Origin of the sequence: Shewanella japonica (genome assembly GCF_002075795.1) — a bacterium.
Classification (GTDB): Bacteria; Pseudomonadota; Gammaproteobacteria; order Enterobacterales; family Shewanellaceae; genus Shewanella; species Shewanella japonica.
In genome coordinates, this window is record NZ_CP020472.1 from 4308529 (window position 1) to 4423871 (window position 115343).

Sequence of the window (115343 nt, forward strand, 5' to 3'; positions counted from 1 at the left end):
CTTAATTGGCGTAGTTACACAGTCTTCATCAGTAATACAGGTCGTGGTATAAATTTGGCCACTGGTGCCATCTTCATAAACCAAAGACAGACTAAAATCACCCCGAATTAACTTTTCACCAGCCACAGGAAAGTACACATCAGCATGATAATGGTGCTCAACAATGTTACCGACACTGTCTTGTGGAATAAGTACACGGTTGTATCGAATTCTATCTTCCATTTTCTGACTGAGTGGCACAAATTCACTCATATTCAAACCAGCAGGCTCTGGGGTTAACGTATTGATATTAATGATGCCTTCACCATTACAATCATCAAGTGTATAACCAGGACACGATGCAAAAGAGTAATGAGCTCCATTTGTTAACGCAAAAGCACTAAAGCCTTTTAAGCCTTCAACAATATTACTTTCTGGCGCGAGATGTTTTTGCCATTTGGACTTATGCACTTGGTCGGTATTATCTTTATAGAGCAAAGTTGCACTTTCCGTCACACCACCGATATTCAGTTCAACTTGTTTGTCACTGCTCCACTCAGAGGTTTTTTTCAAAACTTTATGATATTCACATTGATACCAAGCTAATGTAATTAGCCCAATCACAACCATAGCGCCGGCTATTTTTACCATAACACCCACATCTAAAAACGCTGCACGCAGGGTATCGCGATCCGTTAATGACACCATTTTGACATGGCTACGTTCATTAATATGAAGTTGATAGCCACGGCGAGCGACTGCTTTTAAATGAATTTCTGAGTAAGGCTCTAACTTACGACGCAGGGTACTAATGCATTGGGTTAATGAAGTAGGCGCAACCACACGATCGGGCCAGCCTTCAGCTAATAGCTGCTCTTTAGTCCAGATCTCTTCACTATGATCGAGCAATTTTATCAGCACAGCATTTTCAGAAAACGTAAGACTGGTTTTTTCATCATTAAGATGATTAACCAGCTGCTTTGCTGAAGTATCAAGTGTTAAATATGATGTAATTTTTAGCACTGGAAGCACCTGTACTTGAGCTAATTATCTAATTTATTCCAATGATATAATATCCTAGACACTGTAAATTTTATGTGACCACATACTCAATCCAGTAAAATATTTAACTAAATAATACAGTAACTTAAACCTAATACATCTAAAGATACAAAATATGAAATAGTTTGTAAGCAGTCTGACTGATAAACCTCTTTAGCAATAATTAGCCCTAAAAACGTTTACGATAAAACAAGCCTAATGACAGCATCATCATCATTGCATTCCAACCCACTAAGATAAGGTACAAGCTTAATACTGGCCATTGCACTAATGAAGATAGACCCTCTACGTGGCTTGAGTGAGGTGCAACCACCAACATCAATGCTCGGAACACATCGCTGGGGTTTAATAGAATAAGTAGCTGTAATACACCATTAGAAATACTCGTTGATTCAGCCACCATCATGGTCAGTAAAATGAGGTCATAAACTAATACAACAGCAACCCAAATAAACAATAAAATCGCAATTGCCTTAGCCTTTTCAATTACCTGCAAACTCACTGCGTAACCGACTAAAATAAAACACATACTTAATAAAATACTGCTGACCATTAAGTGTAAAAAAGTCGATATTAGCGAAAATAACGCCACATCAGTTAATATTCCGACCAGCAATGCTGTTGCACCAAAACCAATAAAAATAGTGAAAGAAATTACCGCTAAGTGTCCAATAAACTTACCCACCAATATTTGGCTACGGCTTAACGGATAAGATAAAAGCAGTAATAAGGTGCCCGACTCTTCTTCACCAATAAAGCTGTCGTAGCTAAGCAAGATCGCTGTAAGTGGCAAGATAAACACTGCAACTGAGCTTAAACTAGCCATCAAAAGCGGCAGTTCTGGGATAACAAGCTCACCTGTCACCACTGAGCCTGAAAAAGTAATCAATAAGGCCAAACTGGTTAAAATAATGCCAATAAAAGCCACCCAACGGTTTCGGCAGTTATCTTTAATTTCTTTTGTGGCGATAGTTAAAATTGGCGTCAACATTTATTGTCCTCAAGCAGCGTACTGCTGACGGTTATTCATGCAGTGATGATAGATATCACTTAAATCAGGTTCTTCAATTAAAAAGTTATACACCCCGCAATGCGTAGTCAGATACTTCATAATCTTGGGTTTATCTTGCTGTGAGATAATTAACTTATCTTGAATGGATAAGGCATTTAAAAAGGGATCTTCTGCGATAATACGGCTCACTTCAGTTCCGCTTATATTCACTTTCAAATCAGTCGACTGCCTTAATTGGCTCAAACTACCGCTAGCGAGGTGTTGTCCATCAGCCATAATGAATGCACGATCAATATTGTCCTCAACCACAGCCAATTCATGAGTGCATACGATAATTGCGCAGCCTTGCTGTTTCAGCTCTGCGATTTTTTGATACATAAATAATGAAGCTTGAGGATCAAGTCCAACGGTCGGTTCATCAAGCAGTAAAATGTCAGGCGATGACAAAATGGCTTGTGCAAAACCAAGTCGTTGCTTCATGCCTTTTGAATAACTCTTAACCGGATTATCTTGCGCATACTCAAGCCCAAACTCCGTCAGTACTGTCGATACCTTGGCTTTATCAATCCGTTTTAGTGCGGCAAAATAGTTAAGCACTTCTTTACCCGTCAGCTTTTCATACAAACTGATATTTTCAGGCAAGTAGCCTAAATTAACCTGGCGACGATCTTTTTCATGGGTCACCATATTCCCCATCATGGAGATTTGACCTGAAGTCGGCTTTACAATGCCTAACAGCATTTTTATCAAACTCGACTTACCAGCGCCATTATGGCCAAGCAGCGCTAAGGTTTCGCCTGCTGAAACGGTTAAGCTGATATCGTTAACAGCGGTAAAATCATCGTATTTTTTAACGAGATTCTGAACATGAATACTGGCTGTATTTTCCATGATAACCCTATTTACTTAACAACTGCTGCGCAGACTGTGGGCGATTATTTTCAATTAAGGAAGGCTGTGATGCGCTTGTCATTGGAAAGCTATCGATCACTCCAGCCTCAGGTAAAAGACTAAACTGCTGTTGAGTCCAACGTAATAAAGATGCAACAGGGCTTTTTAATAAAAAGTGCGCTTCTGGATAAAGCCAATACAAGCGATCTAAATGATCACTAGGCTGATACGCTTGTTCACTCACCCCATCACCCGAGTTATCCCAACCGATAAATCCACTCCAGTAGTTTCCCTGCTGCTGGTGACTCCACTCTACTAAGGTGTCGCCTACGTACTTTACCTGTGCTTGGTTGTTGATAAATTGATTACGATAAATTTTGTTCCCCTCGCCTCCCATGGCCATATAAATACCAATTTCACTGTGGCCAAAGTGGTTTTCATAAATACGGTTATCGCGGGCACCATAGATGAACATACTTTTACCCTCATCACCCGTCGGCATTTTGGGCTGAGGATTAACGATATTATCTACCTGATTTGCATGGATGTCTGAGTCATTGGTCATGTTTAGCAACACCCCAAAAGTCGCCGCATTGTCTACGCGATTATGATGGAGATTAATCCGCTTTGAGTTCATTAATGCATAACCGCCATCAACATCCACAGCGACATTATTTTTGGCTTCATCACCTTCGGTATACATGTAGTGAATACCGTACTGCTGAGATGAGAAATGATTGTCATCGATGAGGCTATTCTTACCTGACTCAAGGTATATCCCATCCCTCACATCTTTGATGGTATTCCCCTCAATCACCGCGTCATCAACCCTTTTTAGATAAATGCCATCGCCTCTGTCGAGTACAAAAAATTGCTTATTCCCTATGATGTAATTGTTATAAATCTCAATATGCGAGGTATTATCAGCCCGAATACCAAAGCCATCACCGGTTAAATTATTCCCAGAAATCACAATATTACTCATACCATCATTCACTAAGATGCCAGCATTAAGCTCGTACTGATCTGAGCCCCAATTTAGTATTGTTAACTGCTCAACACGAACATCACTGCTTGCAATCGTAATGGCGCTGCCCTTGCCCTGGGCATCAATAATTGAACAAGGGTGTCCTATGAGTGTCAGAGGTTTGTTAATAACGGCATTGCCAATGTAAGGTTGGTCCTGCAGCAACACAGTGTCATGGGCGTTAGCTTCATCAATGACCTGCTGCAGAAAAATGACATTAAGCGAATTCTGCACGTCGGTGTCTGTCGAGTTTGCGAAAGCACAAGGGGCGCTAATGACACCGATTAACCACAACCCATTAAGCAAAAATTTAACCATGGTTTTCCTCACTTTCGCCTCGATTTACCTTGGCAATGAATCATCACTCACCATACTGTAAATAGACGCTATAACAGCGCAATAATATCGGCCAATATCCTAAGTCAATTAATGATGGCTCATGCCTTCGCCGAGTAATTCGATAGTAATATCATCAAAGCCTAATACCGCGCCGCCATATTCATTGGCAAACTGCTCGGCGGCGTTAACTGTGCTAAATGAGGCAACAGCAGATCCCATCACAGCTTGACGACTTGTACCATAAACATAGGTGGCAGTTTTACCGTCAATGAAGTGTTCATCTTTAGGATCATCCCAAGATGTTGCCGCCATATCGTGTACCCAAATTTGTGTCACCTGACGGGCATTTTCTGGCTGAAGTAAGAAACTAAACATGTCACGGGTTGAGCAAAAAGAAGGATTTTTTTCCACATTTTTCAGTTTTAGCTGGCCTTTGGGGCCTGGATATTTGGTGATCATCATGCCGCACATATGGCAACGATCGTGTTCATGTATTGCATGTGCATGACTATCAGCCTCTGTTGTAACATTGTCAGGTTGGCAGGCAAATAAGAAAGGAACGAGTAACAGTAGCGATAGTATTTTTTTCATTTCAGTTTTCCAATTCAATACAGGCTATTACCTGGTAAAAAGAATCACCCTTAAAAATGACTAAGGGAAGACATAAGACTTAAGGGTGACTCTGGCAACACTAAATTGCGTATGTTTGACCTGCATATAGGATAAACAGACGTAAACACATCATGCCGCTAATGGCACATACGCCTGATAGATAGAACGCTTTAGCTGAATGACTAAAGGTTTTACCGGTGGCAAAGTTAAGTAGAATAGGGCCTAAGAACCCAACACCTACGACACCAATCCAGAACAAGTTTGCCCACACACCAGAGGTAAATGCAGCAAAAGCTGACTGCGCCCCTGCATTTCCTGTCGCAAGTGACATCGCAATCATGCAAATAAACAAAATTTCCGCAATCATGATTGGCCATTCAGCTCCATGAAGGATTTTAAGTTCACTGCTATGCATATCTTCTTTAAACAAGAATACTGACAACATTTTTGACGCTGCAGCACCCGCTGAAACACCCGACGCAATGAATAACGCAGGTAATACTGCAGTATTAATGAGCGGGAAACGGATTAACGCTGAAATCAAGAAACCGGTATAAGCACACACAGCTGCTGCTAAAATTAACGCCGTCACTTCGCAAGGCTTACGAACGGGTTTAAGCATAGTAATAATAGGCAACAAGAAGTTGAGCGCTGGTATGATTTTGATTTCATCTTCAAAGGCATATAAACACAACACTGCAGTTAGCGGGATGTATACACACAGTGCAATTACCCCGATAGACATCACTGAAGTGAAGTTATAGAACACCAAAATACGCCAGAAGAATAATGGGTTAGTTAAGTCTAAAACCAGACATAACATCCCAAGTGCAATCGTCACGAATGAGATTAAACTGGCAGCTTTGTATAATGGTGTCGTAGCTGTTTGCCCCTTAAAGAAGCGAATAGCCAATGCCACCACTAACGAACCACCCGAAATACCGGCTAAGAAAAGGTAAACCGCAATTGGCCAAGGCCATGCCACCCCTTCAGATAAGCCCATGGTAAATTCCATTGAACCGTCCATCTTATACCCCCAATTTTACGACTGGAATGTAACGAAGGCTTGGTTCGGTACCAAACTGCGGTTTCATACGTACAGAGTCTTTTACCGCTAATAACTTATTAACGTATGAGGTTGGATCGTTAGCATCGCCAAAGATCAACGCATCATATTTACACTGTTGCACACATGCAGGTAACTCACCTTTTGCCAGCTTACTGTTTAAACAAAAATCACAGTTATCGGCGACATCAGTTTCTTCATTGATAAAACGTGCATTGTAAGGACAAGCGCCAATACAATATTTACAGCCAGCACATTTACTGGCGTCCATGGTGACAATCCCAGTTTTAGGATCTTTATGTGCAGCACCAGTAGGACAAACGGCAACACAAGGCGCGTTCTTACATTGTTGGCAAGACACACGAACAAATTTACGCTCACAGTTACATGCTTCTTTGCCACAATGTGGACAGGCTTGCCCTTCCACACCACCCGATTGATGTTCCATCAACAATTTTGATTTGCCATCAGGTAAGTTATTAGCGACATTACATGCCTCTTTACACTCACCACAACCGACACATTTATTTTGATCAAACACCATGACGTAATGAGGTTTATTGGCATCTTCGTTGTCATCTTTAACAGAACTACACCCCATAGGGCCTAGAATTAAAGAGGCAGCTCCCATGCCTTTTAGAAACCTCCGTCTTTCTATATTTTCACTCACAACATCCTCCCTAGTTCAGCCTTAGCTGACTGGTTTTTATTGGTTCGCTGCAAATTCAAATGACGAAATTAGCGACTCACTTCATCCAATTTAAATTCGGCTTTCATTATTGCGTTATTAATAGACTGTCTATTAAAAGATTGGGTTTGGTTGGTTTGTAGGATGCGCCAATGTTCAATGGCGACTGCATACTGACCATTAAGGTAAGCATCAGTTGCCAATATCATTCGGGTATTAAGCTCGTCACGTTGTAAATTCAACGCAGTATCAATAACCTTGCGTGCCTCAGGTAAAAACTGACGACCATCGCGGTAATACATTGATGTGGCTTGCATGCCTAATAACCCGGCATCTTCGCCGACTAGCTCAATAAGCTGACTTAACGTATCGACAGAGTCGGCATACATGCCACCTTCTGCATAAGATTGCGCTAACGCCATTAATGCCATTTCATTAGTCGGTTGCTGCTGTACTTGTTCTCGCCCTTTTGTGATTTTGGCTGCGATCAAATAATCTACCGAGTCATCCACTCGCCCTTTATCCCAACCTTGGAAATGTCCTCCACTGGCATATATAGATAACGAAAAGATCAATACAATTGCCGACATCCACAAAGGGAATTGGTAAGCACCGACATCTGCGAAGTCATCAGGTTCTACAGATATGGTGCTGCCCATTTCGGCATTTGTATTGGTTGCTTTCACCACTGTGCTGCTCAAATTACGGTTATATGCACAGTGATGAATCCAGAAGAGTCCGATAAATATACTCAGACATACTGCGATACCTAAGGCCAGAATATTCATAAGTGTCTCTTCTTTCTTTAAAAAAACGATTAAGTGTTGTCGCTTAGTGAGAGCCGTGTGAGCCCATTGCGCCGTTCATACCCATACCACTTAGGCCCATGCCTTTAGCGTTTTCACTTGGCTTTTCAGACTTCACTAACTCGACTTCAAAAATTAATGCGGTATCACCTGGAATATCGCCAGCGCCATCCTTGCCATAAGCCAACTCTGATGGAATAACAAAGCGGAATGTTGACCCTTCTGGCATAAGACGTAAGCCTTCTTCCCAGCCTGGAATAGCGGTTAATAATGCAAAACGGACAGGGTCTGTGGTTTCATCAAATACTGTGCCGTCAACCATCGTGCCTTTGTACTTCACGGTGACAACATCTTCCGCTTTAGGTTTTACGCCTTCACCCATTTTGATCACTTCGTATTGCAGACCAGATTCGGTAATGGTGACGCCATCTTTGTTTTTGTTTTCAGCTAAGTAAGCTTCACTGGCTTGCTTGCTTTCAAGGGCAATTTGTTTCATTTTTTGCGAGCTTAATAAGTTCAGTAATTCACTGCGCTCATTTAAGTAAGTGAGTACTTCTTCATCCGACATTTTTTGCTCATTTTTTAGCGCATCAATCACACCATCAATGACTTTTTGCACATCAACTTGTGCACCCAACTCTGTTTGGTTATAAATTTGACTGGATAGGTAATTACCAATCGAAGCACCCATACTGTAGGATTGTTTTTCAATATCATTTTCAACGTTTTCAGTAGCAAAACTTCCTGCTGAAAAAACCAAAGACATACAAGTTGCAACTGCTAAAGTACTTTTAGTTAATAGCTTCATTCGATGTTCTCTCTTTAAAAAGTTAACCTGCGGACAACAAGCCTCAGGCTGTTAATCGGTAATAAAATCGTTATGGTTTTTCTATGACTCTGCCAGACAAGCGCCAGCCGTAAATTCCTTCGGCCATATGTCTAACTCCTGTGTACCCGAGCTTTACTGTTTCGCGAGCAGCCATCGCACTCGAAGTGCATAAGGTATTTGCACAGTAGAAAACCATCACGGCATCCTTATTTTTTGGAAGTAACTCTTTCCAGTTCTTCACATTGAAATACACAGCGCCTGGAATAAATCCTTCAGCCCATAATTCCAATGTGTTTACATCAAAAAAATAAACATCTTCATTGCCCACTAATGACTCAGCTTCACGCATTGAAATCGGATTAAGCTGAATATTGCTCATTTTTACAGGGATTAAATCTCCCCCAGCTCCTGCAAAGACTTGTGCTTGCACGGCAATAAACAACGAGACAGAAATCAGGAGGTTGCTAAGTAATTTTTTCATGGTCTTTCTCTCTAAATATCTCGGCATCGGCTGATGCCGAGCTATTAAAAATGGCAACGAGCGATTGCTCGTTGCCATCTGGGTTTTACATTTTTTTACCATTAATAATGGCTTGAGCTTGGGTCACGTAAGTTAATGCTGCGTCGATACGTTTTTGGGTATAACGCGCACCATGAACACCCCAAGAACCGTCTTTTTCAAGTAAGGTCACTGCATCTTGAGCTTTATCAGCCAACAGAAGTACTTGTGATTTATCTTCAACAGATAACTTAGTCACTTCTAGTAATTGGTCGATAGCTTCAAGTGCACCAACAACTTGAGCGTAGGTTTCTTTAATTGGTGTTTGGAACTTCATGACTTCGCCGTAGATCTCTTGTTGATCTTCGTAGTGTAGGCTTGGGTCAAGTTCAGATTGGAACTGACTATGACAACCTTTGCCATTTACAACGTTATCATCAGAGGTCGCAGTACGAGCACAAGACCACATTAAGTCTAAGTAGTTATTACCATCTGCGTTCTTCGCAACAGTCCAACCTTTAGTCGTCGCTTCACGAGACTTGCCTTCTGGTGGATTTAGCGTTTTCTGAGTTGGGTCAATTTCGATTTTCCACATGTGAGACTTACGTACGGCATCGAAACCTGCTTGATCAGGGAACTGCATTGCGGTGAAGTTTTCACAGCTGCCCATGTTAGGCATGTGACAACTTGTACAGCTTTGCTCGCTATGAGTTTTCGTATTGTCAGCAATTTCTGCTTGCGCAGCGTGACAGTCTGAACACTCTTTCTTCATTTTCGGTTTGGTATAACCAGACTTCCAATCGTTGCTTGTCACTTCATGCGGATCATGACACGTGGCACAACGCATGCCTTTTTCATAATGCATAGAAGCAAACATTTGCGATCCTTCAGTACCACATGATGGACATGCAGACTTCATTTTCACACCGAAGGCATACTCAAGTTTCTCTTGACCTTGTTCAGTATCAGCTAACTCATCAACATAGTTGAAACGTTGGTGACAACGTTCACAGTTAGATGGCATACCACCGCCATTACCGCCGTCTAAGTGACCACCAGCGCCGTGACACTCTTCACAAGCAATACCTTTAGAAATCGTATGCTCACGAAGTTTTTCAGGGTCGCCTAATGCCGCTAAGTACTCATCTTTGCTTTGGAAGTCGAACTTGAAGCTATGACAAACTTCACAGTAAGAACTCGCTGGTTGGAACAACATTTCTTTTTCGTATTTCGCACCGTACGAGCTCATGCCCACTTGGTGAGAACCACTTAATCCAAATGCTTTACCTTCGTTTGTTGCAGGGAACTCTGGAATGGCAGCATTAATTTTTGCCGCCATTTCAGGGGTAAGCCACTCCGCCCAACCACGTGAGAATTGGTTACCACCAGCAATCATTTTACCGGTGCCATCTTTTAGTAAACCATCACGGATATGATAAGTACCACGCACCATCCACGCATCAATGAAACCGTATTTTGTACGAGGAGTACCAACGGTTGCATAAATGGCATCAGGGGTAATACCGTCAGGTAAGATAGAAGTATCTTTAGTGTTGTACATGGTTTTGTTCAAATCGTTATCGACTTCTGGATGCTCTCCAGGGAAACGAATTGTTTTAGAGTGACGAGAACGACTCCATGCTTCATATTGCACAGCATGACACTCACCACATTTTTCAGGTCCAACAAACTTGTTCGGATAATCTAAAATAGATTTTGCCCCCAGGCGATATTGCACCGCACTTGGACGACCAACACGTTTGCTGTATTTCGGGCTATTACCAGTATCTAAATATTCTTCACCACGGTCACTAATGTGGTAATCACCCACTAAGTTACCTTCTTCATGGTATTTAAATAATGGATGGTTTTGAAATAAGTAATCAAAAAGTTCTTTTTCTTGAACAATATAATCTTGCAGCGTTTTAACGCCTTTTGCTTCTTCATCACCATTTGGGGCTGCAAGTACTTTTTGAGCTGTTTTACCCATGGCTGGCACACTATCATATTTACCAGCTGCAGTTGCATTGCCAACAATGCCAAGACAAACTAGCACGCTTAGTGCTGTCATCTTGTATTTAGCCTGTTTCATTGTCCCACTCCTAATCATCATTATTTTATATTTTGTCGTCGAACCTGGCAGTTCAGCGAACGATATAATTAATTTGAGCAAGAGTTATTTTAAAGCTAATAAGCCATCAAAAATTGAGCTAGATCACACCAAAAAACGCCTTACAGATAACAAAAAATAAAAGCAAAAATGAACAACAAAATCAAACACTTATAGATTGTTTTATTTTATTTTTTATATAAAAAGGCGATTTTTTTATCTGTGAAAAATAATAAATATTACTTTTATAAAATAAAAACTATTCACTGGGAAAATAGTAAGATCCATCTCACAGAAAGTTAATACTAAGATAGTTAACCTCTACTCAAGGTTATTTAGGCACAACATAATAATTATAAAACTAGACTAACAAATAACATTAATACGGATTAACTTTTAATATCATTGAATATATAAATTCCATTTCATTTATTTAGAAGTTATTAAAACACACATATATAATAGGTAATAATATGATTCCTGAAATTGGACATTTACTATTAATAATAGCGACTGTGCTATCATTATTATTAGCTATTATACCTATGCTTGGTTTATCTAATAATAATGCTTATTTAATTAGCTATTACCGTCTACTCAGTAATATGATGATTAGTGCATTTATTGGTGCCATTATTTGTTTAGGCATCAGCTTTATTACTAATGATTTCTCTGTTGCTTATGTCGCCGATCATTCCAATACGCAACTTGCCACATTTTATAAAATAGCTGCGATTTGGGGGAGTCATGAAGGATCAATGTTGTTTTGGGTATCGGCCATCGCCCTGTGGACTGCGATTATTGCCAATACTCATGCTAATAATCATCATGCGTTTTTTATTCGTACCGTATCGGTACTAGCATTAGTGATTTTTGGTTTTAGCTTATTTATCATTTTCACTTCTAATCCTTTTGTTAGATTACTGCCGAATTTTCCTATTGAAGGGCGAGATTTAAACCCTATCTTGCAAAATATCGGGCTGATTATTCATCCTCCGTTATTATTTCTTGGCTATGTCGGTTTAACAGTATGCTTTGCAGCATCAGTCGCCGCGCTAATTGGCAAGGAATTTACTCAGCAACATGCACGTTATCTAAGACCTTGGGCATTAATGGCTTGGGTATTTTTAACTGGCGGGAATGCATTTGGCTCATGGTGGGCTTATAACGAGCTTGGTTGGGGTGGTTGGTGGTTTTGGGATCCGGTTGAAAATGCCTCATTTATTCCATGGCTTGTGGCTACGGCTCTGGTTCACTCAGTGACCATGAGTGAACGACTCGGACAATGTAAAAAGTTGACCTTATTCTTAGCTATTTTAGCGTTTTCGCTCAGTTTATTAGGTACCTTTATTGTCCGTTCTGGCGTAGTGCAATCAGTCCATGCCTTTGCCGCCGATCCGACTAGAGGAATGTCGATTTTATTCCTGCTAATTGTATTTGCTGGTAGTGCTTTAGGTTTATTTGCCACCCGAGCGCAATACATTCAGACCCGTGATAAATTTGCTCTGATATCCCGTAATAGCCTTCTGCTAATGGGTAACCTATTACTTGTTGTCGCCGCATTGTCTGTCTTATTAGGGAGCTACTACCCTATAATTTATCGCGTGCTCACTGGCGTAACGATTTCAGTAGGTGCTCCTTACTTCAACAGTATTTTTGTGCCTATTGTGGTGATACTAAGCCTATTAATGGGGCTTGCTCCCCTGCTACGTTGGCAAGTCGATAAACGCTCAAACCTCACTGTACCTGCAATATTATTGCTCATCTCAACAATCACTGCAGCGATATTCAATGTCGCACTCGAGCAGGCCAATGTGTGGTTTTTCCTCGGATTAGCCTCTGTTACTTGGTTAGTGCTGACAATCATGGTTGCCATTATTCAGCACCAACAAGGTGCAGATAAACATCATAGCCGCCGATTTTATGCCATGTGCCTTGCACACCTTGGCGTTGCGATGGCCATACTTGCAGGTACCGTCGTTTCAAATCTTGAGCAAGAAGAAGTGCTCAGTATGGGGCCTAACCAAGGGAGAGAACTCGCCGGTTATACATTTGTCTTTGAGCAAACTCAGCATGTGACAACGCAAAGCTATGATGCACTGCAAGCCAATATCCGTGTAATGGATAGTAATGAAAATCCTATTGCGTATGTCTATCCGCAACGTCGCACCTTTAAAACCAACGGTATGCAAATGTCAGCAGCAGGTGTGCATTCGAGTCCGTTAAAAGACTTATATGTCTCAATGGGTACACCGCTAAATGACACCGAATATCTGATCCGTATCAGCTATAAACCGCTGATAAATGGCTTATGGCTTGGTGCATTAATGATGATGATTGCAGGGCTAGTGATGGTCTTTGGTTGTAAAAGTCCCTTATACAGCCATCAATCACAAACAGCTCGACCTCTAAAACAGCTTCAAACCTTGTCTCAATCACAGGCATTACAGGAGCCGACATCATGATATTTCCTACAGTTAATTCGTCTCGATTAGGCTCATTGAGTCATTTATCTCACATCTTGATTAGTCTGATTATCAGCGTATTGATTGCCATCAGTGTAAAACCAGCAAGTGCTGAAGATATCACTATGCCAAACGAGTATAGCGCCAGTGAAAAACGTGCATTGGGATTTGAAATTGCGCAAGAATTACGTTGTCCAATTTCCGACAATCGCAGCTTGTTTGATTCACAAACTCAAATTGCTAATGAACTTAAAGGCCATATTTTTCAAAAACTCGATGAAGGCCAATCTAAACAACAAATCATTGATTTTATGGTCGCTCGCTTTGGCGAACGGATCCGCTACACCCCAAGTTTCCACTCAGGCACGTTGGCATTATGGGTCATTCCACTTGGATTAATCTTACTTGCCGCTTTTGGTGGCATTGCTTGGATCAAAAAACAACAAGCCGACTCAGCGCCACAATCTTATGAGAATTATTATGAATAAATTACTTCCATTTACCATGCTATTACTGACTGGCAGTCTGCACCTTAATGCTGTCGCTAGCCCTAATGAAGCCAAAGTCTATGAAACCGGAGAACCTATCGCTAAACCTATGGTGATGTCCCGATTTGTCGAACTGCACAACGCCAGAAAAATTAAAGATATTGATTTCAAAGACCAACAATTAAAAACGGTCAATTTGAAACAGCATCAAGGTAAATTGGTCATGGTAAACCTATGGGCAACATGGTGTGCGCCTTGTATCAAGGAGATCCCAGCCATGCAGGCGATTAAAGCGCGTAATAAAGATAAAGACTTTGCTTTAGTCCCTATTTCGATTGACGAAGATCCAGCCAATATCCAACCGTTTTTTGAAAAACACGGTTTTGGAGAATATGCCACTTGGATCGATCCCGACAAAGACATTGATTACATCATGCCTGCAGATTTACTCCCTGCAAGTTTCTTTCTTGACGGCAAAGGGAATCTTGTTGGGTTTGTTCGAGGCTATATCGATTGGACTGACGAAGGTATTCAACCTTACTTAGATGGCTTAATTGCCAAATATGCCAATAGATAACAAACCAGTTTTAGTTTCATCATCACAAAAGGTTCTATTAACCTCCGCCCGATCCCTGTTTTATGGGCGGTTATTTTTATTATCTTAACGGTGACCCTGTGTCGCCGTTTTTCTTGTAGTACGAAGTGCAATTCATTACCATAATCGCCTATTTTATTAACTAGGCTTACTGACTCATGAAGTTATCTGTTTTAGACCAATCCATTTTTGACCATTTATACCGTGATATCAGAGAATTTCGCAGCACCTTTGATTTACCCATCGAAGATGCGACCAGCCTAGATGATAAAGCGGATACCCTACATACCCCACTCATCATTGAAGAGTTAACAGAGCTTGCTGAAGCTGACTGCCGTGTTGAACAAGCTGACGCCATCGTTGACTCGGTTTATGTGCTTATGGGGCGTTTAGTGCATTTAGGCGCTAGCAAAATCACTGACCGCATAGAAATTAGTTACTTAGTTGATTTACTGTTATGTGTGGCTAACAATCGCGAAATTAACTTTATTGAATGTTGGGATGAAGTCCACTCAAGCAACATGAGTAAAGTATGCCGGAATGAGCAAGAATTAGCTGAAACAGTCGCCCATTATGCCAAGCAAGGCGTTGAAATTGTTGGCAGCACCAAAGGCGAGTTTATCATTGCTAAATGTGCAAAAGATGTAGAAATGGCGGGTAAAGTCGTTCGCCAAGGTAAGGTATTAAAATCGGTTTATTATCGACCTGCTGACTTAGCCAAATTAGTGAGTAACTAATCCAAGTAGGCCAGATTAAGTGCATTATCAATGCCGACTAATCAGCTCAAATGAATAACAATAATGCGCCTACGTTGGCGCATTTTTTTACGCACAATCATCACCAATGCGCTTGGTAACAATTCAAAAGATTACGCCGCTTGATTATGTTCAACATTCACCAATGTCTCGAACACCTTTTCTGGCTCAGCAACTTGAATGTGCAATACGGTGAGCTTTTCAACTAATTGCCCTAACCCGCCAAAATACCATTGTGGCGTGTTAAAACGTATGGTGAGATTAGTCTGCTCGCCTCGCCCAATGGCCAGCTCATCATCAACAACCTTCTTGGCTATTTGATTCACCTCTACCGCTTCAATCTCATTAACATCAATCGCCATAAAGCCCCAAATGGCATTATTAATCACTAGTCTATCGCGGATTAAATACATTGAGTAATGGCGCGCGATACGATAATTCGCCACCAACATCATATAGCTGGCAATACAACTAGTTAAACAGCCAATAAGCATGAATAACAAATGCCAAGGCTTGGCACTCATTAACTTAATGTGGCTGAGGGCTATGGGATGATGACGAGAAAACCATGGAATAGCGTAATACCAGTTTGTGGGTTCACCCGCCACGATAAAGGCAATAGACAGCGCCTTCTCATCCTTATCTGCATACAATTCTACCGCACTGACTCTCGGGTCGCCTTTTACCTTTCTAACCTTTAATAAGCCACGAATAATCGTAAACACGAGGTAAGCTTCAATGATCAATAACACCCCAACAATGGGGTATTTTAACCAAGCAACAAACTCAAAATAGTCGGCAATATCTGCCGGAAAGCTGAGCCTTGCGACCAGACTGCTAGTGCTAAAAATAATAATCAGCTTCCACCACTTTTGGCCGCCTTTTTTAATAATGCAGTACCAATATGTCAATGGAATAATGATAAAGTAACCAATAGCAATCAGAGTTAATGTTAGCTCGTTACTACTGTTTGTCAGTGTTTCGGGCGTAAGCTTTACACCAAGAGTAAATAGCACTATCGCAATAGCTAAAAAAATCAGTCGGTATTTTACGACAGGTCTCATAGCAATATCCTTATTGACTAAGTTTGTTATCCATCACGATATGACTCTCAATTCACTCATCACATCACTTCGTAAACTAATCCACTGAGCAGATTATTTTTCAGCAGATAAAAACCAGCTTAACCCTTGAATTGCCGCTGTTGGAAACGCCATATTATGGCTTGCCGCTTCAATCACCTGTAATCGAACATTGAGCGTTTGCGCAGCTGATAATCTGTTCTTTTGGGACAAAATAGCCTGAAACGCTTTCGCATCTGCCACCATGTCATGACCATACTCAGTTAGCGCTGCCGTTTCATATTCACCAATTGCGATATAAACCTTGGCATTAACGTCTTTTAGCATAAAGTCAGCAGAACGAAATTGCTTCATCAGCTGCTTGTCATCAAACCATAATGACGGACTACTCAATAGATAATGGTTAAATAGCTGTGGCTGCTTTAGCAAAGCACAGGCGCCAAATAAGCCACCTAAGGAATGACCAATTAAGGTATTTTGACTAGGGTTAGTGCGATAGTGTTTGTTGATATGAGGCATGAGCTTGTTAGCGATAAAATTCAGGTGTCTCTGGGCTTCACCGGTTTTACGTTTCCAGCTTTTATCTGAACTTGGTGTGTAGTCCCTTATCCGACTCGCTGCTGGGCTCATGCCTTCTTGCCAATCAATGCCGACTAATATGGCTTGATCCATTTCCCGCATGTTCATCGGTAATCGTGTTACCCCAGATACCACTTGAAAGCTATACATGGCATCAGTCATATAGACTACAGGGTAATACTGAATCGGATCTTGTTCTTGATAACTGTTAGGTAATTTAATCCATATTTTATAGCTTCTATCGGAATCTTCTAAAATAATGGATGAGGTATTAGGAATGGTAAAGGCCTGCTCAGCCCTGACTGGCGCAGATAGGGTTAATAATCCCATTACCGCTACGGCCAGCAAATAAACAATATGCATCAGCTATCCTTGTTGATGTTGTTTTTAGTGATGTGTAATTAATAATGTTGTTTCACTGCAATAAGCTAAAACATAACAGAGTTAATCAGTTGTTTTAGCTTAATTTTGCAGCAATATTAGTATGGTAAAATATAATCAGCGGCAAGTGCAATGAATAACGCAAAACCAGCCCAATTGTTATTTAAAAATGCCTTAAAACACAGCGCCCGTTCGCGGCTATAAATCAGCCATTGCTGATAAGCACTGAATACAATAAAGCTGCTAATACCAACGCCGTAAAACAGTCCTCGCTCAGCTGACCAACCGGCACATATAAAACACGTCAGTGCGGCAAGTTGAAACAACGCTATCCACTGGCGATCGTAACTGCCAAATAAAATGGCAGTAGACTTAATGCCAACTTTTAAATCATCATCCCTATCAACCATGGCATACATAGTGTCGTAAGCCACAGTCCAGCACCAATTAGCCGCAAATAACCACCATGCCTCAACAGGCACATAACCAAGCTGGGCGGCATAGGCCATCGGGATTGACCAGCTCCACACTATCCCCAAAAACATTTGCGGCATATTCGTCACCCGTTTCATAAACGGGTACATAATGGTGAGAATAATCCCCACCACCGAAAGCTTAACCACGAGTGGATTTAAAAATAACACCAAGCTAAACGCAATCAGCGCCATGACGATAAATAACATCAACACTTCTTTGCTACTGACTTCACCTGAAGCGAGTGGCCTGTTTTTCGTTCGCTCGACATGGGCGTCTAATTTTCTGTCGGCAAAGTCATTAATGACACACCCACAGGCACGCATGATAAATACACCAAATACAAAGATAACCAGTACCTTTACATCAGGCATGCCACCAGCAGCTAACACCAGCGCCATCAAACATGGCCACATGAGTAATAATGTCCCAATTGGCCTGTCTAAACGTGTTAACCGTTTATAAACTGAAATCTTTTCTTTAAGCGTCCATGAGGATACTGCCATGGCTAACTCACTCCCACTTTTTGAAGTATATTCACTTCTTATTCGCCATTCTGGGTTGGCGTTATTTATGTGTGTTTGCCAAATGAATAATCTAACATGCTAAGGGCGTGTTAAAACACTTGTTTATCGTGGATATAGCGACAATGGTCACCATTTGTTCAAAATCTCGTTCCAATACCAATTATCCTATCTATCCCATATCAGATCATTGGGTTCGAAAAACTAAACAGCCCTTCAACAACTGAAAAAGCGGTTTTGGAACGACATGTACCGTCTAGCAAGACTCTAGCTTTGCTAGTGATACTAATAACCACTTACTGCCAAAGTCGGTAAAGTTCACTTGAACTCGGGCTTTATCAGCTGTGCCTTCAAAGTCAGTGACAATGCCTTGACCAAACTTAAAATGCTTCACTTTTTGGCCGACTTTAAAGCCACTGTCATTGGCAATGGATTGACGTGGCACGTTAAAGCGACTGCTCATTGCTGGCGCAGAGACTGAGGCCTTCATGCGTATTTCTTCAACGTATTCAGATGGAATTTCACCAATAAAGCGTGAAGGACTGGCATAATCTTCACGACCATAAATACGACGAGACTCAGCGTAGCTGATATACAGTTTTTGCATCGCTCGGGTCATGCCCACATAACATAAGCGGCGTTCTTCATCTAAACGGTCACCTTCATCCAGTGCCATTTTACTTGGGAAAATACCTTCTTCAACCCCTGCCATAAACACCACAGGAAACTCTAGCCCTTTAGCTGAGTGCAATGTCATTAACTGCACAGCATCAGTAAACTTGTCAGCTTGGCCTTCACCAGCCTCCAATGCAGCATGAGATAAAAAGGCATTTAGCTCGCCCATATCTTCCAGTTCTTCAGGCATTTCAAAGCTGCGAGCTGCGGTAACTAGCTCGTTTAAGTTCTCAACACGAGATTGGGCTTTTTCGCCTTTTTCGGCTTCGTACATTGCACGCAATCCAGATCGCTGAATCACGGTATCCGTCATGCTATACAGACTCATATCTAAGGTGTCTGTACGCATACCAATCACTAAATCCATAAAGCCATTAACGGCGTTCGCCGCTCGGCCTGTTAATACTTTTTCTTCTATCAAGCGAACACTGGCCTGCCACATGGTCATTTCTTGCTGACGCGCTGTAGAGCGAATAATCTCTAAGGTACGGTTACCAATACCACGGGTTGGCGTGTTCACAACCCTTTCAAAAGCGGCATCGTCATCTTTATTATTGATAAGACGCATATAACCCATGGCATCTTTAATTTCTTGGCGTTCGAAGAAGCGTAAGCCACCGTATATACGGTACGCTAAGCCTTTATGCAGTAACGCTTCTTCAAGCACACGAGACTGCGCATTAGAGCGATATAAAATTGCACAATCCGCTAAGTTGCCACCTTTGGCATGCCATTCAGCCATTTTACCGACAATAAAACGGGCTTCATCCATTTCGTTAAAGGCGCAATAGACTGAAATAGGCTCACCCGCCTTATCTTCGGTCCACAGTTTTTTACCTAAACGCTCAGGGTTATTAGCAATTAATTCATTCGAAGCATTCAAAATGTTAGCTGTTGAGCGATAATTTTGCTCAAGCCTAACGGTATTTGAACCAGGGAAGTCATTTAAAAAGCGATGCAAGTTTTCAACTTGAGCGCCACGCCAGCCATATATGGACTGATCGTCATCACCGACAATCATCACATTGGCAGAGTTACCCGCTAACACTCTGATCCACGCATATTGAATGGCGTTGGTATCTTGAAATTCGTCTACCAAAATATGTTTAAAGCGTTCTTGATAGTGCGCCAAAACATGGGGTTTATTGAGCCACAATTCATGAGCACGTAATAGGATTTCAGCAAAGTCGACTAACCCAGCGCGATCGCATGACTCTTGATAAATTTTGTAGATATTAAGTAGATTTTGCTCAATAGGAAAACCGCCGGCATCAATATGCTTTGGGCGTAATCCTTGGTCTTTTTTACCATTGATATAACCTTGGCATTGACGTGGCGGATATTGCTTTTCATCTAAATTGAGGCTTTTAAGAATACGTTTAAGTAAACGTAATTGGTCATCAGAATCAATGATCTGGAAGCTTTGCGGCAAATTAGCATCTTGATAATGGGTACGCAGTAGACGATGCGCTAATCCATGGAAGGTACCAATCCACATGCGACCCATATTCGTGCCGACGACCTTTTCAACACGCTCACGCATTTCTGCCGCCGCTTTATTGGTAAAGGTTACCGCTAAAATGGAGTATGGACTTTGTTGTTCAACCTGCATCAACCAAGCAATACGGTGGGTTAATACCCGTGTTTTACCACTGCCTGCTCCAGCCAAAACAAGCATGCTAGAAAGCGGTGCGCCCACTGCTTCACGCTGCATTTCATTTAAGCCGTCTAATAAAGATGATACGTCCATTGGTCCTCCCAAAAATCAGGCGGGCAGTATATCAGTTCAATGGCATCTGATCCTAGGGTGCAAAGAGGCTTAATCGTATAAGCACGGATAACAAGCGATGAATACCTCACTTGAGGTTCATTGATCGTCAAATTAAGAAGGAGATAAATAGGTAATTGTGCGTTTATTTTAAAGTTTGGGTTAACGTCGTAGTGTTCTCTGTATTTCCAAACTCCGTTTGGATTAACGTCTTGGCGCTTCGCCCACACCAGAGCAAGAAGAGTGAAACTGCTCACCCCTCTTGATTCTTTATAAACCATAGTCCCAGCAGCTCCGGCGACATTTAAACAGCAAAATTTCCAACGGAGAATCATTCAGTTTTAAACTTCGTTTGTGGTTCTAACGTATTTCTGCCCCACTCCTTGTTTACTGTTTTGAAAACTCTACGTCTTGGTACTTAGTTAATATCAGTTTTAGACATATGGATTTCACACAAGATTTCCAAACCCCGTTTGGATTAACGTCGTGGCGCTTCGCCCACACCAGAGCAAGAAGGGTGAAACTGCTCCCCCCTCTTGCATCTCCCCAGCAGCCCCGGCGAAATTTTCTGGGAAGCGAAAGATTTCCAACGGGGGATTATCCAGCTTTGGACTTCGTTTGTATTCCGCTTCGATCATCTTCAAAAATCACTAACGCTTCCGATGGAGGCGTCCCTTTCCCTCGAAAACTAGCCAGAATCTTAAGTGCAGGATGCACTAAATGCCTTAAAGCACATGGATGTGCGAGAAAGGCCATGTCAGGACTCACGCGATTCTCTTGATGTTCTCAAGCCTACTGGATACACAAATGAAGCTAAATCGAAGAAGTAATAATCCCAGTGTAGATGCAGCAGCGAGCTTCCAAAACATGGATATTTTGGCAGAGCTTACAGGGCCCCTGCCTTAAATAAAGAATGCAGCGTCTCGCAGTTGTATCTGCACATAAGGTCGCTCTTTCACATCCATGTGATCGCGACATTTCGTTCGTCCTGTATATCCCAGCGGCAGGCAATGGATTAGATTGAAGTAGTGATCTTCTTTAACCAACCCAATATAAATGAAGTGAAAAGTTAGTGGTTTAACACGTTTATGCCCCAAAGTTAGTTATAAGCAAAGCTCTATTTAACAATGCTTATCTTCGTTTTCCATAAACATTTAAATGAAATTGCTTTTTTACAGTTGCTATCCTTACAGCCTAGATTGCACAATCTAATGAACTGTTTTTATATACAGGTATAATGGGATTTGGCTTAATTTAAATCAAAGAACTCATCAAATAAGTCTAAAGTCGTAATTCATGCTTAACTAAAGATCTATAATTGTCTGATAATGTTGGAAATAAATTTCATCACTTATTTTTTAAGCGACTTTAACGCGCAAGCTCGGTTTTTTTTAGGATGCCAAAAGAATTTTATTGCTTTACATCAAAGACATAGAGAAAGTAGGATGTTATAAATCAATAACTTAAACGGCCGACTTTATCAGGCGAGCCGTATAATAAGCTGTTATACATCGTAGGAACATATGGATATCGACTACACAAAATATACCAAAGCTGAACTTGAAGATTGCTTAGAAAATATAGACAGAGAAAAGTACCCAGAGAGATTACAGTTAATCCAAGAGCAGTTAGAGTTGCGCATAGAGAATGGTGACATAAAGGTTATTCAAAAAGTTAGAACTAAAAAAGAAGATAAAGAGTTTAAATGGGCATGTAGCAACTTGTTTCTCGCTTTGATTTTTGCACTCCTTGCATATACAGGCTTATCAAAAGGTTCAATTGGTAACGCTGCAAAAATAGGAAATTATAGCCTAGAGGAAAGTCCATTTGAGTTTTGGTTTGTTGTATGCCTTTTATTCACCTTCTCAATATTTAAGTTTTATAAATCGCTTAAATATTTTTTGAAAAAATGATGTATAACAAGCTGCTAAATCCAGATTCACCAAGCCTGTCATGCCATTTGCTGAGCAAATCGCCCGCCAGCACTCGGTTCACTTATTAGCAGGGCGTTATATTGCATTATGAAATCAACTAGATTCGCAGAAAGTCTGATCACTTTTTTTACTTGCAGCCCATTGCTTGGTGTAACCTATGCGCTAAATTTAGACCCTAAAGCTTTAGTTTTTTGGCTTATATACTCCACACTAGGTTTTATTTACCGTAAGAAAATTTTAGCTTCATTAAAAATAGGTTCTTTCCCTTATTATTTTTCTACTATGCTAATTTTATTTGTTTTATTCGCAATAGCTGGCAATTATGGCAAGTCTAATGACGTTGATTTTGATGGTCTTATTTTCCTTCTACTTTTCCCTTTGATGTTTTTTGTTTTAATTTATACAAAGAAAAGTAATAGTTTTAAAAAAGCTGTTCAAGTGTTCTGCAAATAGCAATATAACAATGGATCTGAGGTCTAACTCGATCCATTGCCCTATTGACATAAAACTTTATTAAGCTTGAATTTCAGCAGCCACGACAGAAATTTCAACCAATAGTGCCTCACGTGCCATTTTAGCCGCAACACAGGCGCGAGCAGGAGCATAGCCTTCAATCACCCATGCATCCCAAACGGCATTCATTTCAGCGAAGTAAGACATATCTTTAACGTAGATGGTGGCAGATAATATGTGTTTTTTATCACTGCCTGCTTGCAATAATAACGCCTCGACTTTATCCAGCATGGTTTGGGTTTGCTCTGTGATATCTTTAGTGGCATCTTGGCAAACTTGACCACATAAGTAGATAGTACCGTTATGTTTTACAATGCGGCTCATACGTTTGCTGGTTTCTATGCGTTCTATTGTCATGCTGTTTTCTCGTTTATCACTGAAGTAAGTACCCTATTATCAGCCATAAAAAACCATAAACACAACTGAGAATCCCTCATTGTCTCTTCGACAACTATTTAGCTTAACCCAGTTCAGGTGTGAGCTAACCAGCGAAAAATAGCCTCTGCATTGACAAGTAAATCATCCACTTATTACACTGATTGTGCGTGTCACTCATATAAGACCACAGTATGCACATCAATGATTTAGAGTTATTTATTGCCGTAGCCAAATTAGGCAGTTTTTCCAAAGCAGCTGAATCACTTGATACCCGACGGGCATTAGTCAGTCGTCGTATTGCCGACTTAGAAAAACACCTCGGTGCGCCACTTTTTATCCGCACCACTCGCGCAATGTCGTTAACCCCCAACGGTGAGCAATTTCTTGAACAAGTAGAGCCTCTGGTTAATCAGCTTCGAAATGCAGCTCATGTAATGCGAAACGATCAAGCTGAAGTCCAAGGACGAGTGAGAATTGGCCTTATTCCATTCACAGACAGATTGCTAGATAAATACATCGCAGAGTTCGTCACTAAATACCCTAATGTTCAGTTAGATATTTTTATGGTGAATGGGGGTTATAAAGAGTTGGCGCGACTCGGGCTAGATTTTGTATTGGATACTGGGACGCTTGATGACAGTGGGTTTATTGCTAAAAAACTGGGCACTTTAAACCTTAAATTATTTGCATCGCCGCTCTACATAGATAAAGCCGCTGACATTCATGATGTCACCGATTTAGAGCATCATTCATTTATTGGCAGTCGTTCAATCAATGGTATGGTCGACACCAAACTTAAAATGGGCGATCAAACCATTGAGGTCAAATACAATATCATCACCAACGAGCTGAATTCTTTATACAGCTTTTGTTTGGCGGGTGCGGGGATCTCAATGCTACCTTATAGTATTGCAGCTGAAGCCATTGCATCAGGTAAACTCGTCAGTGTGTTACCTGAAATTGAATCGACTCCCATCGACACATTCTTAGTCTATCCAAGTCGTAAACATATGACTGCAGCAGCTAAGTTATTTGCCGACACCATTGTTGATATGGCCACGTCTCTGATTGAAACCGAAACGGGCTATTACAAGGATGCTAAAAACGATACCAAAACAGAATTAAAAAAGGCATAAGCGACGACCCTATGCCTTTTGGAGCGATTAACCAGCGTTGACTTAGAACTTGTAATCTAAGGTTAAGTACACTTGTTGGCTGTTATCAATATCAACGCCATTTTTACTGTAGTCTTGTTCTAAATAACGGTAACCCAAGTCAGATGAGAAATGTTCGTTCCATTGGTAGGTGAAGCCCGCTTGACCACCCCAAGTGAAATCTGCTGACGCCTTACCAGCGACTTTATTATCATTACCACCCGCTGTAACACCCATGAATAACTGCGTATTTTTGGCGACTGGGATCAAATAGTCATAGGACACTAACCAAGAATATTGCTCGTGCTTATAATCTTGCTCACCAATAGAAAACTTGTCTTCCATGTAGCTGAAAGTACCTGTAACACGATGTTGTTCGTTAATAACGACACCTGCACGCAGAATAATAGGTAATCCATCAGTATCTTTAATAACATCACCATTAATGGTGTCTGTTTGATAGCCTGTACCTGCACCAATAAAGTAATCCACATCTGCCGCTTGCGCATTGGCAACCATCAAAGAAGAGCAAAGTGTCGCCGCTAATATTGTGTTAATTTTCATCATAGTCACCTCGTCAAATACAATCATTAAATGGGCTCTAGATATCTTGTGTAATCCAGATGCACTCACTGTACTTAGGCTGGCTTGCATTGAGAAGATGACAAAACACAGACTCTTAGTCCCCCAAAAAGAGACAATTAATATGATGTTATCCATGTTACCGCTTTGATAAATTGATATTACCCTCAAGTGAACAACAACAAACTATAGAATAAAAACCTGAAATTATAAGCAAAAAAACCATACCAGCCGTTATTAAATTCAATAAGTCATCAATTTATTTAATCCTTAGCATATTTTGATTGTCTCATTTTATGAGTAAGTGAAACTACTCATATACCGCTACTTAATAAGTGAATATCTGAATAAACTGCCCTCATTAATTATGAGGTGTTCCATGAAAATGAAAAAAATCACTAATCTGACTCAACTTGCACTTATTACTGCGATGGTCAGTGGCTGCAGTCAAGACGCTACTGTTGCAGATAAACCAACTCAACCAGTTTCTGTCATTGTTATCGGTGAAAATAACCAAAACCATGACTTGCGCTTTTCAGGTGTATTAGAAGCCCAAGAAAAGGCACGTCTTGCATTTAGAGTGGCTGGAACCCTAATTGAAATAAACGCTGCACAAGGTGATTACGTAGAAAAAGGACAAGTGATTGCCCGTCTTGATCCCCATGACTACCAAGTCAGAGTTGCAGAGCTGGAAGGCCGTTTAGCTGAAGCGAACGCAAGTTACTATCAAGCTAAAAATGAGTTAGACCGCACCCAGATGGCGACCACAGACAATGCCATGTCTGATGTCAGCTTAGATCGTGCTAAAACAGGGGTAGCAAGAGCCAAGGCTGCCGTCACTGTTGTCGAGCAAAATCTAAAACAAGCTAAAGATGCCCTTAACTACACCGAACTTGTCGCGCCATTTAGCGGCATTGTAGGTCAACGCTCATACGATAATTTTGAACAAGTTTCACCAGGGCTTGCCTTTGTAACCTTGCATCAACCAGAAAAATTACAAGCCATTATCGATATTCCAGAAACGATGTTACCTGCGTTTTCTCAAGGCCAAGCTGCCAGTGTATTCACTAATGAAACCAATGGTGCTGCAAGTAATGGCAGCAAGGCGCTTAACGGCACAGTGATCGAAATAGCCAGTATCCCAGATAGCATTAAACGCACCTTCTCGGCGACCATTGCACTTAACGAAAAGCAAGATCATCTCTATCCAGGCAAAGTGGTCAATGTACGTATTGCAGATCAAACCCTCGACAACAACAGCATTTGTTTACCAGCAAGTGCGTTAGTCAGTCGTCAAAACATCACTCAAGTGACCAAGATTGTTGATAGTAAAGCGGAGCGTGTTGATGTGAACGTCATTAAACAAGGTCGCAACCATATCTGTGTTCTGGGTGATATCAAGATTAATGACACAGTCATTGTGGCAGGAAGCGCCTTTATTCATGACGGGAAAGTCGTTGAGAATATCATTTCTGTGAGAGGTTCATGATGAATTTAGCTGAATTTGCCATCAAGCAGCGAGTGTTCGTGTGCTTCTTTACCGTGCTATGCATCATTGCAGGTATCTACTCTTATTTTGACTTAGGTAAACTTGAAGACCCATCATTTACCGTTAAAACGGCTGTTGTGGTGACGCTCTATCCAGGTGCTTCTGCATCGGAAGTTGAAAACTTAGTAACAGACAAAATAGAAACCAAGCTACAAGAAATGAGTTCATTAGACACGCTGCGCTCATTATCTCGTCCTGGTATGTCGATGATTTTTGTCGATCTACATTCGACCGTATCATCAGAAAAACTGCCACAAGAGTGGGATTTACTGCGCCGTAAAGTCAATGACGTAAAACTCAGTTTGCCGCTCGAAGCCCAAATCAATATCGTCCAAGACGAGTTTTCTGAAGTGTACGGAATGCTCTTTGCCATTCACAGTAACGATGCCAGTTTGCAGCAACTTAAAGATTACTCAAAAGAGTTGCAGCGCCGCCTAAAAGAAGTCGATGGCATTAAGAAAATTGAACTGCACGGCGTTAGAGATCGTGTCGTCAATGTTGATATCAGTGATGAACGTATTGCTGAGTCAGGATTGTCGGCCGCCCAAGTGTACAATCAACTGGTTAGCCAAAACCTGCCTATCGATGCTGGTAATTTCGATATGGGTATTGAACAAGTACGTGTTGAGCAAACGGGCAGCTTTACCAGCATTGAAGATATCAAAAACCTCACTATTAAGTCGGGCGTTGGCCCTATTTCAAGTGGGTTAATTCGTTTAGGTGATATCGCCGATATTTACTATGACTACCAAACACCTTCACTAACAGAAAGCCGTTTTAATGGTGAACAAGCCATCACATTAGCGGTCAGCCCAGTTAACGGGATTAATGTCGTGTCGCTGGGCGACACCCTCAAAGACGTGATCAGTCAGTACCAATCTGAACTGCCATTAGGTGTGGATATTAGCACTATTGCTTTTCAGCCTGATGAAGTACATAAGTCGATAACAGGTTTTATTAACAACTTACTTGAAAGTATCGCCATTGTGGTGGTGATCCTAATGATATTCATGGGTTGGCGCAGTGCATCTATTGTCGGTGCAAGCTTATTAATGACCATCCTGTTCACTCTGATTTATATGAACCTGACTTCAGTTGACTTACAGCGAGTATCAGTGGGTTCATTTATTCTTGCACTAGGTATGTTGGTTGATAATGCCATTGTGATTACTGATATGTTCGTCAGTAAACTCAAAGCAGGTAAAGCACGTTTTGAAGCCGCTAAAGCATGTATTGGCGAAACTGCATTACCACTGCTTGCTGCGACCGTCATTGCCATTATGGGGGCAACACCTGTCATTTTCTCAACGACTGATGCCGCTGAATTTGCCGTATCTGTGGTGCAAATCCTTGCCAGCTCACTATTGCTGTCTTGGGTTGTGGCAATGACAATTACCCCGCTGATGTGCTGGGCATTCATTAAAGCGCCAGAACATGACAGCGAAAAAGCACCGAGCGCCGCTGCCACTAAATTTAAAGCAGCCATTACATGGACTGTCGCCAACCCTAAATACACTATCGCCATTATTATTCCGTCGCTTATCGTGACATTACTGGCGACGCCAATGGTGAAAGTCAACTTTATTCCGACCTCAGACAGAGCCATGGTGTTTGTGGATTACTGGTTACCTAACGGCAGCCGTATTCAAGATGTCTCACAAGACATGACGCAAATTGAGCAATGGCTATTAGCTCGCCCTGAAGTAGAAAGTATCTCTACTTCTATCGGCGCCAGTGCACCACGCTTTTCGGTTACGGTAGAGCCAGAACCATTAGATGGCAGTTATGGCCAAATCTTAATTAATACCCATAGCTTTGAGGACATTGAAACATTAGTGGCTGATGGCGATGTATGGTTATCAAAAACCTTCCCGCAAGCACAACCACGTTTTCGGGATTTAAAACTGGCCACATCAGATAAATTTAGTATCGAAGCACGTTTTTCAGGTAAAGACCCTCTCGTGCTAAAACAGCTGTCAGATCAAGCGCAAGTGATTTTAGAGCAGCACCCTCATACTCGTTATGTACGTGATGATTGGCGTCAAGAAAGCAAAGTGATTCACCCGATTATTAATCAAGAGCAAGCCCGTCTTGCTGGTATTAATCGTGCCGACATTGCCTTAGCGATAAAACGCGCCAGCGACGGGATTACTTTAGGCCAAATACGTGAGCACGACACCTTAGTGCCAATTGTATTGCAGTCATCAAATGCCAGCTTAGACGATCTTGGCGATATCCCTGTTCGATCTATTGTCGGCTTGCATAGTGTGCCTCTTTCCCATGTGGTTGATGGTTTTGAAATGCGCGGTGAGCAAAGCATGATTTGGCGCCGTGATCGTGTGCCAACCATTACCGTACAAGCCGGAGTATTAGGCGACACAATTGGTAATGTGCGTAATGAAATCGCCGCTGAGATTGAAGCGATTGAATTACCACCGGGTTACAAAATGGAATGGGGCGGAGAATACTCTGAAGAGCGTGAAGCCATTGACGACATAATGACTCAAACACCTAAGTCATTCTTAATCATGGTCATTATCTTGGTGCTGTTATTTAACGCCTTTAAACAGCCGTCCATCATTTTGATCACCTTACCTCTGGCCTTTATTGGCGTGTGTTGGAGCTTAATTTTATTCGACAAACCATTTGGTTTTATGGCGCTAGTCGGGGCAATCGCTTTATCTGGAATGATCATTAAAAACGGCATTGTGCTAATGGATCAAATTGAGCTTGAACGTAAAAATGGCGCTGAATTAGACGATGCCATTATTCACTCAACCCTCAATAGAACCATGGCGATTTCGATGGGCGCCCTGACGACAGCATTAGGTATGGTACCGCTATTGTCTGACTTATTATTCGATCAAATGGCTGCAACCATTATTGGTGGCCTTGCGGTCGCAACTGTACTGTCATTATTCATTATGCCAGCACTGTATAAATTGTTTTTTAAACGCCAAGCACAACAGGAGTTAACTCATGAAAATGCGTAATATCTCATTAGTCATCGCCCTTTTACTTGGCGGTTGTAGCATGACACCAGACTACCAAGCCCCTGAAACTGTCGGGCTAGATCACGTCTACTTACATGCAGACAATACCCAGCAAATTGAAACCGATATGTGGTGGAAGAATTTCAGCGATCCACAACTCGATCGTTTAGTTGAAGAAGTGCAGCAGCAAAACATCAGTATTCAAATTGCTGCAGAGCGAATAACCGCAGCGCAGTCTTATGAATCAATGGTGTCATCGCTAAAAATTCCGACCGTTAATTTAGGGGCGGGAGCTGTGGATTACCGCTTATCAGAAAACGACTCATTATCGGGCCCTGCTATAGGCGCCCAGATGATTGACAAAGATCATTAAGCCCTGATGGTTGGCGCAAATGTCAGTTGGGAAATTGACTTATTTGGTCGTTTAGATGCATTAAGTGATGCCGCCAATATTCGTGTTCAACAAGCAGAAATTTTGTCTCAAGGCGTTAATACACTGATTACCGCCGATGTGGTACACAACTACCTGCAATATCGTGGGGCACAAGCCCGTCTAGCCATTGCTCAACGTAATATTCATGAGCAACAACAGACCTTAGAAATGGTACAAACCTTAGTCAATAGCGGCTTTGGTTCAGAACTAGACTTAGCCAGTGCTCGTGCAGCACTCGCTACAGTCTCAGCTAGCCAAACCCTATTTGAAACGGCTGAGAAAGTGCATTTATATCGCCTTGCAACGCTATTAGGCCAACACCCGAGTGACATCATCAATCGTTTTGACGCTGCACCACTGCCAACGGTCACAGGCCAAATCCCGACAGGAATGCCATCAGATATCCTTAAACGACGCACTGATATTGCATTAGCAGAGCGAGAAATGGCGGCCATTAATGCTGAACTCGGTGCCAGTATCGCCAATCAATATCCGCAGTTTTATCTGACTGCAAGCCCTGCTGTGATTGCTGATAGCGCAGATGATTTATTCAGCTCAAACTCTGTTGGATGGGCTGCTGGATTAGGGGCAAAGTGGACAGTGTTTGATGGCGGACGCAGCAGCGCAATGGTCGATATGCAACAAACTCGTTTTAAGCAAGCCAGTTTGCGTTACGAACAGGCAGTCAATGCGGCATTTAATGAAGTTGAAACCACATTAATGAGCTACGGCAATAGTTTACGCTTTTATCAACAATTAGAGACTGCAGCCCAGCAAACCCAAACAGCTGTGGCAAAAGCCAATAGTTTATACAAAGCGGGCTTAATTGATTACATCCAAGTGTTGGATGCACAAAGACAAGATAACACCATGCAAGATGCACTTGTCACAGCGCAGCTGAACATTGCGTCAAATGTCATTTTGGTCAACAAAGCCTTAGGCGGAGACTGGAAAGTGAAGCCATCAACTGATGACAACACCCAAAAAGACACCGCAACAGGCAAGCAATCAATCCTGACCGATTGATCACAACCCCTAAGCCTCACAGACCACTGTTTCCCCCATTTTTCGGTGGTTTGTGAGCACCCAAATCTTTTCAACCCTAATTCAATCATTCCAATTTAAAGGTTTCTGATGCGTCAATTCCTATTGCCCTTGTTTAACGTCAACCTAGCGAAAACCTGCCTAGCTTGGCTAGCGGCAAGCTGTATTTGCATCAGTCACGCGGTGGGCGCAAACTCATTAAACCCAGTAAACACTCACCCAGATGCTCAACCTGAGCCATCACCTAGACCCACCGTCGGTTTAGTACTCAGTGGTGGCGGAGCAAAAGGGTCAGCCCATGTGGGCGTAATACGGTATTTAGAGCAACAACAAATTGAAGTCGACTATATTGTCGGCACCAGTATTGGCGCTTATGTTGGCGGCTTATACGCATTAGGCTTTAGTGCAAACGACATCGAAACCATCATGCTCGGCTTAGCGTGGGAAAGTGGTTTTAACGATAATGTGCCAAGACAATCATTACGCTACCGTGATAAACAAGATGTCGACCGCTACAACATGCCATTTGAATTAGGCCTACTTGATGGCCAATTACTGCTCCCCAAAGGCCTACTTAGGGGCCAAACCATGGGCAACCTTTACCTGGATTCATTTGGCGCTATCGAAAACCAAGCCAGCTTTAATGATCTCGCAACGCCTTTTAGCGCGATAGCAACCGATATCTCCACTGGTGAAGCTGTGGTGCTAAACCAAGGTAATTTACTTAAAGCAATGCAAGCTTCCGCCACGGTACCCGGCATATTACAACCCACCGTGATTGATGGAAAATCCTTAGTTGATGGTGGCATTGTAAGTAATTTACCCGTTGAAACCGCTAAAAATATGGGGGCAGATATTGTTATTGCCATCGATATTGGTGCGGATTTATCAGCCCAAGAACAGCTCAACAGCGCTATTGCTATCGTCGGCCAATTAAGCACCTTGATGACACGCGCCAATGCCGTAGCACAAATTGCAACACTGAATAAGGCTGATATTTTGATCCGCCCAGATATCAGTAACTTTGACACCACCGACTTTAGCGCTTTAGCCAGTGGATTTGAACTTGGACAACAAGCGGCCTTAATGCATAAACAGCAACTGCAACCATTGGCCTCTGATGCTGACAGTTTTAGCCAATATCTCTATAAACGAGCGAATTTTAAGCAAGACATTCTTGCTTTTCAACAAGCGCCTATTGAGCAAATTCGTTTTAATAATCAGTCATCAACTTCAACTGCACTGATTAAACAAAAACTCGATATTGATAACGGCGATCAAGTGAATTCAGATGCACTAATCGAAGCCGTTGATCGGGTTTATGCCATCAATGACTTTGAAAAAGTCACACTCGAATTTGAGCAAGAAAATGATCAAAAAGTGCTGGTAGTTAACACAGAAGAAAAGAGCTGGGGTCCTAACTTTTTCGATATTGGCTTTAGCTGGCAAGAAGACTTTGAGAATACCTCAAATGTCGCGTTGGATTTGGCTTATCAAATTAATCATATTGCAGATACTGATGCCCAAGTTCGCTTTGAGCTGACCACAGGCAAAGATAAATTATTGGCAACCGAGCTGTATTTACCCTTGGACGAGCTTGAACAGTTTTATGTAAAAGGCCGTTATCAATATCAACAGCAACAACAAACCTATTATGAGCAAGGGCTCTTGTTACTGAAAACCACCCATAATGCCCATCATATATCCGCAGCTTTAGGTTACTCACCAATAGATAATATGGTGATTGAGCTTGGATTATATGGCGAATCGGGCGATATGGAGGGCCCGCAATATCCGCAACTAAATTTTGATTATGATGCTCATGGAGGCGGCATTCATGTGGGTTACGACAGCTTAGATAGTTATAGCTTTCCATCTAAAGGCATGCTGATTGAGGCCAATGTCATTTGGCATAAAGACAAGTTAAGCATGGACGAAAACAGCATGTTAACGTCAAGTTCTAGCACTGACTCAGCCACTGAGTATCAATTCAGATTTAAAAAGGCCAGCAGTTATCAGCACCACACCTTGATTGCCAAAGTCGATTTAGCAGGCGTTGATACTGAGGAATTTAGCCTGTTACATACACAAAATCTGGGGGGCTTTTTGAATTTATCTGGTGAGTCGAATGATGCCCTTGTTGGCAGCCAATTAGCTTACGGTGCGCTTATTTACCAGCGCCGCTCAGATTGGCAAATACTCAATAAAAATGTCCCTGTTTATATGGGATTATCAGTTGAAGCGGGCAATGTTTGGCATTTAAAGTCTGAGCGCGATATGAATGACTTAATCTACGCCGCGAGTGTATTTGTGGGCACTGAAACAGACTTTGGCCCTGCTGTATTTGGTTTCGGAGTTAATGACTTACACCACCAATCTTTTTACTTAACCTTAGGTAAACACTTCTAACACTGCGTAAAATCGTAATGACCATTGCCAAAAAAGCCCGCAATAAAGGGGCTTTTTTGGCTTTATTAATATTCATCAATTTATATGGCACCAATAGTCAAGGTTTGCTCCTCTGCCTCCATATCATATGACCACATTTGATAAATAGGATCTGAACCATCGTAAAACCACACCACTGCCACTAAGTTTTGCTGATGGTTTGCCACTAATAGCGCTTCATTTAAGCTACCTTCATCTAATGCGCCACGTAATAAGCATGACTCAAAGTTAACCGTCACTTGGGCACCATTTTGCTCATATTGGTCACATAACGAAAAATAACCTCGCTGCGTAGACTCAAGCGCCACATCAATATCCAGATTAAAAGCCGCTTGTAAGTCAAAATCAGCATCAACAATCAGATCATCAATTGACGTTGCAGGTATCGTTGGCTCCTCAGGCGTTTCAGGATCCGTTGGTGTTTCTGGCGTCGTTGGCGTCGTCGGTGTTGTTGGTGTCGTCGGCGTCGTCGTTGTGGTTGTCGCTGGTGTTGCAGCCACTGGCGCTGGAGAGCTGTCATCTCCGCCCCCCCCCGCCACCACAGGCAGTCAGTAATGTGAGTAACATTGTCGCCGCTACCGTTACACCTTTATTCGACGTGATTAACATTGCATTTTTAGCCGTAGTTGTTTGAGTTAATGTGTTCATAATATTCACCTTAAAATTCCGTTTATGACTTAAGTTAATTGGGTTTGCAGTTATGCGATTCATCGTGACTTTTAGTCTTTAAAAATCAAAGAATCTTGTGCATTTAGGTACCAGTAAGGTTTAGTCTCACCAGTTTCGTCTGCAGCAAATTCAATAAACTCAATGTAAGCACTATCAACACGTTGGTTTTCTGCAGGATGCTGCCATGAATCAGGTACTTCAATCGCCCAGCTCATGCCGTTTTGATCTTGAAAATACTGGCCTTGTGAAGCCGCTGACGCATCGTCATGCATGCCTAAAAAGCGCGTATCAAACAAATCAGTTGGTGCTTTATTTTTCAAATGGATTTCTAATTTACGGCCAGGGTTTTGCCCATCAGTAATATTCTTCGCCGCTAAGCCATGATCTGTACCTGGAGTGGCAAAAATAAATGGGTCATAAGGAAATTCAGGCATGTCATCGACATGAACCGAATCAATAAATGGCACGGTCATTTGCCATGTCGCACGATACTGAGTACCACAACCCGGCTCTGTTCTGAAGTATAAACAGCCGTTACCTGGTGTAGCGTGCTGCCATAAATCTTGACTGAACAGTAATACCGCATTAGTTTGATTTTCTTCTAATGGCGAGGTGGTTTGTTTCACCCCTTGCATGCTCCACTCAATCGCAGACTCTTGCACATTACCGCGTCCCACATCAGGCAGTTGCACCGCAAAGCCGTTATGGTAAGCAGCGCCCATGGCCACTAACTGCGCATCAAATGCCACACGACGCACCATGTCATTTTTACTGAACTGGCTAATACGTAATTGCATCACCACATCGTTCATATCAAAGTCACCTTGGTTCGGATATAAATCCTCATAAGCCAGCGTGGTGTACTCAGAAGAAGATGGGTAATAACTGATCGTGATACCCGTTTCAGTGACTGTAATTGGGTAATCCTCTACCTCACCATCACTCACACCACCAGTAGGCAGTAGATCAGCAACCGAACTTAAACGAAATCGTGCCCATGTCTCACCGGTTTTAGCCCAATTTGGGACATCAATTGATAAGGTGGTTGTGCCCGCATTTAATGAACGAGCAGCAATCACTTTTTCGTCAGTATCAAACTCGCCATTTTGGTTCCAATCAATCCAACCATTTAAAAATGCCGCATCTCCTTGGGTTGTGACAATCAACATCGCATTTTCGCCGATTTCAAACCCTGTAGGCATACTGATACCGTCATCATCATCGATACCATCACTTTCATCATCAGATAATGGTGCTGGATAACCGTCTGATTCATTATCAACAACACTACCCAATTTCATATTGCCAACAATTCCGTGGCGAGCACCATTTGAGTCTATTAAGGTGCCGTAAGTGTCTGGCGCATCACCAAAATCAACACTGTCTCCTACTGGCACTTCGGCAAGCGCACAACGCGCACCGTCATTAGAAGTAGAAGAAGGACCATAAGAGAAAAGTTCAGCTTGTGGAGTATCAGCATCGACGTTGACTTTAAATACATTACCGTCACCGTTGTTACTCAAGTATAAGTTGCCATCTGGATCAAAGAACTGCGCACCAAAGGTAAAGCTACCACTGTCTTTGGTGATCACATTACCTAAGTTTTCATGCGCACCCGTGCTAGGGTCAATTTTGATTAAGGTACCGGTACTACCATTTGTGACGGCATATAAGAATCCATTACTTGGGTGAAAGGCAAAATCGGTAATGCGATAAGTGGCATTAGCTTTACTGCCTGAGACAATATTCATTGGATGATCATTACCATCAAGTGGCACAGTGAATAAGCCAACACCTTTGCGGTAGCCATACCAAACGTTTTGATCAATCGCCACATCACCAACATAAAAATCTTGATTGGCTGCTGCGCTGTCTTTGGTGATTGTTAATGGCTCTACTTGGTAATCTTTACCCACTTTACCGACTGTGGCATTTTCGTAATCCCAACCGTAGAGGTAATTATCAAGATAACTAAAACCCACACCGTTGAGTGCTTTGTTAATCCCCATATCTGGTGACAATACAGTATAACTACCTGTACCAAGTTCAACGCCAAAGGTCTTCGGAATGCCCGATGGCGTTTGCACGATAAAGGCTTCCGTCGGACAAGCATCAAATGCTTCAGCAGCATGGGTATTAGCACTAAATAGCGCCATGCCAGTGCCAATAGCAATACTACTGAAACCAAGAATATTGATGATTTGGGCGTTCAATGAATTTACATTAGTTGCTTTTACAGTTGCTGTTTTCATATTGCATCTCGCTATTCGTTATCAGGATGTAACGGTATAATGCACAGCGAATGCCAACTTTCATTATCCTTTAAATACAGAAACTTATATAGTCAACAAAGATTTTTATTATGGCTAAAATGCATTCTGCAACGCATTCTGATTTTGAGAAGATGGGTGTTTTGAAGTGAAAGTTCGTTGTAATTAGCTAGATCAGATTAAAGTTTCAAGTGGCCTTTATACTTCTAAGCTTCGATTGGATTAGCTTAAGGCCGACGCTGAGATCAAATCCGAAGCATCCACACCAGAAGCAGCCAACTTTAAATTTCATTTATTACCTACTTTAACGAGCAATATAAAATTTGCCCTTCTGCGGCCATTAACACCTCTCTAAATTATCGACTCAAAATTTTGCTTTTTGGCTTTTTTCGCTCGATAGCATTATCTATTTAAAGCAGATTTCGGCTTTGCTTTATGCGGAAAAACCATATTTACACGACTCTTTCAAAATGCATAAAAGGCATTTTACAGCGTAATACTCTAAATACTTGAACGCCAATATCAATGAGCCACACTAATAGAACTTTAATACACCCTCATAATATTTACTTAATTTACAATAAGATGCAACATTAGACACACTAATAGCACGGTTATTTAACCATAATATTTCCGCCACAAACATTAATGATAATCAATATCATTACTATTTATAAAGTTGTTAGGGGAAAGAAATGTTTAAAAGGACACTCGTTGCGTTTTCTGTTAGTTCAATAATGTTAGGTATGCCTTCGTTAGCTATTGCTGATGATGGACCTGGTATTAATAAAGCTGATATGGAAACTATTGTTGTAACAGGATCCAAAAGCGAAAGCTTACTAAAAGAAGTTCCAGCTTCCATCGAAGTATTTACTTCACAGGATATTGAGGCAATGGGTGCAGTTTCTGTAAGAGATGTAATTTCTCGTGCAACAGGTGCACAAACTTACGCTCAAAAAGGAGGGATTAACTTACGTGGAATAGGTTTTAACTATACCGTTGTACTTGTGAATGGGCGTAAGCCTGGTGCGATGGAAAACAATAAAGATTTCCAAAGTTATATCACAGATAACATAAACATCGATTCTGTCGACCGCATTGAGGTCTTACGGGGTCAAGCTGGTGTCATGTATGGATCGAATGCGATCGGCGGTGTGGTTAACATTATAACTAAACAAAGCTATGAGGAGTCATCTACTTATACTGTCTCACACGGTTCTAATGAGTCTAAAGTGGCATATACTCACGATTTTGGTCGTGTAAACAACCTGTTTGGAAGTATTTCAGGCTCCTACACTGACTATATTCCAGTTAAAGAAGATACTTTAGACGACAATGGTAGCTGGCAAGAAACAGCTAGTGGTGACTTAGTAAACTTTAACGGTACGCTTGGTTATGCCATTAACCAAAATAATGAAATTCGCTTTGAAGGTAGCTATTCAAACCTTGATACAACAAGCACCTCATTAACTTATTCAGACGAAACACTCGTGGATGCTGGAGGTAATGAGTTTACCAATACTACTTCCTCTTCTAGAGTTTCTGAGACTTATCGAAAACGTCTTGGAGGTTCAATTATCCTTGATGGCTTTACTCAAGACCACAGCTATACTGCGGGGTTAACGATGAGCCAAGTTGAACTATCAAAGGGCGGTTTCGATCAGGTTTATGACACCATGGTGTTAGACTTGCAAGATGTTTGGCAAATCAATGACTGGAATAAATTAATTATTGGTGGTGAATATCTAAATGATCAAATATCTCGTGAAAACTTAGAATTAACTGAAGATAGCTTAGACCGTTATGCCTTCTACCTACAGAACGAAATGTCATTTTTTGATCGCTCACTAATACTTATTCCAGCGGTGCGCTTTGATAACGACAGTGCTTTCGGTAACAAATTTACTTATCAACTTGGCGGAACATATGAGTTTATTGAAAATAACTTTATTAAAGCCAATCTTGGTACTGGTTATAAAGCCCCTGTTCTAACTGAGCTTTATGCCTACGAAACCCAAGGTGAAGCGACTGTTTGGGGAAATCCAAATCTCACACCCGAAGAGTCAGAAAGTTGGGATATTCGATATGAAGTCTATTTTGATCGATTATCTGCAAGCATTGGTTATTACAACACCGACGTAACAGATATGTTCTCCTCTCAAATCTGTGCAGATTTTGAAGAAGGCAGTGAAGATCGTATTTATTGTGACAACCTACCAGAGCCAATTCAAGGTGATAATAAATTACGTTATAACGTAGGTGAAGCTTCAGTAAAAGGTATTGAAGCACAGCTCACTTATAGCCTAACCGATAACTTAAATATTAAGCTAAGTTATGACGGTATAGATGCAAAACAAATTGACGAAGATGGTATTGAATCCGACCTAACCTTCAATTCAGAAAACATCTATGGCTTAGATCTTCAATATCATAACCCCGATGATGATTTTAGTATCAACATTTGGGGCGCATATAACCAAGACTACTTATACAGTTCAGGTTCTGAACGCTTTGACTTCTATAACTTCAATGCATCGCTACAGAAAGGTTTTGGCGACAAATACTCTATAACATTTGCTGCATACAACTTATATCAGTCAGAACGTGATAGCCAAACTGACACCGCAATCTCCCCATTGGAATGGCGTTTGAGTTTCTCAGCCAAACTTTAAAATAATAAAAATCAAATATAAGAGCCTGATTAAGAGCTGGGCTCTTATGATTCATTGAGGTTTATAAAATGTCGTCTAAAGTCGCTCCACTAAATATGAGCTGGCCAGATTTTTATTTTAGGCTAGCACTTGCCACTGTTGGTAATTACTTATTTTGTGTTCTATTTACTGTCGTATTTAGTCTTACACTTTCATCCAACGTTGCATTTGCAATCACAGAGGCAAGCACGCTCTCTATGATTGTTTTTCCTACCATTATGATTTGGGCAATTAGTGCAAGAAGTGCCCTTTTTGCATGGGCTGTCGTAGGGGGATTTACCCTGCTTCTATCGCTTTTGTATCTAATTATTAAGTTGGGAAATTAACGCTATGAGTTTTATGAATACAATAAGAGAAGCTTACTCAAAAAATAAAGGTCCTGGAGTTCGTAAAGCCAACACTTGGTTACATACTTTAACTGGTTTTTTCCTAGGGTGGATTTTCTACCTCATTTTCTTTACTGGTACATTTAGTTTTTATCGTGAAGAAATGATGTTGTGGGCTTGGCCCGAGTCTCATCTATCTACTGCTGCTGAAGTACAAGATTTTAGTTCTATTGGTAGCTACTTAGATACTTACGCTCAGGACTCTCCTCAGTGGAGTATCATGATGCCAAGTGATCGTTCACCAATCACAAAGGTGCGATATTACGATGAAGGAGAACGACCATCAAAACATGGGGGTCACAATGTCACTATAGATTCTGCTACAGGTGAACAAATTGACAGCCGTGATTCCCGTTTAATGAGTAAGATGGTTCAGGCTCATTACATGTTGTTTGGAATGGGAAAACATCTCGGTTTAACCGTAGTGGGTATTATTACTATGGTGATGTTTGTCGCGCTTATAAGCGGCGTAATCATTCATCGAAAAATATTCAAAGATTTTTTCACCTTTAGGCCGAAACGGGGACAAATGTCTTGGCAGGATATGCATAATGTCACTGGAGTTGTGGCATTACCCTATCATTTCGTATTTATTTTCAGTGGTTTACTTCTCACCGTATTCTTATTAAATCCCTGGGGAATTCAGGGCGCAATGGAAGGAGATGAAAAAGCGTTTCGTGAATTAAACGGTGGGAAAATGGGCTTAACAATACCAGATATGCCCCTTAACCCTGTCACTAGATTACCTGTGACTGAAGGAACATCAGCAGTACTGAACTCGATACATTCTCAGTGGAATGAGCGCCAGGATGGCAAAATCGCCATGATTATGTTTTCGAACCCTGGTACACCCAAACAACAAATTGTTATTCGTGGAGAGCGAAATAATGATCTTGCTAGCGGTGCTAAAGCCCCGAGTTGGTCTTTTAATGCTGAAGGTGAACTCGTTAAGGCAACCCAACCAGCTCCCCCTCCAAGCTCAATCATTGCTTTTAAAAATATACTCGAGCAAGCACACCAGCAGCTATACGCAGGTCCTATAGCGCGGGCTATTTACTTCTTAGGAGGGTTACTCGGCTGTATCATGATTGCTACAGGTTCAATTATGTGGGTACAAAAGCGTGAAAAGCGTAAACGCAATGCGGCGCCAACAAAGAGTGTACTTAGAGCTAAGTTCTTAAATGTAGCGACCATTGTCGGTTTACCAGCTTCCATGTTAATTGCTTTCTGGGCAAACCGTATTATACCAGCTGGCTTAGACATGCGAATGAATCTAGAGTTATTTACTTGGTACGGGGCTTGGGTTGCAATGTTCATACATGCGTATTACGTTGGTTCAGATAAAGCTTGGCGCCAACAAACGCAACTCATTGTATTACTTTCTATTAGCTTAGCTATATACAACATTTTCATTCAGTACCCGTTGTTAGGAATTGGTTCTGGTTTTACCTGGCTACAAGTACCTCTAATGATTAAGCTGATTGATATTTCATTTATTGCCATCGCTGCAGTGGCATTATATTGCCTTAAGTTTATGCCCAAGAAAGAGAGAGAAGTACAGTTAGAGGAGACGGTAAATGCTTAGTTACTTTGTAATATCAACCTGTTTAGGGTACATCGCATTTGCATTACTAGCACAAGCTATGAATGTGCCTCGCCGTAAGAATTGGCATTACTCACAAAACGTACAACATCGTACATTAAAAAGAGTATTAGCCTTTGTCTTCTTAGCATTATCAGTATTCCCATTAGTGCAAGTATTTGGTGTTTCTGAAGGCATCACATTATTCTTCATTAACATTAACTTACTCGCCTTTGCTATCGTAATAATGGTGACCTATTACCCAGCAATGCTTAATCGTCAATGCCTAGTGGCAGGTGTTGTATGCCTAGTGACAGGGAGCTTTACTAGCGGGTTAACAGTATAAGCAGGCTAGTTACTTAGGGGGTTGAAGCAATTTAGGTCTAGATGCCCACTAGGGACTTATTTGATAAAGGTATAGTTGCTATTAGCTCGATATTTAAAGCCTCACAACATTAAGTTGTGAGGCTTTTTTGCTCTATGATTGAGTGGATATTTATCAAATTAAAGTTGCAGTTGCTGGTGTTCTCTTGATTTTCAAACGCCGTTTGGATTAGCGCCACGACTTTGATCTGCTAAAAAATGAACCCAAACGATATATACATAAACGAAATTTGTATGATGCAAACTGTGTAACTAACTCTAATAATTTGATAATTCTCAATTTAAAGTATTAATCCTTTTTACTGACACTTTTATCAGGTAAACACACTTTGTTTTAAGGTATTAATAATCAATCAGTATTTACATCAATAAGATAGAAAATATAGGATGGCATTAATCAATAATTTAAGCTGCCGACGTTAAACCGTGAGCCATTCAATAAGCTGTTATATGCAAAAAAGGAGTTTAAAAGTGCGTAAACTTATTGTCTTTGATAAAAAACACATTGAATGCTTGGGGTTATAGACATAATCCTTCTTAATACTCAAATTCAGGAAATTGAAAATGATGGATGGAAAATAATTTCGGTTACAGCAAACACAGCATTGTTAGGCAAGATTATGTCCTTTACCATCTTGATAGAATCTCCAGAAACCTAAATCAGTTGGGGGGCAGAGTAAACTTAATTACAAGCAGTCCGAAAGATGACTCGCTGGTACTCCTAAATTTCAGCTGTTTCGGACATTAGGCATCACTATGAAAATCACTCTATCTATTTTACTACTCATTATGTCAGCAAATAGTTTTGCAACCGATGTGAAGCTGGGAAATCTACAGCGATATGGCACTTCTCCGCATCTGGAGCTATTTCTAATGCCAAGCGGAGGCAATAGCATAGCTGAAGTATTCGAAGTAATTACTTATCGTGAGCGCGAATTTACAGTCCGTCTCATTGGCCAGTCATCTGAATTAACCAATCAAGAGCTGCTAACCTTTTATCAAACTCATTACCCAATCGAGCTAGAGGCTGCATTTAAATCTTCAGGCAATATGCATAACCCCGCAATAAGCGGAGTGAGAGATAAGTTTCCGGAAGCATTGAAGTCTACGACTATTTTCAAGCAGTTACTTATCGAATTAAATAAACTAGAGTATGAAGTGACTAACATTGAGTTTGAAAAATTTACCGCATATAAAAAACATGGCATATCAATACCTGATGTCTATATAAGAGTGGTAAAAAGTCCCAAGTAAGACGAGGTAAATTAGCCCTACGCACAGTTATTGCCACGAATGGACAGTATTTTTTATAAGTGGATATATAAAACCGTACTAAAAGATCAAGATAAAATACGCACTGTTTTAAAAAGTAATGACCTGTACATTTAGCAATGTCTTCTTTCCAGCAAAGCTGTCAGGACGATAAACAGTTGTTTTTTCGTCTGCACCGCCTATGTTAGCCAACACATTTTAGCTCATTATTGTGGACGTTACTTTTTATCCACTTGCCATATATTCTCTAATGGAACGCATCATTTTAAGCGCTTTAACTCTAATAAGCTTTTGTCCATAAGCGAACCACGGCGTTTGCTTCATTTCGTTACTCACCCAATTCAATTACATCAAAAGTAAAATTATTCAACCTTGTCGTTTTTATTCAATCTTAACGCTCTTAGCTTGATTACTATTTATCCCATCCAGAACAGCGCTCATGACTAAAATAAGCCTCTGTTCGTCATTTATAATTTAACCCGGTAACAGTAATGATAGACATTAAACCAATCGATAAGCTGGAAAGTATCAGCCAACTTAAAGCACAGTATTTTGCGCTATCAAGTGCTCCGCTAGATGGTATGTGGCATTTTGGCTTTGTGCCTATGGCGAGTCACTTTGGGTTTTATGAGCAAGATAACTTAGTCGGCTTTTGCTGTATTAATGATGAAAATTATTTACTGCAGTTTTACCTTGCCCCTGAAGCGGAAACTGATGCCAAAGCCCTATTTCGTTTTATTGCGCAGCAACAAAGCCAAGTCATCAAACAAGTAAAAGGCGCTTATGTGAGTACAGCGGAGCCACACTATTTGTCTCTTTGTATGGATAACTCAACACAATTTGCATTGAACACCTTGATGTATCAGCAGCTTGTTCCAGTTAACAATAATGTGACTACGCTTACTTTAGCTTTAGCAAAACCAGAGCAATTGCAGCAATTTGTTGAGTTTGCCGCCACCAATATCGGCGCACCAGAGCAGTGGGTATCGGGTTATTATGGCAATCTAATTAGCCGTAAAGAGTTATTTGGTTATTGGCAAAATGGTGAATTGTTGGCAACAGGCGAATGTCGTTTATTCGATGAATATCAGACCGAGTATGCAGACTTAGGCATGATAGTAGCGCAATCTCATCGTGGTAAAGGCTTGGCGACTCAGGTGCTTTCAAGCTTGATTAACTTAGCCAATGATCGAGGTTTAACTCCTATTTGCTCAACTGAAATTGGCAACATCGGAGCACAAAAGACCATTGAACGAGCAGGCCTAATGCCACAGAACCGCATTGTTCAAATAGCGTTTGAAGCAAAATAATGATTGCTATTGTTAATCAGGTTTAGCGAGTATCACTTTGTGATTGGCACTGTGATTCTCGCCTTATTTCTTGTTGTATTAGCCGCGATGTGACATATAGTGATAAGTCATATTTTAACAAGGTTAATCTGGTTATGATCCATTGGTTGCGCTCGCCTAGTTCCCCTAGCATTGCTAAATATGTGCAATGCTATTGGTTAATTGAAAAACGCCCAGATGTGAATAGCCATAACTATCCAAAGCTTAACCCTGATCCTGCTACACATTTAATTATCTCGCCGGCAAATCAAGCCTACCGCTACGATACCAGTTCTGGTAGCGAAGCAGGCAAAGGTAGCCATTGGTTATACCCTCATCAAAATACATTCGAACTCGATCATTCACAGCCATTTATCCACCTTGGGGTTAAATTTCATATAGGTGCGCTTTATAGCTTGCCTGAATTTTTCGGTAAGACACTGCCACTTGATACAGTAGAGCAAGTCCAAGGGACGACATTGCTCACTGAACGTCAGCTCAATGAAGATGCACTGATGACTATGGCGAGAACGGATGCTGCCTTATGTTGTCAGCAATTAGATGCGTTATTAATGCCCTGGTTTGAGCAATGCACTGAAGATCAACATAGTAAGATTACCCGTAAAGCATTACATCACCTTGATGACAGCATTATATCTTCACTCGGAGAACAACTTCATTGCTCACAGCGTACATTGGAAAGAAGTTTTCAGCGTGTGACAGGACTAACGCTTAAACAATGCCAATCGATGAATAAACTTGAAGCTATGTTGGAGTATCTTTATCAACGCTCATCTGCCGAGCTTGATTGGGCTGAAATCGCGCTTAACTTCGGCTTTAGCGACCAACCTCATTTGATTCGGTATTTAAAAAAACAATTAGGTTTTACCCCTAAAACTTATGGAAAAGAGCGTGGGCTTACCATTGATATTTATGGTGGCGTGAGTTCTATCTCAAGCTGATATTGTCGGAAATATTCAATCATTCATCGCAGGCAACTTTTATAGTGTGGCTAACATGCTTAAAGTATCAATTATCACTGACTTGTAGATACAGCAACTCACGACACACTGACGTTATAAAGACGTCAATGACACTAAACTTAGCAATAGCATTAAGGGCTGAAACACAAATGATAAGAGTAATGCGAGAACAGGATCTAGATAGTGCCGTCGCTATCTGGCTGACAGCATCAATCAAAGCACATAGCTTTGTAGCGGAAGAATTTTGGCAATCGCAACAGCAAAATATGCGTGATGTATATCTTCCTCATAGCGAGTCTTGGGTTTATGAAGACAATGGCCACATCCTCGGTTTTATTTCATATTACGAGGGCAGTATTCCAGCCATTTTTGTGGATCCTCAATCACAATCTAACGGGATCGGAACCCAGCTGTTAGATACGGTAAAAAACCAATATGAACAGTTAACATTAACCGTTTACGCTGAAAACGAAAAAACACACCAATTCTATCTTCGCCATGGCTTTAGTGATGTGGGCAAGTGTATTTGCGAACACACAGGGCAAAAGCAGCTTGAGATGCGCTGGATACGCGCCTAGTTATAAGTCGTTATGACTAACTATCTATGATTAAGTATCTATGATTAAGTCGCTTTGATTAAGTATCTATGATTAAGTCGCTTTGATTAAGTAGCTATGATTAAGTCGCTCGAAATCTTTGGGGTCATGTGGTTCTATCACGTGAGGGTAGAACGCTTGTTTAACGCTTTAATTTCCCTCCAGAAATACATCAAAGCGAACATTTAATGACGCTTATCTTCCAGCAACTGCTTAAACAAGTTTTTCCATGCTTGCTGTAGCTCAAACCATTGTTGCTGTTTCCAATGATTGATATAGCCAATATTGGGGACAGGTGGATGTATTGAAGCCGTTTGAGACAGAAATTGATTAATTGCATCGGCAATAGAGTCAGCACTAACAGGCTCAGAAATAGGATGAATAACAGGAAGGTTTTCCCCTTGATTAACATCGCATGCAGCATGCTGACTAACTTGATCGCCTAAGCCATCAACTTGGCTTGAGATAATTGTTTTATTCATTGCCAATGACTCAATAAATATTAGCCCAAAGGGCTCCCAGCGAGATGGGATAACCACAGCATCAACTTGATTTAAAAACTCAGGGACACGTTCAACTTTCCCCACAAACTCAACATTCGCAACGCCACCAGCTAATTGCTCTAGCTCATCGCCCAAGGGGCCTTCACCCGCTATTTTGAGTAAACAAGGTTGATTAATCAGCGACATCGCCTTTATCAATAAATCAAAGCCCTTTTGATAATGAAAACGCCCATAAGCGGCTATAACAGGCACTTTTATGTCAGCGGATGTTTTATTAACATTGCTTCGTTCAGCGTCGATTGCGGCGTTATTTAGGTCGTTAAGTTTAGGAATAAACCCACTTAAATCACGTCCTTGGCCTAATAAATTGATCTTATTTTTTGGCACTAAATCATGGTTAAGCATCCACAACTGCTGTGAAGGCGCAATGGCAATTACCCTGTCCACTAGCCAATAATTGAGTTTAAGCATCCAGTAAAAACGTTTAGGAGACTGAATTTGCGAGCGCACAAAGCTTGCGCCGTAGTGATGCTCTTGCAAGACGAATTTTGCCTTGGGGTGCCGTAATGTAAATATGAAAATATTGAACAGATTTCGCCAATTTGAAGCACCGTGTAAACAAATGATATCCGCCGTTGAATTCAAAGAAACCGGCTTTGAAAAATCCACATATTTGATGTCGAATTCAAAGTCGTGTTGCAATGTTGAGCCACATAAGCTTTGAAGCGCAAAATTAACGCCGCCCATGTTTGGATCGTCAACACAATGCAATACTTTTGATTTCACTCTCACCTCTTATCTACAAGGGCATGCCATAACACGTTTATTCACTGACACTCTATTCATCTCGGTTATCACGACTTAACCTAATGCACTCATCATAAACATAACCTTATCTTATTGATTTCGCAAAATTTGAATGACTCATTAATCAGTTAGTCAGTCACGATTTTAGTCGGTTTTAGCCACTTATTCGGCTATGTTGCCGCTATTTAAGCAGCGATTTGAGCAGTAATTATACCCGCCACGGTATTTGCTAAATAAAAAAGGCTAGCACTGCTGCTAGCCTCTCCCTTAACGAATCAAACAACTATTTTTTAGCCTTAAATTCGTCTTCAAGACCCATGGTCGTCATCCATTGCTCGAAATTAATCAAGTTAGCCGGTAATACCACTCGGTTATCGGCATCACTTAAGCCTTCAAGTTGCTTGAAGTATTGCTCACCTAATTGCAAACGCAGTGCGCTGTGTCCGCCAGGTTTTGAAATAACGACAGCCAGACGCTCAATCGATTCAGCGGTCGCTTTAGCAAGGGTTAAAATCTCTTCAGCCTTACCTTCAGCTTCGTTAATACGGCGTTGCATCTCACCCTCTGACAAGTTAATGGTTTCAGCCATAAAACCTTCAGAGCGATTAATCTTACTTTGTTTATCACCTTCACTTTTTGCCAATAAAGCACGACGCTCACGCTCAGCATTCACTTGCATTTCCATGGCATTTTTAACTGTTTCTGGCGGGGTGATGTTTTTAATTTCATAACGATGAACTCGAATACCCCAAATCGCTCCAGCTTCATCAAGCACTTCAACCACTTTGGCCGATATAATATCGCGCTCTTCGAAAGTACGGTCTAAATCCAGCGTACCAATAACGGAGCGTGTGGTTGTTTGTGCCAATTGAATTGCTGCATAACGATAATCAGTAATCCCGTAACTCGCTTTAACGGGGTCCACCACTGAGATATAGATTACCCCGTCCACTTCAACATTAACCTCATCACTTGAGAAACATTCTTGTGGAGGAACATCAATGGTTTCTTCTTTCAAATCGTGGATATAAGCCACTTTATCAATAAAAGGCACTAAGGCATGAAAACCTGCATCTAGTGTATTGTGATATTTTCCTAAGCGCTCAACAATGTAAGCAGACTTAGTAGGCACTAATCGAATTGACTGAAATAACTTCAATACAAATATTAAAAAGATTGCGCCCCAAATGATCATCACGATGAAATCTGTATCAACTCCGTTTAACATTATCGTGCTCCTTTTGTGGCTGTTGATGGTTTAGCTACGGCGTGGGTCACTTGCTCCATACCTTCAAAAAAGCCTTCTAATTTAGCCATTTCAGCAGGTACTACCGACACTTGAGACTCAGACAAAATGTTACCCACTTGGCTAATAAACTGCTCTTTTAGCATCATGTTCATCGCATCATTACCGCCTTCGTTAGCCAGTGCAGTACAAATCATATCCATGCCTTCTGATTTGGCTTTAGCAATGATGGTAATTTCTTGCCCTGAACCAATTGCTTCGTTGATCCGTTTTTGTTTTTGACCTTCTGACAAGTTAATCGCCTCTTGGCGTTCACCTTCTGACATGTTGATCATGGCCGCTTTTTCGGCGTTCGCTAGGGTGATCTCAGCACGTTTACGACGCTCTGCTTCCATTTGCTTTTCAAGCGTATGAATCACATGAATAGAAGGAGTGATGTTTTTGATCTCATAACGCAGCACTTTGATCCCCCAAGGATCGGATGCTTTATCAATCTCACGTACAATCGATTCATTCAAACTGTCACGTTCTGAGAACGTTTGCGATAGGGTTAATTTACCAATCTCTGAACGCATGGTGGTTTGTGCAAGGTTAACTGCAGCGCGGCGATAATCTTCAATACCGTAACTGGCTAACTTACCGTCCATGACTTTTAGGTACACTAAGCCATCAACTTCTAATTGAGTATTATCTTTTGAAATACAGCTTTGCGGTGGGACATCGAGTACTTCTTCACGGGTATCGTGGCGGTAAGCAACTCGGTCAACAAAAGGCACTAAAAAATGAAATCCCGGTTGTAATACGGTTCTAAATTTACCTAAACGCTCAATCACATTGACCTCACGCATCGGTACAATCAACATAAGTTTATACAAGATAAAAACGATGAATAAAAATGCTATGGTTAGTTCAAACATACTTCCCCTTCCTTTTGAAAATAATATTCAAGCCAATAATGAGCATGGCTTTAATATGACTTTATCCGTGATTTTTTATTAATTTGGCTTACGGTTTTGCGCTTTTGAAATGCACATATAGCGCCTCGTTAAGGCGACACTTCAGTTTCGATATATGGCTCAACAATTAACGCGATGTTTTCACGGCAAATAATACGCACTTTGCTACCTGACTTAATCTCACTACCGTCGCCTAATGCTGGCCATTCAGTGCCTGAATAAGTCACCCGACCTTCTCGTTCACCAGGACCAATATCAGCCTTTACCGTGACAATTTGATTATATAAATCCATTTCTTCGTCGGTATTATCCACGTGAGCATCCCCTCCAATCATTCGTTGAGTGACATGACGAAAACTCAGAAGTAATACAATTGAAGTGATAAACCACAGGGTAAAACTTTGTGTAGCGCCATCAACAACACCTGTAAATAGTGCAGCCGCAACGATGACACAGGCTGTGCCGAGTAAGATAACGATGCCCCCGGGAACAATAATTTCCGCGAACATTAAGATGAGACCAACAATTAACCAAATGCTGGTTGGATTTGAAAACTCCATATACCCCCCTGTAAACACGTTATCATAGAATCCTTTAAGCTATTAAACCCTGATCCAACCCAGATTTTAGGCAGGGAGTTTATAGTCTTGATAACCATTGGAATGCTAAAAGCACTTTGACAATATCTGTACTGTTCACACCGATTAAGATAAGGGTTAACAACACGACATATTATGTCAACAATACAGTAAAATGACTAAATTGCAATCATATTCCACACGGGGACACGTTCGTTTACATTAAAAACACTGCGCAATTTACCAAATACAACCAATAAAAAAGGTGCCTAAGCACCTTTATATTCAAACAGTTAAGTTAATTTATAAACTTAACGATTACGCCATGAGTTTTCGAGCAGCATCAACTACGATAGTAATTGCACTGACTTCGGTTTTCTTCATCATCGCTTCGTCAGGGATCTCTTGTTGAGTACGATTCACAATCACACCAGCAACGCAGGCTGCGCGCCAACCTTGTGAAGCACACATAGTAAATAGCGTCGCTGATTCCATTTCGTAGTTTAATACGCCCATCGCTTGCCACTCTTTCATTGAGCCAACAAAACGACTAGTCACTCGGCCTGAAACGGTATCGTAACGCTCTTGACCTGGGTAGAAGGTATCGGATGACGCTGTAATACCAACATGAGGCTCTAAGCCATAATCACGACAAGCGGCAACCATTGCTGTTGTACAGTTGAAGTCTGCAGCTGCTGGGAATTCAAGCGGAGCGAAATGTAAGCTCGCGCCATCTAAACGTACCGATGCCTGAGTCACAATCACATCACCAACATTAACTTGAGGCTGAATCGCACCAGTGGTACCGACACGCAAGAATGTGGTCACACCAAGTTGTGCTAACTCTTCAACCGCAATTGAAGTCGAAGGACCACCAATACCAGTTGAACAAACCACCACAGCTTTACCATCGATATAAGCAAGATAACTGGTATATTCACGGTGACTGGCTAGAAACGTTGCGTTGTCCATTAATTCAGCAATTCGCTTAACACGCTCTGGATCGCCCGGAACAATTGCCGTTGTTGCGCCATCAAGCATTTGCTTGGTTAAACCTAAGTGAAATACGTCGGCCATGTTGAAAACCCCTTTCATTATTGAATATAAAATCCTAATTATGTCGACTTTACCCCACTATTAACTCAGTTAGGGTTAACTCGATCACATAAATCTTGATACTTATAAAACGCTTGTTGTGACAAATTTACAAATGCCAATACCAATCTCTAATTTAGCGCACCATAAACTACCTGAAACTCAATAGTCAATTTTAGTTTATATTCAGTAATAACAAGCATTTTAATAATAATTGATCTTGGTCACGATACTGGCTTAAAAGTCGGCGTAATTTGGTATTAACAATAGAAAAAAAGGAGCCCTTCTATGTTTCCAGAGTACCGTGATTTAATCAGTAAATTAAAAACCACCAATGCCCATTTCTCAAAGATTTTCGATGAGCATAATCAGCTAGATGAACAAATTAAACAGTACGAACAGCACTACAGTAGCGATACCACTCCCGAGCTTAAAATTCTCAAATCCAAGAAATTGCATTTAAAAGAAGAAATTTTCTCAATGCTGAAAAAGCATTAACGCTGACACTTTTATCAATTTTCAGCCAATAAAAAAGGACGCATATGCGTCCTTTAATATTGTCAGGCATCAGTGAGATGCCATCGAGTTTGTCATTACTGAGAAATAGCTTCAGTAATAGCTTCACTTGAATCAAAGTGCTCAATGCTAACGACATTGAATTTATCTAATTTGATGACTGACGCCATGTCTTTTTCTGATGGGAAAGTTGCTGTGACATCACCTTCACGATCTAACCCCATTGAAAAGGGTAAGTCTTTCATTTTTGGGATAGCGACAAATCTAGCAATAAGAGAAGGCATACCGCTGATATCAGCAATATAAACTAAGTTCTCTGGTTGTTTTTCAGCTGGCAATGATTCAAGCGATGCTTGAATAAGCTCGCCACCTTTCATGCCTCGGCTAAATAATACCCATTGAGTTTGTTCATTTACCACTAAAGGCTGCTCAAACTGATCTTCTAAAGTCACTGGTTCAATTTTATCATTCACAACAAACACCTCAGCTTGTGCTGTCGTCATAAACAATAAACTTGCTACAAATAAAATGGCTTTCATCTTGTTATTCCTGAAGTAGAGTACAAACCTTACCGTGAGGCAAAGTGATAAATGTAATTGCGCACTAAACTATACCTTCAATGTGATTTAACACCGATGAAATTGCATTGGAACCTTGAGGTATCTCACGGAATGGCATCATTGTTATGTATGAAATATGACTATTGCAATCAACTCACCTTTAAATGATTAAAAGTGTTAATAAACTCGACAAATTAGTGCTTTTTCGCAACACTATATTCAATGCATTCATGTTCCATCATTCACAGTAAAGAACACTATTATGAACGAAACAGGATTAGACCAAGAGCTAGCCCAACTGCAAAATGTTTACGATTTGCTCACCGAGTTTATTGTGCAATATAGCTTCCAGATTGTTGGTGCCGTAATCATCTTTTTAATTGGTGTATGGGTTGCGAATAAAGTCTCTAATGTCGTTACGAATCAATTCGAAAAACACAATATTGATGTCACCCTAGGTAACTTTGTTTCGAACTTAGTCAGAATCACAATTATCGTGATGGTGGCAATCATTGCCCTTGGTAAGCTAGGTATTAGTGTCACTCCAATGGTAGCAGCAATTGGTGCGGCATCATTAGGTGCAGGTTTAGCACTTCAAGGCATGCTGGCAAACTACGCTGCAGGGGTTACCATTATCGTGACTCGCCCTTTTGTGATTGGTAACACTATCGAAATCCAAGGGGTTTCTGGTGTGGTGCAAAAAATCCAGTTGGGCTTAACGATACTGACTAATGAGGAAGGCGAGCTAATTAGTATTCCTAATAAGCATATCGTCGGTGAAATTTTACATAACTCTCAAGAATATAAATTGGTCGACACTAAATTTAATATTGATTATCAAACCGACCCACAACACGTCATTCAACTGATTGCTCAAGCCCTACAAACCCAAGACAATATTAATCAGTCTCGCCCGCCTCAAGTGGGTATTAATGACTTCAACAGTATTGGTATGGAAATCGGCGTACGTTACTGGGTGCCAACTAATAGCTACTATGACGACAAATACCAAAGCAACTTGGCCATTATAAATGCCTTAAAAAATGCTGATATCACGATTCCTTGTCCGGTTAGAGAAATCCATTTACAACAGTAAACTTTAGTTGTTTCCATTAAAGAGCGTTCAGCCAGAATAATTGCACTCTGGCTGAATAGGCTATTTCAAACAGTGCTAACTAAACTGGTACCATTCTTAATATCAACACCTTAACGACTTACCTACTCTACTTTCTCCTATTGGTTACCTCATCTGGCAAGCAACACTCTTGTCTTTAAAAGCAAGTTAGACAATACAAAATGTCGTCAAAACTTGACATGAGCAATATTTGAACACATAGTAAAGTCAAGTTAGTTTGACATTAAGACAGGTTTACTTGAAAGGAATCGGCGATGAAAACACCTCAATCAACGACAACAGATTGGAAAGAGCGTAACGCTAACTACACAAAAAAACTGGCCAAGTGGACCGCTGCTTGGGTTGTGACGTTAGCGATAGCAACGTTTGGTCCAGTCTTTATCTGGCAACAAGAAGCGATAACCATAACAGCAATTGTGATTAACTTTTTAGTGGGGATCGGGATGATTCTAGCCAATAAGCATCATTTACTGAGCCTTGATGAGTTACAACAAAAAATACAACTTAATGCCATGGGGTTGAGTCTTGGCGTTGGGCTAATTTCAGGCATCAGTTACTCTACACTGAGTACCACTGGCGTAATAAACAGTCATGCAGAAATCTCCCATTTGGTGATTGTAATGAGCTTAACTTACATGGTCGGTATTATTCTCGGTAACAGGAAGTACCAATGAAAAACAGATTAAAAGTACTTCGAGCTGAGCGTGATTTAACTCAAGCTCAACTGGCGGATTTATTGGGAGTATCTCGACAAACGGTCAACGCTATTGAGAAGGGAAAATTTGACCCAAGTTTACCGTTGGCGTTTAAGGCCGCTAAACTGTTTGGCCTCACTATCGAGGACGTCTTCGAAGATGAGGCTTAGTTCAACGAGATTTTTTGTCGTTTACTTTTATAAAGAGAGCGACATAAAAATGCTATTTTCATCCGCTTGGTAATCAGCAAATGGGCCAGTTTCAATAAAACCATGCTGGGCGTAAAGTTGTCTTGCTGGTGCAAAAAATGCCATTGAACCTGTTTCTAGGTAAACAGTTTTAGCGCCGACACATTTAGCTTCATATAGAATATGTTGCAATAGTTGTGCAGCAACACCTTGGCGTCGATAAGCGTTTGCCACTCTCATTGACTTAATTTCCACACTTGTTGCAGAGTAAGTCTTTAACGCTCCGCAGCCTGCGAGCATTTGCTCATCCCATATGGTCCAAAATTTAATATTGGACTGACGAAGTTTAGATAAATCCAATGCGTGAACAGACTCAACTGGTGACGTCGCATACATATCTTGCAGGTGCTCATTTAATAACTGCGCCACCTCATGACCAGATAAATCGTCCAATTTTATTGTAAACTTACTGACATCCATATCGCTTCACCTTTGTTTTCACCGAACATTGCAAATGTTTTATTGTTAGCCCACAAATCAAGAAGACTAGAGTGTTCTGACCACCGTTATTAACAATAATAGCCAGTGATGCTTTTTGTCATGCACTAGAACCAATATTGACTCTACCTTAATTCCTGCCATATTAATTAGCATCATGTAAATTAAGGGATTAAACATATGCGCCATATCAACACATCACATATCGCTATGGCAGGACTCGTTGTATTTAGCTTGTTTGGTTGTGCAACTCAGCCAGCCACACTTCAGCAAGGGCCAGATGCAGAAATCACCAAGGATGGGCTTGTTAAAGTCGATAACTCTAGATTGGCACTTTCGTACGTTCGACCTGACGTAGATTGGACCCAATACTCCAAACTCTATTTCAGGCCAACAAAGGTGACTAATGATCACCCTAAAGATTACCGTGCTCCTAGAGTCGATCCACAGACTGACGGCTTAAATGCCACCTATGACTTACCACAAGAATCGCTGGACAAAATGGCACAACAGTTTTCAAAGACGGTGCAGGATGTCTTTAATCATGAGCAACCATTTGAGTTAGTGACTCGCGCAGGCCCTAATACCTTAGTGATTGACACTGCCGTTAGCGACATTCGCCTTAGCGCACCTGTTGAAAGCAGCCGCAGAAGCTATAATTCTATGGGTAAAACCTACACACAAAACTCAGGTTCAATGGTATTGCTGGCTGTGCTGAAAGATGGCCAAACAGATGAGGTACTCGCTAAGGCTGCCGATCGCGCTATCGGATTTGATCAATGGCGTCAAAACACTAAGGTATTTAATTGGGGTGATGTGAAAACAGTTTATCGACGCTGGGTAAATGACTTTAAAAATGCCTTGATGACCGCAGCTGCTGATACGCCTGAGACAAACTAACGATTGCTCATTTCCAATCGGTATCTGAAAAAGTGAGTCACTAGCAACAACGATATGTGGCTGCCCATTAGCGCAGCCACGCTTGTGACTCTTCGTTGCGGCCTTACAAACCCCGTTGCCACTCTTGTCGTAATGGCACCATACCTTGCATAGCCTGATTTACTTGGGCTAGTAACTGAGGTTTATCTTTACCAAGTACGCCCTTTAGCACCAAATAATTCGAAGCGTGATCAGACCTAAAAATCGTTTTGTCTAATTCCAAATTAGCCAATAGTGTTTGCATCTCATCAAGTAGACCTATCTGATCGGGTAGTTCAAAATGACCGTCAAATGCTGCATCCATTCTGTCAGTACCAAGCGGTAAGGTGACCACTAACGTAGATAGATACTCAGGCTGCGCAGCATTCATCAATTCAGCAGAGGCTTTAGCATGTTGCAATGACAAACTTTTGCCACCCAGCCCCATTAAAATCATCACTGACGACTTGATACCCGCTTGCTTTATTTTATTGAGCGCCGCTAAAGATGAGTCAAAATCCTCCCCTTTTTCGATACGAAGAAGTACCTCGTTGTCACCACTTTCACAACCAACATAAAGCAATGACAAGCCCATTTGACGAAGCTCTGTAAGCTGTTCTACTGTCTTATTAGATAAATTACGAGGTAAGCAATAACTGCTAATACGAGTCACACTGGGTAAGTGCTTGTTAATTAGTTGGCAAATTTCTTTTAGCCGCTTAAAGGGCAAAGTCATTGCATCACCGTCGGCTAAGAATACTCGACTAATGGAATGTCCCGATGCCGCTGCTGCTAATATGTCTTGTTCAATTTTATCAACTTTATGAGCTCTAAACTTTTTTTGCTCTTGAGTATACATATCGCAAAAGCTACAGCGGTTCCAACTGCAACCATTGCTCACTTGTAAAATCAGTGATTTCCACTCAGAAGGCGGCCTAAATACTGGCTCTATATAGCTAATCAATGTCGTATCCTTTCGACCTCTCAAAACACATTTTGTATAAACAGTGAGCGTAATGACTGTTTTTTATTCTATTTTCTGATCCAAAATGTTTGAAATGATCGTATTAGTTGTTATATTCATTTTGTTAACTCAATAATTATTCAGGCTTATTGATTATGAATCAAGTTGCATATGCTATCGGCGAGCGTCGTGGAGAACTTCTCGATCAAGAACAGCATTGGGAACGGATGACAGCAGACCAAAAAATGGCGCTGTATGATTTAAACCGGTTTGGCTACCGATTACTGTTTGTAAGAATGATGCCAGAAGGCCCTCTCGCGGTGGTTTCACAACAAAGTGAATTAGCAGTGATTGATTTTGAAGGCGAAGTGAATTTGCGTCCTGACATCAAATTACGTGAAGAGTCTCAATAGCAAGACGGTAATCTAATCATTGGTTCTATCAGTCACGCATAAAAAAGAGTGCCTCTGCACTCTTTTTTGATCCAATTTAAATCACACCTTAAGCAATGACTTCATTAAACACTTCCACATGATGAGACTCAACGAGCTCGGGCATGACGTTGTGGAAATAATGTTGAATATCATCTTTAGCGCAATGCTCATCAAACGTCGCTTTATCAGTAAATTTTTCAACGAATGCGACCTTACGATCGTCTTCTAAACTCACGTTAAGCTCATATCTAATACATCCCAATTCACGACGTGTGTCTGGGATCAACGATGCTAGCGCTTCAACTAATAACTCACGTTTGCCTTCTTTAGCGACAAACTGCGCAATACAAACTATACGAGTCGTATTAATTCTATAATCTGACATAGATATCCTTGAATAGTAAACTTAACTAGGTTTTAAAGTGAGTAACATATCAATATGTGGGATGCCGTCTTCAAGGTACATCTCTGAATTATTGATAAACCCTTGCTGCTGGTAAAAATGGTTTAAATGTTGCTGAGCGCCAATTTGAATATTTTCCTGTGGCCACAAATCCTTTACCACATCGATTGACCGTTGCATTAATGCATGGGCAATTCCCTGTCCGCGTGCAGATTCAGCAATAATAACTCTGCCAATACTCGCCTCAGGGTAGCTCACGCCTGCGGGTAAAATTCTTGTATATGCAATCAGTTCGCCTTGCGCATTGAGTCCTAATAAGTGTTTAGCGCCAGGCAATCTGTCTTTATTATCCAGTTCTGGATAAGGGCAGTTTTGCTCAACCACAAACACGTCAACTCTAAGCTTTAATACTTCGTATAGCTCATCTAGGCTAAATTCATTAAAGCTAAGTAATTTCCACTGCGTTGTATCTAGTTGCGACATTCTGATTGATCACCACTTAATGATTTTATCGCAAGCTTACCATGAATAAACAGCATCACTAAATGGACAAATCAGGTTCAAAAACACAAAAAAATACCGAGCCTAAGCTCGGTATTTTTCAACAGGTTCTTGTTAGAACATGTATTTTACTCCAACCTTAATCTGCCATGCTGACTGATTAATATCGTAAGTATTGAAGTTGGAAGTATCTATGCCGTCTTGACCAAACGGAGTTGAGTAAGTGTAAACACCAGTTTCTGCATCATAGCTGTGATCAACAAGCACCTTGTTGCCATAACTTTGATATTGCACCTTACCCCAATCATCATTAAGCAAGTTCAATACGTTCTTAACATCGAAGTACAGCATGCCTTTATGTTTTTGAGTAAAGCCCGGTAATTCTTGGGTGAAACGGAAGTCTAATTGATGTACCCAAGGTTGATTGTGAGTGCCTTTATCAATGAGTCCGCCAGCGTATTTACCTAACCCAAGCTCATCAATGGCCTTTTTAAACTCTTCATAAGTTAAGCCACCAGCATATTCAACATTGGCATCATCTGCACCTGTTGGAATATACGGTAGATATGCATCAGAGTAGGCGTAATCACCTTGGTCACCAAATCCGCGGTCATTATACGAACCTAATACCCAGCTCATTGGGTTACCTTGGCGTGCTTCATAGAACATATTGAAGCTAGAGTTATAACCTGCAAATAACTCAGTGTCGTAACCTAAGCTAAGAGTGAAACGATGTGGCGTTTCATAATAGCCAGGCCCCATAGTGGTGCCGTTACGATCTGCGCCAACAATCGGGTATTGATAGTTTGAACCTGCTGTTGAAGATGAACCTTGGTTACCTTCGTCAACTTGGTTATAAGCATAACCAAAGCGCATGTTCAGACCCATGTCCCAATTCTTCGCCAAGCTAAAGCTTAACGTTTTACTTGAGCCGTCAGTGTCTGCATTAGTAAGCATTAAATCTGAACGCTCTGTGTGCCCACCTTGTCCGTTATTCGCTAATGGATCCCAGGTTTCATAAATTACACGGCCAGTATCATCAGTTCTGACTTTACGGCGAGATAAATCAACCCAAGTTACATCATTTTCTTTTTGGATATAGAGGAATTCACCACCAAAGAACCAATCTTGACCTAAGGCCCCTAAGTCCCAAGTACTGTCAAAGCCAACACTGACTCGCCAATCTGATGGTAACTCAAAGTTCGGGTCAAGTGAGTTAGTATTACCGTCTCCACCCACAAGGCCATCTTGCGCTTCACCAGGAACATTACCAAAATCAGGTGTGCCCCACGCATCGTTCCAACCGCCGGTATAACTTAATAAGCTGTTGCCGTCATTTGAGAAACTATTCGACATCCAAACCGTTGGGTAACCACCACTGTAACGACCGACACCACCGCGCAACGTCACATCATCCGTTAGTACGTAATTTAATCCTACCCGTGGCAGCCAAATATCTAGGCCATCCATTGTGCTGTTATTAGCAAAGCCGTAACGATCAACAAAGTTGCTATTTAACTCTGGTGAGTCTGACATCATGATCCTTTCGTAGCGCACACCAAAGGTCATTTCTAAGTCATAGTTAATTTCCCAGGTATCTTCTAGGAATAATGCCAGCGTTTCCATGTTAAATTGAGCGGCAACATCATCTGGATTGCCTGATAAAGCATTTTGATAGCGGAAGCGATCAACAATGCCACGCTCGAAGTCTTCGATAGAATCAAAATCCCATGTACCCATAGTGTCTTGAGCGAACAGGTTAAAGACGTCAATGCTGTTGTACTGGAAACCAAAACCAATCTTATGCTCGTCTAGGTAATAATCACCCACAAAACGCACTTCTAAATTCTGGTTATCAAGCTCATTTGATTGGCGCGAACGCTCAGTACCAAAGGTTACAGTACCGTTGTCAGTTCTCACTGCAACTTGTCCAATACCCAAATTATCAACTGGGTTAGAGCTACTTACAGTGTCTTTATAAGCAACTTTAAATTCAGTCGTGAAGTCATGGCTCCAGTCACTGTATACAATCGCAGCGTAAGATTCGAAATCTTCTTCTTTATCGTACCAATAGCTTGATAAGTTTAAGTAACCTTCGGTATCAGAAACACGGTTAGTCATATTACCGACCGTTTTTTGATAGGTTAAAGAAGCACGGTGATCATCGTTAATGTTCCAATCTAACTTAGCTAGAATCTTCTCATCTTTTTCTTGAGGTGTGGCGTTATAACTACCAATATTATCAAGGCCATATACGCTACTAGCAATGCTGTTGATTCGATTAAATTCGTCTAGTGTTACATTTGAATCATTAGGAAAACCCGCTCCTGCAGGTCCCCATTCAGCCGCTTGTGGCGCATCAAAATTCTCGTAAGAGCCGAAGAAGAAGAGCTTGTCTTTAATCAAAGGAAAGCCAATCGTGCCACCAAATGTGGTTTCTTCGAAATCCTGCTTTAAAGCTTCACCAGTGATTTGATCTTTACCATCACCTGCCATGCTGTCATTGGTGGTTTCCCAAAACATCGTACCCGATAGCTCATTGGTACCCGACTTGGTTACCGCATTAACTTGTGCCCCAGAAAAGCCACCACTACGCGCGGTAAATGGCGAAGTATTTAATGCAACGCTCTCTACAGCATCAATAGATATTGGTGAACGCTGAGTTGGATAACCATTTGAATTTAAGCCGAAATCATCATTTTGAGATACACCATCAACCACAAAGGTGTTAAAACGAGGGTTAATACCCGCAACACTCATAGAGATACCATCATTCCCCACAACCGCCATTGGGTTTTGACGTAATACATCTTTTAAGTCACGGTTTATACCAGGTGAATTAGCAATATCGTCAGCACCAAACTCACTGTTACTGCCAGCTGAACGGTAGTAGTTTGCGTTGCCGACTACCCCAATTCGCTCAATATCAGCAGCAGATTTTAATTCACGATTAAAACGCAGTGTTTCGCCTACATTTAAAAACAAACCTTGCTCAACATCATCGGCAAATTCATCAGAACCTACTTTAATAATGTATGGACCACCAACACGTAAACCACGAGCTGCAAACTGACCGTCAGCGCCTACAGGTACTTCTGTAACGGTACCTGTTGGCTCGTGAATAATAGTAATAGTTGCATCGGTTACTGCATTACCCATTGGGCCAACAATGTGGCCTCGAATGTTAGATGCAGTCTGCGATGCGGTAGCTGGTAGAGATACGACACCTAAAGCAAAGCAAGTCGCCAGCGCTAAGCGACTAATTTTATGGTTAAACATTATCTGACCCCTGAAAAATTATAATATAGCTAGTTGGTCTAGCCTTATATGAAGCTGTAGAGTAAAACTTCAGGGGCGGATGCTATTGAGGGTTTATTTCAGAACCATTGCACATTTGTAGCAAAACGCATCACCGCTGCGGAGCGAGCATTTACATCTGCCCCATTCCCGTAACGAATTCATCCGAGTGAATATTTCGTGACCTTGCTATAAGACTGATGAAGCCTAGGTTAACGAAAGTTAACCTTACATCTTTGCCAGTGCTTTAAGTGACTGCACAACGATTGACAGCTCAAATATGCAGTAAAAAATAAAAAATACACCTGCTGACAAGCACACAAAAACCAAACGTAATGCAAACAAAAACAAAACAGAGAACCACAAGGCCATTAACAACTAATGTGAGTAACCAGTATTAACAAACCCATCGATATAATTTAGGCAAAAAAATACCGAGCCTAAGCTCGGTATTTTTAAACGTTAAATATGCTCAAATTAGAACTGGTATTTAACACCCACTTTTAACTGCCAAGCAGACTTATTAATGTCATAAGTATTTTGGTTAGCTGTTTCGATACCATCTTGGCCATAAGGCACTGAGTAAGTGTATACACCCGTGTCAGCATTGTAGTTATGGTCAACTAGGATTTTGCTACCAAATGATTGGTACTCAACAACACCCCAATCGTCATTCATTAGATTAAGTACGTTTTTCACGTCAAAGTACAAGATACCTTTATGATCTTCTAGGAAGCCAGGTAGCTCTTGAGTGAAGCGGAAATCTAATTGGTGAACCCAAGGTTGGTTATCAGTACCCTTAGGTGCGATACCGCCTGCGTATTCACTTAGACCAATTTCATCAATAGCTGCTTTAAAGTCTTCGTAAGTTAAGCCACCAGCATATTCAACATTGGCATCATCAGCACCTGTTGGAATGTATGGAAGGTATGCATCAGAGTAGGCAAATGAACCTTGGTCACCGAAACCACGGTCATTGTGCGAACCTAGAACCCAAGTCATTGGACGGCCTTCACGTGCTTCATAGAACATGTTGAAGCTTGAGTTGTAACCGGCAACAAACTCAACATCATAACCTAAACTAAAGGTGAAACGATGTGGTGTTTCATAGTAACCAGGGCCAATTGTTGTACCGTTACGGTCATACTGAGTAATCGGGTATTGGTAGTTAGATGTCGCTGTTGAAGACGAACCTTGGTTACCTTCATCAACAGAGTTGTAGGCATAACCTAAGCGCATATTAAGACCCATGTCCCAGTTTTTCGCTAGGGTGAAGCTTAATGTCTGGCTCTTACCATCTTCTTCTGCATTAGTTAGCATTAAGTCATAACGTTCAGTGTTTCCACCTGCGCCATTGTTTGCTAATGGATCCCACGTTTCGTAAATCACACGGCCTGTTGAATCTGTTCCAACTTCACGACGTGCTAAATCAACCCAAGCTACGTCATTTTCTTTTTGGATATATAAGAATTCACCACCAAAGAACCAGTCTTGACCTAGAGCACCGAAGTCCCAAGTACTGTCAAAACCGATGCTTGCACGCCAATCTGAAGGAAGATCAAAGTTTGGATCTAATGAGTTAGTGTTACCATCGCCGCCAACAAGACCATCTTGAGCTTCGCTTGGTACATTACCAAAATCAGGCGTACCCCAATCGGTATTCCAACCATCGTTGAAGCTTAATAAGCTGTTACCGTCATTTGAGAAGCTGTTAGACATCCAAACTGTTGGGTAACCGCCACTGTAACGACCGACACCACCGCGTAAAGTAACATCGTCAGATAAGACGTAAGTCAAACCGATACGTGGTAACCAGATATCTTTACCATCCATTGTCTCGTTGTTTGCAAAACCGTAACGGTCAACGAAATTTTGGTTTAATGCCGGAGACTCAGACATGGTGATGGTTTCATAACGCATACCAAAGGTCATTTCTAAGTCAGCGTTAATTTCCCAAGTATCTTCAACAAATAATGCTAACGTTTCCATTGTGAAGTTAGCAGCAACATCGTTTGAGTTGCCTGATTCAGCATTTTGATAACGGAAACGGTCAACAACACCATTTTCGAAATCATCAATTGAATCGAAATCCCATGATCCCATAGTGTCTTGAGCAAACAAGTTGAACACTTCGATGTCGTTATACTGGAAACCAAAACCAATAGTATGCTCGTCTAGGTAGTAATCACCCACAAAACGAAGCTCTAAATTTTGGTTATTTAATTGATTTGATTGACGAGAACGCTCAGTACCGAAGTTAACATCACCACTGCCAGTACGTACATTAACTTGACCAATGCCGATGTTATCAACAGGGTTAGAGTTACTTGTCGTATCTTTATAAGCTAATTTGATTTCAGTAGTAAATGAATCTGTCCAGTCACTGTAAACCGTTGCAGCATAAGACTCTAACTCTTCTTCTTTATCGTACCAGTAGCTTGATAAGTTAAGTGAAGACTCATCGTCAGATACTTTGTTAGTTAAGTTACCAACAGTATTTTGATAAGTGAAAGAAGCACGATGTTCATCGTTAATGTTCCAATCCACTTTTGCTAAGATTTTTTCATCTTTTTCTTGTGGAGTTGAGCTGTAACCACCAATATTATCTAGACCATAAACACTGTTAGAAATACTGGTAATTCTGTCTAACTCTTCTTGTGTTACACGAGAATCGTTAGCAAAACCTGCACCAGCTGGTCCCCACTCAGCCGCTTGTGGAGCGTCAAAGTTTTCATATGAACCAAAGAAGAATAATGTGTCTTTAATTAATGGGAAACCAACAGTCGCACCAAATGTTGTTTCTTCAAAATCTTGCTTTAATTTTTCACCCGTTTCTTGGTCTTTACCGTCGCCAGCCATGCTGTCGTTAGTCGTTTCCCAAAAAACAGTACCAGCTAACTCATTCGTACCAGATTTTGTCACTACGTTAACTTGTGCGCCAGAGAAGCCACCTGTACGAGCTGAAAAAGGAGATGTGTTTAATGCAACACTTTCTACCGCATCAATTGAGATAGGAGAGCGTTGAGTTGGGTAACCGTTTGAGTTTAAGCCAAAGTCATCGTTTTGAGATACACCATCAACAACGAACGTGTTAAAGCGTGGGTTAATACCCGCAACACTCATTGAGATGCCATCAGTACCTACAACAGCCATTGGATTTTGACGTAATACGTCTTTAAGGTCACGGTTAATACCTGGAGAGTTAGCAATATCCTTAGCACCAAATTCGCTGTTGCTGCCAGCACTGCGGTAGTAATTTGCATTACCCACAACACCGATACGCTCCATATCACCTTCAGCTTGAAGAGTACGGTTATAACGTAAGGTTTCACCAACGTTTAAAAATAAGTCTTGCTCTAAATCATCCGCAAATTCTTCTGAATCTACTTTAATGATATATGGACCACCAACACGAAGACCACGAGCAGCAAACGTACCGTCAGCACCAACAGCAAGCTCAGTAACGGTACCTGTTGGTTCATGAATGATGGTAATTGTTGCATCTGTTACAGCATTTCCTTGAGGGCCAACAATCTGACCTCGGATATTTGATGCAGTATCGGCTGCCATGGCAGGTAGAGAAACACCCATAGCAAAGCAAGTCGCTAGCGCTAAGCGACTGATTTTATTGTTTAACATTTTCAGACCCCTGAAATACTTTTATATTTTAATTTGTTTGCTAGTTAAGCTAGCTTTTAATATGAAGCCGTAGAGTAAAAACTTCAGGGCGGATTTTATAACCAATTTGTTTCAAAATCATGTCATTCTTGAACTATTTTTCAACAATATCTAAACTATTTGCGTCAAATTTGCCTCACAAATTTAACCAACCCCTTACTTGGTAAGGGTTCATGGTTGTTTTGTCACAAAAATTTAATTTGAAAAATATATGATAAAACGACCTCACTCACTCGATTTAGCATGCCGTACTAGGGTCAAAGCCTGTTAAATCGCTTTTGGAATAATAATAATGAAACCTGCAGTAATTCTTTTCAGTGCAACACTTGCGCTCAGTAGCCTTGTCAGCTCACCAGTTCATGCTTGGGGCCAAAATGGTCACCGTATTATTGGGGAGTTAGCACAAAATAACCTTTCTGCTGTCGCACAAGATAAAATCAATCAAATAACGCAAGGTGAATCTTTAGCACAGATGTCGACCTGGCCAGATGAAATCCGTTCAGATAAAAACTGGCATCACGCATCACCATGGCACTATGTATCAATTGCTGACGACGAAACTTGGGACACAGTCAAAAGAAACCCGAAAGGCGATATTATTGAAAGCCTTGAGCGTTTTGAAAAAGTGTTGAAGGATCCTAAGGTTAGCAATAAAGATAAGCGTGACGCATTAGCATTTTACGTTCACTTTGTCGGTGATATTCATCAGCCATTACATGTTGGCCATAGCCACGATCATGGCGGTAATAAGGTCAAGTTAAAATGGTTTGGTGAAGACACAAACTTGCATAGTGTTTGGGATAGTAAGCTGGTTGATCATAAACAGCTTAGCTACACCGAATACACAAAATTCATTGAACGTATCTCAGATAAAGACATCAAGAGTTGGGTCGGAAAAAGCTATTATGACTGGGCTGATGAGTCAAAAACATTGCGTGAAGCAACCTATGAATTAGAAAAAAACCGCGACGACCAACCAGACTTACGCTGGCAGTATATTTTCGATCATACGCCAACAGTTGAATTACGTTTACAGCAAGCAGGGATCCGTCTTGCAGAAAAGTTAAATATTATTTTCAGTAAATAATTGTAATGCTTGTTATGTGAATAAAGAGTGTCATATTAAGATAATTATGTCGTCATTGAACTGAAATTTATTCTTAATATTTTGTACAAGCCGCGTTATTACATAGCTTATTACGCATAAAAAGAGCCACTCATTTGAGTGGCTCTTTTGTTTAACACTGACTGTTAAATGAAACGTTCTAGTTAGTCAGCTTGCATGCACTGACTCACTTTACCGTCATTAACGTTCAAATACATGGAACTTATCAATACCAAATGATTTACCTTCGGCGTGACACGTTGCACAAGACTCTTGTGGAACAGCTTCATACCATACTGGTACTTCATCAACTTTCGCATTAATTTCACCACCATTTTGCTCCATGTGGTTCAATGCTGAAGCTGAATCATGACAAGCATAACAATTGGCAGTGATTGGGCTTGCCATGTTATTAGTATCAGGGTTGCCTTCTTCAGTTATTGCTAAGGTTTTAGCTAGCATGTATTGATTAGGTATTGCATATAAATCAATACCTTCAGCATGACAAGACACACAGTTTATCGCATTTAATTCAGCAGATGAATTATACAAGTAGCCACTGTCATCAGATCCAACAATAGTTTGCGAAGCACCCCAGTGCATTGCATGAACCATTGGCCCAAATCCAGGTCCACTTGTTGCTTGCCAACCTTCTCCACCATATGCAGCATTGAAAATGTAACCCGCATTGATTCTTTCTTGCTCGCTAGCAAACTCAGAACCTTCAAGACTGATATGTCGAGAGCTCATTCTGTTTTGACCATTGTTATGACAAGCAACACAATCGTAACCGCCTTCACTGTAACCACCATTCTTATGGTAATTGGTCTCTTCATTATGACAAGCGCTACAGCTATCACTTGTTACTGCATGGCGACGATCATAATCAGTCACTTTTCCATCTGCGATAGCAAACACTGGTGAGTAACTGGTAAATGTTACACCGTCATATGAAGGATCATCACCGTGAGCAAATGTGACACGAGAGCTCGCCATAATTTGTGGTGCATTGATACCAAAATTTGATGCGGCATAACACATGGTTTTAGTACCATCACCTTTATAGCTGGTTGCATAAGAGTTGGTTTCACGGCCAATAATAGATTTATTGTTATAACCATGCATGTAACCGCCTGTATAGCTTAACGTTCCGTCAGCAGAAAGCGTTTCGATATCTAGCATACTCTCGCCTTGGTAAAGGCTGAGATCGGTACAATAGGTAACACCAGAATCCGGTGTGTAAATATCTGAAAGCATTGTAGAGTGCTGACTTCTAGAGTCTTGTCTTGCTGCCAAACCTACATTTTCAGATTTTGCGTGGAATTCACGGGCATCAAAGTCATTCATCGCCATCACAATGCCGCTAGCAGCACTATCTGATGAGTGACAATCACTACAACCATTTCCTGCAATACTGGTATTAATTACTGGCTCAGCATGACAGGTATAACAGTTAGTAACTGCAAAATCTTTTTCAAACTTTTGATGATTAATGTGACCGATTTTCTGTAATGTGTTGGTGGCATATCCGCCATTTTCTTCAGCGCGAGACACATTGTTATGACACACTAAACAGCCTGCAACGAAATCGACCTCGCCTTCAACATTAATTGCTGTGTAGCTAGGATGCTTCATGCTAGAAGTGCCATAGTCCACGTGACAGCTATAACAGGTTTCTGTCGTGCTGGTGTGGATCATCTCAGGTTTATCCACCACCATAGGCTGTGAACGAGCGATTTCTGTTTCGCTATCTCCGCCTACACGTAACCAAACGATACCCTCTGAGGCTGCCGTCACAGCTGGCATAGCAGCAATAAACTCATAATGCCCATCACCGATAGCTGTTAATGATGACCCTTCTTTAGTGGAATCTGTATAGCCACCGACATTGCCATCACGATTTAACACCACACCACGGTCGGTTTTTTCAGCAAATTTAGCTTCTGCTTTACCTAAACCATTGACTAAAACGCCATCTTCGTTCGTCACTTCAAATTCGTAGCGAACTTGGCCTTCCTCAATCGCATGCGAAATCATAGTGATATGGGTAATATCAGCGGATTCTGTTACTGGTGGATTAGGTCCTGGACCTGGTTCACCTGGTGCGCCATCTGCACCGTCTTTTCCATCATCAGCACAACCAGCAATCCCCATCGCTGCTGCAACAACGAAGGCTAATCTGCGTTTCGTTAAATGTTTCATCATCACTCCGAATAGTTTAATTACTACTTTTTAGGTAAACACCTGATTGGCATAGTAGGGACTAACCGCTTTATCTGGAGTGATTAAGCTCACGAAAATTTATTGATTAAACAGCAGAAAACAGCCTTTGTGATTAAATTATGAATGAAATCAGAATCAACTTATCTGTAATTTGATTACTGGAAATACAAGAACAATATAACTCTCTAAAAATTATACACTTGTATCAAAAAGAAACTAAAAAATGTAATAAACAACGAGTGTAAATAGCAATAAAAACATAAGCATTATTACCCTTAAATACTAAATTAACCTCGTTTTTTGACCCGTTAACCAATAAAAAAGCCACTATATAAAATAGTGGCTTTTTTCAACTTATGACAATTATCTTAGCAGGGATAAAATTGTCGTTAAGTTACTCTTAGCGTTCAAAGTTATGGAACTTATCAATACCGAATGACTTACCAGTATCATGACATGTTGCACAAGACTCTGAAGTACCTTCAGTGAACCATTCTGTCGTTGATGGTACATTCAACTCACCACCATTTTGCTCCATGTGGCTTAACGCTGAATCAGAGTTATGACATGCAAAACAGTTTGCAGTGATAGGGCTCGTCATTACACCAGCATTACCTTCATTATACGCTTTAGAAAGCATGTATTGGTTAGGTACATCAGCTAGGCTTACACCATCAGCATGGCAAGAGACACAGTTATCGGCATTCAAGCTTGCTGCTGAGTTCGCTTCAGGCGCTTTATCACCTAACTCGTTACCCACACCCCAGTGCATGCTGTGAACCATTGGGCCGAAACCAGGGCCAGACAATGCGCCTTTACGATCTTGACCATTGTTATGACAAGCAACACAATCTAAACCGCCGTCACCGTAGCTACCGCTCTTATGGTAGTTAGTGTCGTTGTTGTGACAAGTCGTACAGCTGTTTTCATCGATAGTATGACGACGACCCCAATCTTGTACTTTTTCAAAGTTGATTGGGTCAACTACATCACTGTATCCAGTGAAAGACACACCGTATTCATTATCGCTATCAATCCAATTGGTATCAGCAATCGTAATACGTGAGCTGGCAGACAAGTTAGCAAGTTCATAACCCGCAGTTAGCTCGCCGTAACATACTGAACGTGAGCCATCAGCATTTTCAATGTAGCCTTCTGAACCATGACCAATAACACGTGCAACAATAGAATCATTGTAGTAGTTATTAATGTAAGCACCACCATAAACAACTTCATGAGCTTCATACATTTCACCAATGTTCAACTGTACTGGTGTTTCGCCAGAATTATCAAACAATGCGATATCAACACAGTAACCTGATGTCCAAGCAACATCTTTGTGATCAATCCACTCATCCATTGTAGGATTATAGTATGGCGCACTAGTTGTAGTGTAATGATTTGCACGAATTTCTTTACGCTCTTCTAAACCAATTTTAGAAGATTGGAAATGGAACTCACGAGCATCAAAATCATCGGCTAATACAGTGGCAGCACCTGAACCATCAGATGTATGACAATCTGAACAACCATTACCAGCAATACTGGTATTCATCACAGGCTCTGCGTGACAGGTGTAACAGTTAGTTGGGGTAAAATCTTTTTCAAATTTTTGGTGATTAATATGACCAAGCTGCTGCATAGTCGCTTTAGCATATCCACCAGTATCAAGTGAGGTACCATCTTCAGCAACATCACGTGGAACATTATTGTGGCACACCATACAGCCACCAACAAAATCAACTTCGCCGTCGATGTTTTGAGCAACATAATGACTATGACGAATATCTGAAGTGGCGTAATCAACGTGACATGAATAACAAGTTTCAGTTGTTGAGGTGTGGGTCATTTCTGGCTTATCAATAATGATATACGGTGAATCAGCAATATCGCCACCGCCCACTTGTAAGCGAATTAATCCTTCTGTATCCGCTTGTACAGCTGCCATTGGAGCAACGAGTTTATATTGCCCGCTGTCAACTTCTGTAATAGTTGCACCTTCAGTAGCATTATCGCCACCAAACGTTGCACTACCACCGACACTACCATCACGACTACGTTGAATACCACGATCTGTCTTAGCAGCTAAGTAAATACCTGCATTTTCAAGACCCGTAATCGCAACGCCATCTTCATCAGTTAAGTTAAACTCTACTGTCACTTGGCCTTCTTCAACCATATGAGCAATATACTCAACATTGGTTACTGTAGACACTTCAGTGACTGGTGGAGTAGCGGGTTCACCCGGTGCACCATCTTCGCCATCAGCACCATCTTTACCGTCATCAGCACAACCTGCAATCCCCATTGCAGCCGCGACAACGAAAGCTAATCTTCTTTTCGTTAAATGCTTCATCATCATCTCCTATTGCCCATTACCACTTTGTAGGTACAGGTCTATTTTTATACTAGGCATTTCTTGCTCACTAAATAGTGACAATGATCACGACTGAATTAACACGAAGCTGATTAACACTTTTTAATGTTCAAAGTTTGACTCAGATCTAAATAACTACATCCTTATATAAATAACAACAACGGCAACAGCAAGCTAAACCATTGTTTTAAAAGGGTTTACAACTAATTAAATAATTTAACAAATAAATTAAACCTTATTATTCAGTAACTTAATCTTCATTTATAGTAAGTAAAAACCTATTTACTCTATAACTGAAATTACAATTAAGTTTAAATTAAGTTAATTTTAAGATTTAAAACTAAGCTCAAAAAATCAGTCAATGACATTATGTTGCTTTAGCAAGCACCGAAGAAGAATAGAATATGAAATTCAAACCTGCCAATTGACAGATGAAATAGAAAGGCAAAAATGAAAAAAAGCCACTATTTCTAGTGGCTTTTAATTATTTATGATTGCGATATTGAGCTTTGCAGGGCCAGTTAATATCGCAAGCTATAAAATGTCAGTGATTAACGCTCAAAGTTATGGAACTTATCGATACCCATTGACTTGCCAGCATCGTGACATGTTGCACAAGACTCAGAAGTACCATTTGTGTACCAATTAGTACCAGCTTCAACGTTCAGCTCACCACCATTTTGCTCCATATGGTTAAGCGCTTGCTCACCATTATGACATGCGTAACAGTTTGCAGTAATTGGGCTAGTCATAACGCCTGAATCGCCACCGTTATAAGCTTTTGAAAGCATATATTGGTTAGGGATAGCGTAAAGTTCGATACCATCAGCATGACAAGAAACACAGTTTGCAGCGTCTAGATTTCTTGCTGCTGCATTTTCACCGTCTTCACCAGCTTGGCTACCTACGCCCCAGTGCATGCTGTGAACCATTGGGCCGAAACCAGGTGCAGAGTTACCAGCACTACGATCTTGACCGTTGTTATGACAAGCAACACAATCTAAGCCGCCTTCAGCGTAGCTACCATTTTTGTGGTAGTTAGTTTCGTTGTTATGACAAGTCGTACAGCTGTCAGTTGTCACGGCATGACGACGATCGTAATCAGTCACATTGTTCAGATCAGCTAAGTCAGCTACTGGCGAGTAACTTGTAAGTGAAACACCATATTTACCGTCATCATCAATCCAGTTGCCACCTTTAAAGGTAACACGAGCACTTGCCATGATTTGTGGTGTATTCAAGTCTAACTTAGCGTGACAGAAGGTTTTAGTCCCGTCGCCTTTATAAGACTCTTCGTAGTTACGAGACTCACGACCCACTAATGATTCATTATGGTAACCGTGAAGGTAAGTACTTGCGTAGCTTAATGTACCGTCATTATATAGCGCTTCGATATCCAGTACTTCTTCACCTTTAAATAAGGTTAAATCAGTACAGTATTCACCTAAGTCATTCATGTATACAGCAGATAAAGTCGTGCTGTGCTCTTCACGAATAGTTTGACGCTCTGTAATGCCAATTTTTTCAGACTTAACGTGGAATTCACGTGCATCAAAGTCACTGTTTGCAGCTAATAAAGCCATGTTGTCAGACATATCAGTTGTATGACAATCGCTACAACCGTTACCCGCGATGCTTGTGTTAATCACAGGCTCAGCGTGACAGGTATAACAGTTAGTTGCAGTGAAATCTTTTTCAAAGCCATTGTGATTAATATGACCAAGCTTTTGCATGCTGTTGCGTGCGTAACCGCCATCATCACGAACCACGTTGTTGTGACAAACTAAACAACCTGCGACTAAATCAGTTTCGCCTTCTGTATCGATTGCTGTGTAGCTTGAATGCTTAACGTCTGATGCATGGAAATAAACGTGACAAGACTGACATGTTTCTGTCGTAGTTGTGTGCACGTTTTCAGGCTTGCTAACTACGATGTAGCGAGACTTAGCAATTAAGTCACCACCACCCACAGCTAAACGAACTATACCTTCAGTACCCGCTGTAACATTTGGCATAGGCGCTACAAATTCGTAGTTACCATTTTCCAGTACAGTTAAGCTAGCACCAGCAGTTGACTCGCTTGCACTACCACCAACGATAGTTCCTTCGAAATCATCACGACTACGAGCAATACCTTTATCAGTCATAGCGGCTAATTCTGCGTTCGCTTTTTCTAAGCCAACAATTAGCATGTCTTTTTCGTTTGTGATTTGGAATTCAAAAGTTACTTTGCCATCACCAATTTCATGGTGAATAACGTCGACATTAGTAATCTCTGAGGTTTCTGCTGATGGTGGTGGTGGCGTTACGCCATCTTCGCCATCTTTTCCATCGCTACCACAGCCTGCAATCCCCATTGCTGCTGCGATAACGAATGCTAGTTTGCGTTTCGTTAAATGTTTCATCATCACTCCAATTTCTTATACCACCATTGAGGTAGCTCGGAATCATGTTAGGTATTAACCCAAACTTTATGAGTGATTCATGTCACGTAAGATCTGAACTTTAACAATTTCAATATTCTTTAAATTAAAACCTTGAGCCAGATCTAGTTTAGCTAGAGCTGATATTAACAATTAAAAATCATTCCTCAACCTGCTCGTTATTTACACGCAAACTACGTAACAAGCTGTATCAATCAAGGCGTTAGACTTAAGGTTCAGTTAATAAAAAAGGCCCTGAGGGCCTTTTTTATTGCTAAAGTAAAACAAATAACTTACGAACAGCAGTCTCGTCGCAAGCTTTTTTTCGGTAACTTATCATAAATAACTTTTGCCATTAACAAGGCCAATACAATCCCAGATCCCGTAGTAACAAAATGAGGTAATAACTCATGTTCTTCGCCAATTTGCGGCATGACAACAAAACCAAAGTGCTCCACAAGATAATTGACTAAGACACCAAAACTTAACGCTACGCCCAACACCCCGCCTAAATAGCCAAATAATGCGCGCTTACCTAGCTCTTTGGTGACAACACCTAAAGTGGCAATATTGGTTGCAGGCCCTGCCATCATAAAGACCAATACAGCCCCTGGTGATACACCTGCTAATAGTAAACCTGCCGCAATCGGTGTTGAGGCTGTAGCACAAATGTACATAGGGACAGATATCAACACCATCACCAACATAGCTAAAATCCCGTCACCCCACTTTGCTAAAAAGTCACCAGGAACAAACGTTTGTACTAATGCAGCAAAAAATAGACCGACTAACAACCACATCGTCGTGTCTCTCACTAAATCCGTTGCCGCGTAATGCAAACCTGACTTTATCCTTGACAATACTGACTCGCTTTTTAGCTCTGTCGCCATATCTTTTGTTGACTCGCAGCAGCTTTCAGCCGCATGTTCATGCGTGTCATTGTTGTCACTGACTGCAGCGTGATCTGTCTTAGTGGCACAACAGCTTTTAGCAACTGTAGCCACTTTTTCGTTAGTTGTATTATCTGTCTTACCCGCGCAACAACTACTCGTGCTCGGGATCGCTTCAACGTTGTCTTTGTTGCTAGAACAGCAACTGCTTGATGCCGGTTTACTTTGCGCCTTAGAACTGCAACAGCTTGTTTCAGGAGCCTTAACCTCAGCGGCTTTTGAACTACAGCATGAGGACACCACTTCACCCGCGGTACCTAAATCATTCTCTTCAGCGTTTTTTGCAACCTTTGATGAAGCCTTAGCCTCACTCACCTCATCTTTATCATCTCGACCAACCAATAACCCTGCCACAACGGCACTGGTAATTGCAGCAATAGGACGAATAATTGCCATAAAAGGCCCAAGTAAAACATAAGAAACTGTCACAGAATCAACGCCCGTTTCTGGGGTCGACACTAAAAATGAAGTCGTAGCGGCCTTAGAAGCACCGCTGCGGCGCAGCCCCACGGCAGCAGGAATGACACCACACGAACATAACGGCAATGGCGCACCTATCACTGCGGCTTTAACCACGGTTTTAACCCCATGACCACCTAATTGCTTTTGCATCCATGCCATTGGCACAAACACTTTTAATAATCCGGCTAACACCAAGCCAAGTAATAACCATGGTGCTGACTCTAAAAATAATTCTACAAAGTTAGTGAATAACATCTCTTGCCCCACTATTTCTTACCACTAAGGTTTTGTACTACAGCATGATGTTCAGATTTTGGCTGTAATTCTTTATCTGATGACTCTAATGCTTCTAATATAGAGCAGTGTTCGGCGCTTTCAGGTCCGCCACAACATGCCTCTGACAATTTGCTCAACGAACTCGCAAAGAACTCCAGCTCCGCTATCTTTGCTTGTACTTGCTCCAACTTAATATCGACCATGCCTTTAACATCAGCACAGGCCCAATTAGACTTATCCAGTTCAATAGACAACAACTCAGCAATATCACTTAAACTAAAGCCCACCGCTTTAGCTCGAATAATAAATCGCAGCTTTTCGGCGTCGTCTTGGTTATACAGTCGATAGCCAGAATCAGAACGATTCGAAGGGGCTAATAAACCATGTTTTTCATAAAAACGAAGCGTATCCGTTTTCACATCAAATAACGTCGCGAGCTCACCAATTCGATACATATCGTTACCTACAAAGTTAGAATCTATATCAGTGTAATGTCATCATTATAAACCTTGGAGTTTAATCCAAGGTCAAGGGTTTTATAGAATAAAAAAGCCCCCGAACTTTGTTCTTATTTCAATATTGTGAAATCGCGCAGAAATTTCCCGAAATAAAACAGATTACGTTAAAATACGCGCGCTCGAGTACGGCTCACTAATAAAATAAAAACGAGATGTGCATCGTAGGAACTTTGGCAAAGCTGATTTAACAAACTCAGCTTTGCCAAACTTCCTTAAATAAATAGTGGACACTGTACCTACATGAATACTGTCAGACCTATTCGTCGCGCGCTGTTAAGCGTATCTGATAAAACTGGAATGCTTGAGTTTGCTAAAGCATTACATGAGCAAGGCGTAGAGCTACTTTCTACTGGTGGCACTGCTAAATTACTTGCTGATAATAATATCCCAGTGACCGAAGTTTCTGACTACACAGGTCATCCTGAAATCATGGATGGTCGTGTTAAAACACTTCACCCTAAAGTGCATGGCGGCATTCTAGCTCGTCGTGGTATCGATGAAATCGTGATGGAACAAAATGCCATCAAACCAATCGACTTAGTTGCCGTTAACCTTTACCCGTTTGCTTCTACAGTGGCAAAAGAAGGTTGTACTTTGGCTGACGCCGTTGAAAACATCGATATTGGTGGCCCAACTATGGTTCGCTCAACAGCTAAAAACCACAAAGACACCACCATTGTTGTTAATGCTAGCGACTACGGCCGCGTGATTGCAGAAATGCAAGCCAATGAAGGCAGCACAACACTTGAAACGCGCTTTGACTTAGCCATTGCAGCATTCGAGCACACCGCAGCTTACGACGGCATGATCGCGAACTACTTCGGTACTATGGTGCCAGCACACAGTAAAGATGAGTGCCATGAAGATTCAAGCTTCCCACGTACCTTCAATACTCAGCTGATCAAAAAGCAAGATTTACGCTACGGTGAAAACAGCCATCAAAAAGCGGCATTTTATGTTGATGCACACATTGATGAAGCGTCAGTTGCCAGCGCAACACAGCTACAAGGTAAAGCGTTGTCTTACAACAATATCGCTGATACTGACGCAGCTCTTGAATGTGTTAAAGAATTCGACGGCCCAGCTTGTGTCATCGTTAAGCATGCTAACCCATGTGGTGTCGCACTAGGCGACACCATTTTAGAAGCTTACGATCGCGCATTTAAAACTGACCCTACATCAGCATTTGGCGGCATCATTGCGTTTAACCAAGAGTTAGATGCAGACACTGCGAAAGCCATTGTTGACCGTCAGTTTGTTGAAGTGATCATTGCACCAACAGTCAGTGCAGCTGCACGTGAAATCGTTGCTGCTAAAGCTAATGTACGTTTATTAGAGTGTGGTCAGTGGAACACTAAAACCACCACTCAAGACTTTAAACGTGTTAACGGTGGTTTATTAGTACAAGACCGCGACCAAGGTATGGTTGATGTCGCCGATGTTAAAGTGGTTTCAAAAGTCCAACCTACAGCTGAGCAATTAACTGACTTAATGTTCTGCTGGAAAGTGGCTAAGTTTGTTAAATCAAATGCAATTGTCTACGCAAAAGACGGTATGACTATCGGTGTGGGCGCAGGCCAAATGAGCCGCGTTTACTCAGCGAAAGTGGCAGGTATTAAAGCCGCTGATGAAGGTTTGGTTGTTGAAGGGTCAGTGATGGCATCTGATGCATTCTTCCCATTCCGTGACGGTATTGATGCTGCAGCAGCAGCGGGCATCAGCTGTATCATCCAACCGGGCGGTTCAATTCGTGACGAAGAAATCATCGCAGCAGCTGACGAGCACGGCATTGCTATGGTGTTCACCGGAATGCGTCACTTCCGTCACTAAACAGCATTTGAATAGAGCAGCCTCATTTGGCTGCTTTTTTCGTTTAAAGAACATGATAATTTTTACCAAATTGAATATAAAAAAGGTGAATAAAGATGAAGGTACTTGTAATTGGCGGCGGCGGACGCGAACACGCACTAGCTTGGAAAGCAGCTCAATCAGCTCAAGTTGAAAAAGTTTTTGTTGCTCCTGGCAACGCAGGCACATCTTTAGAGCCAAAATTAGAAAACGTCGGTATTAAGGTTGAAGCAATTTCAGAATTAGTGAAATTTGCCCAAGACAACAAAATTGAATTAACCATTGTTGGCCCAGAAGTGCCTTTAGCACTTGGCGTTGTTGATGCCTTTAACGAAGCTGGTTTACCTATATTTGGCCCAACCCAAGGCGCAGCGCAACTTGAGTCTTCAAAAGCTTTCACGAAAGATTTTTTAGCTCGCCATAATATTCCAACTGCCGACTACGCTAACTTTACTGACATCGAGCCAGCAAAAGCTTACAGCGTTGAACTGACCAACAAAACAGGTTTCCCTGTTGTGATTAAAGCTGACGGTTTAGCAGCAGGTAAAGGCGTGATTATCGCGCAAGACCAAGCTGAAGCTGATGCTGCAATTGAAGATATGCTAGCAGGTAACAAATTTGGCGAAGCCGGTTCTCGCGTTGTTATCGAAGAATTTTTAAAAGGTGAAGAAGCCAGCTTTATCGTCATGGTAGATGGTAAAAACATATTAGCCATGGCCACCAGCCAAGACCATAAAGCCCGTGATAATGGCGATTATGGCCCTAACACTGGCGGCATGGGTGCATACTCACCAGCACCAGTCGTTACCCAAACCGTTCACGACTGGACAATTGCTAACGTTATCCGTCCAACAGTTGATGGCATGGCAGCAGAAGGCAATGTTTACACAGGTTTCTTATACGCAGGCTTGATGATTTCACCTGATGGCAGCGCTAAGGTACTTGAGTACAACTGCCGCTTTGGCGACCCAGAAACGCAGCCAATCATGATGCGTCTACAATCAGATTTAGTTGAACTTTGTTTAGCCGCCACCCGTGGTGAGCTTGATAAAGTGACCGCAGAATTTGATTCACGCGCAGCAGTCGGTGTGGTACTAGCAGCAGGCGGATACCCTGATGCCTACCGCAAAGCAGACGTAATTGACGGTTTATCTTTAGGTGATAACAACGCCAAAGTATTCCACGCTGGCACCGCCATGAAAGACGGTCACGTTGTCACAGCTGGCGGCCGCGTATTATGTGCAACAGCACTCGGTAACACAGTGACAGAAGCACAAGCTAGCGCATACAAGCTAGTCGATGCCATCCACTGGGATGACGTCTACTTCCGCACCGATATCGCCTACCGCGCAATCGCACGCGAGCAAGGTAAAGACTAACTAGTTAGTTTTTGCTTGTTATTGAAGCGATAAAAAAATCCCTGTGATAGAAATATCATAGGGATTTTTTATGGAATTAACTTTCCCCTACAATCAAAATTAGAATATGCTAACTTTGATACAATTATGATTTTAATAGTTAGGGATAACGATAGTATGAGAAGCTTCAACAAAATAACTTGTATATTGTTCTTACTAATGACTTTTAATGTAAGTGCCAGTGGGTTAGCCAGCCTTTTATCTGATGCTATTGAACCTGAATTCTCAAAAATCATCGATGATATTTATACTGGATATTCTCTCATTGAGGATGACTTGCCTGAAATACCTCATTCAGCTATCGAAATACCTAGAGACATTTTCATTCCAGATTACAATTCGACGTTTAGCTGCGGTGGAGTTAGATCCTATAACTCTGATTATAGAGCTATTGAAATTAGCTATACCGTATACTTTCAAACCAGTAAGGAAACATGGATACCTTTAGATGGCAAAGTACAAGAACAATCATTTTGGCAAGTAAACCCAGTCAAGAATACTACGGCTTGGATCAATAAAGAAGAATAGACATATTATTTGCTGCAAGCAGACTCAAGATGTATCGAGTGTAATGATCTCATGTATGTTAAGCAGCGACCTTCACCTAAGACACTCTAAATTCTTTATTTAAGACAGAATCTATATAAATTCTTCGAAAACTAACAGCATCCGTGATTAAAGGCCTGTTCAGCACACCGACCTATCGCACAAAGCCTTTCAGCCAATCTAACTTCACCATATTTTCTAAAATCTTAAACGCATCTGGACTGAGTTTTTTTCTTTTCGATTTAACTTCATTGTAAGTTTATAAAAGAACTAGACCGCAGCGCCACGACCTTCTCAGCTTATAGATCGTATATGCAATACCCTATTTGGAATTGAATAACGAATATAAGTCCATTACTTCAATCTAACCCATTGCCTGTCGCAGGAAGATATAGGATGTATCGAATGTCGCGATCACATGGATGTGAATAAGCGACCTTTTGTACAGATTCATCTAAGGCACGCTGCATTCTTTATTTAAGGCAAGATCCATGTAAGCTCTGCGAAAACATCCATGTTTTCGAAGGTCTTAGACGCATCTGCACTGGGATTATTACTTCTTCGATTTAACTTCGTTTTTATATTCAATATAGAGCAAAGCCGCAAAGTTCAGTTGGCTTGAGTGCATCAAGAAAATTACGTGAGTCCTGACATGGATGTCAGGCTAGCTTTCGAGGGGAAGGGACGCCCCATTGGAAGCGTTAGTGATTTTTGAAGATGCACGAAGCAGAACCAAATGAAGCTAAAAGCTAAATAATACTCCGTTGGAAATTTTGCTTTTTAAATTTCGCCGGAGCGCTGAGGGATTATCAAGGGGGACAAGCGCTTTCCCCCTTGATTCTGGTGTGGGCGAAGCGCCACGACTTTCTCAGCCGATAAGTCGTATGTGCAATACCCTATTTGGTATTTAATAATGAATATAAGTCCATAATTTCAATCTAACCAATTGCCTGCCGCAGGCTTTTGTACAGATTCATCTAAGACACGCTTCAAGTACGTCCATGTAAGCTCTGCGAAAACATCCATGTTTTCGAAGGTCTTAGACGCATCTTCACTGGGATTATTACCTCTTCGATTTAACTTCGTTTTATATTCAATATAGAGCAAAACCGCAGAGTTCAATTGGCTTGAGTGCATCAAGAAAATTACGTGAGTCCTGACATGGCCTTTCTCGCACATCCATGTGCTTCAAGGCATTTTGTGCATCCTGCACTTAAGATATCAGCTAGCTTTCGAGGGGAAGGCACGCCCCATTGGGAGCGTTAGTGATTTTTGAAGATGCACGAAGCAGAATAAAAACGAAGTCAAAAGCTAGATCCATCCTTGTAGAAATCTTTCGCTTATCAGAAAATTTCGTAAAGGCGGCAGGGTGTTCCAAGAGGGTATTGCTGTTGATACCCTCTTGGTCTGGTGTGGGCGAAGCGCCACGACTTTGATCTTGCTTTGAGCCGAAGAAAACAAAACTAAACGTCCCATCGTAAGCGTTAGTGATTTTTGAAGATGAACGAAGCTGAACCAAATGAAGCTAAAAGCTAAATAACACTCCGTTGGAAATTTTGCTTTTTAAATTTCGCCGGAGCGCTGAGGGATTACTCTTAGTATATAAAGTATGGGGACAAGCGCTTTACCCCTTGATTCTGGTGTGGGCGAAGCGCCACGACTTTGCTCTTAATAAAGTTTGCGAGAAAAGAAATTAAATAACTAAATATAGTCAATCACATCTAAGTAAATATGCACCAATATCACCTCAAATGAATAGCTAATCTAGTATCTTAAATTATTAAGCAATAGATCTTGTAACCCTATGCTTTTCTAGCAAGTTGTTACACTGCCAAAACATCGACTTATCCCCTGCATCTATGGCAGGATGTCGACCTAGTCACAAATTAACAACAAATAACACCGACTATTTACAACACCCCATAAGAATAAAAATAGGGATAGCTTTATGTCTGACTCTCAACTCAAACAACCTAGTTTGTTTGACGCCCTTGCACCTGTTATCGCCCTTATCACCATGCTGGGCGCTGCGGTGTACCTTTTCTCTTCTGATAGCTCATCTGGAGCAAACCAAATTGCACTGATTCTCGCCGCTTGCATTGCCATTTTAATTGGTTACAAAAATGGTTACAGCTGGAACCAAATGGAACGTGGCATCATTAAAAGTATTGGTGTCGCAACTGGCGCTTTACTGATCTTATTTACTGTTGGCTCCCTAATCGGTACCTGGATTTTAGCCGGCACAGTGCCGACAATGATTTACTACGGTATGCAAATCCTCCATCCACAATATTTTTATGCTGCCAGCTGCATTTTATGTGCCGTTGTAGCAATAAGCATCGGTAGTTCGTGGACAGTAGCAGGTACTATTGGTATTGCCCTTATTGGTATCGCTTCAGCGATGGGCTTAGATATCAATATCACTGCTGGTGCAATCATCAGTGGCGCTTATTTTGGCGATAAAATGTCACCATTATCTGACACAACCAATCTAGCTCCTGCCGTTGCTGGCTCAAATATCTTTAGTCATATTAAGCATATGACTTGGACCACTGTGCCCAGCATTATTATTGCCTTAATCGTGTTTACTTTTTTAGGTTTATCAGCCGATGTATCCAGCTTTAACTCGCAACTAGGTGATACGCTGACATTACTAGAAAATACTTACCAACCTGGGCTGCATTTATTACTACCATTATTAGTTGTGCTCTTTTTGGCAAATAAGAAAATGCCCGCCTTTCCAACCGTGATTATTGGTACCTTAGCGGGTGCTATCTGCGCAGCCATTTTCCAGTTTGATAATGTGATTACTTACGTTAACGACCCACAGTTATTACCAGTAATTGCCATCATTAAAGGCATTTGGATTGCGATGTTTGATGGTTATGTGGCTAATACTGGCGATGCCGTGCTCGACAACCTATTAAGCCGTGGCGGCATGAGCAGTATGGTGACAACAGTCTGGTTAATATTATGTGCTATGGCTTTTGGCGGCGTGATGGAAGTGACAGGCTTATTAGCTCGCTTACTTGAAAGCATCATGAATTTAGTGACTGGCACCAGCAGCTTAATTATCACCACTCTTGGGGTCTGTATTGGCGCTAATGTGATTACTGCCGACCAATACATTGCCATCGTATTACCCGGTAGAATGTTAAAAATGGAATATCAAAAGCGTAAACTTGCACCTGTCAATTTAAGCCGCTCTTTAGAAGATTCAGCAACTGTCACTAGCCCGCTGATCCCCTGGAATACTTGTGGCGCCTTTATGGCAAGTACCCTAGGCGTGGCGACTATCGCATACCTACCCTACGCTATTTTTAACTTAGTTTGTCCGTTTATCAGTGCGTCTTATGCCTATTTCAATATTAAAATTGAGCCATTAGATGAATCAACGCTCAGTGAAGAAACTCAAGCAAGCTAGCCTTGGTAGTATCGATGTATAAAATCAGTATTAACCGAATTTATCTTTGAGCCAGCCATAATGATAATAACCCCATTGCCCTAGCCGTCTTGCTTTTGCAAACGGCATCGGCGGTAATGGGGTATTGTAAAGCGGTAAGTTCGGTAAGGTTTCTCCTGCAATACTTTGTGCCAGTCTAAAGGCAGCTTGAGCGCTAAATGATACGCCGGCGCCGCAGTAACCTAAACTATATCCGACACCATCTTTGCCATATACATGGGGCATGTCATCCATTGATGCTGCTATCCACCCAGTCCAGTTATAAGCAACCTTCTTTCGGCTCAGATGTGGAAAGCACTTATCCATCGCAAGTTTCAAACGCTGACCATATATCGGTTTAGCTGCGTCCTTGCCCCATACGGCCCCACGGCCCCCAAACAATAAACGGTTATCGGGCAGCAATCTAAAGTAATACTTTAATATTCGAGTATCCATGGTCACTTGATGACTATGCAAACCTGCCGCTTTTAGCTCATCTGCAGTTAATGGTTCAGTGACGATTATATTGCTCAGTATCGGCAAAAACTTATCATCTATTCTTTGATTCAGCTGCTTAGGCGAATAAGCATTACCCGCCATGATCACCTTATTGGCTAACAGTTCGCCTTGATCCGTTACTAAACGGTGCTTTCCATTTTCCTCTATCCAGTCACGCACACAGGATTGCTCGTTAATGGTTATTCCCTGTTTTTCAAGCATGGACTTATAACCCAGTAATAGCTTAAGAGGGTTAATTCCAAAGCCGTCATTCAGCCTTAACGCACCATAAGCTTGATGGTGGTTAAGGTACTGCTCTCTAAAGTGTTCAGCAGTAATAAACTCGGCTGTAAAATCGCTGCCTTGGGCCATATTTTTTTGAATATATTCGGCTGCCGCTTTAAGGTTTTTTAACGCTTTTGGATTATGAGCGACCTTGAGATAACCTTTATCTTGTGGCTCACACTGAATGTGATGTTGCTGTATTAATCCTTCAACTCGACTTACCGCTTGACTAAATTCACTGTAGATCCCGCGCGCAGTGTCTAGATCCCAACGTTCAGCCATTGCTGAATACCCCAAACGACCAGACCCTTTTAATACAAAACCCGCATTGCGAGCGCTAGCGCCAAACCCCACTTGATTAGCCTCAAGCACACGACAATCAATGTGGTATTGTGTCGCTAAATAATAAGCCGTCAATAGACCAGTATAGCCGCCGCCAATAATAGCAACGTCTGTTTGCTGAGAACCTTTGAGTGAGGGAAGTAATGCGGGTAATGATTGTGTCCTCGCCCAGTAGCTATGCGCAAAAGGCTGCTTAGCAGGTGATTGATTAATTAAGGGATCATACAAAGCTTGAGGCATGTTGGGTACTCGCGGTTAACACCAATGTGGTCATACAGAGAAATGTTAAAATGAGTTATTTAGTTAAACTCAATCACCATTTCACAGGCTGTACAGTGGCAATCATCGCCGCATATCACGCACAGATAATCACTATTGTCTTGCTGCTGGTTCCATCGACTCGGATGCTCTTTAATCAATTTACCGCCAGCATGAGTAAAGTAGCCCACTGCTGAATTTTTAGGGCTTTGTTTCCACAAATGACTCACTCCAGCTGTCGCACCTTGCGCTTTTACTGCTTTGATAGAGGCTTGTAGTAGTTGCGAACCTATGCCTTGCCCTCTAAGCTCTTGAGCCACTGTATTGCACTTGAAGTAACACATTTGATCGGGTGAAACTGGCCATTTTTGTGGTGTACACCATTTATCAATTGGCCAATTGCCCGCTGCATAGGTCAGTCTAAACCCAGCTATTTTTGATTGTTCTTGCGCCTGATGTACCGATGATAATTGTTCATTTTCTGCGATAAAATGGGCATTAATATTATTTTTTATTCCCATTTGATAAATATTTTCCAGCGAAGGCATGTCTAAGTAACCTTCACCATGCACTAAATTACCTAGCTCAATAACCTGTTGAAAATCTTCAGGAGTTAGTGTTCTTATTATCATTTTTACACCCTAAAATTTTACTATTCACCATCACGATAACACAAAAAAATCGCTCAAATAAACGATGTTAAACTTTTGTGATAATTTAGCGATAACCCAGTGAGATCCCTTTGTCAGAATCATTATCAATCAAACAAAAGGAGCTCTGTTATGAAATCATCAGTCTTAAAGACATCAACACACAAAAATTTATCAGTCAAAACCAGCTTGTTAACCCTTGGATTAGTTGCAGGCGGAATATTTAGTGCTCAAGCATCTGCAGCTGATTTAGAAATTAGTGTCGTTAACCTAACCCATGGTAATCATTTCACCCCTCTACTGATTGCTGCTCATGATACTGACAGTCACCTTTTCCATGTCGGTGAAATGGCCACGCCTGCCTTACAAAAAATGGCTGAAGGCGGCGATGTTGGTGATTTAGATGCCGCCGTAATGGGTGCTGGTGGTTTTACCGCTGTTAACCCTGCAATGGGATTATTAGCCCCTGGCGCGAATGTAAGTGAAGTGATGCTCGACTCTATGGATATGACACATTTATCGATTGTGGCAATGGTATTACCAACCAACGATGCCTTTATTGGTTTAGATAGCTGGGAAATTCCGACTGAGGCAGGCAGCTACACTGTGTATTTAAATGCATATGATGCAGGTACAGAAGCCAACGATGAAATCGTCAATGGCGGCGGCATGTCAGGTGTTCCAGGTATTCCAGCTGCTCCTGGCGGTGACGGAGGTATGAATGGTACTGGTGTTATGGATGGTTCTACTAATGCTTATGTTCACACTCATCCAGGTGTGCTTGGCGATACTGATGCAGTAGGCGGTGCCAGTGATTTAGACAGTCGTATTCATCGCTGGTTAAACCCTGTGGCGAAAGTTGTTGTTACCGTCAAATAAGGGGGAATCGCAATGAGATATTTAACGAATACGTCCAAAAAACGCAGTCATCCATACAGTTTGTCAGCCGTAGCACTTATCGCTGTGATTGGGTTAAGTGGTTGTTCTGATGACGATGATGACTCACCAACACCGGCACCAGTGACACCAACGCCGCCAGCTGTGGTAATGCAAACATACACTGTCACTGTTACGAATTTAACAGCTAACCAGCCAATGTCTCCCATTGCTATCGCCTCTCATGGTGATGATGTCATGTTATGGCAGGCCGGTGAAGCAGCCAACGTTGCACTAGAGAAAATCGCAGAAGGTGGTGATGCAGCAGATGTTGCTGCGATTGAAGGCATTACTTCAACCGTCAGTGGCGCTGGTATTTTAATGCCAGGGATGTCAGAAACCATTACCGTGACACTCGAAGAAGCCGATGTAGCCAACCTCACGGTTGCCACTATGTTAGTGAACACCAATGATGCATTTACAGGCTTAAACAGCTATGACATCAGTATGCTCGCAGTGAGTGATTCAGTATCTATGCGTGGCATGGTTTACGATGCAGGAACCGAAGCAAACTCAGAAGCACAAGGCACTATGCCTGGACCTGCTGATGGTGGTGAAGGCTACAACGCTGAACGTGATGATGTTGATTTTGTCCATATCCACCCTGGTGTTATCACTATGTATGATGGGTTAATGGATAGCGTATTAACGCCTTCACATCGTTTTGATAATCCAGCGGTTTCTATCTCGATTAGCCGTACTGAGTAAGTGATGCGAATGCATAGCTAATTAGATTGTTCAGCGATAGATTAAATTCTGTTTGATAACATTATTTAAACAATTTGAAATTTAATCTGCCCAAGTCAGGTCTGCTCAGTAGGGATCTGATTTGGGACATTCTGGATGAACGATAGCACTAAGCATAACGGCCATCAGATAAAGCCGCATATTTTACTTGTGGAAGATGAACAAGACTTAGCAAAACTTATCATGCTCAACTTAACGGCATTAAATTATGAAGTATTTCATGCGACTACGTTAAGTCAGGCAATGCAAATCATCGACACAAAAAACGCTCGACCTCATTCTCATGGACAGGATGCTGCCTGATGGTGACGGCATCATGTTATGTCAGCAATTACGAGAAGCAGAAAAGTCATTACCAATAATGATGCTAACTGCAAAAGATTCTGAAGCCGATATTGTTTTGGGGTTAGAAGCTGGCGCTGATGACTATTTAGTGAAGCCATTTAGCGTATTAGAACTTAGAGCCCGCGTTAAAGCCATGCTAAGGCGCAGTAAGGTTCAACAAGTACAAACTGAGCAATTGGACTTTAATGGGGTCACCATTAACTCAACCACCCGAGAGGTCGTATCCAATAACAGCCCACTTGAACTCACCGCAAGAGAGTTTGATTTACTGTTATTTTTAGCCAAGCACCCACTCCAAGTATTCAGTCGTATGCAATTGCTAGAGGCTGTTTGGGGTTATAACTATGATGGATACGAGCATACGGTAAATAGCCATATTAATCGTTTACGCAGCAAACTTGCCCGCAGTCCAGGTCATCCTGAGCTCGTAAAAACAGTGTGGGGAGTGGGTTATAAATTTTCTCCACCAGAAGCGTAAATGGATTATTTTTCTCTGATGTTACCAAGGCAGGCCAGTCATTATGAATCGACTATTTAATCGACTATTTCTTTCAGCGACATTGGTTGTGCTTATTCTGTTCATGGCGTTATGGCAATGGTTGCAACTCAATCATGAATTTAGTCGTAACCAAATTCAGCAATCTTTGCATCTCGAATTGGCTGAGCATATGGCACATATCAACCCATTACTCTCTCAAGGCATTACTTCTGATGCGGCATTAAAAGAAGCGTTTCATGATTTTATGTTACTTGGGCCCAGTTTTGAGATCTACACACTCGATCCAGAAGGCCGAGTCGTTGCTTATGATGCAAAAGAGGAGAAGATTAAGAAAAACCGAGTGAGTTTAGATAAAATTGAACAGTTTATAGCACGCCGAGATTTACCTATCTTAGGAACAGACCCTCGTTCGACTGAAACTGAGAAGATTTTTTCAGTCAGCCCACTTATCACAGAGGATGGCCTTCACAGCGGGTATTTATACGTGATTATTGGCGGTGAAGATTATGACAGCTGGCAGTCGCTGATTAATTCTGAAAACCAGCCTAAACTATGGGGCGCTACGATTGGTTTTTGGGTGATATTTGCCTTGATATTGTTTGTATTATTATTAGGCTTTTTTACCCGTCCAATTCAAAAGTTAGCCAGTGATTTAACGCGTCTTAAAGCGTGTTCGTTTGAAGGGAATTCCTTCGACAGCAGCCTAACTCTCCCAAACCGTTATAACGGTAGCTTAGAAATCAAAAAGCTCAGCGAACATATTAACCATTTACTGCAAGAGCTGAATAATCAACATCAACAAGTTAAACGTCAGCAACAAGCAAAACATGACTTTTTACTGCATTTATCCCACGATTTAAAAACACCGCTCACCTCTTTATTAGGATATATAGATACCTGGTTGCTCTGCCCACCAAATGAGCGCCAACCAGAATACATAGAATATGCGGCTAACTCAGGGCAAAACTTACAACAATTACTATCGCAACTGCTTGAACTTGCAGCACTAGAAAACGGTCAGATTAGCGCTCAAATTAAACAAATCAATTTGCGTGAGTTGTTACTCGATTTGAATCAGACATTTGCTCCTAGAGCTAAAAAGCTGGGAATAAGATTACAATTTAATATTACCGATGAATTACAGGTTTATACCGATCCACAATTGATGCGCAGAATACTCAATAACCTTGTTGATAATGCGCTCAGATACACCCCTAAAGATGGCACTATTACCATTTACAGTGAAACGTTAAATGGTCAAACTTGGCTAGCCGTTAAAGACACGGGGGGCTGGTATGCACAAGCATGAAGTGGACGCTTTAAAACAATTATCAATGCAACAACTTACCTTTTCACCAGAACAACCACTCCCACAATTAGGTGTTGGGCTTGCAATTGTTAGACAGCTCCTTGAGATATTAAAGTGCCGTATAAATATCGATAGTCAACCTGGTACAGGAAGTTGCTTTCATATTGAGCTGCTTTCTTCAAGTCATTGAGTGTTATGTGAGTAATCGTTACTCCGATTTTGATTACTCACTTTTTTTACAAGTTAATGAGCCACTTTTCTACCCATCGCATTTGAATGTTGATAACATAAATTCAACAAGCACCGTCCGTATTAAACGAACAATTATTATTTTAAATCGTTTGCAGGTAGATACAGCATGCACCCAATATATTCAGATGAACTCAACCTTCCTGATGCACCTTTCGATGCTCCTAAACTCAATTATGAAAAGCCCGAAGAAAATAAAAACTTTTGGATAATTGATAATTTCTTTTCTGAAAAGCAAGCAACAGAGATTGCCAATCGCTGTTTCATGAAAAGTAAGTGGAAGCTTGGCAAGCCTTATACTAGTGAGTTATGGCCTGGTATGCGCTCTAAAAACGCCTTGAAGAAAAAAGAGCTCTTACAAGTAGAAAACTGGATAAAAGAAACCCTAAAAGTCGATAAATTATGGGTTGCTGAATCAAACAGTGTCGTTGTTGATACAAACACAGCCATTTTGGTTGGGGCTGATGAAGGAGCGGCAAGGCCTCATGTTGATAATCGGCAGCTTTGTCGATACGGCGCCGTGCTTTTTTTAAGTAAAAATCCTAAACCACACTCTGGAACCTCTTTCTATCGCTTGAAATACGCGAATGAAGCTGCTGGCGGTAATCTAGTACAAAAACCCTATAACAATTTAGTGGATGCGTTAAACACCGACAGCTTACCTCCAAGTGCTTGGTATGAAGACGAAGCCATTGAAAATAAATTTAATCGCCTCATTTTATTCAAAGGCAATATGGTTCACAGCGCCAGTAGTTACTTTGGTAAAGAAAAGAGAGAAAAAAGACTCGCGATTACTTTCTTCTATATGACAGAGGATTAAACGTATAATTGCTCAAAACATCAAAGCCAAAAACAACAAAGCCACCTATCAAGGTGGCTTTACGTATCAAGTCAATTAATAACGAACCTTGTATGTCTACAATTAATCGTTATAAATTGATTGATATAAGCTTTTAATTTTGTGGAAGAAAAGACTCGCAATACCAGCAAACAAGCTAATCCACATCAATAATACTGAAGCAACTGTGATGTATTGCCCCATGTAATAATCAGCATTGGCGACATAGATGTAATGGGTGCCAGGAAGCAAAGCAGCAAAAATAGCGAAGAACACTAAAGCAACAATAATTTGAATTTTCATATTTAACTCTCTTTTAGCGAAGGCTACTAGATGTGGCTTCCATCCCATCGTGAAACAAAACTAGTTAGCATAAAATATTTATTCTCAGAATGTGTATAAAATATCAAATTAACTCTCTGAAGAATTTTGCAAAGATCACAAATTAGAATATCTCATATTTACTTTGTGACACATATCACCACACCTTTAACTCGATGATTCCTATAAGCTAGTTCAGCTTTAGTCATTCGTCACTTTTTTCACAAATAAAAAAGACGAGCTAAGCTCGTCTTTTTTTACGCATCTTCACGACGCCTCAAACTTCATACCCATTACTTGTGGTATTTAGCCGATAACTCATGCACAGAGTTGATGAACGAACCGGCATGCTCAGGATTAACATGCTGGTGAATACCATGACCCAAGTTAAATACGTGGCCAGTACCTTCACCGTAAGATGACAAGATTTGGTCAACTTCTTGATGAATACGCTCAGGTGATGCGTAAAGTACTGATGGATCCATGTTACCTTGAAGGGCAACTTTTTCACCAACACGGCGACGTGCATCACCGATATCAACAGTCCAGTCTAAACCTAGTGCATCACAACCTGTTTCAGCCATAGATTCTAACCATAGTCCGCCACCTTTAGTGAATAAAGTAACTGGCACTTGGCGACCGTCTGCATGGCGAGTAAGGCCATCAACGATTTTTTGCATGTAACGTAGCGAGAACTCACGGTAAGCATGGTGAGATAATGCACCGCCCCATGAATCGAAAATCATTAACGATTGAGCACCGTTAGCAACTTGTGCGTTTAGGTATAAGATAACTGAATCAGCTAACTTGTCTAAAAGCATGTGTAGTGTTGCTGGCTCTTCGTAAGCCATTTTTTTGATCTTTTCAAACGTCTTGCTTGAACCACCTTCAACCATGTAGGTTGCTAGTGTCCATGGAGAACCAGAGAAACCAATTAATGGTACTTCACCTTTTAGTTCACGACGAATGGTGCTAACAGCACGCATAACGTAACCAAGCTCATCTTCAGGATCTGGGATAGCTAGCTTTTTGATAGCGTCGATTGTATCTGTAGGACGCTCGAAACGTGGACCTTCACCGGTTTCAAAATATAAACCTAAGCCCATTGCATCTGGAACAGTAAGAATATCTGAGAATAAAATTGCAGCATCTAAATCATAACGACGAAGTGGTTGTAGCGTCACTTCACATGCTAAATCTTGGTTCTTACAAAGAGACATAAAGTCACCCGCTTCTGCGCGAGTCGCTTTATATTCAGGTAGATAACGTCCAGCTTGACGCATCATCCAGACAGGGGTTCTGTCAACAGGCTGTTTTAATAAAGCGCGTAAATAACGATCATTCTTTAATTCTGCCATGGGGCTTGATTCCTAAACATATAGTGATATCCGCTGGCGCGTAGTTTAGCACTTATGCGATTAATGTAACCAGCAATGCTAAATTAATGTGAAGTAACACCCCAACTAGTATCGAAATTGCTAATGTAATCGTTATCACGCTCACAATAATACTCATAATTAGGTATAGATTAGGCTAATTGGATAAAAAAGTTGCACCTATTGTTAGCGTTTGGTATAAAAAGTCTGCGCTAGCAAGAACAATCAAGAAGCACGATAAATCGAGCCCTTAAAAAATCTATTTGCCCAGTGATAGCTTGCTATCACTGGGCATTTTTCTTTCTGAACTCCACAGTTTCATTATTTTTTACAATTAAAACGTCCTTCTTCTGGTCGATCCATTCGATCTTTTACAGAAAATAGTTGATCAATAGTCACTTTCTCTCATACATTAAGTGTTATGGATTAGTTGCAATATTGGATTTCGTTATGCTGACAAAACTAGAAAAAGCCGAACAAAAATGGGGCGGTTCTAACAAGCTTGTCGATCAATGGCTACAACACCGTAGAAATTTACTGATCCAATACTTCAATATTGCCGGTCTAGCTCCTTACACTGCGCCAGAAAAAAGCCTTCCAACCACAGAAACGGTCAAGCAATTTTGTGCACAATTAGTGGACTACGTTTCCGAGGGACACTTTGAAGTGTATGACCAAGTGGTCAACGAATGTGAGAAGTCTGGTGAAAGCAGTAAAGCCCGTGCACAACAGCTACTGCCTCAAATTAGCGAAACAACCGATGCTGCGCTTGACTTCAATGATAAATATACAGAAGTTGAAAGTGACGATGTATTGATGGACTTAGACGCCGATTTATCAAAATTAGCTCAAGCAATGGAAACGCGTTTTGCTTTTGAAGACGAACTTCTTGAGCAACTTTACGAACATCATTCAAAAGCGGCCAGTTAACGCTATTGCCAATTGTATGGGTGCTAGTCATTACCGTTAGCGCTGAGCATTTGCACATAAAATTAGCGCTTAAGAATAGTTTAAACCATTAGCTTTCCATTGCCCGCTCACAAGGCATACTCAGTTATACCTTCATTTACGCCAGTTATCTGGTAATTCCACCTGCGACCATAAATCGTTGCACAACATTTGATGTTGATGCCAGTCGCCTTGCTTTAACCATTTCACTAAAGCATCACCGACCTGTGGGTACTGAATAGGCTTTGGCGATGCAGACTTTAGCCAACGTTTTAATATACTGCCATCTAAAGTGTCCATGCTTTGTGCAGCAGCAAGTAATTCTAATGCGGCCACATTAGATGACTGCTCAAATTGACCTAATAACGGTTTTACCAACAGCTTTTTGCCAAGTGTCATGGCTTCACTGGCCAGTTCAAACCCTGCATTGCCTATCACGCCGCCACATTGTGACATATGGGCTTTAAAACCCGTGCGATTGAAACCGAACCAATTAATATGGTCTGCCAATGCTATATTCGGCTCTGCAGCATGATAGACAAAGAATTGATATTGATTAAAAGGCGCCAAGAACCGAGCAATCTCATCTGGGCTTTCAAAAGGCAAATACACCAAAATCTGATGATGGTGATCACCGCAGTTTGGCTCGACTTCAACAAAAGGCGGAATAATTGGAAAACCAAAGTGATGCCAGTGGCAACCTAGTTTAATATCTGTTGGAGCGAAGTTATTCAGTAAACGTTCGTCAAGCCAACTCATCCCTTGTTTAGGCACAGGATACTGCAATGCAGCTTGATGGCTGATGCTTATTGATGTGACTCCCTGTTTTTTTGCTGCCCAAGCCGTCACAGGCTCAAAATCATTAATCACTAAATCATAATCAGATAAGTCCATGTGCTGCACTTCTGAGAAGATGGACGTAGAAAGATTGCGTCTAATGGTTTTTGGCAGATTAACTCGCCCACCTTCTGTCATAAATGACATACCTTTTCGCAGCTGAAAGTCACCAAAACAATCCATATCAAAATATTGATGTTCTTCTCGGCCACTGAATAAAAAATCGACCTCTATATCCGTTTTACTCAGTGACTTCGCCATCACACGTGCACGGCTAATATGGCCATTTCCTGTACCTTGAACACCGTATAAGATTTTCATAAACGCCCTTGATTACCTGCCACTAATTTCTACATCCCACAAAATAAAAAGAGTTAAATACCCTGTGGTTAAATAAATTGCTCTGCCATGCTCACCGCTCCGAGCCCTAATGCTATTCCAGCTAAGATATCTAATGGGTAATGCACGCCAAGTGCGATTCTCGATAAGCCAATTGCCATAGCCCAAGTAAATGCCATCACAGCCAGTAATGGGAAAACATGCATCACGACTGATGCCATAATGAAGGCCGCCGCCGTATGCCCAGAAGGCAGGCTAAACTTATCAGATGGTTGAAAATCAGATTCAAACCCTGCAAATGCGGCGCAGGGACGATTGCGACGAATAAAATTTTTGAGTAATAAATAAAGAGGCAGCTCAATAATATAGCTGACTAACATAAGGTTGAAAAAGTGGCTTCCTTGAGGATGTAGAAACAACAATCCAACGGCCAAATACACATAAATATGGCCATCACCCGTTGCAGAGACCTGCTTAGCAAACTGATTAAGCTTATGCTCACGACAAAAGGTTAATATATGACAAAATAACAACTTATCTAAGTTTGCTATATTCACCATCTCGCTAGTCCTTTGGGTTATTTATTATTCAACCATGATTAGGACTGTAAATATGACCAATGACGCTGACATGACATTCTGTCGAAAGTTTTATGACAATGACGAATCTGATACTGATATCAAGTGTCCGCAATAACCGTCATAAGAGGAAGTGATATCAGACCACAAACAGGCAAGCTTGCATCAGCCTTTATATGTCAATAAAGCGTTGGATCTGACATAAAGATAAAAACGAGAGAGGATATATTAAGCGTGGTTGGTAAATAGTAAATTTCAGTGATGGATTAAGGTGCCCAATAAAGGCACCTCGCTTGACCATTTTTACGCAGACGCTTCAGATAAGCTTTCTGACTTATTGGTACGATAGATTTTGATCAAGTGGAAAATATTGATCCCCGCAACGAAGGCATTCATACCTGCTACTGGCCATGCTTCAATTTGCACACCGTAAATAACGAATAATGTACAACCCACAAAGTTTAACCAACGTAGCCAGATAATATCTTTCATCATTAATGAAATAGCCACCATAACTGATGCGCCATAACCTATGATTTCAACAACGTTTAACCCTTCCATAAGAACCTCTCATTAAGGCCCTCTGCCATCCATAAGCGTTACGGGGGGTCCGTGCCCCTAAAGCAAATAAAACAAACTGCATTTAATTAAGCGCTGATATTAACAAAAATTCATACAAGGTTGTAATAAAAAACCGTAATAAGATGACTAAGATCAATATAAACATCCTAATCCAGCACTAATGTAAGTTAGTTTCCTACAACCTAGCCTCAGGTGCGATGTTATGGGATTTCTCAACATCAGTTTATAAATCAACTTGTTGGTTTATCGTCATCTGGTGATGAATATCGCTTTTAATTTCACAAAAAGCTCATATAATTCATTTAAGATTGCTTAACTACTAGCGAGAAGTAACAAATCGCTACCCCCAAGGAGTGTCACTATGGAATACAACACCTCAGAACTGTGTGATATGTATTTAGATGTTGTTGATGTCGTAGAACCTATGTTCAGTAATTACGGCGGTACGAGCTCTTTTGGTGGTTCTATTAGCACCATTAAATGCTTCGAAGATAACGGCCTTATCGCAGATGCACTGCAAGCAGATGGTGAAGGAAAAGTATTATTAGTTGATGGCGGCGGTTCGATGCGTCGTGCACTAATCGATGCTTCTATTGCCGAGATAGCTGTTGCCAACAAGTGGGAAGGCATCATTGTTTATGGTTCTGTCCGAGATGTCGACACACTTGAAGAAATGGACATTGGCATTCAAGCACTCGCTTCAATCCCAATTGGCGCTGATGGTAATGGTGTCGGTGAAGTTGAAATCCCAGTTAATTTTGGTGGTGTAACCTTCTTACCTTGCGATCATATTTATGCTGATAATACTGGCATTATTTTATCGCCAGAAGCTTTAGACATCGACTAATAAACTTTCACCTTGTGAAGGTTAATTGATAACTACTGTCATATCATGAGCAGTCAAAATTAAAGCCAGCTTTGCTGGCTTTTTTATTTACTGTAATAGAACATTGTTTAAGCTAAATCTGCTTTACTCATTCATCACTGTCATGAACAATAGTGACCCAAGACATCATAATAAATGCGCTAAAAAACCTTGTAGCGCAACAATAACGAACCCAACCTCGATAACAATAATACTTAACACGAGATAGAGTAGGTTTTTATGCTACAGATAATGACGCACGAAGCAATTAAGCAGTTTGTCTCCCCCCGTGATGGAGAGACAAAATTAGGACAAACAGTGCACGTGCTTGCACCATCCTTAACTAACAGTGCGGCGCAACAAGAAGCTTTACACCAGTTTAAATCCCAAGGCGGACAGTTCGTTATTCTTGGGATCAGCGAAGATGCAGGCCCTAGAGCCAACCTTGGTCGAGGTGGAGCAAATACGGCTTTTGAAGCAACGATGTCGCAATGGTTGAACTTGCAATCAAACCGATACCTTCATGGAAAAGAATGCCTTATTTTAGGCAACCTCCTACCTCGCCATCTCGATGACAATGCCACTCAAGCCGACTTATCAAAAGCAACAGCAGAATTAGATGAGCAGGTTATCAACCTCGTCAGTCAAATATTTGCAGCACAATTAACGCCTATAGTGATCGGCGGCGGTCATAACAATGCTTATGGCCTTTTAATGGCTGTAAAAGGTCAATTTAATCAAGCTGCTGCGGCGGTCAACCTCGATCCACATAGCGATTTTCGACCACGAGAAGGTCGACACAGTGGCAATGGATTTAGCTACGCAGCTGCCAATGGTGCATTAAGTTACTACCATGTACTTGGATTACATGAACTTAAAAATAGCGAAGCGACACTAGAACAACTCAGTTTATTTGGTGGTCAGTGGCATACTTTCCAGCAAATTTGGGTCAGACGAGAAATCAGCTTAACTGCGGCATTAACCCAGATAAGTAAGAATATTAATCAAACCCAATTACCAGTGGCGTTAGAGCTTGATGTCGATGCTATCGCTAAAATGCCGAGTAGTGCCTCTACTTTTGCAGGAATACCACTACTTGATGCCTGCCACTACGTCAGTTATATGGCTAAACATACTCAAACTGCATACTTACATATTGCTGAAGCTGCACCGCAATGTCATGAAGCGGGCGAGTCTGCTGGCAATAGAGATGTGGGGCAAAGTGTGAGTGAATTGATTTATGCTTATATTCAAGCCAAGCAACCGCAACACTATTAAAAAACACAAAAACAACTTTAAATCAGGATGTTACCGACATTCAATTTAAGACTAGGCGGTCATACAGGCAAAATGATAACGCCTACAAAGTATCAAGCACTGCGTAAAGTTGAACCCAGTGTTTAATTAAGGCGTATGATATTGACAGTTATGCTGTATTTGCGCCATTTGAGACTATTCAATATCGAGTCGTTTTGTGGTCTAATGCAGAGCAATTTTTTGCAAAGCTGCAAAACGATTTTGGTTTGCCACTTTCCACGCTGTTTCTAGTAAACTTGATCACACTCTCGCTGATTAAAGTTTCTGCAAAGCAAGCAATGGCATACACTCGCAGTTAATTATCGCACATTATAGGAATACACAAATGTCTGAGGGCGACCCAAAGAACACGCATTTTGGTTATAAAACCGTTGAATCAGAAAAGAAAGCTGACTTAGTTGCTGACGTATTTCACTCGGTTGCGGCTAAATACGACATTATGAATGACGTGATGTCTTTTGGTGTTCATCGTTTCTGGAAACGTCACACCATTGCGACAGCGGGTGCACGTCCAGGTATGAAAGTGTTGGACTTAGCAGGTGGAACCGGTGACTTAACCGCAAAATTTTCACACCTCGTTGGTGATCGTGGCCAAGTGATCTTAGCTGATATCAACGACTCTATGTTGAAAGTTGGCCGCACTAAACTGCGTGACAAAGGCATTGTAGGTAATGTTGATTACGTTCAAGCTAATGCCGAAGCTTTGCCATTTCCTGATAACTACTTCGACATCATTACCATTGCATTTGGCCTACGTAACGTCACCGACAAAGATGCCGCTTTACGCTCAATGCGCCGCGTATTAAAACCGGGTGGAAAGTTATTAGTGCTTGAGTTCTCTAAGCCTCAGCATGAAGTCATGCGTAAAGTGTATGATATGTATAGCTTTAAAGTATTACCTAAGATGGGTGCATTAATTACACAAGATGCTGACAGCTACGAATACCTTGCTGAATCAATTCGTATGCATCCAGATCAAGACACATTAAAACAAATGATGGTTGATGCTGGTTTTGAACAAGTCGATTACACCAATATGACTGATGGTGTCGTTGCACTTCATCGTGGTTACAAGTTCTAATGCAACCGAATCATTTTTCACTCTTTGCTTGTGCAGGATTAGAAACGGCCATTGCGCAGTTACAAGCGCAAGACAAGGGTGAATATGCACGGCTTAAACAATTACACGGTAAAGTGTTTCGTATTCAACTAACCCAAGTTGAATGGCCACTTTACTTTGTTTTTGCCAAACAGATTCAAGTGCTCAACGCCTACGAAGGCGAAGTGGATGTCAGTATTTCAGCCGATGTCACGACCTTATATAAAGTCACTGACGGTGACAGCCTGACTGAGCTCATTAAAGAAGACAAATTGACACTGGATGGTGATATAAACTTATTACAAAGTTTTAGTCATTACTTGCGTCATATTGAGTTAGATTTTGCGGAGCCATTATCAAAATATATCGGTGATGCACCCACTCATTTGTTGATTTCAGGGGCTCAACAACTTGCAAGCACTGCTAAAGACATATTCTACAAATCGCGTTCCCATGTCGGTCAATTAACCACCGAAGAATACCGTCTTGCCCCCCATCAAATAGAATTCATTCATTTTCGTGATAATCTGGAAGAATTAGCAGATAACACCAATGCAATTGCGGACAGAATTGCATCACTAAGAGAAAAGATTACCCCATGACAATTGCCAGTATCAGACGTGGTTATCAAGTCATCAAAACTGTATTGCATTACGGCCTAGATGAGATTATTGCTAATAAGAAAACCCCCTGGTACTTCAGTTTGCTTCGCAATTGCTTCTTCTGGCTTCGCAATCAACACAAAGATAAACCCGCAGCAGAACGCTTAAAACTGGCGATGCAAGAACTAGGACCTGTCTACATTAAGTTGGGCCAAATGTTGTCCACACGTCGTGACTTGTTGAATGACGAGTGGGCAAATGAGTTATCAATGTTGCAAGACAGAGTCCCTCCTTTTGATTCAGCACTCGCTAGACAGGCTATTGAAGCTGAATTAAAAGCACCAATCGAAAGCTTATTCGATAACTTTGATGAAACCCCGCTCGCATCAGCCTCAATTTCACAAGTACATACTGCAAATTTAAAAGAAAATGGCGCCGAAGTGGTACTGAAAGTCCTTCGTCCCAATGTCGAAGCACAGGTGCAAGCCGATTTACAATTAATGTGTCAGGCTGCAGATCTACTTGAAAAGCTGTTAGGAGAAGGCAATCGCCTACGCCCTGCTGAAGTAATTGATGATTACCGCACCACAATACTAGGTGAGTTAAACCTGAATCTAGAAGCCCTTAATGCGGTTAAACTGCGCAATAACTTCTTAGATTCTGACGCCTTATATGTACCCTATGTCTATGAAGACTATTGCTACCCTCGTTTGATGGTCATGGAGCGCGTTTATGGTATCCCTGTATCAGACGTTGAAGCACTGAAAGCCCAAGGCACAAACCTTAAATTACTAGCAGAGCGCGGTGTAGAGCTATTTTTTACCCAAGTATTCCGCGATAACTTTTTCCATGCTGACATGCACCCTGGCAATATCTTTATTAGCCGTGAGCACCCAGACAATCCATTTTATATCGGTATGGATTGCGGCATCATGGGCACATTAAGCGATGTCGATAAACGATACTTAGCTGAAAACTTTCTTGCTTTCTTTAACCGAGACTACCAACGAATTGCACAGCTTTATATTGAATCAGGCTGGGTATCTGAAAACACTGACGTACTGGCATTTGAGCAAGCCGTTAAAGTGGTGTGTGAGCCGATGTTCAATAAACCATTAGATGAAATATCATTCGGTCACGTGTTACTAGAGCTGTTCCGCACAGCCCGTCAATTCGACATTGTGGTGCAACCACAACTGGTTTTACTCGAAAAAACATTACTTTACATTGAGGGGTTAGGCCGTCAGCTTTATCCTCAACTTGACTTGTGGTCGACAGCAAAACCATTTTTAGAGCAATGGATGTCTGAACAAGTCGGGCCTAAAGCGATTTTTGACAAAGTGAAAATGAAAAGTCCTTACTGGGCAGAAAAGTTACCTGAATTCCCAGAACTGATTTATGACAACCTAAAAGTGGGCCGAAAACTGCTGGGAACTCAGCAGCAAATGCTTGATAAATATTTAAAATTTCAGCACAAGGCCCATAAAAGCAATTACTTATTAATAACATCTGCTGTATTGTTGATCTGTGGCACACTATTATTAAATCAAGACGCTACACTATGGCCTTCTTATATTTGTATCACATCAGGTATAGTGCTTTGGCTCACAGGATGGAGATCCAGACCAAAGAATCGTAAATTTTAACTAGCACTTATTCATTAGAGGTTCATAATACTCGATGTAATAAAGGTTATAATTTTGACTTTATTCAAAATCACGTTTTTATTCTTATAGAGGAAATGTTCATGGGCGGCATCAGTATTTGGCAGCTTCTTATCATTGCGTTAATTGTTGTTTTGTTATTCGGAACTAAAAAGTTACGTTCTTTAGGTGGTGATTTAGGTGGCGCTGTTAAAGGCTTCAAAAATGCTATGAATCCTGAAGACGAAGAGAAAAAGTCTTTAGAAGATAAAGAAAGCACAGCGAAAACTTCTCAACAGGCAACTGAACAAAAGTCCGAGTCAAAGGACAAAGAACAGGCGTAATTCATTATGTTTGACGGTATTGGCTTTATGGAGCTACTGCTGATTGGTATTTTGGGGCTAGTGGTATTGGGCCCCGAAAGACTCCCGACTGCAGTACGTTCAATATCTGGGTGGATTCGCTCATTAAAGCGAATGGCAAACTCTGTTAAAGACGAATTAGAGCAAGAGCTTAAAATCGAAGAGCTACATGCTGACTTGAAAAAAGCAGAAAGCAAAGGTTTGTCTAACTTATCTCCTGAATTACAAGAGTCTATTGATCAGCTAAAAGATGCTGCGCAATCGGTTAATCGTCCTTATCAAGTAGAGGACATTAATAAAGATGCTGCAACAGCAAAACCAGCTGAAAGCGCCACTACAACTAGTGAGCAAGCAGCAGACTCGACCAGTTCAAATACCAAAAGCTAGCGGGTAATCAATGTCACAACAGCTACCTCTCATTAGTCATTTGCTTGAATTGCGTAATAAGTTACTCAGAGCTATCGGCAGTGTTTTGCTGGTATTTATCTGTTTAGTTTATTGGGCAAATGATATTTATCATTATATGGCGATCCCATTAATGCAATCACTGCCTGAAACAAGCAGCATGATTGCAACAGATGTAGCTGCGCCATTTTTCGCCCCATTTAAATTAACCTTAGTGTTGTCATTTTTTGTGGCAATTCCCTATGTGTTATATCAGGCGTGGTCTTTTGTCGCACCGGGTTTATACAAGCACGAAAAGCGCCTTATTACACCACTGTTATTCAGTAGTACACTGTTGTTCTATCTTGGAATTGCATTTGCGTACTACATTGTCTTTCCAGTTGTGTTTGGCTTTTTTACCAGTGTGGCACCAGAAGGCGTTACCGTTGCAACGGATATCAGTAGCTACTTAAGCTTTATTCTGAAGCTATTTTTTGCCTTTGGATTAGCCTTTGAAATTCCCGTTGCTGTAGTATTAATGTGTTGGGCTGGCGTAACCACTCCCGAAGAATTAAAGCAAAAACGACCATACATTGTCGTAGGCGCATTCGTCGTGGGTATGATGCTCACTCCACCGGATATTATTTCTCAAACAATGTTAGCTGTTCCTATGTTAATATTATTTGAAGGCGGACTCATAGCAGCTAAGCTATACACGCCAAAAGAAGATACAGATAACGAAGAGTCTAAGAGTGAAAGCACTGACAGCTAAGTAATGCATTTAATACTCATGGACTAGTAAAACAATAATAAAGAAGGATTCTGTTATGCGTTTAACCTTGGTTGCCACTTTTGCTTTGGCTATCACTTCTCAAGCTCATGCCTCAGTGGAAGAGCAATTGGCAACATGTGCCAGTCATACCGATAAACTGGACCGTCTAATGTGTTACGACGCATTAGCGGCCTCAGTTTCTACAGCAACATCTACACTTTCAACATCCCAGACTGCTAAAGCAGTCACTGCGCCTGCAGCAGTTGCAGTGACGTCAACACAAACAAACACAGCACCTGTTACGCCAACAGCGGCAGCAGCGCCAGTTGAAGCGAGTGCTAACACCGCTGAGCAAGAGTTTGGTTTGAAGAATGTCGCTGAAAAAGATGAACAGGAATTTGGTTTGAAACAAGTCGCTGATGACGAAGAAGATGTTCGTCTATATGCCGAAGTGTCATCCATAAAGAAAGATCCTTATGGTTCATTAATTGTGACATTAGCCAATGAGCAAACTTGGAAACAAGTAGGAACTGAGCGCTATAAGCTCAAATCTGGCCAAACCATCTTTATCAAAAAAGGCGCGCTAGGTTCATTTTTACTTGGTAGTGATGGCCGCAATTCAACCATGCGAGTTAAACGTCTCAAGTAATTATGTCTCAACATATCGATATTGCGGTTAACCTACTCAGTAGTCGGTTAGTAGCAGATATAGACACTATTATTCACAATGCAGCGGAGAAAAATGTATCTCCGCTGATTGTTATTGGCAGTGACCTATCTGAAAGTAATGATGCCATCACCCTTTGCCAGCAATACCCAATGCAGTTGTTGTCTACGGCAGGTGTACACCCACACCAAGCCAGTACTTGGAATGAGTCCAGTACAGCTGAGCTTCAATCCCTAGTGGACTCTGAGCATGTCGTTGCGATTGGTGAATGTGGTTTAGACTATAATCGTGACTTTTCTCCTCGAGATAAGCAACGAGAAGCATTCGATGCCCAACTGGCATTAGCAGTAAAACTGCAAATGCCAGTATTAATGCATTGTCGTGATGCCCATGACGACTTTGTTGAAATAGTATCTCAATATAGGCAACAATTACCTGCCGCTGTACTTCACTGCTTTACCGGAACAAGAGATGAGCTACTTGCTTGTATTGAACTCGATCTTCATATCGGCATTACGGGATGGGTGTGTGATGAAAGGCGTGGTGCTGAACTTGCCAGTATTGTCCCTCTGATTCCAGATAACCGGATTATGGTTGAAACCGATAGCCCCTATCTGTTGCCAAGAAGTATGCGACCTAAACCTAAATCGAGTAAAAACTTACCGCAATATTTACCTTATATTGTCGACTATATTGCTCAGCTTCGTGGGCAAACCTATGAACAATTTTCGGATCATTGTTACCGCAATAGCGTTAACTTTTTTAATCTAGGCAACAACTAATGCCTAGAGCACCGCTAACTCACTACAGTGCCATATTATTGTTCTCGCTTTTCAGCTTACTTTTTTGCGCAGCGAGCATGGCAATCGATCATGATTATGTACAAAGCCAAACTCAAGTATCAGCGATTAATAATCAAGATGTTGTTGACACAAACGATCATAAAAATACCCCTCTCAGATTAACAGAATCTTCCATCACCAAAATTGATCTCACTGATTGGCTCTACATCCATAACTCCAATAATATAACCGAGCTTGCTACCCTCACCTTACACAATAACAACAAGCAAAATTGGCATAAATTTACCGAAGCAGACATGCGCTCAATTGGAGCGAAAAATACTTGGGTTAGCTTCAGTATTTATAACCCTAACGATCAATTGTCACGCATTATCGCCTTAGATAACCCACTGTTAGATAGATTGAAGTTGTTTCATCTAGTGGATAATGATTTAAAGAATGTTGAACTGATGGGGGATAGCCTGCCTTTTGATCAACGTCCGCTGCAAAGTAATTTATTTCTATATCCATTCGACATGAAACCCGGCGAGCTGCATACCTTTTATTTTAAAATTAATAATCGCGGCACACTCAATATTCCCTTAGTGCTTTGGAGCAAGAATGATTTTAGCCATGCGATAGAAACCCAGAGCCTAGTGCATGGGCTTCAAATTGGTATTTTAATCGCAATTAGCTTATTCAGTTTATTTATTGCACTGGCTTCTGGCTCGTTCAGTTACAGCTATTACTGTGGTTATGTCATGAGCTTAACGATCATTGTCACGAGTATTTATGGTATTTCATTTCAGTATATTTGGCCCTCATTGCCTGGACTGCAGCAATTAATCATTCCGATGATGATCCCTATCGCACTGGCTTTTGCATTGATGTTTACTGAAAAGGTTATGCAACTTAAATATCATAATAAACGCATGTTGCTAATGGGGCGCTACTTGGCAGTTTATTGTGTATTCCTAAGCTTAGTGATCTCATTTTTAAATTTTGAAGTGACCATATACCTCCTGGGTGTATCAATCATTTTAATTAGTTTTACCTTAATTGTGTTTTCAATAATACAAGTTCTAAAAGGCACTAAAAACGCACGCTTCCATGCCATAGGCCGTATTGGTTTATTTGCTGGTTCTTTAATATCAGCATTAATCTATTTAGGTCATATTAGCTGGCAAATTTTGCCGCAAACTCCAATTATGGTTGGGCTGACCTTTGAGGTCATTATCATGTCAGCAGTATTGGCTATGCGCTATAACGATGAGCGCAAAGCAAAATTACAAATGCAGAAAAAAGCGCTTGAACAAGCGGTAAGGTTACAACAAAACCGAGATGAAGCACTACGAGCTGAAGCGCAAGCGAACGAGCGCTTAGAACAAATGGTGGCACAGCGAACCTTAGAACTTGAAGTGACCTTGCGTGAGTTAAATGAAGCTAACCAAAAACTCACTCAGCAGAATACCATTGACAGTTTAACGGGTGTTAAAAACCGTAGTGCTTTTGATAAGCGTCTTGCCGCTGAGGGTCGTATCAGTCGTCGTCAACAGACACCATTGGCGATATTAATGATTGATATCGATAAGTTTAAAGACATTAACGATCAACATGGCCATCTTGCTGGCGATCACTCAATAAAAGTGATTGCGACTACAATTTCAGATTTTTTAAAACGTCCAACCGATCTGGTGTCACGTTTTGGTGGTGAAGAGTTTGCTATTATATTACCGAATACTGATAGTGAAGGAGCCATGCAGTTAGCAGAGCAAGTTCGCTTAGCAATATCCAAGTTATCCATTGATTGGGAGAATAACCCTATTCCCCTTTTTGTAAGTATTGGAGTCAGTGCTTCGGTAATTGAAACTGATGAACACCCAACTCTGCTACTTGAACAAGCCGATAAAGCGCTTTACCAAGCTAAGCGCAATGGACGAAACCAAGTAAGCCTATTTTCGTCCGAATAAGAGCAAATTAATATCAGGAGTCGAATGTGAATATTATTACTAGTGCGTTTCCACAGCGCAGAATGCGCCGCATGCGTAAACATGATTTCAGCCGCCGTTTAATGTCAGAAAACAAATTGTCGGTAAATGATCTTATCTACCCAATGTTTATTCTTGAAGGTAACAATCGCACTGAACAAGTGGCCTCTATGCCAGGTGTTGAACGTTATTCAATCGATTTATTGCTTAAAGAAGCGGCTGAGCTCGTTGAATTAGGTATTCCGCTTATTGCCTTATTCCCTGTGACTCCGGCAGAAAAGAAATCATTAATGGCTGAAGAAGCTTATAACCCTGATGGGCTGGTTCAGCGAGCTGTGCGTGAACTAAAGCAAGCTTTCCCTGAGTTGGGCGTGATGACTGATGTAGCTTTAGATCCATTCACCACTCACGGTCAAGATGGCATTATTGATGATGACGGTTATATTCTTAACGACATCACCACTGAAATCTTAGTCAAACAAGCCCTATCTCATGCTGAAGCAGGTGCTGATATTGTTGCGCCTTCTGACATGATGGATGGCCGTATTGGCGCTATCCGTGAAGCACTGGAAGCTGCGGGTCATGTGAATACCCAAATTATGGCTTACTCAGCCAAGTACTCTTCTAGCTATTATGGCCCATTCCGTGATGCAGTAGGCTCAGCAGGCAACCTTAAAGGTGGCAACAAGCACAGCTATCAAATGGATCCAGCCAATAGTGATGAAGCACTTCACGAAGTCGCATTAGATATTCAAGAAGGTGCTGACATGGTGATGGTTAAACCTGGTATGCCGTATTTGGATATTGTTCGCCGCGTTAAAACAGAACTTGCAGTACCAACATTTGCCTATCAGGTCAGCGGCGAATATGCGATGCACATGGCTGCGATTCAAAATGGTTGGTTAGCCGAAAAAGCCATCGTAATGGAATCATTACTTTGCTTTAAGCGTGCTGGCGCTGATGGAATTTTAACCTACTTTGCCAAATCTGCCGCTCAGTGGCTTAAAGAAGACAAATAAAAATTATTGATTGTTTTAAAAAAGAGGCCAATTGGCCTCTTTTTTTGTATCTTTATGAATCAAAACAGGTGAATATTTCATCATCGCTTTTAAATTTAACAAACAAGGTTTATGCTTTAAATTGCGCTTAATTTGTTGGTGATCCTCGTCATAAGCGGTAAACGTATTTGATTACTGACAACAATGGATTGAAATTAAGGAATGCAAATGATTGTTGATGGTGTAGATGTGTTGTACTACGTTAAAATTGGCTCAAGCATTTTCGCTGTAGCGAACGATGGTCAATGGCATGCGGTTACGCTAGATAACGTCAGCAATGAATTAACCGTTCATGACGTCAATGCTGAAAGTATTTTTATTAATGCAGACAGCGCCCCTTATATTGTTGTCGACCAACAAATCGTTTTGCTGCCTAATTCATTACTGATTAATTCAGCCAAAGACGAAGGGCTGCAAGATAGCCCAACTCAAGATAGCTCGACTGAACCCGTTTCTATCAGCTCAAATACTTCTGGCGAGAACAGTAATAATGTCAGTAATAGCGGGCTTAACTACTTCTACCAAATCATTCAAACTCGATATAATGCGCTCATTGCCCAATCTGGTTACGACACTCAAGGCGATGAACAATTCAATTCTGCTGACTCAATCAATTCCCTTGTTGGCAGCCAAGATACTTTTTTAACGTTAACTTTATCTGCCAATATTGAAGATGCAAACGACGGCTATTTAAACCAGTTTGAAGTCCCTAGGGTCGATATCAATGGCCAAGCACTCGATGCTCGAAATGGGCAAGTACTCCAGCTCACGCTAACGGATATACAGGGTCAGCAAATTGTATTGTCAGTATTGGTGATGAATGAGTCATGGCAAGTGAATGGCCTTGATATATCAACCCTAGCTGAAGGACTGATTACCGCAGAAATCAGTGCACCAACCTATCAAGGGGAAGCTGCACCAGCAACGGATCAAACCATTAAAGATACCCTCGCCAGCATTACCATTGAAATTGAAGACAATGATAATGTTATCAATGCTGCAGAAATTATCTCTGTCACCATCAAAGGTAACGTCACTAACGTCGAAGATGGTCAGACAGTGCTTGTGACGTTAACGGATGCCAGTGGTCACTCTCGCACAATGTCAACCACGGTAATGAGTGGTGCTTGGCAGCTTGATGCTCAAGACCTTTCCGACTTCGATCAAGGTTCACTCACAGCAACCGCTGAAGTTATTGATATAGCGGGTAACCCCATTGCCGCCACTACAGCAGATTCTATTGATATCCTTGCGAATATTGACATTAGCGTTGATACAGGCAATGACGAATTTGTTAATCGGTTCGAGATGAAAAAGCTCGATTTCTCAGGCCGTGTGGTTGATGTCGAAGATGGCCAGACAGTCACCATCACAATTACCGATATCAATGGCCAGGTATTAACCTTTACCACCCAAGTTATTAATGGCGCTTGGCAAATAGATAACGCTGATATTGAAGCTTTAGTTGATGGAGAATTACGATTTGATGTCGATACAACAGACTTAGCAGGCAATCCAGCCAGTGCTTCAACTACAGTGATTAAAGATACCATCGCCAATGTCACCATTAATGTCATTGACTCAGACAATCTATTAAACCAGCAAGAAATTGATGACCTCAATACTATTTTTGGTATTGCCAATAATATTGAAGATGGGCAAAAGATCTTCATCACCATCACTGATAGTTTAGGGCAAGTATTCACCCTGTCATCAGAAGTCACTCATGGTATCTGGAGTTTATCAGGCTTAGATGCTTCAGATTTAGCAGACGGGGTATTGCACCTTTATGCCGTGGCAATTGATGCAGAAGGTAACCCTGCATTTGGTAGTAATACCATTATCAAAGATACCCAAGCAGGGATCACTGTTGACATTATCGATAATGATGGCGTTATCAATGCAGCAGAACAAACACAAGTCGGCATACAAGGTAGCGTATCTAAAGTTGAAGATGGCCAAACCGTCACAGTAAGAGTAAGTGATGCTCACGGCAATGCATTAACACTCACGACCACTGTCATTAATGGCCAATGGTCATTGCCTGCCCAAGATTTAAGTCATTTTGATGATGGCACTCTAATCGTTATCGCTGAAGTCAGTGATATCGCAGGCAACCTTGCAACGGCGGCGACATCGATGCCAGTCGATACCACCGCAGAGATTAGTATCGACTTTCTGGATAATGATGGTGTTATCAATTCAATAGAAATCACTAACGTATATTTTCATGGTAGCGTAGCGAATGTAGAAGATGGTCAAACTGTTATCATCAATTTAACCGATGATTTAGGTAACACACGAACGATAACAACCTCTGTGATTAACGGACTTTGGGCCCTACCTTCACAAGATCTGTCACCCTTTGATCAAAACTCGTTAGTGGCAACCGCCACCGTCACAGATATTGCAGGAAATGCCGCAAGCTCATCATTACCACTCCCGATTGATACCCTAGCAAGTATTAGTGTTGAAATTATTGATAATGATGGCGTGATTAATGCCGCTGAAATGACTCAAGTGGTGATTCAAGGGACTGTGACGAATGTTGAAGATGGCCAAACGGTCACCGTACTGCTCTTTGATAATCAAGGTAATACACTAACGTTAACCGCGATAGTCTCAAACGGAGAATGGCAACTCGCTGCGCAAGATTTATCAAGTTTTGATGATGGGTCACTGTTCGTAACTGCGCAGGTAAGCGATCTTGCAGGTAACCCTGCAACGGCAGCAACGCAGTTACCTGTCGATATTCTTGCTGACATTAATATCGACGTCGACACTGGCCGTGATGACATTATTAATCGTTTTGAAATGCTACGGTTAGATTTTTCAGGGCAAGTTAATGATGTCGAAGACGGCCAAAGCGTGACGATTATCGTCACTGACTCTTTGGGTACATCGTTAACTTTTACCACCACTATCACAGCGGGAAATTGGCAAATTGATAATGCCGATATCTCTTCACTCGTTGATGGCGATATCCAGTTTGCCGTTAGCACCGTTGATATCGCAGGTAACCCAGCCTCAACCTCTACGATTGTCACCAAAGACTCCCTTGCTGCTGTCACCATAGAAGCTGTCGACGATGACAATACGCTCAATGCGACTGAAGTCTCCACAACGACTTTACGAGGTGAAGCACTTAATATTGAAGATGGTCAGAACGTACTCGTATGGGTCACCGATGTTAATGGCTTACGCCTTATTTTCAATACGACAGTTGTTGATGGCCAATGGCAGTTAGATAATCTAGATTTATCTTCACTAGCAGAAGGTGAACTCAGCCTAAGAGCCTTATCCATTGACGTTGAAGGCAATCCAAGTATTGGCAACAATACCGTAGCCAAAGATACCCTTGCCGAAATCACTGTTGAAATCATTGATAGCGATGGCGTGATTAATGCTGCCGAAATGGCTCAAGTGGTGATTCAAGGGACGGTTACCCATATTGAAGATGGTCAAACCGTAACGATAAATCTCACTGATAACCAAGGTCATAGCCTCACGTTAACAGCTCAAGTCAATGGTGGGATCTGGCAATTACCAGCCCAAGACCTATCAGGTTTTGATGATGGCTCTTTAGAGGTCACAGCAACCGTAAACGATATTGCAGGTAACCCTGCTACTGCCACTGCTCAGTTACCTGTCGATATTCTTGCCGATATCACGGTTGAAATCCTTGATAATGATGGTGTCATTAACGCCACTGAAATGACACAAGTGGTTATTCAGGGCACGGTAACCGATGTTGAAGACAACCAAACCGTCACCGTTATCATTACCGATAATCAAGGCCATAGTCTAACGTTAACCACACAAGTCATTGCTGGAGTTTGGCAACTTGCAACTCAAGACTTATCAGGTTTTGATGATGGCTCTTTAGAAGTCACAGCAAGTGTTAACGATGATGCTGGCAACCCTACCACTGCGACAACTCAGTTACCCGTTGATACCACGGCAGTCATCACAATTAACATCATAGATAACGACGATATCATTAACCAAACTGAGCTTTTGGCCGTCGTTGTTAGCGGAACCGTCACTAACATTGAAACAGGACAAGATGTGACTGTCACGCTGACGGATGCGAATAATACTTCCACCAGCATCATCACCACGGTCAATAGTGACGGTACGTGGACCATTTCAGCGCAAGATCTAGCCGCATTAGGTTTTGTTGACGGTATTTTAACAGCATCAGCAACGGCAACCGATGTCGCGGGAAATACCGCCAGCGCAACGGATCAACTTGTTATTGATACTCAAGTAACCATTGATATCGATACTGGCGCAGATGGGTTTGACGTCGGGTTATTTACCTATGGTCGAGAATCATCTTTATCTGGCACCACAACAGGTGCAGAAGAAGGCCAAACAGTCACTCTAACGCTAACTGATGGAGTCACCACCAAAACATTCACTACTGATGTTAAGGCCGATGGCACTTGGGAGTTTGATGAAACCTTAGATGTAGATGGATTAGATCAACGTATAAGTTGGCAGATGAGTGTCAGTGTGACCGACCTTGCTGGGAATACTGCTACAGATGAAATGCCGTATTTAGATATTCCTGATGATGGTTATTTATATGAGTTAGTGTTAAACATTAACAATCAAACAAGTACCCAGTTTAGTTTTGATATTCCTAATGCCGAGCTGACGTTATCAACAGACCAATCCTTCCTTCTACAAAACCAATCTAATGGCCAAGACTTGTCGATTGTGATCGCGCCAAACGGCCTGTTTTTCCAAGTTTTTAGGGATGGAGATAACGAACTCGTCCTTGAAGCGACGCTTATCGGAACCGAACTCAACGTTACCCTTTATCAAACGCTAGATAACCCTGCTACAGGTAATTTATCCACATTAATTCGAGTTGAGGGGCTTCAAACGGATACAGATGGCACAACTGAGCAAATCATCACTTACGCCATACTGCATGTAAAAGATACTCCTGAATTAGCCATTGACGATCACTTCACAGCCATTGAAGATACCGCTATGACGGGCTCGATAACCGGTAACGATTACACTATCGAAGGCCCACTGGTCGTCGAAACCGTCACATTCAATGGTATCGATTACCCCGTATTAGAAGGCTCTCCAGCTGTTATTGATACGGGTAAAGGTGAATTAACGGTTTTATACAATGGCTTTTGGCGATTTGAGGCAAGTGACAATCTAGATAACACCGTAGAACAATCCATAAGTTTTGACTACACAGTTACAGACTTTGACGGCAGTATTGCATCTGCAACCAGTACCATTATCATCGCTGACGGTGCAATTGGTAACATGAGTGATGCCAGCTTTTCGACTGCAGAAGCGATTATCAACTCCCCTAATACAGACTCACGCTCTTTTACCATTTCCGCAGGTTCAGACTCCATCGTCGCCAGTTCTGTGGTGTTTAGTAGTTTATCGTTAATCCCATTAACCGCATTAGGACTAACATCTAATGGCGACAGTCTCAGTTATATCCTCAGTCCAGATGCTAAAACCATCACTGCATCTGCAAATGGAGTCACTGTATTTACCTTATCTCTTTCTGCTGTCAGTAATGGCGATGATGTCGATGTGACAGCGGTAATGACATTAACTAGGCCATTAGATCATTACAGTGCTGAATCACTGGAATTAGCCACATTAATCGATGCCAATGATATTGATGGCAGTCATATCGATTTAGGTAACCTTAAATGGAACATACAAGATGGCAATGATGCAGCTATCAATAATATTGAAACCTTGATTTTTGATGAAACAAATCTCATAGGAACACCTATTGCCCAAACAGGTCAGTTTGATATTCAAGTCGGTGCCGATGCTATCGACACATTAGGGTTTGATATTGACCAGCTTCCTGAGCTCACCGTTGGCGGTGAAGCGATTCAATTTGACTTATCCGCTGACGGATTAACGCTGATCGCACATACTGGCGATCCTGCTCAACCAATATTTACCATTGCGATCGACAATGGCTGGAATAATGAATCTGACACTTTATCTCATGGCTATACAACAACGCTCCATCAACCTTTTGATCAAATTGATACTGACGACATCAACTTTGGCTTATTCATAACTGATAATGATGGCGATACAACACAAGCCACGATGACGTTGACAGTAAAAGATGATGAAGCAGGTGAAATTACTGGTATCACAGTGCAAATAAGTGAGCTGCCTAGCGTTACTCCAGGCGTTGATAACCGTGCTAGTGGCTTTATTAATATCAGTGCTAAAGGCGACCCCATCGTCGATATCAAATTTGCCATTACCGATGGCGACGTGGTTGTAGATGCAGACAATAATGATGTGACTCAAAATGGGTCACTCGTGTATTGGGTGATATCTAATGACGGGGCAACAGCAGAAGGACAAACAGCTGACGGAACTGTAGTGTTCAGAATGAGCCTGCCAACAGACATCCATATCGATGCCGAGTCCACAGCTCAAATTGATTTTGAAATGCGTATGTTAGGCCCAATTGACAACATCGCAGGCTCGGGGGTTGAAAGCAAAATCAACGTCGATGTTGTCGCAACCGACAGCGACAACACAGATATAAACGCCATTATTTCTATCGATATTTACGATGGAGAATCTCCAAGTCTGCCTTCTTCGCTCATCTTAACAATCGACGAAGGTGAGCTAGTCGACAACAACAGCGTCCTTAGCAGTGCGGTGTTAAATATCGATAATGGCAGTGATGATATCAGTAGTATTGAAATTGATCCCAGCTTTACTTTTGGGGCTTATACCAGTAGTGGGCAGTCAATATTACTCAGTAATTTTGCTGATGGTAACGGCTGGTATACCGCCATTAGAGCCGGAGACAGTAGTGAAGTATTTAGAGTGCGATTTAACGCCAATGGTAAAGTTGAATTTGAGCAATTTGAGGCCATAGACCATCCTGATGGCAATGGTGAAAATACCTTAACCATCAGTTTTGACGTTATCGCAACCGATGCCGATGGCGATACCTCAAACAGTCAAACGATACATATCAATGTTCAAGATGATGTCCCCATTCAGCATGACTCATCACTCACCTTTACCGAAGAAAACAATGCTGACCACAGTGTTAATTTGTTTAATCAAAAACAACAAGGCGCTGATGGAGCACAAGTCAGTAAATTTATATACAAAGGCACAGAATATTCAGCAGGCGATTCAGTTGAACTCTTTACCGATACCGGAGTTAAGTACGGAACGTTAGTGATTACTGCCAACGGTAAAGCCACAGTAACCAGTATGATTTTTGAATATGATGAACTGTTTTATAGTGAAGTGGTTCAGGTATATGTCACCGATACTGATGGTGATACCGTCATTGATAACCTCACCATCACGGCTAACGATAAAGCAGGCTCTATCAAGGTGCTCAACCCCAATTATACCGAAGATACACCTGGGGCTTTATCTATCGTCGCCTTGCCTGGCGATATTGATGAAGGGGAAATCATTCAAAGCATTGTCATTAACAAAGCATCTTTAGCAGGTGGCACACTCACATTAGATGGCCAACCTGTCAGCCTAGATGCCGATGGGAACTATATCTTGAGTGGTGGAGATCTGTTGATCAGTAACCTTGGTATAGCGATCCCTAGCGGTGACTTAGTGTTCCATCCTCCTGAAGACGCCTCGGATGCAACTTTAACCATCAACGCTGAAATCACAGTCAATATTAATAACAAGCCGTCAATCTCGACTGAAGTTCCGTTGACTATCGCCTCTGTTGCCGATACACCTGAATGGGAAAACACCAGCCAGTTTACCTATGATGTCAATGAAGATGATGGTGCTTTCAATATAAGCCTGTCAGCCAGTACTAAGGATGTGGTTGGTATTGATGCTCAGGGCTCTGAGGTCATGACCTATGTCATTTTCAATATTGCACTAGGTATTCAGCTCACCAGTACAAACAGTGAAGGCGTGCAATTCTCTATCGCCAATGGCCAAGAAATCAGTGCAGATGAATTAGCATTATTACAAGCTACAGTCGGTGAAAATTTAGCGGGCCAATATAGCTTTGATGTCAGAGCCATCTCGACTGAGCCTGATAATGGCGATACTGCGCAAAGCCCCAATGAAACAATCACCATCAATGTCACCCCAATTGCTGATGCACCCACATTAGTGACTCGTGATATCAATGGTCAAGAAGATCAGCCTATCGCTTTAAACACAATTTTATTTGGCGAATTAACCGATACATCCAGCTCTGAAAGCCTCCATTTTGAATTAACCTTACCAGATGGTTGGCAGATTGATGCCCCAAGCGCTATCCATTTAGGCAACAATGTGTGGACTGTCTCGGTAGACGATCTTTTTGCCAGTCCAGAAGCCATGCTAGTGCCTTTAGCAGACGCAAGCTCTGCAAATCTTGGTGACTTTACTATTTCGGTTCGCAGCTTTGCGACAGAAACTACCCAGGATGGTATCGATCCAGTAGACAGTATTATCAATCCCAACCCCAATTACAGTGCCCCACAAACCATAACGATAGCTCTCACCGGTGTCGCCAATGATGCGCCGACCATCACCTCAGATCCCACAGTCTGGGAAATTACCAATGATGGTAATATCAATTCAGTGGCGGCGTTCAATGAGGATACTGATATTCCGCTATCATTTACGGTAATTAGCTCAGATGTTGATGGCTCAGAAAGTTTAAGCTTACGCATTGTGGGCTTGCCTGACGGTGCAAACTTTGTCGACAGCAATGGCCAGATTGTTAATTTACCCGTAGTCGGTTTTGACGGTTCAGCACCTATTTATAGCGTTACAGCAGCAGAGTTATCTGCACTGTCAATCAGACCCGCTGAAGATTTTAGTGGTCAAATTAACTTACAACTATTTGTCGAAAGCACCGAATTAGATGGCGATAGTGCGCAATACGAACTCAATCTCAATATTGATATTGCCCCAGTAATTGATGAAACATCCGCAACATTAACTACCACCAGCAATGGCAAAGAAGATCAACCTATTGTACTGAGTTTAATACCGGCTTTGTTAGCCGATATTGACGGTAGTGAAAGCATCACAGATATGACGATCTTTCCTTCTAGTGAGGGGATCATTTACTTATTCGATGGCGCTGAAATAACCGTGGGCAGTTCAGGCCTATTACTATCTGAACTTACCGATGAATTTAGCCCAACATTAATAGAGTTGCTCAACTCGGGACGTTTAGCCGTACTGCCACCACAAGATGCAGACGGCACTTTCTCATTAGACGTTATTTATCAAATTACCGACACCTCTGATACAGGAGAAACTTCGGTTCAAGATATCGCGAGTCAGCTTTCTATTGAAGTCGATGCCGTTGTAGAAGGCATCACACGATTACAGGTGAACAACACCGTCCTTTATAGTCCAGA

The 115343-nt window shown here is 41.4% G+C and carries 93 protein-coding genes and 1 pseudogene (2 of these 94 only partly in view); 50 read left to right on the plus strand and 44 right to left on the minus strand.

What is annotated here, in order from left to right:
• The 11 genes from SJ2017_RS18500 to SJ2017_RS18550 form a co-directional block, all read right to left on the minus strand.
• Positions 1–1002 carry the 5' portion of a winged helix-turn-helix domain-containing protein gene (locus tag SJ2017_RS18500; RefSeq protein ID WP_080916867.1) on the minus strand. Its footprint begins 276 nt before the window's first position, so the window shows 1002 of its 1278 coding nt (coding positions 1–1002); its start codon is at positions 1000–1002; its stop codon lies off the left edge, out of view.
• Between the two features lie 208 nt (positions 1003–1210).
• Entirely contained in the window at positions 1211–2032 is an 822-nt protein-coding gene (locus tag SJ2017_RS18505; RefSeq protein ID WP_080916869.1) for an ABC transporter permease subunit, read from the minus strand.
• A gap of 9 nt (positions 2033–2041) precedes the next feature.
• A complete protein-coding gene (locus SJ2017_RS18510) occupies positions 2042–2944 on the minus strand; it encodes an ABC transporter ATP-binding protein (RefSeq protein ID WP_065109377.1) in 903 nt (300 codons plus the stop codon).
• Between the two features lie 7 nt (positions 2945–2951).
• Positions 2952–4289 (minus strand): nitrous oxide reductase family maturation protein NosD, encoded by a 1338-nt coding sequence (nosD, locus tag SJ2017_RS18515; RefSeq protein ID WP_080916871.1) that lies wholly within the window; start codon positions 4287–4289, stop codon positions 2952–2954.
• Positions 4290–4397: 108 nt separating this feature from the next.
• Positions 4398–4901: a nitrous oxide reductase accessory protein NosL gene (locus SJ2017_RS18520; protein ID WP_065109375.1), complete on the minus strand. Its 504-nt coding sequence runs from the start codon at positions 4899–4901 to the stop codon at positions 4398–4400.
• A gap of 100 nt (positions 4902–5001) precedes the next feature.
• On the minus strand, positions 5002–5949 hold the full coding sequence (gene nrfD, locus SJ2017_RS18525; RefSeq protein WP_080916873.1) for an NrfD/PsrC family molybdoenzyme membrane anchor subunit: 948 nt from the start codon (positions 5947–5949) through the stop codon (positions 5002–5004).
• 1 nt (position 5950) lies between these two features.
• Positions 5951–6658: a 4Fe-4S dicluster domain-containing protein gene (locus SJ2017_RS18530; protein WP_055023495.1), complete on the minus strand. Its 708-nt coding sequence runs from the start codon at positions 6656–6658 to the stop codon at positions 5951–5953.
• 68 nt (positions 6659–6726) lie between these two features.
• Entirely contained in the window at positions 6727–7464 is a 738-nt protein-coding gene (locus SJ2017_RS18535) for a tetratricopeptide repeat protein (protein WP_080916875.1), read from the minus strand.
• Between the two features lie 43 nt (positions 7465–7507).
• Positions 7508–8290: an FKBP-type peptidyl-prolyl cis-trans isomerase gene (locus SJ2017_RS18540; RefSeq protein WP_080916877.1), complete on the minus strand. Its 783-nt coding sequence runs from the start codon at positions 8288–8290 to the stop codon at positions 7508–7510.
• A 70-nt stretch (positions 8291–8360) separates the two neighbouring features.
• Positions 8361–8792, minus strand: a complete 432-nt coding sequence (locus SJ2017_RS18545; RefSeq protein ID WP_065109373.1) for a rhodanese-like domain-containing protein — start codon at positions 8790–8792, stop codon at positions 8361–8363.
• An 85-nt stretch (positions 8793–8877) separates the two neighbouring features.
• The gene (locus SJ2017_RS18550) at positions 8878–10902 is read right to left on the minus strand and encodes a cytochrome c (RefSeq protein ID WP_055023499.1); all 2025 of its coding nucleotides are present in this window, start codon (positions 10900–10902) and stop codon (positions 8878–8880) included.
• A 491-nt stretch (positions 10903–11393) separates the two neighbouring features.
• Here SJ2017_RS18550 and SJ2017_RS18555 point away from each other — a divergent pair, with 491 nt between their 5' ends.
• From SJ2017_RS18555 to SJ2017_RS18570, 4 genes are all read left to right on the plus strand, one after another.
• Positions 11394–13385 (plus strand): heme lyase CcmF/NrfE family subunit, encoded by a 1992-nt coding sequence (locus SJ2017_RS18555; RefSeq protein WP_080916879.1) that lies wholly within the window; start codon positions 11394–11396, stop codon positions 13383–13385.
• Positions 13382–13873, plus strand: coding sequence for a cytochrome c-type biogenesis protein (locus tag SJ2017_RS18560; protein WP_055023501.1), 492 nt, complete (start codon positions 13382–13384; stop codon positions 13871–13873). The genes SJ2017_RS18555 and SJ2017_RS18560 overlap by 4 nt, the downstream gene beginning before the upstream one ends.
• A complete protein-coding gene (locus tag SJ2017_RS18565) occupies positions 13866–14450 on the plus strand; it encodes a TlpA family protein disulfide reductase (RefSeq protein ID WP_080916881.1) in 585 nt (194 codons plus the stop codon). The genes SJ2017_RS18560 and SJ2017_RS18565 overlap by 8 nt, the downstream gene beginning before the upstream one ends.
• A gap of 176 nt (positions 14451–14626) precedes the next feature.
• Positions 14627–15205 (plus strand): nucleoside triphosphate pyrophosphohydrolase family protein, encoded by a 579-nt coding sequence (locus tag SJ2017_RS18570; RefSeq protein ID WP_080916883.1) that lies wholly within the window; start codon positions 14627–14629, stop codon positions 15203–15205.
• A gap of 131 nt (positions 15206–15336) precedes the next feature.
• On the opposite strand, the gene SJ2017_RS18575 is transcribed toward SJ2017_RS18570, so the two are convergent.
• From SJ2017_RS18575 to uvrD, 4 genes are all read right to left on the minus strand, one after another.
• On the minus strand, positions 15337–16287 hold the full coding sequence (locus SJ2017_RS18575; RefSeq protein WP_080916885.1) for a hypothetical protein: 951 nt from the start codon (positions 16285–16287) through the stop codon (positions 15337–15339).
• Between the two features lie 93 nt (positions 16288–16380).
• Positions 16381–17247: an alpha/beta hydrolase gene (locus tag SJ2017_RS18580; RefSeq protein ID WP_080916887.1), complete on the minus strand. Its 867-nt coding sequence runs from the start codon at positions 17245–17247 to the stop codon at positions 16381–16383.
• Between the two features lie 116 nt (positions 17248–17363).
• Positions 17364–18245 carry a 4-hydroxybenzoate octaprenyltransferase gene (gene ubiA / locus SJ2017_RS18585; RefSeq protein ID WP_080916889.1) on the minus strand — a complete coding sequence of 294 codons (882 nt, stop codon included), beginning with the start codon at positions 18243–18245 and terminating at the stop codon, positions 17364–17366.
• Between the two features lie 274 nt (positions 18246–18519).
• Positions 18520–20688: a DNA helicase II gene (uvrD, locus tag SJ2017_RS18590; RefSeq protein ID WP_055023507.1), complete on the minus strand. Its 2169-nt coding sequence runs from the start codon at positions 20686–20688 to the stop codon at positions 18520–18522.
• A gap of 1541 nt (positions 20689–22229) precedes the next feature.
• Between uvrD and SJ2017_RS18605 the strand changes: the two genes are divergently transcribed.
• Positions 22230–22619: a hypothetical protein gene (locus SJ2017_RS18605; RefSeq protein WP_055026552.1), complete on the plus strand. Its 390-nt coding sequence runs from the start codon at positions 22230–22232 to the stop codon at positions 22617–22619.
• Positions 22620–22727: 108 nt separating this feature from the next.
• On the plus strand, positions 22728–23093 hold the full coding sequence (locus SJ2017_RS18610) for a hypothetical protein (protein WP_080916894.1): 366 nt from the start codon (positions 22728–22730) through the stop codon (positions 23091–23093).
• Between the two features lie 60 nt (positions 23094–23153).
• On the opposite strand, the gene SJ2017_RS18615 is transcribed toward SJ2017_RS18610, so the two are convergent.
• Positions 23154–23510 carry a RidA family protein gene (locus SJ2017_RS18615; protein WP_080916895.1) on the minus strand — a complete coding sequence of 119 codons (357 nt, stop codon included), beginning with the start codon at positions 23508–23510 and terminating at the stop codon, positions 23154–23156.
• Between the two features lie 212 nt (positions 23511–23722).
• On the opposite strand from SJ2017_RS18615, the gene SJ2017_RS18620 reads away from it, so the two are divergent.
• Positions 23723–24667, plus strand: coding sequence for a LysR family transcriptional regulator (locus SJ2017_RS18620; protein ID WP_080916897.1), 945 nt, complete (start codon positions 23723–23725; stop codon positions 24665–24667).
• 42 nt (positions 24668–24709) lie between these two features.
• Here SJ2017_RS18620 and SJ2017_RS18625 read toward each other — a convergent pair whose 3' ends face one another.
• Positions 24710–25405 (minus strand): outer membrane beta-barrel protein, encoded by a 696-nt coding sequence (locus SJ2017_RS18625; RefSeq protein ID WP_244899723.1) that lies wholly within the window; start codon positions 25403–25405, stop codon positions 24710–24712.
• A 241-nt stretch (positions 25406–25646) separates the two neighbouring features.
• Between SJ2017_RS18625 and SJ2017_RS18630 the strand changes: the two genes are divergently transcribed.
• The 5 genes from SJ2017_RS18630 to SJ2017_RS18645 all read left to right on the plus strand — a co-directional run bounded on the left by SJ2017_RS18630 (position 25647) and on the right by SJ2017_RS18645 (position 33695).
• Positions 25647–26756, plus strand: a complete 1110-nt coding sequence (locus SJ2017_RS18630; RefSeq protein WP_162928418.1) for an efflux RND transporter periplasmic adaptor subunit — start codon at positions 25647–25649, stop codon at positions 26754–26756.
• The gene (locus tag SJ2017_RS18635) at positions 26753–29809 is read left to right on the plus strand and encodes an efflux RND transporter permease subunit (protein WP_080916902.1); all 3057 of its coding nucleotides are present in this window, start codon (positions 26753–26755) and stop codon (positions 29807–29809) included. Before SJ2017_RS18630 ends, SJ2017_RS18635 begins: the two co-directional genes overlap by 4 nt.
• Entirely contained in the window at positions 29796–30182 is a 387-nt protein-coding gene (locus SJ2017_RS21765) for an outer membrane factor lipoprotein domain-containing protein (RefSeq protein ID WP_244899724.1), read from the plus strand. The genes SJ2017_RS18635 and SJ2017_RS21765 overlap by 14 nt, the downstream gene beginning before the upstream one ends.
• Before the next feature lie 6 nt (positions 30183–30188).
• Positions 30189–31268: a TolC family protein gene (locus SJ2017_RS18640; RefSeq protein WP_244899725.1), complete on the plus strand. Its 1080-nt coding sequence runs from the start codon at positions 30189–30191 to the stop codon at positions 31266–31268.
• A gap of 108 nt (positions 31269–31376) precedes the next feature.
• Positions 31377–33695 carry a patatin-like phospholipase family protein gene (locus SJ2017_RS18645; RefSeq protein ID WP_080916903.1) on the plus strand — a complete coding sequence of 773 codons (2319 nt, stop codon included), beginning with the start codon at positions 31377–31379 and terminating at the stop codon, positions 33693–33695.
• 80 nt (positions 33696–33775) lie between these two features.
• Here the strand turns inward: SJ2017_RS18645 and SJ2017_RS18650 are convergent, their stop codons facing one another.
• The 3 genes from SJ2017_RS18650 to SJ2017_RS18655 form a co-directional block, all read right to left on the minus strand.
• Entirely contained in the window at positions 33776–34276 is a 501-nt protein-coding gene (locus SJ2017_RS18650) for a hypothetical protein (RefSeq protein ID WP_156003356.1), read from the minus strand.
• Complete coding sequence (locus SJ2017_RS21885; protein WP_276328883.1) at positions 34251–34382, minus strand: hypothetical protein; 132 nt, start codon at positions 34380–34382, stop codon at positions 34251–34253. Before SJ2017_RS21885 ends, SJ2017_RS18650 begins: the two co-directional genes overlap by 26 nt.
• Before the next feature lie 71 nt (positions 34383–34453).
• Positions 34454–36655, minus strand: coding sequence for an LruC domain-containing protein (locus SJ2017_RS18655; RefSeq protein WP_240433749.1), 2202 nt, complete (start codon positions 36653–36655; stop codon positions 34454–34456).
• A 713-nt stretch (positions 36656–37368) separates the two neighbouring features.
• On the opposite strand from SJ2017_RS18655, the gene SJ2017_RS18660 reads away from it, so the two are divergent.
• The 7 genes from SJ2017_RS18660 (at position 37369) to SJ2017_RS18700 (ending at position 45897) form a co-directional block, all read left to right on the plus strand.
• Positions 37369–39345 (plus strand): TonB-dependent receptor plug domain-containing protein, encoded by a 1977-nt coding sequence (locus SJ2017_RS18660; RefSeq protein ID WP_080916905.1) that lies wholly within the window; start codon positions 37369–37371, stop codon positions 39343–39345.
• A gap of 378 nt (positions 39346–39723) precedes the next feature.
• On the plus strand, positions 39724–41355 hold the full coding sequence (locus SJ2017_RS18670; RefSeq protein ID WP_167692943.1) for a PepSY-associated TM helix domain-containing protein: 1632 nt from the start codon (positions 39724–39726) through the stop codon (positions 41353–41355).
• Positions 41348–41698 carry a DUF3325 family protein gene (locus SJ2017_RS18675; RefSeq protein ID WP_080916909.1) on the plus strand — a complete coding sequence of 117 codons (351 nt, stop codon included), beginning with the start codon at positions 41348–41350 and terminating at the stop codon, positions 41696–41698. The genes SJ2017_RS18670 and SJ2017_RS18675 overlap by 8 nt, the downstream gene beginning before the upstream one ends.
• Positions 41699–42492: 794 nt before the next feature.
• Entirely contained in the window at positions 42493–42990 is a 498-nt protein-coding gene (locus SJ2017_RS18685; RefSeq protein ID WP_080916911.1) for a hypothetical protein, read from the plus strand.
• 509 nt (positions 42991–43499) lie between these two features.
• Positions 43500–44318: a GNAT family N-acetyltransferase gene (locus SJ2017_RS18690; protein WP_080916912.1), complete on the plus strand. Its 819-nt coding sequence runs from the start codon at positions 43500–43502 to the stop codon at positions 44316–44318.
• 134 nt (positions 44319–44452) lie between these two features.
• Complete coding sequence (locus SJ2017_RS18695; RefSeq protein ID WP_080916914.1) at positions 44453–45298, plus strand: helix-turn-helix domain-containing protein; 846 nt, start codon at positions 44453–44455, stop codon at positions 45296–45298.
• A 128-nt stretch (positions 45299–45426) separates the two neighbouring features.
• Positions 45427–45897 carry an N-acetyltransferase gene (locus SJ2017_RS18700; protein ID WP_244899726.1) on the plus strand — a complete coding sequence of 157 codons (471 nt, stop codon included), beginning with the start codon at positions 45427–45429 and terminating at the stop codon, positions 45895–45897.
• A 203-nt stretch (positions 45898–46100) separates the two neighbouring features.
• Here SJ2017_RS18700 and SJ2017_RS18705 read toward each other — a convergent pair whose 3' ends face one another.
• The 5 genes from SJ2017_RS18705 to udp all read right to left on the minus strand — a co-directional run bounded on the left by SJ2017_RS18705 (position 46101) and on the right by udp (position 51082).
• The gene (locus SJ2017_RS18705) at positions 46101–47204 is read right to left on the minus strand and encodes a glycosyltransferase family 4 protein (protein WP_080916915.1); all 1104 of its coding nucleotides are present in this window, start codon (positions 47202–47204) and stop codon (positions 46101–46103) included.
• A 304-nt stretch (positions 47205–47508) separates the two neighbouring features.
• Complete coding sequence (locus SJ2017_RS18710) at positions 47509–48453, minus strand: SPFH domain-containing protein (protein WP_055023521.1); 945 nt, start codon at positions 48451–48453, stop codon at positions 47509–47511.
• On the minus strand, positions 48453–49388 hold the full coding sequence (locus SJ2017_RS18715; RefSeq protein ID WP_055023522.1) for an SPFH domain-containing protein: 936 nt from the start codon (positions 49386–49388) through the stop codon (positions 48453–48455). Before SJ2017_RS18715 ends, SJ2017_RS18710 begins: the two co-directional genes overlap by 1 nt.
• A 128-nt stretch (positions 49389–49516) precedes the next feature.
• Positions 49517–49987, minus strand: coding sequence for an NfeD family protein (locus tag SJ2017_RS18720; RefSeq protein WP_055023523.1), 471 nt, complete (start codon positions 49985–49987; stop codon positions 49517–49519).
• Positions 49988–50323: 336 nt separating this feature from the next.
• Complete coding sequence (udp, locus tag SJ2017_RS18725; RefSeq protein ID WP_055023524.1) at positions 50324–51082, minus strand: uridine phosphorylase; 759 nt, start codon at positions 51080–51082, stop codon at positions 50324–50326.
• A 306-nt stretch (positions 51083–51388) separates the two neighbouring features.
• On the opposite strand from udp, the gene SJ2017_RS18730 reads away from it, so the two are divergent.
• A complete protein-coding gene (locus tag SJ2017_RS18730; protein WP_055023525.1) occupies positions 51389–51598 on the plus strand; it encodes an HP1242/YdcH family protein in 210 nt (69 codons plus the stop codon).
• 95 nt (positions 51599–51693) lie between these two features.
• Here SJ2017_RS18730 and SJ2017_RS18735 read toward each other — a convergent pair whose 3' ends face one another.
• Positions 51694–52155: a hypothetical protein gene (locus SJ2017_RS18735; protein ID WP_065109349.1), complete on the minus strand. Its 462-nt coding sequence runs from the start codon at positions 52153–52155 to the stop codon at positions 51694–51696.
• A 283-nt stretch (positions 52156–52438) separates the two neighbouring features.
• Here SJ2017_RS18735 and SJ2017_RS18740 point away from each other — a divergent pair, with 283 nt between their 5' ends.
• The 3 genes from SJ2017_RS18740 (at position 52439) to SJ2017_RS18750 (ending at position 54176) form a co-directional block, all read left to right on the plus strand.
• Positions 52439–53272 (plus strand): mechanosensitive ion channel family protein, encoded by an 834-nt coding sequence (locus tag SJ2017_RS18740; RefSeq protein ID WP_055023527.1) that lies wholly within the window; start codon positions 52439–52441, stop codon positions 53270–53272.
• Positions 53273–53565: 293 nt separating this feature from the next.
• Entirely contained in the window at positions 53566–53985 is a 420-nt protein-coding gene (locus SJ2017_RS18745) for a hypothetical protein (RefSeq protein WP_080916917.1), read from the plus strand.
• The gene (locus SJ2017_RS18750) at positions 53982–54176 is read left to right on the plus strand and encodes a helix-turn-helix transcriptional regulator (RefSeq protein ID WP_055023529.1); all 195 of its coding nucleotides are present in this window, start codon (positions 53982–53984) and stop codon (positions 54174–54176) included. Before SJ2017_RS18745 ends, SJ2017_RS18750 begins: the two co-directional genes overlap by 4 nt.
• Positions 54177–54203: 27 nt before the next feature.
• On the opposite strand, the gene SJ2017_RS18755 is transcribed toward SJ2017_RS18750, so the two are convergent.
• Entirely contained in the window at positions 54204–54674 is a 471-nt protein-coding gene (locus tag SJ2017_RS18755) for a GNAT family N-acetyltransferase (RefSeq protein WP_080916918.1), read from the minus strand.
• Between the two features lie 198 nt (positions 54675–54872).
• Here SJ2017_RS18755 and SJ2017_RS18760 point away from each other — a divergent pair, with 198 nt between their 5' ends.
• Positions 54873–55592: a DUF3313 family protein gene (locus tag SJ2017_RS18760; protein WP_080916920.1), complete on the plus strand. Its 720-nt coding sequence runs from the start codon at positions 54873–54875 to the stop codon at positions 55590–55592.
• A 103-nt stretch (positions 55593–55695) separates the two neighbouring features.
• On the opposite strand, the gene SJ2017_RS18765 is transcribed toward SJ2017_RS18760, so the two are convergent.
• On the minus strand, positions 55696–56574 hold the full coding sequence (locus SJ2017_RS18765; RefSeq protein ID WP_080916921.1) for a radical SAM protein: 879 nt from the start codon (positions 56572–56574) through the stop codon (positions 55696–55698).
• Between the two features lie 155 nt (positions 56575–56729).
• Here SJ2017_RS18765 and SJ2017_RS18770 point away from each other — a divergent pair, with 155 nt between their 5' ends.
• Positions 56730–56987: a hypothetical protein gene (locus SJ2017_RS18770; RefSeq protein WP_080916923.1), complete on the plus strand. Its 258-nt coding sequence runs from the start codon at positions 56730–56732 to the stop codon at positions 56985–56987.
• An 88-nt stretch (positions 56988–57075) separates the two neighbouring features.
• On the opposite strand, the gene SJ2017_RS18775 is transcribed toward SJ2017_RS18770, so the two are convergent.
• From SJ2017_RS18775 to SJ2017_RS18790, 4 genes are all read right to left on the minus strand, one after another.
• A complete protein-coding gene (locus tag SJ2017_RS18775; protein WP_055023533.1) occupies positions 57076–57393 on the minus strand; it encodes a putative quinol monooxygenase in 318 nt (105 codons plus the stop codon).
• A gap of 21 nt (positions 57394–57414) precedes the next feature.
• On the minus strand, positions 57415–57894 hold the full coding sequence (locus SJ2017_RS18780; protein WP_080916924.1) for a GNAT family N-acetyltransferase: 480 nt from the start codon (positions 57892–57894) through the stop codon (positions 57415–57417).
• A 132-nt stretch (positions 57895–58026) separates the two neighbouring features.
• Positions 58027–61191: a TonB-dependent receptor gene (locus SJ2017_RS18785; RefSeq protein WP_080916925.1), complete on the minus strand. Its 3165-nt coding sequence runs from the start codon at positions 61189–61191 to the stop codon at positions 58027–58029.
• A 495-nt stretch (positions 61192–61686) separates the two neighbouring features.
• Positions 61687–64848 carry a TonB-dependent receptor gene (locus SJ2017_RS18790; protein WP_080916927.1) on the minus strand — a complete coding sequence of 1054 codons (3162 nt, stop codon included), beginning with the start codon at positions 64846–64848 and terminating at the stop codon, positions 61687–61689.
• 331 nt (positions 64849–65179) lie between these two features.
• Here SJ2017_RS18790 and SJ2017_RS18795 point away from each other — a divergent pair, with 331 nt between their 5' ends.
• Positions 65180–65974: a S1/P1 nuclease gene (locus SJ2017_RS18795; RefSeq protein ID WP_055023537.1), complete on the plus strand. Its 795-nt coding sequence runs from the start codon at positions 65180–65182 to the stop codon at positions 65972–65974.
• Positions 65975–66193: 219 nt separating this feature from the next.
• Here SJ2017_RS18795 and SJ2017_RS18800 read toward each other — a convergent pair whose 3' ends face one another.
• The 5 genes from SJ2017_RS18800 to zntR all read right to left on the minus strand — a co-directional run bounded on the left by SJ2017_RS18800 (position 66194) and on the right by zntR (position 75158).
• Positions 66194–68194, minus strand: a complete 2001-nt coding sequence (locus SJ2017_RS18800) for a multiheme c-type cytochrome (protein ID WP_080916928.1) — start codon at positions 68192–68194, stop codon at positions 66194–66196.
• Positions 68195–68615: 421 nt separating this feature from the next.
• Positions 68616–70571 (minus strand): multiheme c-type cytochrome, encoded by a 1956-nt coding sequence (locus tag SJ2017_RS18805; RefSeq protein WP_080916930.1) that lies wholly within the window; start codon positions 70569–70571, stop codon positions 68616–68618.
• 572 nt (positions 70572–71143) lie between these two features.
• Positions 71144–72997: a multiheme c-type cytochrome gene (locus tag SJ2017_RS18810; RefSeq protein WP_080916931.1), complete on the minus strand. Its 1854-nt coding sequence runs from the start codon at positions 72995–72997 to the stop codon at positions 71144–71146.
• 311 nt (positions 72998–73308) lie between these two features.
• Positions 73309–74682 (minus strand): SO_0444 family Cu/Zn efflux transporter, encoded by a 1374-nt coding sequence (locus SJ2017_RS18815; protein WP_080917525.1) that lies wholly within the window; start codon positions 74680–74682, stop codon positions 73309–73311.
• A gap of 11 nt (positions 74683–74693) precedes the next feature.
• On the minus strand, positions 74694–75158 hold the full coding sequence (gene zntR / locus SJ2017_RS18820) for a Zn(2+)-responsive transcriptional regulator (RefSeq protein WP_080916933.1): 465 nt from the start codon (positions 75156–75158) through the stop codon (positions 74694–74696).
• Positions 75159–75461: 303 nt separating this feature from the next.
• On the opposite strand from zntR, the gene purH reads away from it, so the two are divergent.
• The 4 genes from purH (at position 75462) to nhaC (ending at position 82457) form a co-directional block, all read left to right on the plus strand.
• The gene (gene purH / locus SJ2017_RS18825) at positions 75462–77051 is read left to right on the plus strand and encodes a bifunctional phosphoribosylaminoimidazolecarboxamide formyltransferase/IMP cyclohydrolase (RefSeq protein WP_080916934.1); all 1590 of its coding nucleotides are present in this window, start codon (positions 75462–75464) and stop codon (positions 77049–77051) included.
• Between the two features lie 95 nt (positions 77052–77146).
• A complete protein-coding gene (gene purD / locus SJ2017_RS18830) occupies positions 77147–78448 on the plus strand; it encodes a phosphoribosylamine--glycine ligase (protein WP_080916935.1) in 1302 nt (433 codons plus the stop codon).
• A 198-nt stretch (positions 78449–78646) separates the two neighbouring features.
• Positions 78647–79015 carry a hypothetical protein gene (locus tag SJ2017_RS18835; protein ID WP_156003357.1) on the plus strand — a complete coding sequence of 123 codons (369 nt, stop codon included), beginning with the start codon at positions 78647–78649 and terminating at the stop codon, positions 79013–79015.
• Between the two features lie 1966 nt (positions 79016–80981).
• On the plus strand, positions 80982–82457 hold the full coding sequence (gene nhaC / locus SJ2017_RS18845) for a Na+/H+ antiporter NhaC (RefSeq protein ID WP_080916940.1): 1476 nt from the start codon (positions 80982–80984) through the stop codon (positions 82455–82457).
• 30 nt (positions 82458–82487) lie between these two features.
• Here nhaC and SJ2017_RS18850 read toward each other — a convergent pair whose 3' ends face one another.
• Together SJ2017_RS18850 and SJ2017_RS18855 are read right to left on the minus strand one after the other, a co-directional pair.
• Positions 82488–83840, minus strand: a complete 1353-nt coding sequence (locus tag SJ2017_RS18850) for an NAD(P)/FAD-dependent oxidoreductase (RefSeq protein WP_167692944.1) — start codon at positions 83838–83840, stop codon at positions 82488–82490.
• Positions 83841–83899: 59 nt separating this feature from the next.
• The gene (locus SJ2017_RS18855) at positions 83900–84490 is read right to left on the minus strand and encodes a GNAT family N-acetyltransferase (protein WP_055023547.1); all 591 of its coding nucleotides are present in this window, start codon (positions 84488–84490) and stop codon (positions 83900–83902) included.
• A 150-nt stretch (positions 84491–84640) separates the two neighbouring features.
• Between SJ2017_RS18855 and SJ2017_RS18860 the strand changes: the two genes are divergently transcribed.
• From SJ2017_RS18860 to SJ2017_RS18880, 6 genes and pseudogenes are all read left to right on the plus strand, one after another.
• Complete coding sequence (locus SJ2017_RS18860; protein ID WP_080916941.1) at positions 84641–85387, plus strand: spondin domain-containing protein; 747 nt, start codon at positions 84641–84643, stop codon at positions 85385–85387.
• 12 nt (positions 85388–85399) lie between these two features.
• A complete protein-coding gene (locus tag SJ2017_RS18865) occupies positions 85400–86152 on the plus strand; it encodes a spondin domain-containing protein (protein WP_055023548.1) in 753 nt (250 codons plus the stop codon).
• A 135-nt stretch (positions 86153–86287) separates the two neighbouring features.
• Positions 86288–87014, plus strand: a pseudogene (locus tag SJ2017_RS18870) (response regulator transcription factor).
• Positions 87015–87057: 43 nt separating this feature from the next.
• Entirely contained in the window at positions 87058–88344 is a 1287-nt protein-coding gene (locus tag SJ2017_RS18875) for a sensor histidine kinase (RefSeq protein WP_244899727.1), read from the plus strand.
• On the plus strand, positions 88331–88534 hold the full coding sequence (locus SJ2017_RS21770; RefSeq protein WP_244899728.1) for an ATP-binding protein: 204 nt from the start codon (positions 88331–88333) through the stop codon (positions 88532–88534). The genes SJ2017_RS18875 and SJ2017_RS21770 overlap by 14 nt, the downstream gene beginning before the upstream one ends.
• 168 nt (positions 88535–88702) lie before the next feature.
• Positions 88703–89413 (plus strand): DUF6445 family protein, encoded by a 711-nt coding sequence (locus tag SJ2017_RS18880; protein WP_055023551.1) that lies wholly within the window; start codon positions 88703–88705, stop codon positions 89411–89413.
• Positions 89414–89515: 102 nt separating this feature from the next.
• Here the strand turns inward: SJ2017_RS18880 and SJ2017_RS18885 are convergent, their stop codons facing one another.
• Positions 89516–89734 (minus strand): hypothetical protein, encoded by a 219-nt coding sequence (locus tag SJ2017_RS18885; protein WP_055023552.1) that lies wholly within the window; start codon positions 89732–89734, stop codon positions 89516–89518.
• A 311-nt stretch (positions 89735–90045) separates the two neighbouring features.
• A complete protein-coding gene (gene hemE / locus SJ2017_RS18890) occupies positions 90046–91110 on the minus strand; it encodes a uroporphyrinogen decarboxylase (RefSeq protein ID WP_055023553.1) in 1065 nt (354 codons plus the stop codon).
• Positions 91111–91578: 468 nt separating this feature from the next.
• Here hemE and SJ2017_RS18895 point away from each other — a divergent pair, with 468 nt between their 5' ends.
• Positions 91579–92058: an Rsd/AlgQ family anti-sigma factor gene (locus SJ2017_RS18895; RefSeq protein ID WP_055023554.1), complete on the plus strand. Its 480-nt coding sequence runs from the start codon at positions 91579–91581 to the stop codon at positions 92056–92058.
• Between the two features lie 132 nt (positions 92059–92190).
• On the opposite strand, the gene SJ2017_RS18900 is transcribed toward SJ2017_RS18895, so the two are convergent.
• The 3 genes from SJ2017_RS18900 to SJ2017_RS18910 all read right to left on the minus strand — a co-directional run bounded on the left by SJ2017_RS18900 (position 92191) and on the right by SJ2017_RS18910 (position 94391).
• Positions 92191–93234, minus strand: coding sequence for an MJ1255/VC2487 family glycosyltransferase (locus SJ2017_RS18900; RefSeq protein WP_055023555.1), 1044 nt, complete (start codon positions 93232–93234; stop codon positions 92191–92193).
• 68 nt (positions 93235–93302) lie between these two features.
• The gene (locus SJ2017_RS18905; protein WP_055023556.1) at positions 93303–93812 is read right to left on the minus strand and encodes a phosphatase PAP2 family protein; all 510 of its coding nucleotides are present in this window, start codon (positions 93810–93812) and stop codon (positions 93303–93305) included.
• 321 nt (positions 93813–94133) lie between these two features.
• A complete protein-coding gene (locus SJ2017_RS18910; RefSeq protein ID WP_055023557.1) occupies positions 94134–94391 on the minus strand; it encodes a YgjV family protein in 258 nt (85 codons plus the stop codon).
• 382 nt (positions 94392–94773) lie between these two features.
• Here SJ2017_RS18910 and rraA point away from each other — a divergent pair, with 382 nt between their 5' ends.
• From rraA to SJ2017_RS18975, 13 genes are all read left to right on the plus strand, one after another.
• A complete protein-coding gene (gene rraA / locus SJ2017_RS18915) occupies positions 94774–95259 on the plus strand; it encodes a ribonuclease E activity regulator RraA (protein ID WP_055023558.1) in 486 nt (161 codons plus the stop codon).
• Positions 95260–95529: 270 nt separating this feature from the next.
• Entirely contained in the window at positions 95530–96555 is a 1026-nt protein-coding gene (locus tag SJ2017_RS18920; protein WP_420876291.1) for a formimidoylglutamase, read from the plus strand.
• A 364-nt stretch (positions 96556–96919) separates the two neighbouring features.
• On the plus strand, positions 96920–97675 hold the full coding sequence (gene ubiE, locus SJ2017_RS18925; RefSeq protein WP_055023560.1) for a bifunctional demethylmenaquinone methyltransferase/2-methoxy-6-polyprenyl-1,4-benzoquinol methylase UbiE: 756 nt from the start codon (positions 96920–96922) through the stop codon (positions 97673–97675).
• Positions 97675–98295 carry a ubiquinone biosynthesis accessory factor UbiJ gene (locus SJ2017_RS18930; RefSeq protein WP_055023561.1) on the plus strand — a complete coding sequence of 207 codons (621 nt, stop codon included), beginning with the start codon at positions 97675–97677 and terminating at the stop codon, positions 98293–98295. The genes ubiE and SJ2017_RS18930 overlap by 1 nt, the downstream gene beginning before the upstream one ends.
• Positions 98292–99941, plus strand: a complete 1650-nt coding sequence (ubiB, locus tag SJ2017_RS18935; RefSeq protein WP_055023562.1) for a ubiquinone biosynthesis regulatory protein kinase UbiB — start codon at positions 98292–98294, stop codon at positions 99939–99941. Before SJ2017_RS18930 ends, ubiB begins: the two co-directional genes overlap by 4 nt.
• A gap of 101 nt (positions 99942–100042) precedes the next feature.
• Complete coding sequence (gene tatA / locus SJ2017_RS18940) at positions 100043–100282, plus strand: Sec-independent protein translocase subunit TatA (RefSeq protein ID WP_055023563.1); 240 nt, start codon at positions 100043–100045, stop codon at positions 100280–100282.
• Positions 100283–100288: 6 nt separating this feature from the next.
• A complete protein-coding gene (tatB, locus tag SJ2017_RS18945; RefSeq protein ID WP_055023564.1) occupies positions 100289–100687 on the plus strand; it encodes a Sec-independent protein translocase protein TatB in 399 nt (132 codons plus the stop codon).
• A gap of 10 nt (positions 100688–100697) precedes the next feature.
• Entirely contained in the window at positions 100698–101456 is a 759-nt protein-coding gene (gene tatC / locus SJ2017_RS18950; RefSeq protein WP_055023565.1) for a twin-arginine translocase subunit TatC, read from the plus strand.
• 55 nt (positions 101457–101511) lie between these two features.
• Positions 101512–102105, plus strand: a complete 594-nt coding sequence (locus SJ2017_RS18955; protein WP_080916944.1) for a hypothetical protein — start codon at positions 101512–101514, stop codon at positions 102103–102105.
• A gap of 2 nt (positions 102106–102107) precedes the next feature.
• A complete protein-coding gene (locus tag SJ2017_RS18960) occupies positions 102108–102905 on the plus strand; it encodes a TatD family hydrolase (protein WP_080916945.1) in 798 nt (265 codons plus the stop codon).
• A 77-nt stretch (positions 102906–102982) separates the two neighbouring features.
• On the plus strand, positions 102983–104875 hold the full coding sequence (locus SJ2017_RS18965; protein ID WP_080917527.1) for a sensor domain-containing diguanylate cyclase: 1893 nt from the start codon (positions 102983–102985) through the stop codon (positions 104873–104875).
• Between the two features lie 26 nt (positions 104876–104901).
• Entirely contained in the window at positions 104902–105912 is a 1011-nt protein-coding gene (hemB, locus tag SJ2017_RS18970) for a porphobilinogen synthase (protein ID WP_080916947.1), read from the plus strand.
• A 207-nt stretch (positions 105913–106119) separates the two neighbouring features.
• Positions 106120–115343: the 5' portion of a T1SS-143 repeat domain-containing protein gene (locus SJ2017_RS18975; protein ID WP_167692945.1), read on the plus strand. The gene runs 3355 nt beyond the window's last position; the window shows 9224 of its 12579 coding nt (coding positions 1–9224); the start codon lies at positions 106120–106122; its stop codon lies off the right edge, out of view.

Excerpts from the sequence above, each read along its gene's own strand:
- SJ2017_RS18505 (WP_080916869.1), bottom strand. The coding sequence starts at position 2,032 with ATGTTGACGCCAATTTTAACTATCGCCACAAAAGAAATTAAAGATAAC.
- SJ2017_RS18510 (WP_065109377.1), bottom strand. The coding sequence starts at position 2,944 with ATGGAAAATACAGCCAGTATTCATGTTCAGAATCTCGTTAAAAAATAC.
- nosD (WP_080916871.1), bottom strand. The coding sequence starts at position 4,289 with ATGGTTAAATTTTTGCTTAATGGGTTGTGGTTAATCGGTGTCATTAGC.
- SJ2017_RS18520 (WP_065109375.1), bottom strand. The coding sequence starts at position 4,901 with ATGAAAAAAATACTATCGCTACTGTTACTCGTTCCTTTCTTATTTGCC.
- nrfD (WP_080916873.1), bottom strand. The coding sequence starts at position 5,949 with ATGGACGGTTCAATGGAATTTACCATGGGCTTATCTGAAGGGGTGGCA.
- SJ2017_RS18535 (WP_080916875.1), bottom strand. The coding sequence starts at position 7,464 with ATGAATATTCTGGCCTTAGGTATCGCAGTATGTCTGAGTATATTTATC.
- SJ2017_RS18540 (WP_080916877.1), bottom strand. The coding sequence starts at position 8,290 with ATGAAGCTATTAACTAAAAGTACTTTAGCAGTTGCAACTTGTATGTCT.
- SJ2017_RS18545 (WP_065109373.1), bottom strand. The coding sequence starts at position 8,792 with ATGAAAAAATTACTTAGCAACCTCCTGATTTCTGTCTCGTTGTTTATT.
- SJ2017_RS18550 (WP_055023499.1), bottom strand. The coding sequence starts at position 10,902 with ATGAAACAGGCTAAATACAAGATGACAGCACTAAGCGTGCTAGTTTGT.
- SJ2017_RS18555 (WP_080916879.1), top strand. The coding sequence starts at position 11,394 with ATGATTCCTGAAATTGGACATTTACTATTAATAATAGCGACTGTGCTA.
- SJ2017_RS18560 (WP_055023501.1), top strand. The coding sequence starts at position 13,382 with ATGATATTTCCTACAGTTAATTCGTCTCGATTAGGCTCATTGAGTCAT.
- SJ2017_RS18565 (WP_080916881.1), top strand. The coding sequence starts at position 13,866 with ATGAATAAATTACTTCCATTTACCATGCTATTACTGACTGGCAGTCTG.
- SJ2017_RS18570 (WP_080916883.1), top strand. The coding sequence starts at position 14,627 with ATGAAGTTATCTGTTTTAGACCAATCCATTTTTGACCATTTATACCGT.
- SJ2017_RS18575 (WP_080916885.1), bottom strand. The coding sequence starts at position 16,287 with ATGAGACCTGTCGTAAAATACCGACTGATTTTTTTAGCTATTGCGATA.
- SJ2017_RS18580 (WP_080916887.1), bottom strand. The coding sequence starts at position 17,247 with ATGCATATTGTTTATTTGCTGGCCGTAGCGGTAATGGGATTATTAACC.
- ubiA (WP_080916889.1), bottom strand. The coding sequence starts at position 18,245 with ATGGCAGTATCCTCATGGACGCTTAAAGAAAAGATTTCAGTTTATAAA.
- uvrD (WP_055023507.1), bottom strand. The coding sequence starts at position 20,688 with ATGGACGTATCATCTTTATTAGACGGCTTAAATGAAATGCAGCGTGAA.
- SJ2017_RS18605 (WP_055026552.1), top strand. The coding sequence starts at position 22,230 with ATGGATATCGACTACACAAAATATACCAAAGCTGAACTTGAAGATTGC.
- SJ2017_RS18610 (WP_080916894.1), top strand. The coding sequence starts at position 22,728 with ATGAAATCAACTAGATTCGCAGAAAGTCTGATCACTTTTTTTACTTGC.
- SJ2017_RS18615 (WP_080916895.1), bottom strand. The coding sequence starts at position 23,510 with ATGACAATAGAACGCATAGAAACCAGCAAACGTATGAGCCGCATTGTA.
- SJ2017_RS18620 (WP_080916897.1), top strand. The coding sequence starts at position 23,723 with ATGCACATCAATGATTTAGAGTTATTTATTGCCGTAGCCAAATTAGGC.
- SJ2017_RS18625 (WP_244899723.1), bottom strand. The coding sequence starts at position 25,405 with ATGGATAACATCATATTAATTGTCTCTTTTTGGGGGACTAAGAGTCTG.
- SJ2017_RS18630 (WP_162928418.1), top strand. The coding sequence starts at position 25,647 with ATGAAAATGAAAAAAATCACTAATCTGACTCAACTTGCACTTATTACT.
- SJ2017_RS18635 (WP_080916902.1), top strand. The coding sequence starts at position 26,753 with ATGATGAATTTAGCTGAATTTGCCATCAAGCAGCGAGTGTTCGTGTGC.
- SJ2017_RS21765 (WP_244899724.1), top strand. The coding sequence starts at position 29,796 with ATGAAAATGCGTAATATCTCATTAGTCATCGCCCTTTTACTTGGCGGT.
- SJ2017_RS18640 (WP_244899725.1), top strand. The coding sequence starts at position 30,189 with ATGGTTGGCGCAAATGTCAGTTGGGAAATTGACTTATTTGGTCGTTTA.
- SJ2017_RS18645 (WP_080916903.1), top strand. The coding sequence starts at position 31,377 with ATGCGTCAATTCCTATTGCCCTTGTTTAACGTCAACCTAGCGAAAACC.
- SJ2017_RS21885 (WP_276328883.1), bottom strand. The coding sequence starts at position 34,382 with ATGAACACATTAACTCAAACAACTACGGCTAAAAATGCAATGTTAATC.
- SJ2017_RS18655 (WP_240433749.1), bottom strand. The coding sequence starts at position 36,655 with ATGAAAACAGCAACTGTAAAAGCAACTAATGTAAATTCATTGAACGCC.
- SJ2017_RS18660 (WP_080916905.1), top strand. The coding sequence starts at position 37,369 with ATGTTTAAAAGGACACTCGTTGCGTTTTCTGTTAGTTCAATAATGTTA.
- SJ2017_RS18670 (WP_167692943.1), top strand. The coding sequence starts at position 39,724 with ATGAATACAATAAGAGAAGCTTACTCAAAAAATAAAGGTCCTGGAGTT.
- SJ2017_RS18675 (WP_080916909.1), top strand. The coding sequence starts at position 41,348 with ATGCTTAGTTACTTTGTAATATCAACCTGTTTAGGGTACATCGCATTT.
- SJ2017_RS18685 (WP_080916911.1), top strand. The coding sequence starts at position 42,493 with ATGAAAATCACTCTATCTATTTTACTACTCATTATGTCAGCAAATAGT.
- SJ2017_RS18690 (WP_080916912.1), top strand. The coding sequence starts at position 43,500 with ATGATAGACATTAAACCAATCGATAAGCTGGAAAGTATCAGCCAACTT.
- SJ2017_RS18695 (WP_080916914.1), top strand. The coding sequence starts at position 44,453 with ATGATCCATTGGTTGCGCTCGCCTAGTTCCCCTAGCATTGCTAAATAT.
- SJ2017_RS18700 (WP_244899726.1), top strand. The coding sequence starts at position 45,427 with ATGACACTAAACTTAGCAATAGCATTAAGGGCTGAAACACAAATGATA.
- SJ2017_RS18710 (WP_055023521.1), bottom strand. The coding sequence starts at position 48,453 with ATGTTAAACGGAGTTGATACAGATTTCATCGTGATGATCATTTGGGGC.
- SJ2017_RS18715 (WP_055023522.1), bottom strand. The coding sequence starts at position 49,388 with ATGTTTGAACTAACCATAGCATTTTTATTCATCGTTTTTATCTTGTAT.
- SJ2017_RS18720 (WP_055023523.1), bottom strand. The coding sequence starts at position 49,987 with ATGGAGTTTTCAAATCCAACCAGCATTTGGTTAATTGTTGGTCTCATC.
- udp (WP_055023524.1), bottom strand. The coding sequence starts at position 51,082 with ATGGCCGACGTATTTCACTTAGGTTTAACCAAGCAAATGCTTGATGGC.
- SJ2017_RS18730 (WP_055023525.1), top strand. The coding sequence starts at position 51,389 with ATGTTTCCAGAGTACCGTGATTTAATCAGTAAATTAAAAACCACCAAT.
- SJ2017_RS18735 (WP_065109349.1), bottom strand. The coding sequence starts at position 52,155 with ATGAAAGCCATTTTATTTGTAGCAAGTTTATTGTTTATGACGACAGCA.
- SJ2017_RS18740 (WP_055023527.1), top strand. The coding sequence starts at position 52,439 with ATGAACGAAACAGGATTAGACCAAGAGCTAGCCCAACTGCAAAATGTT.
- SJ2017_RS18745 (WP_080916917.1), top strand. The coding sequence starts at position 53,566 with ATGAAAACACCTCAATCAACGACAACAGATTGGAAAGAGCGTAACGCT.
- SJ2017_RS18750 (WP_055023529.1), top strand. The coding sequence starts at position 53,982 with ATGAAAAACAGATTAAAAGTACTTCGAGCTGAGCGTGATTTAACTCAA.
- SJ2017_RS18755 (WP_080916918.1), bottom strand. The coding sequence starts at position 54,674 with ATGGATGTCAGTAAGTTTACAATAAAATTGGACGATTTATCTGGTCAT.
- SJ2017_RS18760 (WP_080916920.1), top strand. The coding sequence starts at position 54,873 with ATGCGCCATATCAACACATCACATATCGCTATGGCAGGACTCGTTGTA.
- SJ2017_RS18770 (WP_080916923.1), top strand. The coding sequence starts at position 56,730 with ATGAATCAAGTTGCATATGCTATCGGCGAGCGTCGTGGAGAACTTCTC.
- SJ2017_RS18775 (WP_055023533.1), bottom strand. The coding sequence starts at position 57,393 with ATGTCAGATTATAGAATTAATACGACTCGTATAGTTTGTATTGCGCAG.
- SJ2017_RS18780 (WP_080916924.1), bottom strand. The coding sequence starts at position 57,894 with ATGTCGCAACTAGATACAACGCAGTGGAAATTACTTAGCTTTAATGAA.
- SJ2017_RS18785 (WP_080916925.1), bottom strand. The coding sequence starts at position 61,191 with ATGTTTAACCATAAAATTAGTCGCTTAGCGCTGGCGACTTGCTTTGCT.
- SJ2017_RS18790 (WP_080916927.1), bottom strand. The coding sequence starts at position 64,848 with ATGTTAAACAATAAAATCAGTCGCTTAGCGCTAGCGACTTGCTTTGCT.
- SJ2017_RS18795 (WP_055023537.1), top strand. The coding sequence starts at position 65,180 with ATGAAACCTGCAGTAATTCTTTTCAGTGCAACACTTGCGCTCAGTAGC.
- SJ2017_RS18800 (WP_080916928.1), bottom strand. The coding sequence starts at position 68,194 with ATGAAACATTTAACGAAACGCAGATTAGCCTTCGTTGTTGCAGCAGCG.
- SJ2017_RS18805 (WP_080916930.1), bottom strand. The coding sequence starts at position 70,571 with ATGAAGCATTTAACGAAAAGAAGATTAGCTTTCGTTGTCGCGGCTGCA.
- SJ2017_RS18810 (WP_080916931.1), bottom strand. The coding sequence starts at position 72,997 with ATGAAACATTTAACGAAACGCAAACTAGCATTCGTTATCGCAGCAGCA.
- SJ2017_RS18815 (WP_080917525.1), bottom strand. The coding sequence starts at position 74,682 with ATGTTATTCACTAACTTTGTAGAATTATTTTTAGAGTCAGCACCATGG.
- zntR (WP_080916933.1), bottom strand. The coding sequence starts at position 75,158 with ATGTATCGAATTGGTGAGCTCGCGACGTTATTTGATGTGAAAACGGAT.
- purH (WP_080916934.1), top strand. The coding sequence starts at position 75,462 with ATGAATACTGTCAGACCTATTCGTCGCGCGCTGTTAAGCGTATCTGAT.
- purD (WP_080916935.1), top strand. The coding sequence starts at position 77,147 with ATGAAGGTACTTGTAATTGGCGGCGGCGGACGCGAACACGCACTAGCT.
- SJ2017_RS18835 (WP_156003357.1), top strand. The coding sequence starts at position 78,647 with ATGACTTTTAATGTAAGTGCCAGTGGGTTAGCCAGCCTTTTATCTGAT.
- nhaC (WP_080916940.1), top strand. The coding sequence starts at position 80,982 with ATGTCTGACTCTCAACTCAAACAACCTAGTTTGTTTGACGCCCTTGCA.
- SJ2017_RS18850 (WP_167692944.1), bottom strand. The coding sequence starts at position 83,840 with ATGCCTCAAGCTTTGTATGATCCCTTAATTAATCAATCACCTGCTAAG.
- SJ2017_RS18855 (WP_055023547.1), bottom strand. The coding sequence starts at position 84,490 with ATGATAATAAGAACACTAACTCCTGAAGATTTTCAACAGGTTATTGAG.
- SJ2017_RS18860 (WP_080916941.1), top strand. The coding sequence starts at position 84,641 with ATGAAATCATCAGTCTTAAAGACATCAACACACAAAAATTTATCAGTC.
- SJ2017_RS18865 (WP_055023548.1), top strand. The coding sequence starts at position 85,400 with ATGAGATATTTAACGAATACGTCCAAAAAACGCAGTCATCCATACAGT.
- SJ2017_RS18875 (WP_244899727.1), top strand. The coding sequence starts at position 87,058 with ATGAATCGACTATTTAATCGACTATTTCTTTCAGCGACATTGGTTGTG.
- SJ2017_RS21770 (WP_244899728.1), top strand. The coding sequence starts at position 88,331 with ATGCACAAGCATGAAGTGGACGCTTTAAAACAATTATCAATGCAACAA.
- SJ2017_RS18880 (WP_055023551.1), top strand. The coding sequence starts at position 88,703 with ATGCACCCAATATATTCAGATGAACTCAACCTTCCTGATGCACCTTTC.
- SJ2017_RS18885 (WP_055023552.1), bottom strand. The coding sequence starts at position 89,734 with ATGAAAATTCAAATTATTGTTGCTTTAGTGTTCTTCGCTATTTTTGCT.
- hemE (WP_055023553.1), bottom strand. The coding sequence starts at position 91,110 with ATGGCAGAATTAAAGAATGATCGTTATTTACGCGCTTTATTAAAACAG.
- SJ2017_RS18895 (WP_055023554.1), top strand. The coding sequence starts at position 91,579 with ATGCTGACAAAACTAGAAAAAGCCGAACAAAAATGGGGCGGTTCTAAC.
- SJ2017_RS18900 (WP_055023555.1), bottom strand. The coding sequence starts at position 93,234 with ATGAAAATCTTATACGGTGTTCAAGGTACAGGAAATGGCCATATTAGC.
- SJ2017_RS18905 (WP_055023556.1), bottom strand. The coding sequence starts at position 93,812 with ATGGTGAATATAGCAAACTTAGATAAGTTGTTATTTTGTCATATATTA.
- SJ2017_RS18910 (WP_055023557.1), bottom strand. The coding sequence starts at position 94,391 with ATGGAAGGGTTAAACGTTGTTGAAATCATAGGTTATGGCGCATCAGTT.
- rraA (WP_055023558.1), top strand. The coding sequence starts at position 94,774 with ATGGAATACAACACCTCAGAACTGTGTGATATGTATTTAGATGTTGTT.
- SJ2017_RS18920 (WP_420876291.1), top strand. The coding sequence starts at position 95,530 with ATGACGCACGAAGCAATTAAGCAGTTTGTCTCCCCCCGTGATGGAGAG.
- ubiE (WP_055023560.1), top strand. The coding sequence starts at position 96,920 with ATGTCTGAGGGCGACCCAAAGAACACGCATTTTGGTTATAAAACCGTT.
- SJ2017_RS18930 (WP_055023561.1), top strand. The coding sequence starts at position 97,675 with ATGCAACCGAATCATTTTTCACTCTTTGCTTGTGCAGGATTAGAAACG.
- ubiB (WP_055023562.1), top strand. The coding sequence starts at position 98,292 with ATGACAATTGCCAGTATCAGACGTGGTTATCAAGTCATCAAAACTGTA.
- tatA (WP_055023563.1), top strand. The coding sequence starts at position 100,043 with ATGGGCGGCATCAGTATTTGGCAGCTTCTTATCATTGCGTTAATTGTT.
- tatB (WP_055023564.1), top strand. The coding sequence starts at position 100,289 with ATGTTTGACGGTATTGGCTTTATGGAGCTACTGCTGATTGGTATTTTG.
- tatC (WP_055023565.1), top strand. The coding sequence starts at position 100,698 with ATGTCACAACAGCTACCTCTCATTAGTCATTTGCTTGAATTGCGTAAT.
- SJ2017_RS18955 (WP_080916944.1), top strand. The coding sequence starts at position 101,512 with ATGCGTTTAACCTTGGTTGCCACTTTTGCTTTGGCTATCACTTCTCAA.
- SJ2017_RS18960 (WP_080916945.1), top strand. The coding sequence starts at position 102,108 with ATGTCTCAACATATCGATATTGCGGTTAACCTACTCAGTAGTCGGTTA.
- SJ2017_RS18965 (WP_080917527.1), top strand. The coding sequence starts at position 102,983 with ATGGCAATCGATCATGATTATGTACAAAGCCAAACTCAAGTATCAGCG.